Raw genomic sequence first — 115,343 nt, 5'->3', positions numbered from 1 at the left:
GGTTACAAAGTTGCACAAAGCCTTTCTTATGCGCCTCATACCGCTTGGTTACGTGCCCAATCAGGTAATATTGTTGATGCGATCGCTGGGATTTATCAGTTAGAAGCGATCGCTAACGTTGAGAATGTCGAACCTCAAATGCTTATGGAAAGAGGTTTCAGATAAATTACAAATTATACATCTGGTAAAAGTTACTGGGGTGATCGCCAATTCGTTAGCTAAATAAACTTTTTTGGTTGAATGACTAGATTTATCCATGATCAATTTGCTCTCATACTATTTGGAAGAATTACTAAAACCTTATGGAGAAGTGCAAGGTTCTAGTCGTGTGGCGGGAGAAGTTCGAGAAATCGATGTTTTATTTTCTCCTTTAACAAAACAAAGCACGAATTTAGAAACACTAGGATTATTAGGAAGATTTGCTGCTACAGCAGCCATTTTTGAACCATTCCGCAACGCTGCATCAAAAGAAGAAATTTGTGATTGTCTGTTAAAATTATTAGAAGTAAGGGGTGGATTACAACGTCAAGCAAATCGAAATAAAACTTCCATTCCAGAATTAGAACTTCCCAAATTATGGATACTCACTCCAACCGCGTCTACAGCACTGCTGTTAGGATTCGGTGCTACTCAAAAGGTAGATTGGCTACCTGGAGTACATTTTATTGCAGAGTATTTGCGGACTGCGATCGTTGCAATTCACCAGTTACCGCGCACCGAAGAAACTCTGTGGTTAAGAATTCTCGGTCGAGGAACAGTACAAAAACAAGCAATAGATGAATTAGAAGCACTATCATCAAATCATCCATTTCGCAGAGCAACGCTAGAATTACTTTATAACTTGCGGCAAAACTTGCAAGTTAATCAAAATTCAGAAGAAGATGATCGGGAGTTAATTATGCGATTAAAACCACTTTATCAACAAGACCGGAAACAAGCTGTACAACAAGGCGAACAACGTTTAATTGTACGTCAATTGAATCGCCGTTTTGGTGAGATTGATTCATCTACTATTGAGCGAGTTCAAGGATTATCTATTGAACAATTGGAGGACTTAGGAGAGGCTTTGTTAGACTTCTCAGCTATTTCTGATTTAGAAGCTTGGTTAAACCAACAAATTGAATAAATCTAATCTGTAAATTAATTAAACAAATTTTATGTGAGACTGCACTTTATTCATGTAGGAGCAAGTCATGAATCATATCATGTCCGCTAGATTACTTATTAAACCCGAAGAACCCCACCCCGCTAAAGCTACGCTTTGTCTCCCCTCCCGCCTGCGGGGAGGGGCTGGGGGTGGGGTGCAATGACTGTGGAAATCATAGCTAATTATACGGACATGATATTACCCCTACAATTGAAATGAGAATACTAACCAAAACTTTGAACAACGTACATATCATTTCCTGTATCGCCTACTAAAAGCAAGCTACTGTCATCACTTTCTAAAGTTTGGCTGCCAGCAATACCCTTTTGCAGGACTTTAATTATTCTTTGAGGAGTGAAAGATTCTAATTCCACAAACTTTCCAGATTCTAACCATGTTAATTCTTCAGCAGATAAATTTTGACGTATTTCTTCAGGCAATTGTTTAGCTGCTTGCGCCGACTCTGGAGAGGATTGAATGAACATTCCGCGCTTAGTAGCGATAATTTGACGTGGCGTTAGTCCAATATCAATAATCACAATCTCACTATTGAGAAACCAATTAGCATTGGTTCTCAAATTATGAACTAAACCAATTCCTCGTGGATTGCAATCATGTATTGCATAGACTTTCAAATCGGGATTGCGGCGCAGCATTTGCATTGTAGTGTCAAAAATACTTTGGGGATATCCAGTAATGCTGAGAATTGCACAGTTGTTTTCAAAGTGAAAATTATTAGCAATTAATAGTTGAGCAATACTAGCAGTATCACAAACGACTAATCTATCAAAACTGTAAGCTGTTACGTCAGGATTAATCGTGGCTGGTGTATTTTCCTGCTTTGGAGAAGGAAGAATTTTGAGAATTGAACCATTAATTTGTTGCCAACGATCTAGCCAATCTTTAACCTGAGATTGTGAAAGTAAAAATTCTTGTGTTAAGAATCCAATTCGTCCTAGTTGTCGAGTTCCTAAATATATAGACAGCATTCCCATAATCACAATAGTGACAAAGAGGCTAAATGACTTGGATGCAAGACTTATTAAAATTCCTACAACTAGAACAATTCCTCCTATAATTTGTAAATTTTTAGCGCTTGCTTTGCGACTTGTATTATTGAGCTTGCTTGAGCTACTCCGATTAAAGAATATCCAAATAAACACAAGATTGACTATCAGTGGCCCAATAATAACAGCAAATGTAAAGAAATTAAAAAATACATAGAAAAAAAACCAGCCCAATTGCGAAATTGACTTTGAGTTTTTTCTTAGACGATTATCTAGAAAATAAAGTAGTTGCTTAGGTGTAAAAAATAAGGTATTATTTGCAGAAATGTCAGCGATCGCCTTTGCAAAAAAAGGATCAGTAATTTGAACATTACTCATACTAGTCGGCTCAAAGGCAAAGAGATGATTGCATTTTAAACACCGACCTTGATTAGCTATCCGGTCTTTCAGTTTATTGTCAGTCCCGCAGTTAATACACTTCATAATGGTTATTTGATGTTAGTTATCTAACACCTGATTTGTTAATAAAACACTGTAATCTTCCCGCCGACGAATCAAGCGATGCGTGCCATTTTCTAGCAATACTTCCGCAGGTTTGGGGCGATGTAAAAAGTGAGACGACATTGCATAACCATAAGCACCGACATCTAGAATGGCAACAATATCGCCAATTTCTAAAACTGGGAGTTGGCAATTTTTCCCCAGATAATCTCGTGAATATGTGGTATTACCACAAATATCAGTTGTGAATGGATTGTCTGTTTGCTTCCAGGTGATAATTTCTCGGTAGCCGCCGTGTACTGAGGGTACTGAAAGATTAGCAACGGTGGTATCAACTCCAACAATCTGTTTTTCTCCTTGCCATTTCACCGAAACAACTTGAGCCAGCAAAGTTGCACATCCAGCGATCGCACTTCGTCCCGGTTCAATTACCAAATCAATTTCCCGCCCTAAACGAGTAATTCTCTCGGTTAACTCAGCCCCAAATATTTCCCAGTCAAAGGCTGTTTTGTTGTGGTGATAAGGATAGCCAAAACCACCACCAAAATCTAAATATTCCCAATCTGGTAACTTTTGTGCTGTGGAAATCACTGTATTGATCGCTTGGGTAAAAGCGGCTGTGGCGTTAGTTCCCGTACCTCGATAGAAGTGTAAACCATTCAGCTTTAATCCAGCCTCACCAGTTAAAGCGATCGCATCACCAAATTCCTCTGGGCGTACACCAATGCGGCTATCTCCAGTAATTTCTGGCAAATTGAGGCGTAAACCTAGCCGAATAGATTTTTCTTTGTGTTTGGGTAAAACTTTGCAGCACAACTGCAACTGAGCGAGGCTATCGAGATTGAGAGTTGTAACTCCCCAATTCAGGACTTGTAGCATCTCAGCTTGATTCAAATTACTGCCGCTATAAACAATCTCACTCGGATCGAAACCAGCTTGCAATCCTAAATAAATATCTCCTGGCGTATTAGCGTGAAGTCCCCACCCAAATGAACGAAAAATTTTTAACAGCGCAATGTTGCCATTAGTAACGCTTGCAAACCGAAATTGCGTGCGCGGATAACCGACTGCTTTGCTAATCCGCTCAATAGTTTCGTGCAAGCGATCGCCATTATAAACGTAAAGCGGAGAACCGTAGTTATTCAGTAACTCCTGAGCAAGTTCCCTGGAGAATGGGGGATTAAGGCGATTTTGAGTTAAATTATTTGATACCATTTACCAAAAATTACGAATTACGAATTATTTTGAAATTTCTCCATAGCCAACGATGTAACCAAAAGGGATGATCCCAAGATTGTTTACTTTGTTTTTCATTTAAAACGTGCGATCGCCAAAGTTGCCACATAATTAATAACCAGAGTGTTTCACCAATTCGACGGCCTTGAATAGCTGCTCCCAGTTTGCCTTCAACGATTTGTGCCGCGATGTGAGGATAAAAGTGATTGTTGGCGCGAAGTATTTCTGGATTGAGCCAAATGCCGAGTTGATGCCAAAAATCATTTAAACACCAAGAAGTTAAAGGAACCCCCATACCACGTTTTTGTCGCCAGACAATTTCGGGTGGAAGCCAATTTTCTACAGCCCGTTTGAGGATATATTTTTCACAAGCACCCTGCAAACAGAGTTCTCCAGAGAGGCGGAATGTCCACTCAGCTAAAGGTAAGTCACAAAAAGGCGATCGCACCCACAACCCATGAGCAAACCCCAATGCAGTCGCACGGGGATGGATATTCTGTCCTCCTTTGAGCATCAAACTAGCACGGCGGAGGCGATGCAGCAAAGATGGACACTCATTGCGATCTAAAGCCGCCAATAACCAATCTTCAGGATGCAAATTTTGGATCTGTACATAAACCTCCGGCTGATAAACTTGAGATTCGTATCCCCCAAGACGGTGAAAGGTGCGGAGATATTGCTGGATAAAAGTTTCTTGTCCAGCGGGATTTTCTGCTTGATAAACACTTGCGGCAATTAAAGGTTTGTTCGTCCAACCGGCAAATAATTGATCTCCACCTTCACCGTTAAAAATTACCTGAGTTTCCTGACTCGCCCTCTGAGATAGAAGATACAACGGAATACACACGCCATCTCCAAAGGGCAAATCCAATGCTTGCACAGTCGGAATTAGCGCATTCTCGATTGAACTGGGGGTTACTGCAACTTTAATTAGCGGAATTTTGATAAACTCGGCGACTTGTTCCGCATAGAGATATTCTGGAATACCTGCATCACCAAAATCTAAAGTGTAGGCGCGGACTTTCACCCCTGCTTGTACCAGCAGCGCCGCCACCACTGAAGAATCGAGTCCGCCAGAGAGAAACACCCCGACAGGCTCATCTTTTAAATCGGCAATTTGTCGCTCAATGGAGTTTTTAAGGAGAGTTTGCAATTCGGTAATTGCTGTAGCTTCATCTGTTAACTGTTCTGGCGCTTCCCGCCACGAGTGGATTTTTTTAGATTCAGGTGTTTTCAGAATACCTGATTGGCGATCGCTCTGCCAAACTAATTCAGTTCCCGCCGTCACTGCAAACACTTCATTAATAGGAGTTAAGGGTGTGGGAACGTAAGAAAAACAGCTATAACCATATAACCCAGGAATGCTAACTTCTGACTGTTGCAAAATCGGTAAAAGTAGTTGCAGTTGGGATGCAAACCAGATTATTTGTCCTTGCTGAGTCCAATACAAAGGCACTTTTCCGAAAGGTTCTCTTCCCAAAATTAGGCAGTTATTTTCCTGGAGATTTACCCAAGCATCAGGTGAAGTAAATAATCCTGATGCAAAGATGGCAGCAATTTGATTTTGTTGCGGCGGGGAATTGCCATCGAGTCCTATGTAAACAACATTCCAGATGGGAACAAGATTATTTTTCTGTGCAGAAAACTTCAAAGCCTCTCGCCTTCTAAAAGAAAGGTTTTCCACAACACTAGTTAACAGCGTTTCCAACTCCTGTTGAGTGCCGTAACCCCAATAGCCAAGAAAGTGATGCGGGATACCCATCTGGACTATTTAACTTCAAAGGTTGCATCGCTAATCTGCCGACTTTCTAGGAACATCTGCACCTGCCAATTGCCAACAGTTGCAGCCGGGTTAATAGTGTAGCGACACTGGGTATCCCAGACAGACGTATTAATCTCACGGGTTTGATAATTGTTTTGCTTGACAATTTGACCACTTGGGTCAATCCAATTACAAGAGAGAGCCAGCTTTTTACCCAAAGGTGCATCCTTTAAGGTGACACGATACAACACTTCTGGATTGGTTTGGCGGGAAATTGTCTTTAAGTCGCCGCCATTATCTTGTGTCAAAGTGATGCGGTCTTGTTGAGCATAAACACGGGAAAGTCTTGAACTTTGCTGCTGCATGAAAAATATTGTAGATGCAATGACAACCACTATAACTACCACGACTCCAGAGGTAATCCATCGATTGCGGCGTTGTTGTACTTCCAGTGCTTGGCGGCGATTTAACTGAATCAGCGCTTCATCTAGTAACTCTGGCGGTAAATTCAACTCCTGTAAAATTTCTCTCAGCTGCTGTTGGTCTAGTTCTGCTTCCCGACGCAATTGCAGACCTTCTACTTCTGTAACTATTTGTGATAATTGTTCTTGAGTCAGTCGCTGCGTCATAGCTTAACTCCTGTTGAAAAATTTGATTGCGATCGCTAAATCTCACTTTTGTAGGTACATCATAAGCTACAAAATAAAGTTGTTGCTTTTCGGATTCTTTAAGAGATACTTTTGTAAACACAGACGCGATGAATCGCTTCTCTACTTCTCACTCTTGTACAGACGCGATGAATCGCGTCTCTCCCAACTCAGCACTGATTATGACTCAAGAACAACAAACTACAATTGCAGGTATCTATGAAGTCTGCATCGGCATTCCAGAGCCAATTTCTGCAATTCACTATTGGGAGCAATTTGGCTATCGCATTGGTGAAGTGGGTGAATTAACCGCAGATGTAGCCCATCAATTATATGGAGTGAATTCGTCTTTACGCTCAATCCGCCTCTACCACCAAAATGCAGATCATGGTTTAATTAGGCTGATGGTTTGGCAAAATCCCACCAATGAAGGTTTGGGAATAGCGTCAATGAAAATTAAGGGAAATCGCTGGGCAACAAGTTTAACTGCGGATGTCTTGAGTATTTTAAATCATATAGAGGATGCAAAAGCATCAGGTTTCCCTATTAGATACTCTAGCCCTTATTGGGAAGTCATCTACAACAAAGATAGAAAAAGCCGTCCTTTTCTTGAGCCAGCAGTTGGCGTGCGAGAAATGCTGCTACTACAACCCTTAGCTAGACAGGTTTTGTTTCAACGATTTGGCTATACGCTACCGCATTACGGACAAGTTAACCAGAATGGGCCTCTCAAGACTAGTCAGTTTACCCATATAGGGATTATCGTTCAGGATGATAGCAAAGAAACTCTGAAGTTTTATGAAGAAGTTTTAGGTTTGCTGCGTGTGCGTGATGGTGTCGAAACTAGCTATGAATCATCGCCAGCAGGTCGAGATATTTTTGACCTGAATCCTGGTGAAAAGTTTATTGTCACTACCTTTGACGATCCCCGTTCTTCTAAGTCTGACCTGATGGCTACGCGTAGTGGTAGACTTTATGTGATTCGATTCCCAGAATCTCTTAATTTAGAATCGCGTTTTGAGGCGGCCCAACCAGGTAGCTTGGGTATGTCTTTATATACCTATCGCGTTAAGGGAATACAGGAATATTGCGATCGCATCAAGGCGAGTACTGCACAAAAAGTTACAGACATTATTAGTAATGAATTTGGCGAGACAAGTTTCTCCTTTATCGCACCAGATGGCTATTTCTGGACTTTGCTAGAAGGTAATTAACTAAACCTCTGACCAAAAAGAATGTAGATAGGCGGAATTTCGCGTCTATTATTTGTTACTTGTAACTACTAGAATTAACATAGCGAAAAAGAAGACTTCTTGCAAAAGCCAAAAAACCGCCCAGAAATTGATTTTCGGGCGGTTCAAGTATTTTTGCAATAGATTTAATAAAAATTCCCAATACCTCCTTCCCATTAGTTTAAATTTCTTTATTTCCGCCAATAGACAGTTGTTTTTTGCTATGTTTCAACTCTTTCCAAAGTGACTTAATTTGCTGGTAAGCCTCTTCCTGAGACAATTTACCGCCAGTTTCTAGGCAAGTGATGTAACTAATTTTTTGAGAGAATTCTTGGAGGTTGGCATTAAACACCAAGTTCTCTGGCTGAAATTTTCCATAATATCGGCTACGAGGGTAAAGAAAGCTGTTTTTGTCTTGCGAGTTAGGTTGTGTCATAAATTTTATCTCTGTAATTCTTTCTTAAATTTATAAACTATAATTTCTCTCTTTGTGTATATACACAGAATAAAATTCAAATTCCTGAAGAAAGAAGTTAATTTTTTAGTTCAATATTAGGATAAGGCAGAAGGAAAGGTAATTAACTGTGGAAAATACTGAAATAAGTGCGTCATCTACCAAAAGGAGTAAGTGAAATAGCATATTGCTGATTAAACTCGACTTGATAAAATCCGGCTCAAATAATATCATGCCTGCATAATTAGTTATGATTACCATAGTCTTTAGCTAAGGTTGATAGCGAAGGCTAAAGTAAAAGCCATCATCCTGAGCGTTATTACCGCGATCGCTCAGATCGATAAATGGAAATCCATAATCGAGCCGCAAAAAGAGATTATCAATTCCCATTGCCTGATTCCACAATAATCCTAAGCCTGCGCCCACCAAAAAAGTTTGATTGGGTAGCGGATTGGGATTATCAGACTGATTCCAGACGGCTCCCATGTCTAGAAATGGCGCAAGTTGAATTGTAGAGAATCCAGATTCATTGCGCTGCACTGTAAACCGATCTTCGATCGCTACCCGAAATCCATTATCCCCGGAACGGATATTTTGGCGATATCCCCTTACCGATTGTCCACCGCCAATGACAAATTGCTGGGAAGGTAAAAGGCTATCTGGTGTAAGCTGTAAGTCTGCTTGGATGAGCAATAAATGATCGTTACTCAGTTGCTGCACGCGCTGTATTTGACCTAGCCAACTGAAAAAGCGACCATCGGGTATGGGATCATTATTGATAGTTGCATCTAATATATCAATGCCAAAATTAAATTGTGATCGCAAAAACCAAGCTCCTTGAGGTTCGCGCCTGATATAATCTTGACCAAATTTAATTACACTGGTGCGGCTAACGCCATTGGCATCAGGCCCAATGCCAAAGGGGGTTGCGAGGTTATCAAAAAGGAAGGTTTGACCATCTTGATAGGTAAATCCTAAAGATAGGGCAAATTCTTCTTTGGGCGATCGCATCAATGGTTGACGATAATTGATTTCATAAAGATCCTGGTTTGCCCGAATTTCAAAGGCATCAAAGGGTGGCTCAGTAATTTCGTTGCGATTAAATGCGGCTCGAATCTGCACTTTGCCGTTCATGGCGTTCACGGGAACCTGATAACTAAAATCAAAGACATCAGAACCACCAGAGAGTGTATGGTAATAAGAGCCTGCTAACTCATCTCCCATACCAGTTAAATTGCGCGATCGCAATTCAACACCCAATCTTTCCGCCCCAATACTGGGAGGCGAATAATTATCTACACCCAAACTACCAATTAAAGTTTTTGCCTCTTCAACTCTGACAACGAGAATACTTTGACCAACCTGACCCGTTGGACGCAAACTCGCTTCCACATTGGTAAATAAGGGATCGAGTCGCAATAATTTCAACTGTTCTTCGAGCTTACCAGTATTCAGAGGAATACCAGCACCTAGCTGAATGCGACTACGAATATAAGATGGGTTTAATCGCCGCGTCCCTTCGATATCAATCTCTGTCAAACGTCCTTCCAACACCTGAATTACCACAACACCATCTGCGGTACTTGATTGTTGAGTGTCTGGAATTGCTCTGGAATTTATATAGCCTTTATTTAGGTAAAGCTGAGTAACGGCATCTGCGGCTTGTCTAATTTCTTCTAAAGTTAAGTCCCGTTCTTCAAACGGTTTCACTACTGGATTAAAGTCATTTTCCTTAAAAACTGTGCTACCTACAACCTGAATTTTCCGAACCCGAATGCGTTGTGGTGTTTCTGGTTGTGGGTTCGGGTTAGTTGCCGGGACAGGTTGTGTTTCCTGTACTATTTGTAACTCTGACTGACTGCTATTTTGAATCGAGTCTGGTGTAAAAATATTAGCTGTAGCTCTAAGTCCATTTGCAGTTACAATCCAGACCGCAGGCAGAATTAGCAAGCCGCACCAAAAACTGAAACTGTGCTTACTGCATTTAGTAGTTGCCAAACTCTGCCAGGTGTCTAACTGATGAGAGAAATAGACACTTCTTTGCTGAGTCGTTGCTCTAGGCTGAACACCAGTTTCTGTTTCTTTTCTCATTTCTCTTCAGTGGAGTGCCTTATATAACGACTGGGCTGATTTTGATTTTTGAGTATGCTATGGCAGGAGGCAGGAGGCAGGAGGCAGGAGGCAGGAGGCAGGAGGTAGAGTAACCTATGTTTAAAATGTGGGACTTAGGCTGTGAAGGCTTTGTCTCTTTTGCTAGCGTTTCAATACAATTCTTGTTTTGAAACTAGGTTTTATACCCAGAAATAAAATAATCAATCATACTTCTTTCCTGCTGCCTCCTGCCCTCTGCCTCCTGCCTTCTCTTCTGAATATTTCAATATCATATTTTTGACATTCAGATTTCAAAAGATTTGTAACTACAACTATAATTAACAGCGATTTTTTCTAAGTAATAGTCCCTAGCATTATATTGTGGTAACAGGTAGAAAACTTGGGAAAACTTCGATGTCACCACTGATTTCCATTGTCATCGTCAATTACAACCGGGAGTCTTACCTTGAAGAAGCGATCGCTAGCGTCTTAGCGCAGACATGGCAAGACTTTGAGCTACTAATTTGGGATGATGGCTCTACAGACAGATCGGTGACGATCGCAAACAATTATGCTCAACAAGATGGGCGAGTGCGGCTAGTCCAAGCACACAATCAAGGATATACGGCGGCACTTAAAGCAGCAATCAACCTAACTAATGGCACTTACATCGGTCTGGTAGACAGTGATGATATCCTAGCCCCCACTGCCCTTGCCCAAACTGCTAAAGTCCTCAACAGCCATCCAGATACAGGATTTGTTTACACCGATTACTTAAATATTGATCGAGACAGCAAAGTGATCGGTTACGGTCATCGCTGTGCCATTCCCTATTCCCCAGAAGGTCTTTTAGTAAACTTCATGACGTTTCACTTCCGCTTGATTCGACGGTGGGTTTACGACCGGGTGGGAGGTGTTAACAAGTCGTTCCTCTGTGCCCAAGACTATGACCTATGTCTGCGACTTTCAGAAGTAGCCCAAGTGCGCCGAGTTCCAGAGCCACTCTACCTCTACCGGAATCATTCTCAAAGCATCTCTGTCACCAAAAGAACAGAACAAATCCTCTGGTCTAAGCGAGCGATCGCTCAAGCACTTTGGCGACGCGGATTAGCAGATAAGTTACAAATCGATGTAGAATTGCCCACAGGTCGCTTTATATTGCGGCGCAAAAAATCTTTATTGTCTAATATCGCCGCTTCAGTCCTAGTTATTGCCTCGCTGGTAAGTCCCAGATTAGCCCAAGCACAACAAATAGTTCCTGCTGCCGATGGCACAAACACAATTGTTACACCAAACGGCAATCGACTTGATATCACTGGCGGCACAACTTCTAAAGATGGTGCAAACCTCTTTCACAGCTTTCAACAATTTGGGATTTCACCAGAACAAATCGCCAACTTTCAAGCTAGTCCGGCGCTGCAAAATATTCTTGGTCGAATTACAGGCGGGAATGCCTCGGTTATCAATGGTTTAATTCAAGTGACAGGTGGCAATGCTAACCTTTTCTTGATGAATCCAGCCGGATTTATTTTTGGAGCAAACGCTAGTTTAAATGTGCCTGGTACTTTTACGGTGACAACAGCTAACGGCATTGGCTTCGGCAGCAGTTGGTTTAACGCCATTGGTGTGAATGACTACAATGCTTTAGTGGGAAACCCCAACGGATTTGCCTTTAGTACAAACCAGCCAGGAGCGATCGCAAATGCTGGAAATTTGGCAGTAGGTACTGGGCAAAATTTGAATTTATTAGCTGGAAATGTAATCAACACCGGGCAACTTTCAGCACCTGGAGGGCAGATTGCCGTTACATCAGTACCAGGACAAAATTGGGTGCGTCTTAGTCAGCCAGGAAATCTTTTAAGTCTAGAAATTCAGCCCCTCGCCTCTAGTAGCAACCAACCCAATAACTGGACAATTCCCATCGCCTCTTTACCAGAACTGCTGACAGTTGGTAACACAGGGTTAACTGCCAATCCTGATGGAACGGTAAAATTAACAGGCTCTAATGTAATAATTCCCACAACTCCAGGTACAACGATTGTTTCTGGGACAGTGAATGCAGCGAGTCAAACAGGCGGTACTGTAACTGCTTTGGGTAAAAAAGTCGCGGTGATTGATGCCAATATTAACGCCTCTGGAAACAATGGCGGCGGTACTGTGCTAATTGGTGGAGATTATCAAGGTAAGGGGACTTTACCCAATGCAGATCGGACTTATGTAGACTCAAAATCCGTCATTAATGCTAATAGCAATTTGAATGGAAATGGCGGACGGGTAATTGTTTGGGGTAACGACACAACCAAGTTTTTTGGTAACATTTCGGCTCGTGGAGGAGCAAATGCTGGCAATGGTGGTTTTGTAGAAGTATCAGGCAAAAATTTCTTGACCTTCAACGGTTTGGTAGATACTTCAGCCGTTAATGGCAACTTTGGCACTTTATTGCTAGACCCCAGCACATTGACCATTATCGATGGTGGGACAGGGACATTTGATGCCACAGCAGGCAATATTGCCTTTAACAATGCAGATATTGGGGCTAATACTGTTTCTTGGGGTGCGATCGCAGCTTCAGGTACAAATATCAACTTACAAGCCACAGGCAACATTACCATCAATGACATCACCGGGGATACGCCCTTAGTGACTACTCCTGGTATCGCTACATTAAACTTGGGTGGTGGAAGCTTTAACCTGTCCTCACAAACTGGTTCTGTAAACTTTGTCAATCCCACCAACACAATCCAGACAACTGGAGGAGCGATTAACATTTCAGGAGCTAGCTTATCGCTGGGAAATTTAAATACAAGTAGAACTAGTGGGAATAGTGGCAATGTAACCTTGTTTGCAACTAGCAATATCACTGCGGGCAACATTATTGCCAGTGGTCAGGGCTACTCTGCGGGTAATATTACAGTCCAAAGCACAAATGGTGCAATTACCCTAAATAACCTAAACACTAACAATATTCAAGGGTTTTCTGGATTTGGATATGGTGGCATTATTATTACAGATGCGGGAACAGTAAGTTTGACTGCCGCAGGCAACATCTTCACAGGTACTATTAACTCTTCTTCAAATGATGCTAATGGCTCAGGTAGGGCTGGCGATGTAGTCGCAACAACCACAGGCGGCAGTATTACCACAGGAGCAATTAACTCATCTGTAGTTAAGGAAGGAGGTGGCGATTTTATCGGCGCAGCTGGCGCGGTCAGCTTAACTGCCAGAGATAATATCACCGTTAATGGGGCTATTGATGCCTCAGCAAGCGCTACTGGAGTGGATGGTGATGTAAGTGGGAATAGTGGCAATATAACCTTGTTTGCGAGTGGTGATATCATTGCGGGCAACATTATTGCCAGTAGTCAGGGCTACTCTGCGGGTAATATTACAGTCCAAAGCACAAATGGTGCAATTACCCTAAATAACCTAAACACTAACAATATTCAAGGGTTTTCTGGATTTGGATATGGTGGCATTATTATTACAGATGCGGGAACAGTAAGTTTGACTGCCGCAGGCAACATCTTCACAGGTACTATTAACTCTTCTTCAAATGATGCTAATGGCTCAGGTAGGGCTGGCGATGTAGTCGCAACAACCACAGGCGGCAGTATTACCACAGGAGCAATTAACTCATCTGTAGTCAAGGAAGGAGGTGGCGATTTTATCGGCACTGCTGGCGCGATTAGTTTAACTGCCAGAGATAATATCACCGTTAATGGGGCTATTGATGCCTCAGCAAGTGCGACTGGAGTGGATGGTGATGCAAGCGCTACAGGTGGCAACGTTACTCTACAAACTACGAATACTGCTGGCAGCACAATTCGTTTTAGCAGCATTGACACTAGGGGCGCAACAAATATTGGTGATGCAAACATTGTCAAAGGTGGCAATGTGCAAGTGTTAACAAACGGTTTGGTTCAAGGGACAGGGATAACTTCTACAGGTGAGACGATCGCTACCGGAGGAGTTTTTATTGACAATCCTGATGTTATTGACAATCCTGATGAGGGGGGAGAAGTTGGTATTGCTGCGATCGTTGAACCTTTCGTGATTGTTAATAGCTTTGCGCCTCCTGTAGGAGGTACTGTCACAATTCGACATGATGGTGGCGCAGATAATGTCCCATTTGTCGTAGGTGATGCAACGAGTGTCAATGGCATAGCCGCAACAATTAATGCAGGAGGGAGTTCAATCATTCCTTCTGGGAACTTTCCAGTCTTGCCTAATGGTGGAGATGCTAGCGGCACACCAACCGGCATCACCATTACTTCCGTTAACACCCCGCCAACATTAACGGCAAACTCATCGCTACCCGATACCCAGACTAATCAACCAGTGACCTTGACGTTCTCTAGTTTGGCTCCACTGATCAGCGATGCTAATAATGACATCACCTCCATCAAGGTTGATCTGGTGAATACGGGAAATCTGACTGTGAATGGACTTCCTGTCATCCCTGGTATTACTACCTTATCTAGCGGCGATACTTTGGTATACACACCTCTAGCAGATACGAATGGGTCACTAAATGCCTTTGTAATTAGTGCAAATGACGGCGTTTCCTCTTCTGCACCTGTACAGATAGGAATCAACGTCAGTCAGACTCCTACCCCAATTCCTACCCCAATTCCTACCCCGACTTTTACTCCGAATCCTGATACTCCGAATCCTGACCCCTGCACATTCCAATGCAATCTACCAGATAAACCAAATAACCCTGTCCCCAATAATCCTAAGATTGATAACCCCGTTCTTAATACCGACCCCACTCCCGAAGACAATTTCACAGATGATTTTGCCGACCATTTAGGCATACCCAGCCCTAGAATCAAAACCCTAGATGATGCCAAAGAAATTGCTCGCAAAATTGAAGAAGCTACTGGTGTAAAACCTGCATTTATCTACATCAGTTTTGTCCCTGTGGAAATTCTACCAGAGGTAAATTTAGGCAAAGCTAAAAAATTTACGAAACAGTTAAATACCATAGGAGAAAAGGATAGTGACCAACTAGAAATAGTAGTAGTAACCGGAAAAGGCGATCCTATCCGCAAGCGCATCCCAGAAACAACTAAAGCCAAAGTTCTCCAAGTAGCTCAAGAATTTCGTGACCAAATCGTTAGTCCACAAAACCGTCGTCGCACCGGTTATTTGCGTTCATCTCAACAACTTTATCGCTGGATTATTGCACCACTAGAGGCAGATTTACAGGCGAGAGGAATCAACAATCTGGTCTTTTTACCAGACATTGGGTTACGTTCAACCCCAATGGCAGCACTTCACGATGGTAAGGGATTTCTAGTAGAAAAATACAGCATTGGCTTAATGCCTAGTCTTAGTTTGACTAATACCCTCTATAAAGACATAAAAAAATCTCAAATTTTAGCGCTGGGGGTTTCTCAGAGTACTCAGGGACAAGAGCCTTTACCAGCAGTCCCCCTTGAGTTATCAACACTAGTATCTAAACTCTGGCAGGGCAAATTATTGTTAGACAAGCAAGCCACCTTAGAAAATCTCAAAACAATCCGCCGCCAACAACCTTTTGGAATTATTCACATGGCAACCCATGCCGATTTTGCTACTGGTGCTTTAAGTAATTCCTATATTCAACTGTGGGAAGACAAGTTACGCTTGAACCAATTACGACAGTTGCGCTTGAATGAACCTGAAGTTGAAATGCTGGTGCTGAGTGCTTGTAGAACAGCTTTAGGGGATGAAGAATCCGAACTGGGATTTGCGGGTTTAGCAGTGCTGGCAGGTGTGAAAACTAGTGTTGCTAGTCTTTGGTCGGTTAATGATGCTGGCACAGCAGCGTTGATGACAAAATTTTATGAGAACTTAAAGACAGCGCCAATTAAAGCAGAAGCTCTCAGACAGGCTCAGGTAGCTATGGTCAAAGGGCAAATTTATGTAAAGGATGGACAAGTGCAAGGTTTAGGAATAGTTGGGAATTTGCCTTTACCTGCTGACAGTGCTGATGAATCACTTATACATCCTTATTATTGGGCTGGATTTACAATGGTTGGTAATCCTTGGTGAAGGTAGAGAATATAGAGTCAAAGAGCCGCCATCTTAGCTTTGGCTACCCACGCCAAGAGAGGTAATTGTGAACTACCCCGCCAAGGCTTGCCTACGGCACGCTGGCGCGAACGCTTGAAGGCGGGGCTTCCAACTTCACAGGACTTACGCAACTGGCACAGTGCGATCGCTATTTTATAGTATTTATGTACTATATGAAAATGGGGTACCACAGGTAATTGCTGAAATTAGTAACAATAATCGGCTGTGTCAGTATTCTTCAAATTATGAGAAAAACGGACGTTGTACAAAAAGTGTGTAAGGAACGATTGCAAGTTGAGGAGTAACACCTTTGAATTAAAGCAATTGACTGGCATTGACATGATTCAATGCCGTAAGGCTCGTATTCAAAGAAATCATGAAAGCCTCGCACTATTTTAGTCTGGCTTAGGCTCAAAGATTTAGCTTATAAAACTGGTCAAACAATCTATCAAATTAAGCATGGATTGTTATCAAATTATTTAGTTCAGCAACTAAAACGTCCGGCTGTTCCTATGTTTATCGCGTAGTTGCTTGACGCGCGGCGCGGTTACACCGCGCCATTGCTTGTGAAAGTTGCGTAAGTCCTGTATTTGATAACCGGTTAGTGCCACCATAGTTTTTTTCTACAAGATTAATTTTTTCCTGTTCACATTGATTGTTCCCATTAATACAAATGTGCTGAACGTTTGGGAAGAGAATTTTGTAACAAGATATAAATGTGCGATCGCTAAATTCTTATTTACAGCATCAAAACTCTAGTAATTGACTACAAAATCACAAAAAAGGCGAATTTTTGTGTATGCTTTGAGACCAAGTGCCTTAGCGATACATTTCCGGGAGTAATCATGGAACGCATCATTTCTGCGTTGGGAATTTTAGTTTTTATCAGTATATCCTACGCCTTTTCTATTAATCGTCGTGCGGTGCGTTGGCGAATAGTGACGTGGGGTTTGGGATTGGAATTTGTGTTTGCACTATTGATTCTTAAAACTCCTTGGGGTTTGACTGTGTTTAAATCTCTGGGAGATATTGTCAGCCAATTTTTAGCATTTTCTGATGTTGGTGCCAAATTTGTCTTTGGAGAAAATTTTAAGGATCATTTCTTTGCTTTCCAAGTGCTGCCGACAATTATCTTTTTCTCTGCCTTCATCAGCGTCTTGTATTACTACGGTATTTTACAGCGAGTCGTAAACGTGATGGCGTGGGTAATGATGAAGACGATGAAAACATCAGGTTCTGAATCTTTATCCTGTGCAGGTAACATCTTTTTGGGGCCAACAGAGTCGGCCCTGATGGTTAAACCTTATATAGCGAATATGACGCAATCGGAACTCCATGCCGTGATGACGAGTGGTTTTGCCACAATAGCCGGTGGAGTACTAGGGGCATATCTTTCCTTTGGGCTACCAACAGAACACCTAATTGCTGCTTTCTTTATGACTGCTCCTACATCGTTAGTAGTATCAAAATTACTTTACCCCGAAACAGAAGTATCAGAGACGGCTGGTAAGGCAAAAGCGTATGTAGAAACCAATTATGTAAATGTAATTGATGCTGCTACTACCGGAGCAATTGACGGCGTGAAGCTAGCAGTTAACGTGGGGGTGATAATTATCGCCTTTTTGGGATTATTGGCTGCCCTGAATGCACTTTTAGGATGGTTAGGGGCATTTGTAGGCTTACAGCAACTCTCATTGCAGTGGATTTTGTCTTTTCTCATGGCTCCCGTAGCATGGCTAATGGGCGTACCTTGGGCTGATTGTCGGCAAGTTGGGGCTTTATTGGGTACAAAAACAATTCTCAATGAGTTTATTGCTTTTTTGGATTTGAAGGCACTAATTGAAAGTGGAAAAATCTCTCAACGCGCAGTAATTATTACAACTTACGCATTATGTAATTTTGCAAATATAGGTTCAATTGGTATTACCATTGGCGGCATTGCGGGGATAGCACCTAATCGCCAGCATGACTTAGCTCGTATGGGTGTAAGGTCAATGATTGGCGGATTGTTAGCGGGTTTTATCACCGCTTGTATTGCTGGGATATTGATTTGAATAATTCTTTAAAATAGATTTTATCAAATGAGCGAACCGACAGTTTGACAATCCCTTATATCATGTCCGGTTAAAGACTTATCATTAAGACCGCTCCAGGGGCAGAGGTGCAGAGGGGATGGGTTTTTGGGCTTTCTGCATAGAGAAAGGGAATTATAACTAATTAGCCGGACATGATATTACTCATCTGTAGAGTAGAACTGTTGGGCGTAAAAACGGGCATACCGTCCTTCTTGAGACAGGAGGGAGGTGTGAGTACCAGCTTCAACCACCTGTCCTTGTTCGATTACCAGAATGCAGTCAGCCCGACGAACGCTGCTCAAGCGATGGGCGATAATAAACACGGTACGGTTTTGCATCACTCGTTCTAGTGCTTCTTGAACTAGTGCTTCTGATTCAGAATCGAGGGCAGAGGTGGCCTCATCCAGGATGAGAATTCGAGGATCGTTGGCAACTGCTCTGGCGATCGCTAATCTTTGGCGTTGTCCTCCTGATAGGTTAACTCCACGCTCTCCCACCCAGGTATGATAACCTTGGGAAAACTGGGTGATAAAGGAGTGAGCGTTGGCAATCTTGGCTGCTTCCTGAATCGCTGCTAAATCTAATTCTTCTTGACCGTAACCGATATTTTCAGCGATCGTTCCCGAAAAAAGAGTAACATCTTGGGGAACAATGCCAATTTGATGGCGCAAGCTGGTAAGCGTGACATCACGAATATCAATATTATCAACCAGAATTTGACCCCTCTGAGGGTCATAAAAGCGAAGTAAAAGATTAATTAACGTCGATTTGCCTGCTCCAGAAGAACCAACCAAGGCAATGACATCACCAGGAGAAGCGTCTAGGCAGAGATCCTTAAGAACTGGCTGGTCGGGATTGTAGGCGAAATCAACATGACGATACTCTACCTTGCCCATAACTCGTGGCATTGCCTGAGCATTCGATTTTTCGCTGATACTAGGTTCCTTCGCCATCAGTTCAAAGATGCGTTCAACAGAAGCTTCGGTCTGTTTGTACTCGTTGTAATTGCTAATCATCATGTCGATTGGCTGAATCAGTATAGCCACAGCAGCTAAGAAACTGATAAACCCTTGAGCTGTCAGCTGATTCTGAGAAATCTGCCATCCTCCTAATAAAAACAGCAGTATAATACTAACTGCTTCCAAAAAACCGACAACGGGAAACTGAATGGATTTAAGTTGTAGAGCGCGATACTTAGCTTGGCGATTGATTTCTGCTTCTTTATTGAATCGCTTCACTTCATATTCTTGGGCTGCAAAAGCCTGAACGACACGAATCCCGCTAAATACTTCAGTTAGCATCGCCGACAAATTGGAAACCTGATTTTGGCTCTGGCGAGATAGCACGAGTAATCGCTGACCAAATTGCCCGATCAACCAAGCCATTAAAGGAGCCAAAATCAAACCTGCAAGAGTGAGCGGCCAATTCAGGTAGAGCATGTAAATGGGAATCGCAATTAACTGCAACAAATTGGAAAGAAACTGATGGGATAACTTGTCCACAATCTCGCCGACGCGATCAATATCTTCAGTCAGACGATAAGTCAGGTCTCCCGTCTGTGTGGTTTCAAAGTAATCTAATCCAAGTTTGTGCAGGTGAGCATAAACGCGCTTACGCAAGTTTAAAACCATGTTCAGAGCAGCAGCGATCATAAAGACATTCTGCCCGTATTGACAAAGCCCTCGAACCAAAAATACTAAAGTGGCTAGTCCGAGCCAGTAGGCAATCTGGTTAACATTTCCCTGGCCAAGATAAAAAGAGACCTGACCTGCTAAATAGGGCACTGCTAGGGTGAATAACACAAATCCTAGAATACAAGCCAATCCCCGAATTAACAGCGGCCATTGGGGCCAGAGATAAGGCAACAGCTGCCAGTAACTAGAGCGGACTTTCATAGGTAAGTAAGAATTCAGGAGTTAGGAGTTAGGAGTCAGGAGTCAGAATTCAGAATTCAGAATTCAGGAAGTCAGAATTGAGGTGCATTAAGGCGTTAGCCTACCACACCATGTTACCCAACCGTGCTGACTCCTAAATTCTGACGTAATTTCTACTCAGTTTCTCCTAAAGAATTTAGTAGAAAGCGGGCAATTCTCTCAGATGCGCCGGGTGGGCCAAATCGCTCAGGGCCATTTACTTTGCACTTAGCGAGGTAGTCTGAATCTTCTAAAGTTTCGACTACTCGTTTAGCTGCTTGCTTGAGAATCTCAGGGGTTGCTGGCTTAGTGCCGATGGTTTGAGCCGAAATGCCCGACAGCCGCGTTTGCGCTTCTGCAAATTGATAGGTAAATTGAGGACCCTCTCCGGGAATCTGGATGATAGGTTTCCCCATCGCTACAGCTAAATCCACTGCCAACCCTGCCATGCCAATGACGAGGGTAGAGTAATACAAGATATCACTGAAGGCATCTGAGTAACATCTCACTTCTACAAGCGGTGATTCCTCAGCAGAACTTCCTGGAGGAAAATAGGTGAGTATGCCTTGATTCAGTTGCCAACCTTGACTTTTAGCAATTTCGTCTAATTGCTCCATCAAATTTGGTACCAAGGCGGCGCGAAACTGGAATCCTGACTCAGGCATCACTTTGGCGATTTCTATCACCAGTTGCAACTGCAAACTGAAATTTCGCGCGGCTTCCGGCATCCGCGATCCTGGTAAGATTGCGATCGCAGGAACGTCTGGTTTCAGGTACAAGTCTTTGCCAGTGGGGACAACGCGATCTAAAGCCGGAATCCCACCAAACTGAGCCTTAGCTATACCTTGCCGTTGGAGATCGGAAGCCGTATAGGAATCTCTGGTGAAAACTGTCAGACATCGAGAAGAATTAAGGTCGTGCCACAGCAGCGGATTGAGACGCAATCGCCCTTCATAGAGGGCAGAAAGACAAGAGATAAACGAAACGAAGGGACGCTTTGTTAAGTAAGCAAATGTCTGGGAGACAAAATCCCCAGTAGACATAATTAAATCGCAGTTAGGAGCATACTGCAACACCGCTTGTAATTGTTGCCACGTTAACCCAATCAATCCTGATTGAAAATCTTTGAGCAAATAGAGGCGCTTCATGTAAAAGAATCCCCCGGAGGGCATTGTTTGTGTGGGTCCAATAATGGGAATGTCCAAGCTACGGTAAGCTTTTCCTTCTCCCACAATCGGCATTGCCGCCATCTCAAGAGAAGGACACAATTGGCGCAGGGTCTGAATAACATGAGAGGTGTGGTTGTCCTCTCCGTGGCCGTTACTGATAAACAAGATTCGCTTAGAAGGCATCTTGGGGTTTGGATAGGTCTAAAATGCTTGTTTGGTGAGATTTTTAACCTACATTGGGTGAGTAGGCTAAAAGATTGATAGTATTTTTACTCTTAGAGTTTGTAATTTTATAGACAAATCTACAAAGTTACTTTTTCAGGTGCAAACCGAAATGGAATTACTGCTAATCCCTGTTTTTGCAAACGCTAATCTATCAGAGAATACAGTATTAGGAGTACAAGCGCTATGGGTATATCAATCTGAGTTCAATTCCAATATGCAGTAATTGTTGCAACTTCTTTGCAAATATCGTTTCAATATTCTGTTTTGTTAAAATTCAAATTTTTTGTAGATACTCAGGTGGCACACGATCGACTAACCAAACACCATTAGCAGAACAATAGAAGATATAACCTGCCTGATGCATTGCCGCAGTATTTACAGCAAAAACCACTGGTTTTCCATGCCTTGCACCAACAGTTTGTGCTGTTTCTATATCCTTTGATAAATGGACATGATGTCGGGACATTTTGCAAAGTCCTGTTTGCAGAATTAACTCTACAGATTTGCGTCCCGTGCCATGATAAAGCTGATCTGGAGGAACAACAGCTTCTAATTGTAAATCGACTTTTACACTATGTCCTTGGTTCGCACGAATCAGAGTACCTGTAGAATCAAAAGAAAAGCGTTGTTTCTCGTTGAATTCAACTACCACTTGTAATTCCTGGCGGCTAATCGGAAACTTGTTTTGAGCACAAGCAGTAAGTAAGTCATCAACAGCAACCCAACCACCAGGAGCAAGTTTAATTCCAATGGCATCTGGTGTATGTCGCAGATATTTGCTGAGATATTTGCTGATTTGGACGAGTCGAGAATCACTCATTTGATTGTGGTTAGCATATTTATACTACAATTATAGTTTTTTGTAGCATATAATTTTTATTGATGGTTTTATTTTGTGTAAATTGACAGAATTTGTCTTCCCATCATAGCTAATGCCACTCCAATGATCGCAATGAGTGTCAGCTTCCCGCCAGGAACGAGTGATTGATTTGTGCTATCTGAGTTTTCTTGTTCTTGACGTTGTTTCCAACTCATTAACGCCGGAATAATTCCACCTAGAACTGAAATACTAAATGTTCCAGTGTAATCTAGGGCAGTAAAAAAGATGCTGGGGTTAAGTGTTCCGAGAGTCATCGGGGGGAAAAGAACCAGCGAATAGAGGGGTAAGCGGCTAGAAAGTTGCCACTGTGCAGGTAGGAAAATATCTTTGAACAAATCCAGTAATCCGTACACAAATCCAATGAATGATGTGACGATCGCAAACTCTGAAAAAATGGATACTAGCACTCCTAAGCATTGCCCCGCACTACCTCCTCGGAGAATTTGTAGTGGATCAAAAACACTTGTACCATCAGAAGTGCTATGTAGCATATCGGGACTGACGCTTCCTAAAATTACGGCATTCCACGCCAAGAACATAATTAGAGGAATTACAGAACCAATAAAGATAGACTGACGAATTTTGCAGGCATCCCCTTCAAGTTGCGTCACAACCAATGGCACAACGTTTTGGAAAAATAGCGCCACAGACATTACTGAAATGGCACTGCCGAGGGCACTCCAGTTTTGAAATAATAGTTGGGCACTCTGAATATGTCTTCCTCCCAGAAATAATAGTCCTAAGAAGGAAACGATGACAATTCCGACAAAGGCGCTGTTTAATTTCTCAATAAACTTTTCTCGCCCAAGATACATAATGCCACCAAATAAGAGCGTGAAAGTCGTTGTGCCCACCCACGTAGGCAATATCTGCATACCCCAGACTTTTGCCACCGCCGCTCCTAAAATCTCTCCGCCTTCGGTGATGTATGCCACCAACAGAGCATAGTGCAAGAATAAATATGCACCGCCAGCAATTCGCGCTCCCAACTTACCAAGGATTTTCTCAACAACTCCCAAAAAACCTATACTCGGATGCCCTTCTGTTCGCATCGTATTTAAGGTAACTTCTGCAACCAATAACCCTGACACTAAAGCGTAGAGCCAAACAGCAATTAGTCCAGATGTGGATGGCACAATACCAGATGGCAGGGTAACGGCTGGTAGAGCAAGAATCCCAGCCCCAACAGTGGTTCCTGCAATCAATGCAGTACTCCCCAATACACTACCTGGTTGATGATTGAGTTTGTTTCCATCAAATTCGAGATGAGAAAACAACCGAGTAACTTGCTCTGAATTTTTTAGAACGGTCTTTATAGGAACCATACTGAATATCCGTACTTAAACTAAACAATATTAACATATGTAAATATTCTTCGTAAAAGCCTTGATGTTCTTGGTTTTTCAAGCAGATTTTTTTGGTAAATAAGCGATCGCTACTTGATTATCAACACAAATTTTGGAGTATAAATGTCACTTGTAGCACTTTATTAATTAAATAGACCACGTAGTAGTGAACATTGTCCTTACAACAGAAGAAGAGGTAGAATTCACAAACGAGTTTGAAATATGGTGGGTTGAGCTAGACGACAGCACCCAAGTTGCGATCGATACAGTAGTGCGACTACTTGAGGCACGGGGGCCAGAACTTCCTTTTCCCTACAGTTCAAAAATAAACGGCTCACGTCATTCCCATATGAGAGAGTTGAGGGTGCAGCACAGAGGAGAACCGTACCGAATACTCTATGCATTTGATCCAAGGAGAGTCGCCATTCTTCTTTTTGGAGCAAACAAGGGAGGAGACGATCGCTGGTATGAGGAGAATGTGCCAAAAGCGGATACATTGTATGACGAACATTTAGAAGAATTAAAAACAGAAGGGTTCCTATGAAGACGAAGCCATTTAAAGAACTTCGTAAAAAAATGACTCCTGAACAACAGGCAGAAAGCGAGATGCAAGCAAACCTTGCATTGCTCAAATTGACACTTTCTGAACTTCGAGAATCCCTTGGACATACACAAAGCGATGTCGCAAAGAATATGGGAGTGGTACAATCGGCGCTTTCAAAAATTGAGCATCAGGAAGATATTCAAATATCTACGCTCTCTCGATACATTAAATCTCTTGGCGGAAGTCTGACAATCATAGCGCGTTTTCCCGATCAAGAGGTTGTGATTTCTCAGTTCGATTGATATTTGACTTGGATAGGCATAGCCCGCACTTCTCTACGAGACGCTGTGCTAACGACAAGGTGCAGTTGCCGGAAACGCTCAAATCATTGCCACTCACAATGTCAAAGATTTCCAAAATGCTGAATTGTTATTTCCTAACTTCTCAATATTAAAACCTGAAAAAATTATTAGGAGTTAAACAAAAATGGCAACTTTAACTATTCGTTTACCAGACGATAAGCATAATAGATTGAAAGAACTTGCTCAAGCCAAAGGCATCAGTGTCAATAAATTGATTGAAGAACTTTCTACCATAGCTTTAGCAGAATTTGGCGCCCATACAAGGTTTAAAGCAATGGCTGCAACTGGCAACCCAGAAGAAGGCTTAAGAATACTGGCTAAACTTGATGCTCTGACAGAATAGAGCTTGTAGGGCGATTATGTAAACACTAACCGGAGGCGATCGCCCACATCAGCCCCCATCATTAAGGTGTGTAGGTATCGCAGTTTGTCAATTGGGAATTTAACTTTTTAATCCAATCCCACAGAAAACAATTTACCAACTTGCGCCAAATCTACATTTCCACCGCTGATGATGACACCAACCCTCGCCTCCGGTGCTGTCACCACACCTTCGAGTAAAGCAGCAGCAGCTAATACCCCAGTGGGTTCAACTACAATTTTCAGACGTTCCCACAAGAAAAACATGGTGCGAAGAATCGCCTCTTCCGATACCGTCACCATATCATCGACGTAATGCAGCACTAAGGGGAAAGTAATTTGACCAAGGCTAGGAGTCCGCGCGCCATCAGCGATGGTATTAGGATTTTTGACTGTTTGTAAGGTTTTGGTTTGGAAAGAGCGGGTAGCATCGTTGGCAAGTGCTGGTTCTACCCCGATTACTTTACAATTGGGTAAAAGTGCTTTGGCTGCGATCGCACACCCTGAAAGTAATCCGCCACCGCCACAACAAACTAATAGTAAGTCCAATTCACCAACTTCTTGGATCAGTTCTAAAGCAGTTGTCCCCTGTCCAGCGACTACATGGGGATGATCGTAAGGAGGAATGAGTGTCAAAGAGCGCTCATCTGCTAATTTTTGGGCTAATTCTTCTCGGTTTGTTTCTTGGCGATTGTAGAAAATTATCTCTGCACCATAACCACGAGTAGCAGTTTGTTTGACAGCGGGAGCATCATCAGGCATGACAATGGTGGTGGGAATATTTAGTAATTGTCCAGCTAAAGCGATCGCTTGGGCATGATTTCCTGATGAATAGGTGAGAACGCCTGTTTGTTTTTCTGCTACCGATAGTTGGGCTAGGGCATTGTACGCACCTCTAAATTTAAATGCCCCTGTGCGTTGAAAGTTTTCGCACTTAAAGAATACTTGGCTATTGGTGCGATCGTTAACGATTCTAGATGTTAGTACAGGCGTGCGGTGGGCAATCCCTAAAATTCGCTTTTGTGCTGCTTGCACGTCACTTATAGCAACGGAATTAGGTTGTATCATTGATAACGATATGTAAGAATTCAGGAATAAAAATAGTTAAAAAATCAGCAGAATATTTGACAACAAATATACTAAGTATACTAGATTCTTTCTAAATTCTGACTCTTGGGTGCTGAATTCTGACGATGAGATTAAATATTCTTGCTCTTGTTTATATAGATACAGATTTTTATATTTGCGTTTAATATCCTGGATTGAAGCATACTCATTTCAGGTGGATAGCATCATTTTTTCACTATAAAAATAGCTACGGCAAACATTATATATTGCTGTAGCTAAATTTATAAAAGTTAAATAAGAATCCAGAAGTCAGAATGGGCTACGCCCCGTTGCGCTAATAGAAGTCAGAATAAATTAGCGGGGGATTTAAATCCATTTAAATTAAATTCTGAATTTTGTCTCCTGACTCCTGAATTCTTTTTGTTAAATTAATTAACTCAAATTCGCCATTTTTTAACATGAATCAAACATCCGAAAGTCGGCAAAAAAAAACTGCTCTAATTACAGGAGCGGCTAGTGGCATAGGCTATCAATTAACCCAGATTTTTGCCCGTCATAGTTATAATCTTGTATTAGTAGATAAGAATGAACAAAAACTTAGTAAAATTATAGATGAATTTCCCCAAAAATTTGGCATTTCCGTCAAAATTTTTGTTAAGGATTTATCTATCCCCACATCTCCAGAAGAAATTTTCACAGAATTACAGCAAGCATCCATCAAGATTGATGTGCTAGTTAACAATGCTGGCTTTGGTACTTATGGAGCATTTAGCGAAACAGACCTCAGCATTGAACTGAAAATGCTACAGGTAAATATGGTCAGCTTGACTCATTTAACTAAGTTGTTCCTCAAAGATATGGTCGAGCAAAATTATGGAAAAATATTAAATGTGGCCTCAGCAGCTGCTTTTCAACCAGGGCCTCTAATGGCAGTTTATTTTGCTACTAAAGCCTATGTATTATCATTTTCAGAAGCGATCGCGAATGAATTAGAGGGTACAGGTGTCAATGTGACTGTTCTTTGTCCAGGGCCAACAGCATCGGAATTCCAACAAAATGCTGCAATGGAAGATTCAAAGATTGCTAGCGTTAACAGAATGATGGATACGGAAACCGTCGCAAGGATTGGTTATCGGAGCTTAATGAAAAACAAAACTGTTGTTGTTCCTGGGATGAGAAATAAGATATTGAGTGAAAGCGTCAGATTTACGCCCAGAAATTTAGTCACAAAGGTTGTTAGAAGTATGCACGAACTTAAAAAAAATAGGTAGTTCGATATCCTATACTCTTTTCAAGAAGACCCGATCAACGGATTTTTCAAATGAAAGAATCTGTTGATCGGGTTTAGCCATTTGCAAAAAATCGGTTTATAATCCAATACGCTTGGGTTAAGGGTTATTGGTGTAGATAATTGGTCTTTTAAGAGGCGATAAATCGCGTCTCTACATCAGGGTTTTGTTGCTCATTCTGAACTGTATTGGTTTATAGTCTATCTACTTTGAGAGTTCTGGTGTGAGGAGAATTTGGCTTTCACCAATGCGATCAAATGCAGGTGTAGGCCAGCGATCAACTACTTTTCCCAGAATTGACATTTCTTGAACTAAGCGGTCAAATTTATCAGGGGTGAGAGATTGGGGGCCATCGGATAAAGCTTTTGCAGGATTGGGGTGAACTTCAATCATTAAGGCATCTGTACCAGCGGCGATCGCAGCCATTGCCATCGATGGAACATATTCAGACCTACCCGTACCATGACTGGGATCAATCATAATTGGTAAATGGGTAAGCGATCGCAATACCGGAAGCACTGATAAATCTAAAGTATTGCGGGCATATTTACCATCAAAGGTTCTAATTCCTCGCTCACAAAGAATCACATTGGGATTTCCAGATGCCAAAATATATTCTGCCGCCATCAGCCACTCGTCAATTGTTGCAGACATTCCCCGCTTCAACAGCACTGGTTTATCTTGAGCACCTACCTTTTTCAGCAACGAAAAGTTGTGCATATTTCGCGCTCCGATTTGGATGATGTCAGCGACTCTCGCCACTGCTGATAAATCGGCAGCATCCATTAGTTCTGTGACGATACCCAAACCAGTAGCTTCCCGCGCTGCTGCTAACAAATCTAAAGCACTTTCACCATAACCTTGAAAGGCATAGGGTGAAGTACGAGGTTTGTAGGCTCCGCCACGCAGAAACTGTGCCCCAGCTGCCTTCACCCGCTTTGCTGTTTCGACAATCATCGCTTCATTTTCAACAGAACAAGGCCCGGCTACCACCACAATCGGATGATGTTCGCCAAAATAGACACGACCGTTAGGTGTAGGAACAACAACCTCGCTAGCTTCTCCATGTCGGAATTCTCGACTTACCCGCTTGAAAGGTTGTTGCACTCGTAATACTTGCTCAATCCAAGGGCTGAATTCCTGAACCTGTAATTTATCGATGCTAGTGGTATCACCAATTAGCCCCAGCACAACTTTATGAGTGCCAACACTTTTTTCTACCGTGACTCCCCAAGTGTCACTCAGTTCTTGGCTAATACGAGTAATTTCCTCAACAGGCGTACCGCTTTTAAGTATGATAATCATCTGTTTTTCCTTTTGTATAGTTCTTGGGTGTAGTAACAGCAGAGTAAGCAAGTTCGTAGTAAGGACTTTAGTCTTTATCAGAACTTACACAAAATCATGAAAAAACGAACCGCAAAGGGGAGGCAGCGCGGTCTTGGGGGTATCCCCCATGAGCGACTGCCGTTGCAAAGGACACAAAGGAAGAAGAGTTTCAGAGAGTTTTTGCGTAAGTTCTACTTATTTAGTAAGCACTAAAGTGCTTACTAGGAACCCTCAAAACTACCTTGGCGAATCGTGCAAAAATTCCGCAAGTTGTTCTAGTTTGGTCCAAGCAGCGCCGCTTTGCAGAATTTCCTTGGCAAGGGCAATACCTTTGACACAACCTGCTAAAATATCAGTTTCCCCATGAATGGCTTCACCAACTTGCAGGGCTAAGGCTGTATTTAAAGCGACTACATCCTGCTGCGCTTGAGTGCCTTTACCTTGCAAAACTGCCTTCAAGATTTCGGCATTTTCTTGGACATCTCCACCGGACAACGCCGCAGTGGGTGCAAAACTCAAACCCAGTTCTTGAGGGTTGAGGGTTAGGGAACGCACTTTTTTATCTTGGAGTACAGCTAAGTCAGTGACATCTGCTAAACCAGCTTCATCTAAACGCTCCCGTCCGTGAAGTGCGATCGCTTGCTGACATCCCAGTTGGGATAAGGCTTGAGCAATCTCTTCTAGTAAAAGCGGGTCATTCACACCAATAATTTGCCCTGTCGGTCGCATGGGATTTACTAGCGGGCCGAGCAAGTTAAAAACAGTCCGCACCTTCAAAGTTTTTCGCAAAGTAGCGATCGCTTTTAGTGCAGGATGCCAGCCAGGAGCAAACAAAAAGGTGATTCCAACTTCGCCAACTGCGGCTTGTACTTTTTCAGGAGTGGCGTTGAGATTTATACCCAAAGCTTCCAACACATCAGCGGAACCAGTCTTGCTGGATGCCGAACGATTGCCATGTTTGGCAACCTTTACCCCAGCAGCAGCGACGACAAAGGCAACAGCAGTGGAAATATTAAAGGTTGAAGCACCATCTCCACCAGTTCCACAGGTGTCAATTAAGGGAGTATGTAGAGACGCGATTAATCGCGTCTGAGAACTTTGGGATTGTAAGACGGTGGCCATGCCGACTAATTCTTCGGCGGAGACACCTTTGGCTTGAATTGCCGCTAAAATCGCTCCTGATAGAACATGGGGAATGGCATCTGTGAGCCAGCCTTGCATCAAATCCGCAGCTTGGGAAACCGTCAACGATTGCCGATTTAGCAACTGTTGTAATAAAGCTGGCCAGTTGTAGAACTCAGGAGGGATGGAGATGTTCTCAGGTGGAGTTTGAGTTACAGCGATCATATTTATTGGGCATTGGGCATTGGGCATGGGGCATGGGGCATTGGGCATGGTTGTCTCCCTTATGCCCTGAACAAAAAATTAAGGAATTAGGACTTTGGCGACGGTTTGTACATCTTTATCACCTCTGCCGGAACAATTGATGACGATGCGGGGACTGCCTTTTAATTGAGGACAAAGGGTTTCTAAATATGCGATCGCATGAGCAGTTTCTAAAGCTGGGATAATCCCTTCTAGTTGCGAAAGTCTTTGAAATGCATCTAAAGCCTGCTTATCGGTAACACTGTAATATTCGGCGCGACCAAGATCCTTTAAATAACTATGCTCAGGACCAACGCCAGGATAATCAAGTCCTGCACTAATTGAATGGGCTTCGATGATTTGACCATCATCATCTTGCAGTAAATAGCTCATTGCACCGTGCAATACACCTATTTTCCCTTTTGTCAAGGTAGCAGCGTGTTTTTCTGTATCTACACCTTCACCCGCGGCTTCCACTCCAATGAAACGCACCGAAGGTTCATGCACAAATTCATTGAATAAGCCGATCGCGTTGGAACCTCCACCCACGCAAGCCAGTAGAATATCTGGTAATCCTCCCCATTTCTCCTGGGCTTGAGCGCGAGTTTCTACACCAATTACAGCATGGAAGTCACGGACAATCATCGGGTAGGGATGAGGCCCGGCAACAGAACCCAGGATGTAATGAGTTGTTTCCACATTCGTCACCCAATCTCGAATTGCTTCAGAAGTTGCATCTTTGAGAGTTCCTGTACCTGCTTCTACTGGACTAACTTCTGCACCCATTAATTTCATGCGGAACACATTCAGGGCTTGGCGTTCCATATCCTGGACACCCATGTAAATCACACATTTCAAACCAAATCGCGCACATACAGTTGCAGTCGCTACGCCATGTTGTCCTGCACCTGTCTCTGCAATCACCCTTTGCTTACCCATGCGTTTAGCGAGTAACACCTGAGCCAAAGCATTATTAATTTTGTGAGCGCCTGTATGATTTAAATCTTCGCGCTTTAAATAAATTTGTGGCCCGGTGCCATCTGGTCTAGCGTAGTTTGTTGTCAAGCGTTCAGCAAAATATAATGGGCTGGGTCGTCCTACATAATCTCGCAGTAAGTTTTGCAGTTCTGCTTGGAAACTCGGCTCGTCGCGATATTGGTGAAATGCTGCTTCTAATTCACTTAATGCAGGCATTAAGGTTTCTGGGACGTATTTACCGCCGAACTTGCCAAACCTGCCCAAAGAATCTGGTTGTTGAGTTGCAGTCTTGATGTCTTGTATGCTTACCACTGGTTAAAATCCTTTTATATTCAAGTATTTTTTACTCTCGTTCTAACTTTTTAGAACTTATGCCACAGCTGAATTATCTTTGCGTTTTCCTTTCCCAGGTTTCGTAGGTATAGCCCAGTTCCCTGTGATTCAAAACGTCTATGGGGCGCACCAAATCGCTAGAGTTAAAATTTGGTAATAGGGATAGTAAATCTCCTAACGCCGTAGCTTTGGGGGTAGACATACCGCCGTCCCAAGGCCACATTAGGTCTTTCAGATTGTGTCCGTAAGGCTGACTATGACCATCGGGAGGATAAAAATCGCTACCTTTATGACCGTTGTCTTGCCATTCAGCCCAGAGGCGGTCTGCGTTTGCATGATGCAACCAAAACACTGGGTCATAAGGCGAACTTGGTATGTTGCTCATCGTACCCAGACCCTTAAACTTTATGGGTGTCGTACTTGCGTCTATCTGTACGCCACCGACTAAACCATGAATGTAGTTGTGGATGAATCCTCCGGGGGTGACTTTACCCTGCTCATCTATAGAGATAAATCCTTCCAAAGCAGCGCGAAATAGAGAATAGTCATTAAGAGCAAGGACACGCTGAATATCTTTTTTGGGCACTGGGTAATCACTGGCAGGAGGTAGTCTCAGAAAGCGTACAAGTGATGTACCTAAAGATATTCCGGTATCTGTGTCAATGTTTAATGCTGGATTCATAACCCAGCCATTTGCAGCAGAGAAAGCCCCAGGCACAGCGCCACCTGTAAAATTCCCCTGATTTGGAATTTTGATGGTTACTCCTTGACCGTTAGAACCAAGAAAATCATCGTTAAAAATTACATCAAGTGCTTTGGCGTCAGTCCAATCCCAGTATGGGAGAGTAACAGTTTGGTCTACTGCTTGCAAAGCTTGTTCAAATCTGCGGATATATTCTCGATGCCAAGGGAAAAATGCGGCATTTTCATGAGCAAGTTCTTGGGCGGAACCATCGGAATGCCCTTTATGGTTATGAATCAAGCGTGTTGCCCCTAGATGTATGGCAACGAATTGGTCGTAAATACTGAGCTTGCTACCTGCGGGTATGACAGTTTTTAAGGTTTTGATAGCCTTGACAAAGGCTGTTTTCTCTGCTGGTGTCAGGTCAGTTACGTTCTTTCTTACAGCTAGATGAGCGTATTTTCCTGGAAAATTATAATTCCAATGGTATTTGTATTGTCTATTCTCAAGGCGATCGTGGGCAAAGACTGTAAGCGCACAGGCACTAACTAGAAGTACGCTATAGATTAATATTTTGAAAGATTTAAGCAGGTATTTCATTATCTTAATGGAAGCAGAGGGGCAGAGGGGCGCTACGGTGTATACACAAGTCTGAAATAGTTTACTCACCTGGTTTTACCCCACCCTAACCCTCCCCTTATAAAGGGGAGGGAACCGGATTTTCTTGTTTCCCCCCAAAATATCGGGGGGATTAAGGGGGGTAATTTGACTTGCGTATACACCCTAAAGCAGAGAGACGGGGGGAAGAAAGAGAAATAATTGATACTGATTGCCTATTCCCTACTCCCTAAATTTGCAAGTGAATTTATCGCACCTCTTGAAGAGATGGACTTTCGCGCTGACTTTCTGTGATGGCTGTTTTAAGTTCTCGACAAAATTCTTTCACGGCTTGCAATCCTTCTGTTGGGCTACCTTCAGCTAAACGTTTTACAAAGGCGCTACCAACAATCACTGCGTCTGCTCCCCATTCCATAACTTGATGTGCTTGTTCTGGTGCTGAAATGCCAAAACCAACGCCGATGGGTTTATCGGTGACGCTTCGCAACTCGGTAATTAAATGCTCTACGCGGTTTTGGATTTGAGTGCGGATACCTGTAACGCCTGTAACACTAACTAGATAGATAAAACCCTGAGATTGACGAGCGATCGCTTCAATTCTATCTTGAGAACTGGTAGGAGCTACGAGTAAAATTACCTCAATTCCAAAAGAGGCAGCAGTTTGGATTAATTCTTCTGCTTCTTCTAAGGGTAAGTCTGGTACTACCAATCCCTGCACCCCAGCAACGGCAATTTGCGCCAAAAACGACTTAATACCCCGGTGCAAAATGGGATTGTAGTAAGTAAATAGAATTATCGGCGCTTTTAGGCTAGGAATCACTATGTGTAACATCTCTAGCACTTGTTCTAATTTCGTGCCTTTTTGCAAAGCGCGGGTTGCTGCTGCTTGAATCACAGGCCCATCTGCGAGAGGATCGGAGTAGGGAATGCCCAACTCAATGAAGTCAGCACCGTTGCGATCTAAGATATGTAAGGCTTCGGCGGTGGTTTCTAAGTTAGGATCGCCTGCTGTGATAAAAGGGATTAAAGCACACTGTTGGCGATCGCGTAAAGTTTGAAAGGAATCGGAGATAGAGGTCATACTGAAAAATAGTTAATGATTGGTTAATAGTTTTGAAATAATTAATACTTGTACCAATTCTGTATGAAGATGCGCTAAACCATACTTAAATACAAGAAAGAAAAACGAACCGCAAAGGACGCAAAGGACACAAAGAAAGAAAGAAAGAAGAAGTTAAGAGGGTTTGGCGCAGCCTCACAAAGAAATGGTATTAGCAATTAGCGATGCCGATGCTAAATTTTTTGTTAATGAGTCTTTGATGCTCGTGAATGAGGCTTTTATCTCCGTTAACGAGTATTTGATACTCGTGAATGAGGCTTTTTGCTCCGTTAACGAGTATTTGATACTCGTGAATGAGGCTTTTATCTCCGTTAACGAGTCTTTGATACTCGTGAATGAGGCTTTTATCTCCGTTAACGAGTCTTTGATGCTCGTGAATGAGACTTTTATCTCCATTAACGAGTCTTTGAACTCCATTAACGAGTATCAGAGCTTCATTTTTTTAGATTGCAGATTTTAGTAATTAGGTAATAGTGTTTAAGAAAGGCTCAAAAGACTACGCACAGCTTGTTCTACATTGCTTTGTTTAACTAAAGACTCTCCAATCAAAACCGCACGCGCACCAGCCTCAGCAACAAAAGATAAATCAGCAGGTGTATACAATCCAGACTCGCTGACGACCGTGATATCCAAACTTTGCAATTGTTGTTGACGCTCTGCTAAAAGTTGCTGTGTTGTTCCTAAATCAAGAGTAAAATCTTCTAAATTGCGATTATTGATTCCTACTAAACTTAGGTTATCAAGTTTTAGCACTCGATCTAGTTCAGATAAGGTATGGACTTCTACCAGTGCAATCATGCCCAAATCGTGAATTACTCGCAAAAAGTCTTGGAGTTCTCGATCTGATAGAATAGCCGCAATTAACAAAACTGCATCTGCGCCTGCTGTCCGTGCTAAATAAATTTGATAGCGGTCAATGATGAACTCCTTGCACAGTAAGGGTAATGCTACTTGTTGACGTATATTCCGCAGATTATCAAAACCGCCTTGAAAGAACTTATAATCAGTCAGGACTGATAAACAAGCTGCACCACCTCGTTCATAAGCTTGAGCGATCGCTACTGGATCAAAATCTGCGCGGATAATCCCACGGCTAGGTGATGCTTTTTTTACCTCGGCAATTAAACTCGGTTGGTTGGAATTTTCCTGCAAAGCAGTCAAGAAATTTCGCACAGTCGGGGCTGTATTTAACTGTTGTCGCAAGGAGGCTAAAGGCAATTCTTGCTGCATTTGTGCAACTTCTTGCCTTTTATGCAACACAATATCTTCGAGAATATGGCGGGAAAGGGCAACTTGGTTAGTCATAAACAGCTAAGGGTAGTGGAATGGGAAAATAACTAATTATTCTCGCATTCTTGTTATTATCGTTCGTTTCTCGTTCCCAGATTCCACAGATTCTCGTTCCCAGATGGAATCTGGGAATGCATTCTGTGCAGGCTCTGCCTGCCTGATAAGACTAAAAACACTTTTAATCTCGGTATGAGAGAGGCGGAGCCTCAAGGATGGCATTCCCACGCAGAGCATGGGAACGAGGCAAATGACTAATGACTAATGACTAATGACCAATGACTCTTCAACCTGCGTATATGCACGCACCACATTTTTAATTATTTCCAAACCGACTTCTCCACCTAAAGTCATGATTGATTCTGGATGAAACTGAACGGCGGCGATGGGAAGTGTCTGATGTTCAATGCCCATAATTACGTCGTCATCAGAAATCGCTGTTACTTTCAGTTCTTTTGGCAAACGTTGCGGTAGGGCAAACAATGAATGATATCTACCGACTGCAAAGGATTCGGGTAAGTTTTTGAAGGTGACAGAATCGGAATCGGTGACGAAAATCCGTGAAGATTTACCATGTTGAGGATAGTTGAGAACTCCCAATTCGCCATCAAAAGCTTCAACGATGCCTTGCAATCCCAGACAAACTCCGAAAATAGGAATTTGGCGATGCAGAAGGGCGCCGACAGTCTCGGAAACCCCAAAATCACTTGGTCTACCAGGGCCAGGAGATAAAACAACTAAGTCAGGGCGTTCTGTATCGAATAGCGATTCCGAGAAGCCATGACGGAGTGTGGTGACGCTTGCACCAGTTTGGCGAATGTAATTGGCTAGGGTATGAACAAATGAGTCTTCGTAATCTATTAATAAGATGCGTTTGCCAGATTTTACACCTGGGACGTGTTTACTTAATTTTAGAGAACCGGACTCATTAATTTTCTGACTCGTTTGCTTCACACGCCGAATCGTTTCAAATAACGCAGCGCCTTTGGTAATTGTTTCTTGTTCTTCTGCTTGGGGTATGGAGTCATAAAGGACAGTAGCCCCGACTCGCACTTCGGCGATGCAATCTTTTAATCGAATTGTCCGCAGAATTAAGCCAGTATTTAAATTACCGTTGAAATTTAAATAGCCGACTGCTCCACCATACCAACGTCGGGCGCTCTTTTCGTGCCGTTCAATAAAATCTATTGCTGCCCTTTTGGGTGCGCCGGTGACTGTAACTGCCCATGTATGGGAAAGAAAGGCATCTAAAGCATCAAATTGCGATCGCAGAGTACCCTCAACATGATCTACTGTATGTATCAGGTGGCTGTATAATTCAATTTGGCGACGACCAATGACTTGTACTGAACCAGGTTCGCAGATTCGGGATTTATCATTGCGATCGACATCAGTACACATGGTCAACTCAGCTTCATCTTTATGAGAGTTGAGTAACTGACGAATTTGCACCGCATCGTCAAGAGCATCTTGTCCCCGGCTAATAGTGCCACTAATGGGACAAGTTTCTACCCGCCTACCTTCAACCCGCACAAACATTTCTGGAGATGCACCAATCAGATATTCGCCACCTAAATTAAAAATAAACCCATAAGGACTGGGATTTATTTCCTTTAAGGTATTAAATAGTTTGCTGGGTTCGTCTTCATAGCTTTCAAAAAAGTTTTGACTAGGAACAACTTCAAATAAATCGCCTCTGCGGAAATAATCGAGTGCAAGCTCAACTTTTTTGGCATATTCACCTACTTTATGGTCAGCAGTTTTATTTAGTAGAATATGTTTGCCGCGATAATCTACAGACTCACCTGTTCTAGGAAGATTCTTTGTGTTGCCGTGCGCTGTTTGAAAATCATATTGTAGACGAAATGCACGTTGCTGATAGTAGTCAACAACAATCAATTCATCTGGCAGATAAAGCACCAAATCGCGCTGATCTGTAGGACGCTCCAAATGTTGGGTAATTGGTTCAAACTGAAAAACTAAGTCATAACCAAACGCACCATACAAACCTAAATGCTCATCTTCTTGACTAGAGAAAGTATATAAAATTTCGCGGACAACTGTAAATGATGAAGGCTGTTTACTACGTTCCTCTTCAGGAAATAATTCTTTTGTAGCTTTAATAAAGCCTACAATATTGTTATTTTCTTGGGTGATGTTCTCAAGTTGTTCTGACTGGGAGAGTTTCTCTAAAAGGAATGGCAAAAGTACTTTACCGCGTTCATTCAACGCTATCAAAGTGAAAGAATTTTCCTGTGTAGTCAACTCTAACGGTGGATTGACAAATCCGATCGCCCATCTTTTGTATCTGCCTGGATATTCGTAACTACTCCTTAACAAGCCTCCACGCTGAGAATTTAAATGGAACAGAATATCTTCGAGGGCAGTATCCATCTTAACTTCGGTGATGGAGCGAGAAACACTGACACCACCAAGGGTTTTATAGGAACGTGAATCAAAAACCATGAGTATTATCTCTAGAATATTTGTTAGTCAATCATTAAGCAACAACCATTAATCATTATTAGTAGTTATTTTTGAATTTAGAACAGACTTAGATAATTTTCTATCAATCTAACTCAACATATTCTTTTTAAAAGATGTAATGAAAAACTTTTCATTTCTTATTTAAGAATACTAGATATCAAGCAAACAATACATTGAATAATTTTTCGATTGAGTGTCAATTTATTCGTTTTTTATACTGCTTTTCTAGTACATTTACCAACAATCCCATTTAAAAACCTCCGCCTCCCCCAAAAGTAGTAAATAATCTCATCAAACCTCTGCGTTCCTCCGCACTTCCCTCAGCGCTCCTCTGCGTTTAAAAATCCCCCTTTCACCTCCCGCAACAGCGATATTGCTTGCCTATACAACACCAAATTCACCTCATGAACCTCAACTCTTTTTCCAATCCCTTTTAACAGCGTCAAAGTCAACTCCCCCCCCAAATGTTCGCGGAATTCAGTCAAACCCCGAAACAAACAATTAATATCTTCCAATTGTGATAAATTCTGGGCCAGTTCAGGCACATACAACGTGAAACCCAACGCCAATAAAGTATTTAATATTCGTTGCCACTCCGAACAATCCAGCAATCCTAGCAAATAGGAATAAGTACTATCCAAAGCGATACCGATCGCAACTGCTTCGCCATGACGCAACCGATAATTTGTTAAATGCTCCAGTTTATGAGCCGCCCAATGTCCAAAATCTAGGGGACGAGACGAACCCATTTCAAAAGGATCGCCGCCATTGGCAATATGTTCTAAATGCAACTGGGCGCAACGATAGATAACCTGTTGCATGGTATCCATATCTCGCCGCCTCAAAGCTGCGGTGTGAGAGTGGATAAAATCAAAAAAGCTAGCATCCTTAATCAGCGCCACTTTGACTGCTTCTGCGATCCCAGAACGCCAATCGCGATCGTCTAGAGTTGTCAAGAACGCAGAGTCATTTATAACTGCATAAGGTGGCGCAAATGTGCCGAGAAAGTTCTTTTTACCAAAGGCATTGATGCCGTTTTTGACGCCAACCCCAGAATCATTTTGCGCTAACACCGTTGTTGGCACCCGAATTAGACGAATTCCCCGGTGAGCAGTTGCGGCTGCATATCCTACCAAATCTAACACCGCCCCGCCCCCGATCGCTAATATGTAAGAGTGGCGACATAATCCGGCGGCTTCAATCTGTTGCTGGATTTGCTCTACTAAAGTGTGATCGTTTTTGGCAGCTTCTCCTCCCGAAATTATCATCGGTTCAGCTGCGATCGCTAGTACCTCTGCATAAAACTTGGTATACGCGACTAATTGCTTCACCAATTCAGGTTGATACTTTAATATTCCTGCGTCTATCACTGCAACTAATTTCTTCGGCTTTGTCTCCTCATCCGCACCAATCACTTGGGCTAAGGTGGGATTTTTCAACTCAAATAAATTTTGGGTGAAGTAAACTTCGTAGTTAAAAGTAACCGAAACACGTTGATGAATTAATCTACTTTTTTGCTTGATGTCAACTATCATATTTTTGCAGGTATATCTAAAAGTGCAGCACTATTCAAAGTTTCCAGGAACACCTCTACCGAGTGAGAACCATTTACCTTAACTTTGTCATTGATCACGAAGAACGGTATGCTGTTGATGCCATTTAACCGAGCAAATGTTGATTCAGCAATAACTGCATCACTCACCACACGATCGTTTAATTGCAATTTTAATTCGCTAGTATTCATCTGATACGCTGTACCAATGGCAATAATAACGTCAATATTTCCAATATTCAAACCGTCTTCAAAGTAAGCTTTATAAATAGCTTCGACGACATCGTTTTTTACGTTTGCAGGTGCAAGTGCAATCAGTTGATGAGAAAGCTTAGTATTGACAGCCAAACTGATTTTGTCAAAATCTAGTTTAACTCCAGCCGCCTCACCTGCACGTTGCGTACTATCAAATATCTGTTGTATTTCTTCCGCTTTCATACCTTTTCTATTTTGCATAAAGCTGCGAAATTCGTATCCCTCCGCAGGAACAGTATTGTCCAAAAGGAAAGGATGCCAGCGGATATGTACTTCTTGTTCTTGCTGTTGTGCCAGTGCATCAAACAGATGTTTTTTCCCAATTCTGCACCAAGGACAAACGGTATCGTGAAAGATGTCTATCAGCATATTTTTATTTATTTAAATGCTAATATTTGTATGCATCTGTGGTTGAAAATCTCGTTGGATAACCATCGGATTTAAAGGTTGTATAAAAGTGTTGATTTTATCTTCAAAAAAACTTTGAGCCTTTTCAAATTCTTGAATTAATGCGTCTCTGTCTTTCATTGCTACTAGTTTCGCCAAACGGCTGTAAGTATCAGCTAAAAAGCTAATTGCATCACACCTTTCTTCTGTAGCTAGCATAATATCCACACATAAGTGAGGGTTTTGAGAAAACAAACGTTTAACAATGTCAATTTCTTGACGGTAGTTAGGAGTTGACATTGTTAAAGTCTGCTCTATATCGATTTTTTCTTGTGCTAAGAAAACGCCAAGACTAAATCTACAGAAATGTTGCGTTGCTTGAATAATCACCATCATTTGATCGTGTTCTTCAGGCGGACAAACAATTAACTCTCCACCCTGACTTTTAATAAAGTCTAAAAACCATTCAAATGAATTATCGTTTCGACCTGGACACACCACCACTTTTTGTCCAAAAAACGATTTTACATTTGGCCCAAACATTGGGTGTAAACCCATGACTGGGCCGGAATGGTGTTCGAGCATTGCTTGAGTTGGCTGTGTTTTAATACTCGTAATGTCACACAAAGCAGTAGTTGGGGCCAGGTATTTCGCTGCACGCTTGATAACATCAACTGTATGTTCAATAGGAACGCTGACTAAAACTAATTCTGCCTGACTTAACAGTTGATCTGCGTATTCCCAATCTTCAGATTCGAGAACGCTAACATTATTACCTACTAGTGAAAGCTGCTCTTTAAATAATTTTCCCATCCTGCCGCGTCCACCGATGATCGTAATTTGTCGGGGAGTGAGATGATTTGTGGCATATTTAGGAATCAGAGTAGTATAACAACTATTTAGCACACCTGCCCAAACAGACTCAGGAATACCAGCTTCAGCGAGTAGGGGAGCGACATCAGCCAGTTGTTCATCTAGAGAAGGTTGTTCTGATGCTGCTAATAATGATATGCGATCGCTCAATAAGGCAATCAAACTTTGGTCAGTTTTTTTAAGCTGATCTGAATAAGAGGATTTCAAAGGCATTTTTCCTATTTTCAAATATCAACAAGTGATTCTTTAGAACTCATTTCAGGCAAGATATCCAAAGTTGTTGCTCTTTTGGCAATTACATCAGCAAATAACTCTTCATACCGATCTAGCGCTTGCTCAAAGGAATAGTTTTCTACAGCAAACTCTCTCCCTTTGTGCCCTAATTGCGCTGCTAATTCTGGCTGATTATATAAATCCAATACCGCAACGGCCAAAGCATCTGCTGACTCCGGCTCAACGATAATACCGCCGCCACTTTCTCGGATGGCTTTGGCAGCAGTACCAGTGGCTGGAACTGAACCGACAATTGGGCGACCACTAGCTAACAGTAGTGGTATTTTAGAAGGCATATTGAAGGAAATCACATTGCGCTTTTGCACAATCAACCCGATATCAGCGGCTGCCAACATTTGGGGTAGTTTTTCTCGCGGTTGCAATGGTAAAAGCAAAACGTTATCTGCCTCACAAGCAAGACAATGTTTTTGCAACCTTTCGAGAGCTTGGGATTCTCCGGCTACGACAAAGACAATATCATTAAGATGACGCAAGCGAGCGGCTGTTTCTATTACTGTCTCCAAACCTTGGGTGAGAGCAATATTACCTGAATAAAGCACTACAAATTTACCATCAAGTTTATGGGTAGCTCTCCAAGAGTTATTCTCCTGCGGTAGAGGGCGGATAAAATTTAGATTCACCCAATTTGGAATGCAGGCAATTTTATTAACAGGTACACCTTTATTGATTAAATTATCTACAAAGCCATCGGCAATCACGCTAATGGTATGTGCAGTTCGGTAGGCAAATTTTTCTAGGGCTTCCAGAGCGAGAATCATCAACTTATTTTTAATTAGCCCAATACGCACAGCAGCTTCCGGGAGGATATCTTGCACATTCAGCACAACTGGGCAGTTGTATAGCCAACTTATTAAGGTTGCAGGTAAGCAAACTAGTAACGGTGGCACTGTTAAGAGAATTAAATCAGGTCGCTCGCCCTTGAGGGCTTGTGGCAAACTCGTAAAAACAAAGCTCAACTCTAGCAGTAGCCTGTCTATAAGATTAGGTTTAGACTTAATCCGCAGGTAACTACGCCCAATGGTGACACCATTTTTTTGTTCAGTAACGTATAACTTCCCTCGATACCCGTCGTAAATCTGACGCTGAGGATAGTTAGGCATACCTGTGATTACCCGCACTTGATGCCCTCGCTTTACCAGCCCTTCTGCTAGTTCAGTCATCAAAGGTGCAATACCAATTGGCTCTGGATGATAATTGTATGAATAAATCAGAATTTGCATGAACTCTTAATTTCCTGGAAGCACGTTGATAATGTTGGCTTTATTGTGTTATCCAGCTTTTATCTCCCTTGTTCCAGATTTAATAACCTGAAATTTTCGTAGAAACTTTTGTACGGTGTGTTACCGCCGAGAGTACGGCACCAAATTTATTGAGATGGTGCGTTAGCTAAGGGCATAACGCACCCGACGAAACTTTTTAATTACGAATTACGTTAGCGTAGCCTATTACAAATTAGTAATTATTTTGCAGTTCCTTCTCTAAACTGAAGACTGGCTTTTGTTGCCCACGTTTCCGCAATGTAACGGTAGCAGCCCCAAGTCCCAGTAATGCTAAACCCAATGCTGAACTAGGTTCAGGTACTTTCCTTGTGCCTTCTACGTTTAACACTTGGACGCGACCTTGGAAGAAATCGCCCACATAAAGCTTGCCATCTTTGAGGCTTGTACCACCCGTCCAGTTAAATCTGCCTGGTGTGAGGTCGAGGGGATTACCAAATGGGGGGTCAGTTAATCCTGGAGGTGGAACTGGGTTGCCTGATGCATCTAGGGCTGGTTGACCGTAGGAAGTCAAGAAGTTACCGTTTTTATCAAATACCTGAACGCGGCTGTTGATAGAATCAGCGACATAAACATTCTCTTGGTCGTCCACTTCGATGCCAATTGGCTGAAGAAGCTGCCCAGGTGCGCTACCTGCTGAACCAAATGTGTACAGAGGTTTACCATTTGGATCGAGTACCTGAACGCGGTTGTTATACTGGTCAGCTACAAAGATATTTCCACTAACTGGGGAAATTCTTGTACCTGCTAGACCTTGGAATTCTCCAAGTGCAGTGCCAGTGGTGCCACCAATGACACCAATTTGCTTTCCGTCTGATGTGAATTTAAGGATTCTTTCGCCGTTAAAATCACCTACGTAAACGTTACCAGTTTTGTCAAATGTTACACCCGATGGCCCAAAGAAAAATCTACCTGGTATGAGAGGGGTAAATTCTCCATTTGCAAAGGATCTAATAAAGTTACCCTGAGAATCGAATTGATTGATGCGATTGTTGTAAACATCACCTGCATACAAATCCCCTGTTACGGGATTAAAGTCTACAGTTGTTGGCTCATCAAACTGTCCGGGTCCTGTGCCGCCGGAGCCAATTGCTCCAATATACTGACCGCTTGGACTAAATTTTTCAATTTTGTCACCGAGGTTGTAGTTAGGAGTACCATCCGGGTTAACACCGCGTCCGTTAGATATAAGGGTATTTCCTTGGTTATCCACCGCTATGCCTTGGGGAACAAACAGTTGCCCAGGGCCGAAGCCAGGACTGCCGATACTTCTGTCGTAAGTTAATGTTACAGCCTTGGCTTGGGCTGCTGTTGCCAACACCATGAATCCGGTACCGAGAATGCCGATTGATAAATTTTTGACTAATCCCATGAGTTTTAAGTCCTGGTTGTATGAGGTATACTCGTTCCTAGACTAATTTCGTTCCCCGTCCTAGTTTGGGAACCTTGAAATTCGGGCTGCTGCCTCTGATTGAAAATGCAACTTTCTCTATGAGGCAGCAGCCTATTCTGTAAGCATTGCCAGATCAGGAATTAGACAGTCTCTGCTTTGGTTAGCAACTCTTCATCCAACTTTTCTGGGCGTTTGCGCTTGGCGATCGCAGTAGTTGCGCCTACACCAGCAAGTGCTAGTAAACCGAATACTGAACCAGGTTCGGGGACTTTTTCGACAACGACACCATCCACCCGAACAACCTCTCCTAGTCTTGGGCCAACACCGCGATTGGTAATATAAATCTTGCCATCAGGGCCAATATCAATTCCATCAGCCGAATCTAGCCCTTGACCTGCGGCAACAAGTGTTGTGCGAGTGCCGTTAGGAGCAACTTGGATCAGAGAACCAGGTAGATTTGTGATGTCACCGCCTAACTGGGACTTGTCGCTGAACTGTAAAACCAGCAAATCACCTTTGTCATCAAAGGTTAGGTCAGTGATGTGCGTAAACCCATCCAGAAAAACTTCTGGTTTGAGATCGTCGCCAATGCGGAAAATCCGTGATTTACCTTCTGGATAAGGAAAACCTGTATATTCACCAACGTATAAAGCTCCATCGGGGCCAATTGCGCCGCCTGTGGGTACTGATTGAATTGCTGTTTTTCCTCCTGGAAGCTGCTCTAATAGCCCAGGAGGTAATTGTAATCCTGGTGGCAAGTCGGAGTTACTAATGATGTTTTTCGGAATTGCGATCGCCTGGGATTTACTTCCGTCAAGTTTAATTTTGTAAGCAGTGTTCCCGCCCCCGTCAACGACATAAGCATTATCACCATTAACAGTAAGGTCATAGGGGTTGGTAACTACATCCCCTTTGTCTGGATTTTTGGTGATTTCATTCTTGGCAAAGTCAAAAATACTGGTGAGAGCTCCCGTGTTCAAGTCAACTTTGGACAGTTGTGCTAGAAGCGGTGTATTCAAAACTTTATCGGGTGTTGATGGCGGGAAAGTCGCAAGTTGCTGTGGTGGGAGTGGGGATTGCGAACCAAGGTTAAGTGTTGCTAGATCGCGGTTTCCTGGATAACCAGCAAACCCAGTTAGCAGATAAGCATTCCCTTTAGAGTCGAATTGTATGTCTTGAATACCAGCGCCTTGGTTGCCAGTGGGTTGCTCTGCTAAAGACTGAAAGTTATTAAGTAGACGCTGTTTGGTACCGTTTGGTGAAACTTTGACCAGTGAACCGCTATTACCAGCACAGATAGGCTGAAACAAGGTACTCGGAGATGGTTGACAATTTCCGTTTCCGCCGATACCTGGCTCTGCTACGTAGAGACTGCCGTCAGGGCCAAAGCTAGAACCCCGTGCATTACTAATTCCATCAACAATAGTTGTTAATGTTGCAGCTTGTGCAGATGCTGTTCCACAAATAGCAGCAAAACAAAATGTAACAGACCTAAGAGCAAATGACTTGAGTTTCATACCTTTGGAGATTGAGAGTTAAATAATTTGTTTGTGGAAACTTTTATGGTTTTAAAGACAACGAATCGCAGTCTTTAAAAAACGCAGGGCAAATAATCCCTTTATTGAGAGGCAGTGATATTGGTTTGAAACTCTTTATTTGAGCGCCACGACTCTATTTATGGGAGGTTTGGTAGCTCTCTCTTCTTGTGCAACCAACCAACGCCCAAGGCAGCGATCGCTAATACGCCTAAAGCAGAATCAGGTTCAGGAATAGACTTGGTATTCTCAATTTTGAGAACTTGTCCTTGACCAGGGCGATCGCCTCGGTTGGTGACGTATACTGCACCATCAGAACCAATAGTTAAGGCGCTAGGCGACTCTAATCCATTGCCACTCAGAAGAGTTGTGCGTGTGCCATCGGGAGCTATTTTGATTACAGAACCATCAAAATCACCCTTCCAGGCTGACTGATTGGCGTACTGCAAAGCATATAAATTGCCCGCAGAATCAAATTGCAAGTCTGTGAGTTGGGTAAAACCATTGGCGAAGACTGTTGGCTTGCCATCAGCACCGACTCGATAGATTTTTGCTCCACCTTCTGGGAAAGGAAAACCAGTAAATTGGCTGATGTAATAAGCACCATCAGGCCCTTTTGCCACACTTGAGGGTACTGGTTGAGTTGGAAACTGCGATCGCACCACTTCCCCTTGAGATGGCACCTGTGCAGGTTCATTGGATGGGGAATCAGAAGGTGGAAAGACTGGATTCGTCAAGATGTCTTCGGGGAAGGTAGTAATAGCTTGCAAGTTACTACCAGCAGTATTCACACTGAGTAAGTCGTTTGCACCTGCATCAGCTGCAACTAACTTATTGCCATCGATTACGAAACCCAAAGGATTGCTACCGACATCACCACCATCGGGATTATTGGCGAGTTCATAGTTAGCTAAATCTGCAACACTCGTCCAGGAATTGGTATTAAAGTTGGGAGCAATGATTTTACCGAGGTCAGTGTTACCTAAATTGCGATCGCGAAAGGCTGGATTCGCCCCATACCCAATCAGAACATAAGGTTTACCTGTAGCATCAAATTTGATGTCACGAGGGCCACCGGCTCCAGTACCATCTGGTAATGCTAAGGAAGGTAGTCCTGTAAGTATGCGCTCGGTCTTACCTTTCTCAATTTTGGTAACTGCACCACTTGTGCCATAGCATAGAGAATCGCCTTGACCGCTTGCTGGTGGGACACAAGCCCCACTTCCCCCGATTCCTGCCTCTGTAACATAGAGATCGCCATCAGGGCTAAAACTCAGACCTCCGGCATTATATAGACCATCGGCGATTACTGAAAAGGATGCAGCTGAGGCAGCTTTGATTCCAGAAAAAGCGGCAACACAAAAAGTTAGAAAGGTAATAGTAAGTGGCTTGAGTTTCATGTGTTGCAGGGAATTGAGGTAGGAATTTTAAACGCAGAGGAACGCTGAGGGAAGCGCAGAGGAACGCTGAGGTTTTAGTTGGTAACTAGTGATTCTGGAGTTTTTGGTAGATAGCTCATTCCTCGGTCAAATGATTTGAGGTTCCCAGCTTTGGCTTCGAGTAAACGTTTGATGTTCATGCTCTCAGCGCCATAGTCTTCAATTTGAAGTTTGCCGTGGGTGACAGTTCCATCTGTTTTCCAAAATGTAATTCGATGCAAGATAAAACCAGAGGCTTCTGGGTCAGCGAAAGAGTATGCAGTTGGGATCAATAACGCTACAGAACGCTGATAATATTCGTAATCTGGATAAAAATGTTCTTGTTCAAGTAAGTAATATTTACTCAATGAATGAACTCGCACAGAAACTTTCACTTTTTGGTCATATTCATCTTTGAATTCACCTGATTCAGAAGTGATATCACCATTGGGTCGTAGCAAATGTGCCCACTCATCTACATTTTTTAAGTCTTTTAAGTATTCAATGCCGATTTCAATTGGGGCATCAACATAAATGGTGTCTGTATCGATAAAGTGGCTTCCTTTGGCTGCTGAGGTCAGACCAGCTTTGCGTTCTAAGTTACCTTTGAGAGAACGACATTCAGAAGTATGTACTGTATGAATTCCCTGCATAATCATCTGAGTCTGCCGTTTGGGATCGACAAAGCTCAACCAGTGAAAGTACACACCTTTTTCATCTGTTCCCGGCTCGATATAGTCGGTAGGAAACAGCAAAACAGGGTAAACCTGAAAATATTTCTGATACTCTAATCCACAGTGCCACTCAATGCCGTAGAAAAGTGGATTTTCTAGTTTTTTAACATGATAGTAAAGATTTTTGTGATAACCGGATGCAGTTCCAAGCCAGGTATCTTCGTCGATTTGCTCTTTCATCCGGCTATAAAGCGTCCATTCATCCAAGTTCTTTAAGCTGCAAAGGTATTCAAAAGCGCTCTCTGGTGAAGTAGCAATATATGCTGATGTAGCAAAGGTATTTTTTTCCATTGTTCACTCTTTAAGATAATAATAATTAAGCTGCGATCGCTGTAGTCTTAGTTCGTCTACTATTGTTGATCCGGTCTTCTGCTAATCGTCTAGCAGCATCGTTAGTAGTAACTCCTTGCTCTTGAGAAATCTCAAAAATTGCTAATAGCGTGTCATAAATGTTATGCACTTGCTTGAAAGCTTTTTCTTCGTCATAACCAATCATTTCGTTGTAAACATTGATTAGTCCTCCAGCATTAATTACATAATCAGGGCTGTAAAGAATCCCTTTTTTAGCAAGCATTTGACTATGTAGTTGCTCATTTTCTAATTGATTGTTAGCTGCACCAGCAATAATCGAAGCTTGTAAGAAAGGAATTGTATGACTATTAAGAATTCCTCCCAAAGCGCAAGGAGCGAAAATATCTACATCAAGTGAGTAAATTTCGGTTGGTTCTACAACAGTTGCGCCAAAAAGCCGTTTTACTTCTTCCGCTTTTACTGGATCTACATCGCTAACAAAAAGCTGGACATCATGCTCATGTAAGTGACGACAGAGATTTTTACCGACATTTCCTAAGCCTTGAACCGCAACTTTCATGCCATCAAGTCTTTTGCTCTGCCAACGAGATTGTACAGCAGCTTTAATTCCGAGAAAAACTCCTAGTGATGTTATGGGAGCAGGCCCACCAGATTTTTCGGATACTCCAACAACATATTTCGTTTCTTGGCTAATTGTCCGCACATCATCAGGAGTAATATTGACATCTTGTCCGGTAATAAAACGCCCATTCAAACTATCAACAAAACGTCCATAAGCTCTCAATAGATCATCTGTCTTATTTTCAGGATTAGCAATAATTACTGCTTTCCCTCCACCAGCCGGAATGTTCGCACAGGCAGCTTTATATGTCATTCCCCGACTCAGACGAAGTGCATCTTTTAAAGCCGCTTCTTCGTTAATATAAGGCATAAGTCTTGTCGCTCCCATCGCTGGGCCCAAGCTGGTGTCATGGATGGCAATAATTGCCTTAATTTCGGGATTTTTACCATGACAAAACAGAACTTGTTCGTGACCCATTTCTCTAACAGTTTCAAATAGCAGCATCTTGACCTCTCGATATTGGTTGGAATTGTTTAGATAAAGTAATGAACATTACAAACTGTAAAGATATAGACACAAAAACCTTCTGAAAGATTAAGATTGGATGAAGTAAGAAAAAATTTAAAATTCCAGTTTGCTAAAATGTGGTTTTTGGCTGGAATAAGAGAATGGACAAATGAAACACAAAGGGCGCAGAGAGCGCAAAGTTAAGAAAGTTTTAGAGTGTTTTTGCATCAGTACCGTGAATTTTTGAAAGATTGGGATGCTCTCGTGTTTTACTCTCTTCCTTTGCGTGCTTCTCTACGAGACGCTGCCCGATTGCGGTTCGTTAAAAAAATCTTCGAGCCGGAATAGAGTAATGCCTAGAAAAATCTCATTAGATTCCCAGCTTGTAAAATCAAATCATTGGAAATGAAACTTGCTTGACTGCATTTTTTGCGGCACTTGATTTAATTCCTTGTGCTGCCAAACTCTTATTACGTCCACCAGAGGGTGCTGGGCGATCGGCGTCAATCACTACATCAATGAGAAAGGGAACAGTTGATGCGATCGCTTGTTCTAATGCGGCTTCAATATCCGACTCTCTGACGACGACGATCGCTTCTGCTCCCATCCCACGAGCAATCATCGCAAAGTTTGTCGGTGGAAGTGTTGCATCTGCACCCTTTAATCCCAAGATTTTCATCCCTTGATGGCACATGTTGTAACGCGCATCGTTGAGTACAATCCAGATTGCGGGAATTTTGTATTTCACGGCTGTGCTGATTTCGTTATTCATCAGCATTGCTCCATCACCGACAATACCTACAGCCTTGCTTTTGCTCGCCAGTGCTGCACCCAACACTCCGGTGACGGCGTGACCCATTGCGCCGACTCCGGTGCTGACTCGGTAACGATTGGCTTCAGAAAATTGGAGTAGATGAGTTGACCAAGTAAAGGAGTTACCACACTCCGCCATGACTATGGCATCGCTATCTTCAACAATTATTTTTTGAATTGCTGCCATCAATACTTCTGGCCTCACTGGATAATCTACGTCTGGTGCAGGATCAATTGCTTTGTGTTCTGGACGAGGTAGCAGCAAAGCTGTGGAATCAGGAGCATCTGGTAATTGCTGCAATAACTCTTCCACAAAAGCTTTGATATCAGACCGAACTCCGAAAGTTTCAACGTGGGGATAGGCTACACCTGGCACTTCTGGGTCAATATCGACATGGACAAAACCTTCTTTTGGAACTAGCGCCGAACTCCAAAAAGAAGTCGGTTCGCCAAGGCGGGTTCCTAATACGAGTGTGCGTAGTGGAGGTTGCTGTTCCATATAAGTTAAGACGGAAGCATGACCGCCTAAACCTGTGACACCCACAAATTGGGGATGATCTTCAGGGAAGATACCTTTACCACGGGGTGAGCACATGACGGCTGCTCCAGTTTTTTCAGCGAGTTCAAGGATTTCCTCTGCTGCGTCACGCGCACCGAAACCAACCCAGATAGCAAAGGGGCCAGATGATAACAACTCTACAGATTTAGCGATCGCTTCTTTTGAAGCAGTCATCGGAAATGGAGAAATATCTAGTTGAGGTAAGGCTATATCCTCAATTAAACTTGTCTGCACAGCGGTGGGAATACTCAAATGGGCAACAAATCCGCCTGGTTGCGCCATAGCCAGAGCCAATTTACGAAAAATCTGCGGTAGTTGAGCCGCAGATTCAATAGTGATTGCATAGTTGAATAGCGCTCCTGTGGTAAAAATCCCTCCACTTGGCAATGTATAAGTGCTGGTTTCTTGAATAGCCCAACGTCCACGCTGCGGTGCTGAGGTGCAAGCTGATAGTAAAATTACCTTTGCACCTTCCCCACGAGCTGCAAATAATCCGGTGATAGCGTTGGTTATTCCCGGCCCTGCTGTGGTAAAAACTACAGTAGGGCGATTATTGGCAAAGTAAGCTTCAGTGGCTGCAAATGCTGCTCCGGCTTCATGGCGGAAGTTCAATACCTCTATACTGCTATTGGATAGCGCACCCCAAAGGCTGGCCATTGCACCACCTGCGACACCAAAAGCGTAGCTTACTCCCAAATTTTCCAACATCTGAGCGATCGCATCGGCAACTGACAGTGTTGGAGCTATTTCATCGTTTAAAAAAGGCTGAATTTTCCCATTATTCTCCGATTCATCAAGCTGAAGGGAGTCAGACACAGATTCTACATATCTGTTTGCTGCAAGTTCCTTGTATGGCTCAGTGGTGATGGGAGGAGAGTTGGAACCAGTATAATTTTGACTCATTGGTTTCACGTAATTACAGAAAGTTACACAAAGGCTTTTTAGTTTACAATCACAGCGCTAGAAATATTTAATACAAACAACTCTGTTGTTTCTTACAGCTATGACCTAACTTAGTCAATAGTAGAAATGATTGGTCACTGCTGATTGATGCTTATGATGCGCAGTACCAAAAAATTTTTACCGAAAGCATACAACAGTTGAGGCTGTGCTTCTTATGACAAGAATAAAGGAGGCGAAGACGGTTGTGCAATCAAAAATCTTTTGATTTGGGTGTCAAATTTTTCGCTTCTATGGTGATGACTACAGTATTTTAAGTAGATTAGCGGCGAAAAACTAAATGGTGCAAAAGTGTATAAACTTGCAATTAACCCGAAGTTAAGGGTGTCTCAGAATCTTTACAAAGCTTCATATAGCTAAGTTTAATAGTACCGATCTACTTAATAAACCGCCTGGCGAGGTTCTTAGCTTGTGGTGATTATTATGATGAAAACCTAATTTGCAATGAAAAATCTTTTGATGTAGGTGTCAATTCTTTCGTTTTGATGGTGATTGCGACATTTCCAAGTTAGTCGTTCTGAAAGATTGATATTTTGCGATCGCAGAAGCGGTACATTATCAAATTTGCAATAGAAAATCTTTTGATTTGGTTGTCAATTCTTTTGCTTTAAGACTTATACAACTTTTTATCAGAATTAAAGCATGAGACGATTTAGCGGTCTTTATATTGCCACCAAAAACTTTTTGGGTCAATTATTTGTAACGAGAAAGACATTATTTTTTAACTTTTTATATTTCCTTTGAGAGATGACAAAGCGTTTGCTATGTAATTACTTTATAAAATATATTTTTTATGACATAAAATCCAGCAGTAAATACTTAGTATGAGAATAGAATGTTTTTTATGACAAAACAAACACAATATTATACGTAAAAATATACGTAGTTTTTCAATATAATTGTACTTCTTACGACAGATAACTCAGCATATTCTGCTATAGTTAGATACATGAGAAAGAATGTTAAGAGAAATTAAGCAAATAAGTTGATGAGTGAAATTTGTTCATTTAAGCGAGACCCAGCACTGCACATCGCGTTTATGTTGAAAATCAAACGACTCTACACTAGTACCGCAGTAAATCCAACTACCATCTCAATTAACCAGACAAATAAGGGCAATTCATGAATTGTCTCTACTCAAGCAACTGGTTAAAGGTAGGCAAACTTCTGCCACAATGTACTATAATAGTTCGCTAAATTCCTTGACGAGGGAAAAGTTAAAGGATAAAGAAAGATTTTTATCCTTTAACTTTTCCCAGTAGAAACCCAGTAATTTTAGGTTGGTGAACCATTTAGTTAGTTTTGATGCAGGGCTAATTTAAATTCAAAATATCTTTTCTACTTATAGATTAAGAGTTTTTAACTCTTGTCTAATAAGGTTTATTGACTAATCTGGATTTGATTTGTCTAAATTTTGTGTGGCTATAAAATGTTTAAATCAATAGTCAATTTTTTTAAACATTTAGTTTTTTTTTATAAAAATTTGGTTCAATAATTCACATTTTAGTGATATGATAAGTTTTGTTAAGATAAGTAGTAATATTTTTTAATTTACTAACTAATTTTATTTTTTAACAGCCGAACAGTACACCACAGATTTTAGTAAGTTATGACTATTAACTCATTAATGGGCATGGTGCTGATTGATTACCAGGAGAAAGTATGAATATGAATTCTGGCGAATATACACTAGCTAGATCAAATAATCAATGGGCACTACAACCAGAAATAGAGATGAAGTTTGCTCACTTCCTAATAAATCATGCTGTAGATGCTGCCTTCTGTTTAGGAGCAAACGCGCAGTTTCTTTACGTCAACGATGCCACTTGCCTGATGACTGAGTATTCCCGTGAGGAATTACTTTCTATGAGTCTGCATGATATAGATGTAGATTTTTCTCTGCACAATTGGTCAGATATTAACTCCCAGGGTTCCTTTACCTTTAAATCTCGCTATCGGACAAAAAGAGGTCGGATATTTCTGGTAGAAATATCTATGAATTATGTAAAACATCAAGATATGGAATTTGGCTGTGCCTTTGCTCGTGAGAAAACTGATGAAATAGTAGAATTAAGCGTCCAAAAGTGGACTCATGAATTAAGAGATGCCAAAGATAATTTGCAACAAGAATTTTCTCAAGTAAAGGCAAAAGAAGTAGAACTAGAAACATCTCTTTCTTTACTTCGTTCTACTCTTGAGTCTACTGCCATTGGTATTGTTGCAGTTAACTTTGAGGGAGATATTCTGAGCTTGAATCAGAAATTTGTGGATATGTGGCAGATCCCAGAGTCCCTAATACTATCTAAGAAATGTCCTCGATGCAAAGCCTTTTTTGAGAGCCAACTTAAAGATCCACAAACTTTTAGTCGGCTGATTTGGGAAGTGTCTAGCCAATCTGATTTTGAGAGTTATGATATTTTAGAGTTGAAAGATGGGAGAGTTTTCGCGCACTATTCTAAACCTCAATTGCTTGAGGGCAAAATTATTGGGAGAGTGTGGAGTATTTGGGACATTACTGAATCGAAACAGACTGAAGAAGCATTACGACTGAACGCAACTAGATTTCGGACTTTAGCAGAAACGACAGATGCCGGCACTTTTCTGATTCAAGGTACGCGGCTTTGCTACATAAATCCAGCAGTAGAGCAACTCACTGGCTATACAAAAGAGGAACTGCTAACAGGTTTCGATCTTCGTCGACTGATTAAGAGCAAAAAACGCAGGCAGGTACGCAATCAGGATGAAGCCGCTGACTTTGAATACCAAGAGATGAATATTTTAACAAAAAATGGCACGGAGCGCTGGCTAGCCTGTGCGGTTGCCAAGCTTGATGGAGTACTGGATTTTGGGGGAAACCAAGTGGAACTGATTGCAGGTATCGATATTACCGATTACAAATATGCAGAATTAGGTCTTAACCAAGCTTTAGAACAAGCCAAACAACTTAGCGACCTTAGAGCGCGTTTTCTTGCTATGGTTTGCCATCAATTCCGAACTCCGCTGAATATTGTTTCATTTTCTAATAGTTTACTTAAAGAAGAAGTAGACAAACGTACACAGAAGAAAATTCAACCATTACTCGATCACATTCAAAAAGCCACTGAGCAACTGAGCCTGATGTTGGATGATATTTTGTTCTTTTCTAAGGCAGAAGCAGCAAAATTAAACTTTGAACCAAAGCCGCTTGAGTTAGTTCAGTTTTGTCAGAATTTAGTTGCACAAATGCAGATGAGTAGTAGCCAAAATCCAATCAATTTTGTAAGTCAAGATAACTCTCTAACAGCCTATATAGATAAAAAACTGTTAGAGCCAATTTTGAAGAACTTGCTTGATAACGCGATTAAGTATTCTCGCTCGAATCTGGCAATTAATTTAGAACTATCTTGCCAAAACGAAAAAATAATTTTCCAGCTAAAAGATAGAGGGATCGGTATTTCAGTAGTAGATCAACAACGAATATTTGAGCCATTTTACCGTGGTAGTAATATCGATCATATACCTGGTACTGGACTAGGACTATCGATTCTTAAAACTCTTGTGGATTTACATCATGGTCAAGTTTCTGTAGAAAGTGAAGTTAATGTCGGCACTACGTTTACTGTAATGCTGCCATTAATCAAATCAGAATTTACCTGTTCCGAGTTATGAGTGTTGAAATGAAGATAGTTGTTCATTAAAAACTTAACAATCATAACTCTCGGAACGAGTTAATTAATTTCATTCCTACTTAGATACTCACCAAAGAGTCTAGTAATTAGCTTCTCCAAAAATTTATGGTAATAGAAAATGATGTACGAATCGTCAAAGAAAATTCTCGTTATTGAAGATGATAGCGTTACCCGCAATCTTTATTTAAAGGGTCTTGAGGCTAAAGGTTTTGATATGATAGGCGCTCAAAACGGTCGTGTTGGTATCCAACAGGCACAAAAGGATATACCCGACTTAGTAATTTGCGATATCACGATGCCTGATATGGATGGTTATAGCGTTTTAAGTACCCTACGCCAAGATCCTCTAACAGCAATTATTCCTTTCATTTTTCTGACTGGCAGTAGTACTAAAGCAGATGTTCGCAAAGCTATGGAATTGGGAGCAGATGATTATCTTACCAAACCCTCGACACTAGACGAATTGCTCAGAGCGATCGCTAGTCGCTTGGAAAAGCAAGCTACTCTCCAATACTGGTGCAATATTCAATTCGAGAAAGCTGCAAAATCAGTATTTACAGATAATACTACAGCGATCGCTTCTGGTGTTGCCGTCGCCTCTGATAGAGAAGTCAACATTTCTTCTAAGTCAATCTTTCCCTACATTCCGCAATTAAAAGAAGTTTTCGACTTTATCGAAGCTCATTATCATCAAGGAATTACTTTATGTGATGTGGCTGTTGCTGTTGGTTACTCACCTGCTTACTTAACTAACCGAGTAAAGGAGACAAGTGGAGAGACTGTAAACTGCTGGATTGTCAAACGCCGGATGGCGGAAGCTTGTTTTTTACTCCAAAATAATAATGAGACAGTCGAGAAGATAGCGAAAGCATTGGGCTATCAGGATGTGTCTCATTTCTCCCGCCAGTTTCGCCAACATCACGGTTTACCTCCCCAGGCTTGGCGCAAAGAGCATCAGCTTGTATCGCAAAAACAGGTTACACTTTGGTAAAAGTGGATTTGGCAGGAGGCAGGAGAAAAAAGTATTAATAAAAACTGAATTTATGGGTATAGCGCTACATTAATATAAAAAGATTTGTGTGGAGCGGAAAGTGCCACGAAACACAAGATGTCCTTGCTCCAATCCCACGCTTTTAAGCGTAGTTTCCTCCTGCCTTCTGCCCCCTGCCTCCTTATACAAATAGTTGTGTAAACTCATATATTAAATCCACCCTACCTTTACGTAGCATGGCTGGATCTAATCTTTCAGTAGTATTACAAGTCATCAAAATAACTAACCGTTGCTGCATTTGAATACCAGAGTCATCAATTACACTCTGATACAAAGTGCCATCTAGCAAACTCAAAATGTGTTCGGTTTTGTTATTGTATTGGGCTACCTCCGAAGCACGATTTTGCGCTAGATTATCAGCTTCGTTAATAACGATACAAATACGCTCTATGTAAGTCGGGGGGACAAAATTAGCGATCGCATCATGATCTAAAATAAAAATTACATACCCTAAAGGTACAAGAATTTCTTTTGCTACTGCCTGTGTCCAGACTGTTTTACCAGTACCTGGTTGTCCATGTACAACAACCGCTAGCTGGTTTTGATTTAAAATCGCTTGCTGTACAGAATCAGTAAAGTTTTGGATATCTGCGGGAAATGTCCGAATGTTAAATTGACTATGAACTTTGCCTACACGACTTTGATATCCACTCAGCATCACGGCTAAGTCGTAAGTTGCTTTGTTAATTAGTGGCGCGAGATTTTTCGCCATTAAACTATATTGTCGTCGCCCGCGATCGTAGGGATCAATTTGCAACCAAATGTCATACTTAGACCAGTAAGCGTAAACAGTATTAATAACGTCTAAGCGTTCCCAGCTAACAAATTTATCTATAGGAAAATAAAAGTCTCTTTCTGAGTAATACTGGGTAATAATATCAGGATTACCCAACACACCTAAAACTCGCAGTACAGTAATTTCTTGCAGTCGATTAAGAACATAATCAATGGGAATACTACTACGACTGACAAATTGGACAATAGGCGTTTCCGTACTCAAAACATCTTTGTAGCGATGATCTGGTGATTGAGGATCTGGCGTGATGTAATTCCAAAACTTTTCAACTTCGTAGCGGGTATTATCAGATACAACACTTAATAAATTAGCCCACCAAGCATAATTATTTCGTCCTAAAACATCAGCAACATTACTTGCCAAATTCAAACTTTTTTGACTTAATTCGCGGGAGTCACTGTACAATAGTTGCCACAAAAATCCCCAGTCTAACTCTCGATTAAACGGTCGCCAACCGCAAGCAAGTAAGCTTTGCCGAGTATTATTTGTAGGAGTGCCTTCATTGCTTCTAAAATAGTCAAAATCCATATTTATCGGTTATGCAGCGTTAATTAAGTTATTTTGTGTTAAGTAGGAAGTTTTGAAAATTTTTTCTCGTAATATCAACTAATTGCGTGCAAATGGTAACTTTATTTCCACTCTACTGCTGAGGAAGTCTTTTTAATTTAACTCATTACTATTGTAACATACTGTATTACAAAACAACTACTTGCGTCAACTTTTTTGACAAACCAATTGGTAAGTGAGTGTTTACTTTTAGCGATTGATGTACCTACACTGCCTATCCGTCTGTAGATGAGGACTTATGTTACGCCCGTAAAATCGTCCAGCAGAATTCCCTAGATCCCAAAAATAAAGTTTTCGCCCTTTTGTATTTATGACAAAAGGGCGAAAATTTTGCGGGATTTCCCTCTTCCTCAGCGTCTTCAGCGCCGATTCTCATGCTGATTGTGAAAGTGCAGTAGCCCATCGTACAGAGGCTCAACTGCGGGAATATTAACCTTGCAACCATATCAACAAGTAAAAACTCCATAGATGCTTGAACACTAAAGATAGCCATCTATGGTATAGAAATGTATAGAATCTTGTAAAGATATAAAATATAGTCGTTAAATGCACACATTTCTCGCTTCTTCCTCAATGCAGCTGTCTGTACCACCAAATCACTTTCAGCCTATGAAGATTGTCGCACTGGGGGACAGCTTAATTTATGGATTCGGCGACCCGGAAAAAGGAGGCTGGATTGAGCAACTACGGCGATGGTGGATGTTGCCAGATAGTGCCGGTCATATTCTTTATAATTTAGGGGTAAGAGGCGATCGCACCCAACAAGTAGCCCAAAGGCTAGAAGTTGAATTTCGCCACCGGGGTGAACTGCGAAATCGTGTTCCTGATTTGATTATTTTATCCGTAGGCGTGAATGACTCAGCACGGTTGGCGCGTCCCGATGGTCGAAGTTACACAGATTTTACATTATTTGAAAAAGAAATTGCGTCTCTGCTAGATTTAGCACAGCCACTATGTCCTGTGTTATTTGTGGGCATGGTGCCAGTGGATGAAGCCAAGATGCCATTTTTAGATTGTTTTTACTATAATCATGCCGACCAGTACCGCTACAAAGAAGCAACTCGAATTGCTTGCAGCAAACGGCAGATTCCCTATTTGGATATTTTTGAGCAATGGATGGAACGCGGTGAAACTTGGCGACTCAAACGCTTGAGTGAAGATGGACTTCATCCCAATACACTAGGTTATCAAGCTTTGTTAGAAGATGTAATCAATTGGGATGCCATACCTTCTCTACAAGACGCTACGCGAACAATGGACTTTGCCAATGCAGCTTACCATTCTAAATTTGATTATCACCTGAAACCCTCCTAATAATATAGATGTGTTGGTGCTTTGGGGCTAGCTAATATTATCGTATTTGCCATCCTCACAAAAAGCACCACAATCTTCCTGAATTTTTAATGAAGCGAGTCAAAATCTATCTATAAAAACTCTAATTTCTCTATATTATTCATTACTCCTAACTCCTAACTCCTAACTCAGCACTCCTATGACACCAACTTTATTAGGTCGCTGGCAAACTCGATTATTATTACTGGCAACTGTCGGCGTACTTGTATCTTTGCCATTTGCAATAGGTTGGATTGGCCCTGGTGCTAACTCAGTTTATTTTTGGATACTTGGTTATGTCGCCATCTTTGGTTTAGGTTGGGATGTGCTTTATGACTATCTGCAAAAATCTCGTTGGGATAGAGATTGGCCCGCAGCTTATCAGCTCTTGGCTGGTATATGGGAATTAATATTGATATTTTGTGGAGTCAAACTATTTGGCTTTTTACCAATACCTTTACCGAAGGAAGAACTTTCACTAGGAGCTTTTTTATTGCACTATAGCATCGTGTGGCTAGCAGTTTTTATTAGTTCCCAAAGCCTGATGAGAATTATCTTCCTTCGTTGGCGTTTTCGGGGCGGGGAGTGGTTGTAAAATCTCAAATTATCGAAACTAGTTTAATTAAAAATTACAGTAATTTTTAGGTAATTAAACCGTAGGTTAGGGAGACATATCATACGTGTCAACTTAAGCTGAAATATCCTGACTGCATGAGTTTTGCCCTCACCCCCAGCTCCTCTCCCATGTTGGGAGAGGGGAGCAAATTCTCCAGTTCCCCTTCTCCCAACATGGGAGAAGGGGTTAGAGGATGAGGGCAACCCTAGAACTCTTGCTAAACCTAACTTTTTGATGAAGTTGACACCTATGGATGCATATCTGTGCGTGACTACAGCCGATTTGTACTTCAAATAGATGAAAAGGGTTATAAATCGCAAATTAACAAATCATAAAAAATCATATATGGCGGTTTTAGTTGGGATGCAATATGTTGTATTGACGTACAGTTGTGTACGTTCCTAAGAACAAGATGACTTTGGAAACTAAAGCAACCCATTGCCTGTTGTATCTCATCAAATTAAAAACAGCTATCTTATGTTTACAAAATTGGCATTTGTGCTGATGTAGTAGTTATACAGCAGATTGCAACTTGGTTAGGTACAGATAATCGTAGGGGCACAACATGTTGTGCCCCTACATGTGTACTTCATTTACCTGAAATACGGTGTATATGAGTAAAACAGGACAAACTTTAGAGTCTAGGGAGATTCTTCAATGCAGAGACGCAAATTAAGGAAGTGCAATGTCAAATTTTGATTTGGTTATTCGGCTATTTCTACAACTCACAGTTATTTTAACTACTTGTCGCATTGTCACGATTTTAGGACGCCGCTATCTTGGTCAAACCGATGTTGTTTGCGAAATGATCGCAGGTGTAATGCTAGGTCCATCACTTTTAGGATTGATTGCACCAGATTTTCAGCAATGGTTGTTTCCTAAGCTTCCCATCATCACTGCTGTCGGACTCAAGATACCCAATCCATCGATGTCGATTTTATATGCTATCAGCCAGATTGGGTTAGTAATTTATATGTTTTTGATTGGTTTAGAGTTTAATACCAAACTCTTAAAACATCATATCAAAAGTGCAAGTTTGCTATCTGCGGCTGGGATTATCACTCCCTTTATTTTAGGAGCGATCGCATCTTTTTGGTTTTATCACAATGGCGATTTTTTTCAACCAAAAGTTATGCCTTGGTCAGCCGCTTTGTATCTGGGTGCGTCGATGACAATTACGGCTTTTCCGATGTTAGCTCGTATTCTTTACGAACGCGGTCTTGCACAAACTCGCTTCGGTACTTTGGCTTTAGGTGCAGCATCAGTAGATGATGCAGTTGCTTGGTGTTTGCTAGCGATTGTGCTTGCTAGCGTGAAAAATTCTCTAAGCATAGCCATATTAGCAATTGGTGGTGGCATTTGCTATGTGCTATTTGCGATTTTTCTCGGACAACCTCTACTGAAAGCGTTCACACGCATGACAAAACGCGAAGGTGTGAACAGACAAACCCTGACTTTAATGTTGATAATTTTGATGTTTTGTGCATGGTTTACAGATGTCACAGGCATCTATGCAATATTCGGTGCTTTTGTGCTGGGAGCAGTGACACCACGCGGAGAATTCGCCCAACAAATTCGCCAATATACAGAATTTTTAACTACTTCTTTTTTGTTACCGATCTTTTTTGTCTTCTCTGGATTAAACACTCAAATTGGATTGGTAAACACACCTACTTTGTGGGTAGTGACGCTGTTAATTATTGCGATCGCAATTCTCGGTAAAGGTGTCGCTTGTATGTTAGCTGCAAAATTAGCCGGGGAAAATTGGCGCGAATCTGCAACTATCGGCGCTTTAATGAATGCTCGTGGTTTGATGGAGTTAATCATCCTCAATATTGGTCTAGAACAAGGTATAATTACCCCAACTTTATTCACTATAATGGTTATTATGGCAGTCATTACTACCCTTATGGCATCACCACTGATTGCCTTTTTATTGCATGGTACAAGTTATGATAAATCTTTTAGTTAAGCAGATTTAAATATAAAATTAATTACCTAGCAATTGGGTAAAATTTTCTGCTTTAACTCTGGCTCTAGTAATCCTAAATAATTATATGAATAAAAATATCCCTGGCTTCTTCAATAAGTCGGGGATCGAAGCCACTAAGTGGAAAGCAAATCAAATAGGATTGCCATATAACCGCTAATTTGTTTGTAGTGGCGTTTAAGCACGCTACAAACTGACTACCGATTAACTAGTTTTCTTGCTATCGTCAATTCGGAAGTTATTCGAGATGTAGCTCTTAAAATCATCAGAATTGATGTTTCACGGCTGCAACTGCATCGTAACAATAATTAATATAATAACTAAGCACGAATTACTCTTGCTTGTATCTAACAAGCTTGACATTTCCCTGTCTTTTAAAGAATTATCTTAGGGAAACCAGATAGTTAATTTTGAGGAAATCATGCACATAGTTGTTCTCGTTCTGGTTGAGGTGCTGATTGTTATTGGACTTTCACGGCTCGTAGGGCTAGGATTCCGTTCTATTAAGCAACCGCTAGTAATTGGTGAAATTGTCGCCGGAATTATGCTCGGCCCATCTTTATTTGGTTTAGTTGCTCCCCATCTAGCAGTTACCTTGTTTCCACCAGAAACTTTTCCTTTTCTGAATGTTTTGTCTCAGGTGGGACTAATATTTTTCATGTTTCTGATTGGGCTAGAACTAAATCCCAAATACCTCGGCGGCCAATTAGAAGTAGCAGTTTTAACTTCTCATGTCAGCATTTTGGTGCCGTTTTCTCTAGGAACATTGCTAGCGGTAATACTTTATCCCCTAGCTTCTAATGCAAGTGTATCATTCACCGCCTTTGCTTTGTTTTTGGGGGCGGCGATGTCGATTACTGCCTTTCCAGTGTTGGCGCGAATCATTACTGAAAACAATTTACAAGGAACGCGTTTAGGAACTTTGGCGTTAACTTGTGCAGCAGTGGATGATGTCACAGCTTGGTGTCTCTTGGCAGTAGCGATCGCAGTTGCTCGAACTGGTGATTTTGCTGGTGCTGTACCTACAATTATCGCCAGTATAGTTTACATCGGCTTGATGTTGACAGCCGGTCGTTGGTTTCTTCAACGCCTTGCCAAACACTACCTCCGTGCGGGACGACTCAGCCAATTACTGCTAGCTGGGATTTATATGGGCGTGGTTGCGTCGGCACTAATCACCGAACTAATTGGGATTCACTTAATTTTTGGAGCATTTTTGCTGGGAGCAGCCATGCCCAAAAATGAAGATTTAGTACGGGAATTGGCAGTGAAAACGGAAGATTTTGTCCTAATTTTCTTGCTGCCAATATTTTTTGCCTACAGTGGTTTAAAAACGCAGATTGGCTTGCTCAACCGTCCCGAATTGTGGCTTTTGTGTGCGTTGGTTTTAGCAGTGGCGATCGCAGGCAAATATGTTGGTACTTATGTAGCAGCTCGTGTCAGTGGCATTAGTAAACGGGAAGCTTCGGCACTCGGTTGGTTAATGAATACTCGCGGTTTAACCGAACTGATAGTGCTAAACATTGGTTTAGAGTTAGGGGTAATTTCTCCGTTAATATTTACCATGCTGGTAATTATGGCATTGGTAACTACCTTCATGACCTCGCCACTACTGGAATGGACATATCCGAAAAAGCTGATCAGGTTAGATGTGGTGGAACCGGAGTTAGAAGCAGAAACAGCTACCAGCGCTACTGATGCCGAAACTTATATTCGTCCCTACCGAATTTTGGTGCCAGTGGCGAATCCGAGTACCCAAAAAGGCTTGTTACAGTTGGCAGCAAACATTGCCCTCAACTCCCGATATCCCGCTGTTGTTAACCCTCTGAGCCTGATTGAATTTGAAGAAGATTATGCCTTTGAAAGTACACCAGTTGAAGCAGACCGATTAATTGCCCTGCGTCGGCAGCAATTAGAAGAATTGATTAATACTCTCGAACCAGTAGAAACACGCTCTCATGTGCATCCCATCATTCGCATATCTAGTAATGTTGCACGGGAAACCGCACAGATTGCCGCACTCAAACAAGTTGATTTAATTCTTGTGGGATGGCATCGCCCAGCTTTTAGTAGCAACCGCTTAGGTGGAAGAGTTGGTCAAATGCTCACTACTGCGCCAGTCGATGTTGCAGTGTTTGTGGACAGGGGAAGCGATCGCTTAGAAAGCTTGTTAGTGCCTTATTCGGCAAACATTCATGATGATTTGGCATTAACACTAGCTCTGAGACTGCTAATTAACCGTGAGACTTGTCTGTTACAGGTTTTGCAGGTTGTACCCGAAAATCAGCTCAAGCATGAATTGAGTTACGAGTTAAATACGATGATGCAGCAATTACCGAGTAGTGTACGCGATCGCATCGAAATCAAAATTGTCCAAGCTCCAAATCCAATCCAAGCTGTAGTCGAAGCCTCAAAAAATGTAGACCTGACAATTGCAGGTACTAGCCGCACTTGGGGTATTGAGCGTCAAACTTTGGGAAGATATACAGATCAACTAGCCATTCAATGTTCCTCTTCCCTGCTGATCACCCGCCGTTACAGTCAAGTCACCGCTCATCTGGCTTCCATGCTTCCTGATGTTAGTAGTCAAGAACCAACATTGAGGAGTTGAAAACATGAATCATTTCAACTTCAAATCTTTAGCTTTTTACGGAGTAGCAATAAGTTCAGTGCTAGTGTTGTTTAAAACTGTCAGTGTTTACGGAGAAAACAATCTCAAGGCTCCTCCTCCAGTTAACGGTCGCTATCGTCTAACCCTAGCTGAAAATTTGCCTAACTGTGAAAAATCGGATACCCTGACGTTAAACATTGAGCAGTCAGGTATTTACTTAAATGCCTCTGTATTACCGGCAAACGCTAAAGCCGACACTGACGAAAAGCACTCTCTGGCAGGCATCTTCAGAAATCAACAATTAAATTTATCTGGGAAAGTTGGTAGATCAATCCTTTGTAATATTCCTCGCCCCCAAAACGATCCTCTAACCTCAGTCACAATTCAAATGCAACTTGTGGATAAAGGTAACATGACAGGTCAATTAACCGTAAATGGTATTCCACAAACTCTGAAATTTACTGCTGTGCCTCAAAAAGCTAATTGAATTGGGGAGTGGGTAGAGACGCGATTCATCGCGTCTACGGAATTGGAAGCGCGAAGTAAACAGCAATGTGAGCGCATTGTATGGGTTTTATGGAGCAAATAAACAGAATGGATCAGGGACTAAAGACTAAGCAATTTTATCAATGGGGCAAGCAGTTATTTAGCATCAGTATATTAAGCTTTTATGCAGCGATCGCCCTCGAAACTTGCACTACTGCTGCTACACCAGCGGCAAAGCTAAATAATTGGCGTTTTTCTCCCAAGACACAGCAACTCGAAATCACCCTCTCAGCAGGCACAACCCCTCGTTATTTCTACTTGGCACAACCCTCTCGTCTAGTTGTAGATTTACCGAATACTAAGTTGGGCAAAGTTACCACACAACAAAATTATTCTGGAGCAATCAAAAGCATTCGCATTTCTCAACTGAACGCAAACGATACACGTATTGTTTTAGATTTAGCAGCAGGGACTGTTTTTAATCCCAAAAAGGTACAACTGCAACCCGTTTCTCGAAAAAACTCCACTCGCTGGGTGCTACGTCCGGTTATTTCTGGTAAAACTACTGCCGTAAAACCAGGAAAGTCCGCACCTTCAGCCAAGAAACAACCTCAAACACTCCAAAAACCGCCTAGTAACCCATCCGTAACTACTAATCCACAATCGCCCTTACTCACAGTTCCGCCTCCATCCAATGAACTGCCCTCAACAATTACTACTAACTCAGGGCAGCCTTTTGTCACCGTACCTCCTTTAAATCCAAATACATCCTCTACCTCTCAACAACCTGCTTCGATTCTTCCCCCTCCTTCTTTCCCAAATCAACCCGATAATTTAAATAACATTCCTCCTTTGGGAATGTCGGAATTTCCTGTTCCAACAATCCCCAATGCTCCCGATCCCCAGATCATTGAGTTTGGTCAACCTTTACCCAAAACTAAATAAAAATAGGGAATTGGGCATGGACAAGAGGCAGAGGTGCAGAGGGGCAGAGGGGCGGAGGGGAAAGAAAGACTTACTGCTGCCCTGCTCCCCAGCGATCGCATCTTCAAAATCAGATCGCTCGTACTCAGCACTCCTGAAGGGGATGGGGCATGGGAAATCGAACCAATGCCCCATTTGCTATGCGCTATGCCCTAATAAATGAATTATTTTTTTCCAACTAACTCCTTTACCTTGTTGATGATGCCGACTGGATCGATACCTTGATATGGGTATTGTTCCCACAAACCGCCGCAACCTTCTTTATAAGTTCCAAGATGGGCATATTTGGGAGTCAACCCCCGCTCTAGTAGCCAAGAGCCGAAACGGCTGCCTAAGCCAGTGCGACGGTTGAAGGGTTCTACTACAAGCACAAAAGGAGCATTACCAACTTTGGTAATTATTTCTTCATCAATAGTGTTTAAAGTTGGTTTGTTAATTAAACCAACGTCTAACCCTTCTTGCTTAAGACGCTCTACAGCATCAACGGCACGGTAGAGAGCATCGCCAAAACTGATAATGTAGCCTTGTGTCCCTTCTCGTATAACCTCATCTTTACCAGGAACAAATTTGTAGCCACTTCCAAAGAAGTCATTGCCGTTGCTGTCCTTAATGTTGGGCACTTTGGAACGGGTGGAGAAAATAAACCGCAGTCCAGGCTCAAAAAACACAGCTTCTACACAAGCTGTCATTTGATTATTATCTGCCGGGAAGTACAACTGTGTCGGGTAGCCATCATCCAAGCCATTGTCGGCAAACATATTGTTCAAACCAAAGTGGCAGCTGTTATCTGCCATGTCATCTATACCCGCATGGGAAAAATGACACAGAACATTGGAATAGTTCAGCCGTGCCATTGTGATTTCTGAGATGCACATTTCTAAGAAGGCGCTGAAAGTCGCAAAAATACCTTGCTTGCCCTTGTCCATGCCGAATCCGGCCATAGCAGAGAAGTTGCTCCGTTCCATAATGCCGGAGGAAATAAATATTTCTGGGTATGTTTCATGAATTATCTTCAAACCGCAGGAGCCTTCTAGGTCGCTATCAATAACCTTGACTTTTTCTTTACGCTCCGCCTCACTCATGCGACTGAGGACACCCACCACGGCTTCACCAAACACACTACGGTTAGCGCCCCATTTGTCACCAGAACCCAGAAACGTATATGTTTGTTTGGGTTTCTCAATACTTTTAAGGTATTCGACAGCCGCAGTTTGTCCGCGAGATTCTAGATACTTAACTGCTAAATCTACAGGAATTACATCATGACCATGAATGGAACCTTCTAAACCTTCAATACCAGGACACATCGGGCGTTTATTGATTAGAGCGATCGCTCCGGGAGTATTCACAGCTTCGCTCAGGCGACGGTATAAATCGTCTAAGTCTTCCCCGTCTCCCTGAAGAACCTTCAAACCGTGACCTTCTAAGGTTTTGGCGACACTAAAACCAGGTAAATATTTAGAAGGATGTCCGGCGATCGTGACATCATTGTCATCAATGAGCAGCTTGACGTTGAGATGTTGAGCAACAGCCAAGCGAGCAGCTTCGGCATCATTGCCTTCTTGCTGCGATCCATCAGAACCGAGACAGAAAACAGCCTTGCCTGGATTCGCTATTGCTACACCATTGATGTAAGGCCAAATATGACCCAGGCGGCCAGAACTAAATTTCACACCAGGAGTTAGTTTTAGTTCCGGGTGTCCCGGTAAATTGGAATGTGCTTGCCGATAACGTAAAAGTTGCTCGGCAGGTAAATCACCATGCAATGTTGCCATCAGATATTGAGTGGCAACTCGATGTCCTGCCTCATCAAAGAAAATCGGTACAAATTGCTCCGATGCTCCCCGGAAAAAGGCATCGAGGATCATCACTTCTGGCACTGTATCGTATGGCCCACCAGTATGACCGCCGACTCCACTAGCAGCACCAGTCGCTGTAAAAAAGACGATCGCATCCCGGCAGAGTTGAATATTCGCTTTGAGAGTCTCTCGCTGTTCAGCAGTGAGGCTGGAATTTGCGGGATTGAGCGCTAAAGGTTTGTAAGCACCGAGATCAATTGGAAATTGGGTATTCATAATAGTCATGGTTTATTGATTGAATAAAAAACAATTTGAACAAACGGGACACATGAGCGCACTAAAAAAAATTGTTAAAACCCTCATTGGGCAACAATTATTCAAACATTTCCCAAGCTCAAGTCAAGCACTTGGAACCGTTGTGGAACCATGTGATTTCATCAAATGCCAAAATCAATACATTCAATTGTGCGTGAATGTGCTTGAATTCAATTGAAGTTACGGATTACCGTACAAAAACTTGCATATCAATAAGTATAAACTCACAAACACGCAATTTCAAGTCCAAAAACGCAATTTCAGGAAAATTAATTATGCTAACTGCTGAACGACGACAATTCATCTTAGAAATTCTGCGTCGTGATAAAAAGGTACTTTCGACAGAACTTAGTGCTGTTCTCAAGGTTTCTGAGGATACGATTCGGCGGGACTTACGAGAACTGGCAGAAACCGGACTATTGCAACGCGTTCATGGAGGAGCGCTCCTTAAATCTCCAGCCACCGCCAGTTATGCCGATCGCCAAAAGCAAGCGCCAAAAGAAAAGGAAGCGATCGCTCGGACAGCAGCAAAATTAGTTTGTACAGGACAGGTGGTGATTTTAGACGGAGGTACAACAACTCTTCAAGTAACCCGTCATTTGCCCCTAGATTTGCACGCAACAGTGATCACAAATAGTCCACCAATCGCCGTTGCTTTAGCAGAACATCCCCATATAGAGGTTGTGATGTTAGGTGGACAACTCTACAAAAAAGCCTTAGTGAACGTGGGTACTGTCACAATTGAGACATTACGGATGATTCGTGCAGATTTGTGCATGTTGGGAGTTTGCAGTTTGCATCCAGAAGTTGGGATTAGTGTACCTAATCTAGACGAAGCCCACGTCAAACGAGCGATGATTGCTGGATCGGCTGAGGTAGTAGGATTAGTGACAGCAGAAAAATTAGACACAGCTGCTCCTTATCTAGTGGAGTCTATTCATGCCCTGACTTACTTAGTAACTGCACCAACAGTATCTAATAATATGCTGAGTGCCTACAAAGCTTTAGGTTTAACAATTATACGTGATGAGTACGAATGATCTGATGAAGGCAGATGCGATCGCAGGGGAGCAGGGGAGCAGGGGAGTAAGAAAGATGTTGCAGTAAGTCTTTCCCCTCTGCCCCTCCGCACCTCTGCACCTCTGCCTCTTGTCCATGCCCCATGCCCAAATCTAAAATCTATCCGTTTCTTGAGGTGTTCCAACTGCTCCCGGTTGAGCGGTGAAGAAGTTTTGAGCAGCTTCATTCTGATATATACATCTAATATCAGGTTTGTCACTGTCCAAGTTACCTGTGAAACCAAAGGTGTTCAGACGATTTTTGCAATCTCTAACCTGATCGGATGTCACCAGCTTGCGTTGCTCTAAAAGCGCCCAGTTATTTTGTCGGATCACACATCCAGGACGCATACTAGGCTGGGCAACATAGACATTGAAGGGGTTGAGAGTGACGAACAGTCTAGCGTCCATCACCATTGCGCTGGCTCCGTACTGCACACAAATTTCAGGGTTTGGTGCTTTGGTGTCTATAAATTCACGGGAAGCTACATTTGATGGAGCCAATGTGGTTGTAGAACTAAAAGCAATGCCAATCCCAATTCCCAAAATCAACACCCCTCCCATAATTGCGATGGTGGTGAAGTTAAATAGAGGGGATTGGAAAATAGAGGGTTTAGAAGTAGTAGCCGATCTACCAGTAGATTTACGTCTCATTGTTGCTTAATCACCTTCACGCCAATTTGGGAGGGAGTGGTCTAAAGTTTTTTCTCCCTCTTTCAGTATGCCTATTCTTGACTGTAATTGCCTGTGATTTTCTCTGCGATCTTCTTGTTAAATGAGAAAAATACTAGTTTATCTAGATATTGGGACAAAATTTTAATACTTTTAATTGTTATCAGATATAGCTAATTTAGTTTTCACAATTAATCTAGTCAGAATGCTTAAACTATCTAACTTTTGTTGTTAATTTTCAATTTTTAGGATGAGATATTTTTGTTACCCCTAGCAATTGATGTGTAAAACAATGTAAATTAACACTTAATGAAATTTTAATAAGTAATTGAAAGCACGTGACATCTCAAAGAGCGCTACCTTCGGGCAAGAGGTTCAAAACTTCGCAACTTCAAATCTTCCTGGCTGATAGTCTGACTATTTTTTGGGGAGATTGGTTAGATTTACGCGTGAGAATCTTACCAGTTGCTGCATCAGGCTTAATATCGCCACTGATATATATTTTAGCTTTTGGCTTGGGTTTGGGTAGTTCCATCAAACCCGGTTCAGGAATTAGTGGTAACTATGACAACTATTTGGAATTTATATTACCGGGAATGGTGGCGCTGTCGTCGATGACAGTTAGCTTTGCTGGAACGACATTTTCAATTTGTGGAGACAGACTATTTACCAAAACCTTTGAGGAACTATTGTTAACTCCCATACATCCCTTAGCATTGTACATCGGTAAAATGCTGGCGGGAGTCGTGCGGGGTTTGATGACTTCCGGTTCCGTGATTTTGGTAGCGCTGCTGTTGACAGGAAACTGGAATTTTCTCAACCCACTATTTTTACTGTTAGTGGCGCTGAATTGTGCGGTATTTGCTGGATTAGGGGTGATTGTAGGGTTGAGTGTGCGATCGCTCGAATCAGTCGGACTTTACAATAATTTTATCATTATCCCCATGTCCTTCTTAGGAGCGACTTTCTTTGACCCTGCTACACTACCGGCGGCTCTCAAAGTTTTAGTTTACCTGCTGCCACTAACCTACGCCAGCATTGGATTGCGTGCAGTTGCCCATCTACCCTTGTCTCAGTTTCCTTGGTACAGTGTACCGATTTTGCTGGTAGTTGCGATCGCTCTTGCTCTGTGGGGTGGTTATAAATTTGCTCATCAACAAGATTAAAGCCTTTATTACAACCTGTGCTTTAACTGTTGAATTTTCTGTAAAACTTTTTCCCGATGCTGCGTCAGCTTGATCCATCGGGGTAGGCGACTAACCATTTCATCTCAAACCTGCTATGTAGCATCCCGTTAAGACAGCAATGAACCATAGTTCATTAAGAGTCAGGATAATTACTTATGATTCACATTTTGTCTAATCTGTCAATGCATAAGTTCTAATTTAGATTTTTTATAAAGATTGCGTGAAATTACTAGTTATCGTGATAAAGCATTACAAGAATTGCTTTATAAATCAACCTATGAGTAGATATCAACTCAGTGAGCAAGCACACATTGACCACTATTTATCTAGAAGGTAGATAGCAGTTGAAAAGTGGGTTTTTGCTGTTTGATTTAAACCATGCGGTATAGCACTCTGTTAATCAATATCCAAAGGACACAAATATGACTAGAATTGCCACAAAAATAGCCTTGTCTGTTCTCGGAGCAGCAGGAATTAGTTTTTTGTCATGGACACCAGCAAGAGCCGTCATCTTTGTAGAACCCATTGTGACGACTAAAAATCAAGATGTACTCGACGCAAAAAAACCAAGAACTCTTACAGACTATCTACCAGGGCAAGTAATAGAATATGGTGTTCCAGATGTAGCTAATAACTTTCTAAATGCCACTGGTTACGATATAAACAGCTTGGTCTTTGATTTAAAAACGCTGTCCTATAGTAATCCGAATTCTACTCCACCATTTGAGAATGAACCAGTGCAATGGGGAGATGTTAATGGAGATGGGAAGATTGGTAACTCTGCTAACCCCGATCTAAAGGATATTTTTACAGACATTAACATTGCTGGTAGTACTATCACTTTCAGTGGTGGCGTCATCCCAAATGGAACTCTGTTTTACAATCCATTCGCTACCCTGCCTAATCTAGCGCCAGGTGCTGGAATCATTCTGCCAATTCCAGCAGAGCAGGAAGATAAAGATGGGCCGATCAGAGTGGCTGCTTATTACACCGCTGTTCCTGAATCAACTAACATTTTGGGTGTACTGGCCTTTGGCGCTTTAGGCGTAGCTTTAAAACTAAAGCGATCGCTCTGTTAAGGGGAGCAGGGGAGCAAGGGAGCAAGGGAGAAGTGGCAGTAAGTTTTTCCCCTCTGCCCCTCTGCACCTCTGCTTCTTCTCCATGCCCCATGCCCAATGCCCAATGCCCTCATTCTGTAATTAACTCACGATACACTGTCATTGTTTCCTGATGGACGCGGGCAACACTCAGCCTCTCTAGGTTTTTCTTTGCCCGCTGCTTCCACTCTTGTAGCATCTCGGAATTACTCAGTAATTGCACTAAAACCCCAGCTAAAGCATGACTATCTTTTACTGGCACCAAAAGACCTGCTCGCCCGTTGTCTAAAGCTTCAGGAATCCCGTCTACCTGAGTACCGACGATCGCAGTTCCAGTTTCTCTAGCTTCCGAAAGTACCAAAGGGCAAGGGTCACGGTGGGAAGCCAGCACAAATATGTCACAAGATATCAAATAGCGTTGAGGTTCCGGTTGGAAGCCTTCAAAATGAATGCGTTCTTTTACAGAAGTTGCTTGTGCCTGTGCCTCAAATAGCTGTTTATCAGGGCCATTTCCTATCAAATAAAGATGGGCTTGGGGAAAATCTGAGGCAATTTGTTCAAAGGCAGCAATTAACTCAGCAATTCCCTTGCGTTGATACATTCCGGCTACAGTGGCGATCGCTGGATGCTGTAATGGTAAAGGTTGATAATCTTGTATCTGTCGGGTGCGGGGACTGCCTAAAGTGCCGTTACATACCACCCGCAACTTGTTTTCTTGAATACCACGCCTAATCATAGAATCACGTACAGCCTGACTGACAGCAATTACTCTGTCAGCTAAACCCATCAGCAGGCTGGCACGCTGAAATTCGTTGTGGACTGTAGAAACTAAAACATATTTGTTTCCTTTAAAAATACGTGCTAATATTACCCCTGTCATCATGTGGGCATGAACAATATCCGGCTGAAATTCAGCTGCGATCGCTCGGTAACGTATAGCTGCTTTAATCGTATTTATCGGTTCCCGGCTTTGATCTAGGTGGTAATGTTTGACACCACAAATATCTAGTAAAGCCTCGTATTCACCACCAGCAGAAACAACCGCTACCTGATAACCAGATTTTGCCTGTAGACAAGCCAGATCCACGGCTACATTCACAATACCGTTACCTATTTCTTGAACGTGGTTCAAAATATGTATGATTCGCATAATCTTTGAGATGTGTATAAAAAATAAAGATAAGTAACTGGGTATAAATCAACAGAATTATTGAGATATTCACTGACAACTCAAAACTAGTCAGTAGTTCGTAAAATTGACCACTTTCTACTGATTAAGGTGATTTCTGATTAAAAAAATACCTCTGTTGACGAGTTTTGACTTCTCTGCGAGACGCTACGCGAACACTCAACTCTCGATTGCTCAGTTGGTTGAGCGAAGTCGAAACCAACAGCTATGGTAAATTTATTATTAGAATTCACCTAAGAGCGCTTCTAACCAGTTCCTTAGCTTAAAGACTTATTCAGTAACGGCTCGATAAATCGGGGTAAAACTTCAAAATTCTGAAGACTGAATCTGCTATTTAAAGTTGCTACAACCTTATTTTCTATTTCTTAATACCCTGGTAAGCTAATCGTCATTCATTTTTCCAGACTGATTCGCTTGTAGTAAGGGCTTCAGCCCTGGTTTTATGCAACTTAAATGCTCATTAGCTTATCGAACTCTAGTACACCACAGCAGCCAAAACAGAGAATAAAAGTCTTTTGATTTTTGAGTTTTAAGTACTTCAGGTTGAAGCAAGTCAAGCATCGCGTCCTTGTTGAATCCCGTGTTTGCTCTCTTGGTAACTCACTAGTTCATTTATGGGCACTCCTGAAATACTGCTTTAAAAAAACAGCAATTTGCCTGATGATAAAAAAGGAAATTAATAGTAACAAATAATTCATTATTACTGTTAATAATTGTGTGAAACCCCTGTAATGGCAAAGCTTCAGTCAGTTTGAGTTGAACTCATAACCTTAGTTTAAGGTAACAAAATGGCAACCTTACATACTCCACACTTCCAATTAAACTCCGTAATTCCCACCTCATATACACATAACCTAGTCTTCATCGACACAGCAGTTGAAGACTATCAGAGTTTAATTAATGGTGTTGTCCCCAACACCGAAGTATTCATTATTGACCCGACACAGAACGGTGTTGAGCAAATTACGGAGATTTTGGCAACTCAAGCTGACCAGAATATTAACAGCATTCATATTGTTTGCCACGGTGCCCCAGGTAGCTTGCAACTGGGCAACATTCACTTGAAATTCGATACCCTCGAATTCCATAGCCAGCAACTGCAACAATGGCAGAAGATATTTTCCACCTCATCTAAAACCGCTAAATCATCTATAGCCAACTTACTCATCTATGGTTGCAACGTAGCTTCCGGTGATGTAGGGTCAGAATTTATTGGCAAACTGCACCAACTTACAGGAGCGAATATTGCTGCTTCGCGTCAGCTGATAGGCAGTGTGGCATTGGGCGGCAATTGGGATCTGGAAGTCCGCATCGGTGATATGGAACTGACTCTAGCGTTTTCAGAAACGACGCGGCAAGCTTACGCGGGAGTACTGGCAACCTTTACGGTAAATAGTACCGGGGACGCAGATGATGGCGATCCGAATAATGGTATCATTACACTGCGGGAGGCAGTTAACTTAGCTAATGCTACTGCTGGGGATGATGCGATCGCCTTTGGGGGAGTTTTTACTGATGCTACCCCTGATGTAATAACCCTCACCTCTGGAAAACTGACCATTACCGATGATGTGAGCATCTTGGGAACTGGCGCATCTCAGCTTACTGTGAGTGGTAATAATACTTCCAGAGTATTCGAGATATCGGGACTAGCGACAGGTGTTACTATTGATGGCCTGGCGATCGCTAGCGGCGGTATTCAAATCAATTCAAATTCCATCCTCAGCCTGACAGCAAGCAGTATTTCTGGCAATACAGAGGAAAGCGGCATCTCTAATAACGGCATCCTCAATCTAACGGGAAGTACTGTCTTTGGTAATACGAAAGGCGGAATCTATAACAGTGGCATCCTCAGCCTTACGGGAAGTCGTGTCTTTCGCAATACGGGTGACTTCGGCGGTGGCATCTATAATGACGGTTCCAACGCAAGGGTCGGTACTCTCAAGATAACGGCAAGTACTGTCTCGGGCAATACGGCAAACTACGGTGGCGGCATATACAATAAAGGCGGTACTCTCAACATAACTGCAAGTACTGTCTCTGGTAATACGGCAAACTATAACGGCGGTGGTGTCGTTAACGGAGATGATGGTGGCTATGGTGGCGGTTCAGCTACTCTAACTAACAGCACCATCTCTGGTAATACGGCGAATGATGAAGGTGGTGGCATCTATGATTCTGGCAGCTACTCAGGCGACAACCTCACTCTGATCAACACCACAATTATTAGCAACATAGCCGACTCAGATGGCAATGGTGTTGGCAACGGTGGGGGTGTTGCAAATTATGGTAGCCCCATGAACGTTACTAACACCATTATTGCAGGCAACTTTGACAATTCCACCTCCGGTGATATACACCCTGACGTGTCCGGTGGCGTCACTGACTTTGGCAATAATTTGATTGGCGATAATACTGGTAGTACTAACTTTACCACCAGCCCTCTCGTTGGCACAATCGCCAGCCCCATTGATCCAAAAATCGGGCCACTGCAAAATAACGGTGGGGCAACCTTTACTCATGCCTTACTTGCAGATAGCCCCGCTATTAATGCTGGCAATAATTCCCTAGTTCCTGCTGGTGTCAGCACCGATCAAAGGGGCGCTGGATTTGACAGGATATCCGGCGTTGCAATTGATATTGGTGCTTATGAAGTCCAGCCTACCATAATTACGCCACCTGATAATCCTGATCCCCTCGTACCCACCATCAGGATCATCGCAACTGATAACACTGCCGATGAAAACAGTGGCGATACTGGCACTTACCGCATCAGCCGCAGTAATAGCAGTGGGGCATTAACAGTAAACTTCTCTGCCAATGGTAATGCAAGTATTGCAGACTACAGCCTAAGCGTGCGTGGCAACCCTGTCAACGGCAACAGTATTGTGATTGCTGATGGGCAAAGCTATGTAGATATCACCCTGACACCTGTCAATGATATTCAGGCAGAAGCGGCAGAAAATCTTAACCTCAGCTTGGCAGCAGATTCAGCTTACCAAATCGATAATGTGGATTATACTGCCACAGTAGCGATCGCAGCCAATGATTTCGTAGTAACTAATACCAACGATTCTGGAGACGGGTCGTTGCGACAGGCTATCCTCAATGCCAATGCCTTTGCTGGGGCAGATACGATTACCTTTGCGGGCGTATTTAGTGATGCCACTCCTGATATCATTACCCTCACTTCTGGTAAATTGACGATTACCGATGATATTACCCTTTTGGGGACTGGGGCATCAAACCTCACCGTCAGTGGAAATAATGCCTCCGGTGTGTTTGAGATATCGGGGACAGGAACAGATGCCAACATTAATGGTTTGAAGATTGCTAATGCTAACGATCCCTTTGGCGGTATTTTGCTTAATAACAATACTAGCCTCAACTTGACGCAAAGCATTGTCTCTGATAATAGGGGGACGGTAGGCGGCATCTTTAACAAAGGCACTCTCAGCTTGACAAGAAGCACTGTCTCTAGTAATAGGGGGTCATCGTTAGGTGGAGGCATATTTAACAAAGGCAACCTCAGCCTCACTAACAGCATTGTCTCTGGCAATGGTGCGTCTACCAATTACTCCTCTGCCAGCGGTGGTGGCATATTTAATATAGGTACTCTCAGCCTGACAGGAAGCACTATCTCTGGTAATGGGGTTTCCGCCAGTGGTCAGTCTCGTTATGAACCTGACCCTTACCCTTCATACGGTGGTGGTATCTATAACTCTGGCAGTGTCAGCTTGAGTAATAGCACTATCTCTGGTAATTCAGCACTTTCTGGAGGCGGCATATCTAACTCAGGCATCCTTAACATTACCAACACTACTGTCTCTGGCAATAGGGCAAGTGGAGGGTACGGTGGCGGCATCTCTAACGAAGGTATCCTCAATCTGAACAGCACCACGATTACCAATAATACCGCAGAATACCTTTACAACTGGGGAAGCGGCACTGGTGGAGGTGTTTATGGTGGCAGGACTGTGATTGTTGCGAACACCATCATTGCAGGCAACTTCAACAACAGGGACATCTACGACGGCGACATCAACCCCGACGTTTCCGGCGACTTCACCGACGACGGTAATAACCTGATTGGAGATAACACTGGTAGCGCTGGTTTTACTACCAGCAGCATCGTTGGTAGCAGCGCCAACCCTATCGATCCCAAACTTAGTCCACTACAAAATAACGGTGGTGCAACCCTTACCCATGCCTTACTTGAAAATAGTCGCGCCATTAACGCTGGTAATAATGCCCTAATTCCAGCAGGTATCACCACTGACCAACGCAGCGTCGGATTTAACAGAGTATCTGAGGGTACAGTTGATATTGGTGCATTAGAGTTCAACGGTTTGATTGGAACCAGTGGCGCTGATAATTTAGTGGGCAACAACTACGCTGACATAATTGATGCTGAAGCCGGGAACGATATCATCACAGGTAATCAAGACAACGACCTCCTAACTGGTGGCGGTGGCAAAGATAAATTTGTTTACAATTTAGGTGACGGTGTTGATACCATCAGCGATTATGGTGAGTTAGGAAAAGGCTCAAATCCATCGGCAGCAATCAGTGGCGAATTGGATACACTCAAATTCCAAGGTACTGGATTGACTGCCCGAAATCTGCTACTCACCGAAAATAATAACAATCTGGAAATCACCTTTGAAGGGGTGGCTAATGACAAAGTTATTCTGCAAAACTTTGCCCTGGAAAACTTAGACAACCTTTTCAGCATCGGCAATATCCTATTTGATGGGCAAAGCAGCATTCGTGATAGCTTTGATGTCTTTAATGCCAACTCCACCCAAAACACCATCTTCAACAAAAACACAGTCACCTTTGCCAATGACCTGAACAATAATGTCAATGGCTTTGATAACTCAGATGATGTCATTAATGGTCAGGGGGGTGACGACCGCATCGATGGCAAGAGTGGCAACGACCTACTACGTGGTGGTGCAGGTAATGATACCCTCATTGGTGGTGCTGGCGATGATATCCTTGTAAGTGGTAGAGGTCAGGATAGCCTCATCGGAGGTGCTGGTAATGACATTCTCTTTGTTGGTGATTCTTATGATACCCTGACTGGCGGTAGTGGTAACGATCAGTTTGTCTACAAAAAATTTAGTAATTACAGTACAATTACTGACTTTAATCAAAGCCAGGATAAGTTAGTTCTTACTGACCTGCTTAAGATATGGGGCTACAGTGGCAGCAATCCCATCTTAGATGGCCACCTAAAGTTTGTACAATTGGGTACTTCGACAAAAGTCAATTACATTGGAGTTTATGACGATAACACCGTGGCGACTTTGAATAATTTCACTGCGACAAATCTGGTAGTTGGTAGTAACGTCCTCGTCTAGCTTTCAGATTTAGCATAATATGAGGTAAATACACTTGACAGTACCAAATTGCATAAATTCATAGTATTGAATTGACGAAAAGTGAGGACTAAAGTTCTCACTTCAAAATAAATTTTTTATCAAAATAGAATTCAGGAGTCAGGAGCCAGAATTCAGAATTGAATTCTCAACGAAAAAGCGGATAGCGCAGCGTTAGCGAGTCTTCTCCTAAGGGGAGACGCCAAGGGCGAACGAGCGTCTGAATAAATGGGTTTAAGACGCCCACTAAATCTTCTCTTTCAGAGACGCTGCGCGAACGATTTAGTGGTCTTCTCTACGAGACGCTTTGCGAACAATTAGTGGCGGGTCTGAATCCCCCACTAATTGATTCTGACTTCTGAATTCTGACTTCTGAATTCTTCTTCAATCTGGGCATTTTGCCAGACATCATAGTAAAACTCAATCAATACAAGTTTACGAACCTGAGAATTGTTTCCCTGAGAGCGGCGTGATGAAACAGCAGTTAGCAAAAACTTCCAAGACCGAGGAGAAAGTATAGATGGATCTATCATTGAAAGAAAACTCTTGAGATTTTTTTGCTTCAGTGCGACTAAAATCCAATGGAGTTTTAGGTAGTTTTTTATATCCTGAAAGACGGGAATCTTTGAGCGATGTTGCTCATTTACCAAAGCGTAAATTTTCTCTTTCATCAAAATATTTGTCGCCAACCGCCGAGACAAAGAAAACTTTTGATTATACGCACCCGGCCAGATAGTGCGGTAAGCAAGACACTGGTTGAAGAAAATAGCATCGCCAAACTGAGCAATCCGAATCCAGGAATCGATGTCATCACAGTTAGCATCAAGTGTGGAGTCCCAACCACCACTTTGTAGGAAAGCATCACGTCGACAAGCTACTTGTACAGGTGTGCCAAAGGGTACAAGCTCTAAAAGCATCCCGTAGTGAATATCGGCTTGTGGGATATAAAAAGCTAAACCGGGACCAACTTGGAGGGTGCGAGAGAGTTCAACTTCATTGCCATCCACCTGAGCCGCCACACAAGAGCAGATTACAGCATCGGGACGAAGTGCGATCGCCTTTGCCATCTCTTCTACGCAGTTAGGCGCTAAATAGTCGTCATCATCTAAGAACTTAATCCAATCGCCGCTAGCTTTGGCAACTCCAGCATTTACCGTTGCTGCATGACCTTGGTTCACTTCGTTACGATGGTAAACAATCTTGTCCCCTAAGCTTTTGAGATAGGTTTGGGTGTCATCAGAAGAACAATCGTCAGCAACAACCACCTCGCACTCGATTGTTTGGTTACGAGCCGAATCAATTGCTCTTTGCAGCAAATTCAAGCGATTATAGGTACTGATGACGATGCTAAATTTCATAAATTTTTCCTTTGTAGTACGGCATTTTGCAATATAGCTTTGATCTTTAGGCTGTTGTATTCAGTACAATTATCAATCCTAACAAGTAGACTGAAATAGGATTATCGATTTATCATTGATGATCGTGAGTTTTTTTTAAGCAGACAGAAAGACTATGAACGCTCAAGAGATTATCCGCTCCATTGAAGCGGAACAGATAAAATCGAATCTGCCCGACATTTATGTGGGCGACACTGTAAAAGTGGGAGTAAAAATCAAAGAAGGCGAAAAATACCGCGTGCAACCCTACGAGGGAGTTGTGATTGCCAAGCGCAATGGCGGCATCAACGAAACTATTACAGTCCGTAAGGTTTTTCAAGGCGTGGGCGTTGAGCGGGTATTTCTGTTGCATTCTCCCCGGATTGACAGCATTAAAGTGTTACGTCGTGGTAAAGTCCGCCGTGCTAAACTATATTATCTCCGCGATCGCGTAGGTAAGGCAACCCGAATCAAGCAACGGTTTGACCGCCCTTTGTAATTTTCGCCTTCAAAAATATGGGAGAAATCTCAAGCTTCAAGCGGCATCTGCCGCTGACTTGTTTTCCCAACAAAATTAAGGTATGATGTAAATCGCATATTGCGTTAAACTGTAATTTAGTTCAGCGCAATCACTGGTTCAAAAACAGCTTGTGCGCTCTTAGTTCAGTTGGTAGAACGCAGGTCTCCAAAACCTGATGTCGGGGGTTCAAGTCCTCCAGGGCGCGCTCAAGAGCAAAAAACAAAGCCCGAAATAATTACGCAGCTGCTAACATGGCAGTTAGCGCTAATAATTTCGGGTAAACTTATTGTATTTGCAGTTGTTTTGCTTCCAGTAAGTGAAATAGAGTCGAAACTGCAAAACGTAGATGACAATTAAGCAGGATCTAGTATTAAGAAACGGGGGATAAACGGTCGTGGCCAAAAAAAGCGAAGCAGAATTGCCAGAAACCGCAAATGGGTTTAGCTTTGGCAACTTCATACAGGGAACCAAAGAAGAACTTGAAAAAGTAGTTTGGCCCAGTCGGAAACAGATAGTGAGCGAATCCGCCGCTGTGTTGTTAATGGTGGCACTCTCCGCATCTTTGATATACTTGGTCGATGGATTGTTTCATTGGGCAGCAAAACAGGTGTTCTAATGAGTTTTGCAACAGATGAACCACGCAACTCAATGTTGCAGTCAGAAGAAACAGCAGAAGCAGCAGAAGCAGCAGAAGCAGCGTCAAAAGAAGCACGCTGGTATGCAGTACAAGTAGCCTCAGGCTGTGAAAAGCGTGTAAAGACTAACTTAGAGCAACGCATTCAAACTTTCGATGTCGCTGACAAAATTATCCAGGTAGAAATTCCGCAGACGCCAGCGGTGAAAATCCGTAAAGATGGCAGTCGCCAGCATACAGAAGAAAAAGTTTTTCCTGGCTATGTGTTGGTGCGGATGATGATGGATGATGATACCTGGCAGGTGGTACGCAACACCTCTCATGTAATTAACTTTGTCGGTTCAGAACAAAAACGTGGTAGCAGCAAGGGTCGCGGTCATGTCAACCCTATACCACTGAGTTCTTCAGAAGTTGAACGCATATTCAAACAAACCAGCGAACAAGAAGCTGTTGTCAAAATTGACATGGCTACTGGTGATAAAATAATGGTGCTTTCTGGTCCATTTAAAGACTTTGAAGGCGAGGTGATTGAAGTCTCTCCAGAGCGGAGTAAACTTAAAGCCTTGCTCTCAATTTTCGGCAGGGATACACCAGTAGAATTGGAATTTAATCAGGTAGAGAAACAGAGTTAAATACAAATGGCGAAGAAAGTAGTGGCGGTCATTAAACTGGCCCTGAATGCTGGAAAAGCCAACCCAGCACCGCCAGTTGGTCCAGCCTTGGGTCAACATGGTGTCAACATCATGATGTTTTGTAAAGAGTACAACGCCAAAACAGCAGACCAAGCTGGAATGGTGATACCTGTAGAAATTTCGGTTTTTGAAGACCGGAGTTTTACATTCGTACTCAAAACGCCACCCGCATCAGTGCTGATTCGGAAGGCGGCGAAAGTTGAAAAAGGCTCGAATGAACCCAACAAAAAGAAGGTTGGGTCAATTACCAAAGCACAATTGCAAGAAATAGCCCAAACGAAACTCCCCGACCTCAACGCCAACGATATCGACGCAGCAATGAAGATTGTGGCAGGAACGGCTAAAAATATGGGCGTAACAGTCACGGATTAGTCATTGGTCATTGGTTATTAGTAAAAAATCAACAAATGACAAATGACAAAGCACAAATAACTAAAAATTATCGGGGGAGAGGCGAGGCTTCGGAATTACCCCAGGAGAACAAATGCCAAAAATATCGCGTCGTTTGCAGGGTCTGCAAGCAAAAGTAGAAGAGAAAGATTATCATCCCCTAGAGGCTTTAGCCCTTCTCAAAGACACAGCAACAGCTAAATTTACCGAAGCTGCTGAAGCCCATATCCGGTTGGGAATTGACCCCAAGTATACAGACCAACAGTTGCGGACAACGGTAGCACTGCCCAAAGGTACAGGACAAATCGTCAGGGTGGCGGTGATAGCTAGAGGCGAAAAGGTAAACGAAGCCAGCAGTGCTGGTGCTGATTTAGTTGGGTCAGAAGAACTGATTGACGAAATCCAGAAAGGTAGACTGGATTTTGACAAGCTGATTGCCACACCCGATGTGATGCCACAGGTGGCAAAGCTGGGTAAGTTGCTTGGTCCGCGTGGTTTGATGCCATCGCCCAAGGGTGGAACCGTAACATTTGACTTAGCAGGTGCGATCGCAGAATTCAAAGCAGGTAAATTAGAATTCCGGGCCGATCGAACTGGTATTGTCCATGTTATGTTTGGTAAGACAACCTTCTCGCCTGAAGATTTGTTAGTCAACCTGAAGGCATTACAAGAGACAATTGACCGTAACCGTCCTTCAGGAGCTAAAGGTCGTTATTGGCGCACATTTTATGTGTCAGCCACTATGGGGCCATCAATTAAAGTTGATATCAGTGCCCTACGAGATTTGAAACTGAGCCAAGCAGGTTAATTTTTAGTCATTAGTCATTTGTAAAGGCAAAGGACAAATGACTAAGGACAAATGACAAAATTAAATAAGCAAAGCCGGAGACAGCAGGTGCTAATAACTTAAATATCCTGCCGAGGTTAAAACTCTAATTGTCAGAATTACCACCCACAAAGGTGTGATAACTATGGCGTCAAGAGTCTTACTACTCAACCCCGGCTAACTTAGCCGGGGTTTGTTGTTTGGGTTCAGGTTGAGAAAAAACACACAACTAGGGCACTTCCCCGATTGTTTTAAGGAGGTGAGATTGGAATGGGTAGAACACTAGAAAATAAAAAAGAAATAGTAGCTGACCTCAAAGAAACTTTGAGTGCGTCAACCCTGGCACTGGTAATTGACTATCAGGGGCTAACAGTTTCAGAAATCACAGATTTACGGCGGCGGTTGCGTCCCAGTGGCACTGTTTGTAAGGTGACGAAGAACACCTTAATGGGCATTGCCATCAAAGACGATGAAAAATGGCAGCCTTTGTCGGAATTGCTCAATGGTTCTTCCGCCTTTTTGCTGGTAAAAGAAGATTTTTCATCGGCAATTAAGGCGTACCAAGAATTCCAAAAAGTCACCAAGAAGACAGAACTTCGCGGTGGTGTACTGGAAGGTCGCCTACTCAAAGAACCTGATGTCAAGGTACTAGGAGACTTGCCATCTAAGGAACAACTCATCGCACAAATTGCTGGGGCTATCAATTCCTTGGCTACCAAGATTGCTGTGGGTATTAACGAAGTTCCTGGTTCACTGGCTCGTGCTTTGCAGGCTGTGGCTGACCAAGAGCAAAGTGGTGGTAGTACCGAAACTGCTGCTGTCCAAGATAGCAGCACCGAAAGCACTGCTGAAGCTGATAGTAGCACTGAAACTGCTGCTGAATAGACTTCGTGGTTCATCAGTCAAAAGTCAAAAGTCTATAGTTAAAGACTAATGACCCATGACAAATAAATAATCAAAATTACAGGAGTTATATCAATGTCTGCTGCAACCGATAACATTTTAGAACAACTAAAAACTCTTTCTTTGCTGGAAGCTTCTGAGTTAGTCAAGCAAATTGAAGAAGCTTTTGGTGTAAGTGCTGCTGCACCTGTTGGCGTAGCGTTTGCAGGCCCTGGTGCTGCTGCTGCTCCTGCTGAAGAAGCTGTTGAGCAAACTGAGTTTGAAGTCATTCTCGAATCCGTCCCCGCTGATAAGAAGATTGCCGTACTGAAGATTGTCCGGGAATTGACCGGTTTGGGTCTGAAAGAAGCTAAAGACTTGGTGGAAGCTGCGCCCAAGGCAGTTAAAGAAGGTATTGCTAAGGATGCTGCCGAAGATGCTAAAAAGCGCATCGAAGAAGCTGGCGGTAAGGTGACTGTTAAGTAGTCATAATTCTATTACCACTTTTTTATTAAGGAGCCTAAGTTAGGCTCCTTTTTTTATCGTAAAGTTTTTTGTTGCATATAAAAATACTATTAAGTATGACAACGCTAATTTGTCGTTAAAAGAACAAGGGTTACATTAAGTTGGGTTGATTTGCTTTCTTACCCATTGACGAAATGCCCTAAGCGTTGGACTTCTACCTAGAGTTCGGCTTTGTTCGACAAACCGGGGAATTTCTTCAACAATGGGCAAGTTGGGAAAAGTAGAACTAATTTCAGACTCAATGTATTTGCCATCCTGAAGAATATTAATTTGTAGCTTGCCATTTTCATATCGCCACAGTTCAGGAACTCGCAATGCTTCGTAAGCATCAAGTTGAGTTTTGGAAGTAACATCAACTTCAATTGCAAGGTCAGGTGGCGGGTCAACCCTCAAGTCTATTCGCTCTTTACCAATCATTTGAGCATGATTTTGAATGTAGAAAGAGTCATCAGGCTCTACACCAAAAGCCATATCTTCACGCTTAAAGGTGGTTGAGCCAAATGTTTCACAGTCAATCTCTAACTCTTCCAACAGAATTTTTACCAAATCCCCAATGATGACTTTGGCTTTCTTATGCTTTGGTAACGGCATTCTCATCTCCAAAGTTCCCTGGCTATAAGCCAATCGAGCTGCTCGATGGTCGCCAAGTTCTTCTAAAATCGCCTCAAATTCTTGCCAGCTAACATCGTGGAGTATTACTCTATGTCCCGGCGGAACACTTAATTGTCGTAATTGAAGTGTTACCATGATTCCTCACCTAATCGTACTTATATTTTACCTTCATCACATATTTAGTATTACCTTTACTCCCAATTGTTACGTCAACACCTTCTAGACCGTTTATACTCACTCCTGTAGCAACATCACGACTCATTTCAATCTCCATTTCGGAAACCTTTTGTTTACGACCTTCCTCAATTATTTTTCTTATATTTTCACTATCATCTTGTGAAAGATTGCCTGGTGAGTTTATTTTATTTACTAAGTTATTAAATAAGCTTATCAAAAAAGTATTTGGCCAGTAAAAAATATTGATTGCTATATCTAAGGCTCTAATTCCTGATTTAATCTCTATTATTTCAAGTTTTTTCTTCTTGTCGTTGTAAAAAACAAACATAATAAGTACACGAAAATTTACACTGCATGATGCTGTATTATAGTTTACCCAAATTACAATATAACTCTTGCTCTTGCACTCTTATTTGCGTCATTTATCCTAAATGGCAGTATTTGTACTGATTACTAGGATAGATTTTTTTAAATATAAATAGTAACATCAATTTCTATTTTGGTATTTATGAGTGTTCCTATGAAAAAGAAACAATTTTTTATTCTTTATGATTTGATAAATACAGAAAACCGCAATCAAGATTATAAGCAAATTGAAGAGGAGTTAAACAGGGTTGATGGTAATGTTCAGAAAGTTTTGAATAATGTATGGTGGATTAGTGTGTCGGAAGATGAGGATGTTGAAAGTCTACATAGGCAATTTCAAAAATTTTTTACTTGTGATGATAGGCTTATTATCGTAGAGTCTTCTGTTGCCTATGGAAATACTATTAAGAATCACAATCCTCATTTGTTGAATCGTATATACTTTTTGAGCGATTTGAGCAACACCAAAGATTGAGCGATCGCACCTTACTAGCAAATAATGTATAGCGTTAAATCTCACTATCATATAATTAAAATTGTATCGAGCAAAATTCGCAAGCAGATTTATATTAAACCACATCAAGAACATCTGCTAAAGGCGATCGCTCAAATAGTTGGTATAAGTGAAGCAGAGATTATTCGCCAAGCCATTGACCCGATCAAAAAATTTTAAGGCTTTGAGCTTTCTGTTTATGGCTGGATCATAATAGGCACTGCGCCTTTTTCAGAACCAATAATTACCAGCTTAGAATTATTAGATTGAGCCAGCTTTTCTGTAGCTTCAATTGCTCGTAATTGTAGCACTTGGTTGCTAAGTCCACCTGAGAGAATTTTTTGGGAATCAGCTATACCTCGCGCTTCAATAAGCTTTCGTTCTGCCTCTTGACGCTCTTTCTCTAAAACAAATTTCATCTGCTGATTTTCTTGCTCTGTCTTGAGTTTGTTTTGAATTGCAGCTTGTAGAGTATCAGGCATTTTGATGTTTCGTAAAAGAGCTTCCTCAACGATGAAACCCAAAGCCGGTATCTCTTGGGTGAGTTGTTGGTCAATTTTTTGGGCGATTTCTTGGCGTTTGGTAGAGTAAATAGCATTGGCTGGGTAGTTTGCTGTGATGGCGCGGACAGTAGAGCGGAATCTGGAAATTACCAGTTGTGTTTCATCAGTTCCAATTGTTTTATATACTGTAGCTGCCTTTTGCGGATCGAGCTTGTACTGAAGACTGATATCAAGATTTAGGCTCAAACCTTCTTGGGATGTTGCATCTACATTTTCCTTTATATCCTTAAGGCGAGTAGAAAAATTCAGCACCTTGCTAAAGGGGTTAAGCAAGTGGACACCAGGATTAAGAGTAGTTTCGGAAACTTCACCAAAGAAATTGACGACACCGACATTACCAGGTGGGACAATCACTAAAAGCCTAGAAAAAGAATTCAGTACTGCAATACTGCCAATCAATATCATAATTCCACGTATTGCTAAACGTCACCTTTCATCAGATATCCTACCTGTATTGAGATAGACGAGAATTGCAATTAGGCTAGTTACAAGAGAGACTATAAAGCCCATAAGTTTTGTGTGTGTAGTTAAGACGAATATACTTAATCACATAATTCCCAAACGCTTTTATAAAACTAATACGATTTCACACAAGTTAGAGATTTACAAATCCTTTTACAGATTAAAAAAGATTCCCGACTTTTTTCAGAAGTCAGGAATCTTAGCCTTGGAGCGATGCCTACGGTGGTCACTGAGCGCAGCCGAAGTGCAGGCAAAACCTACGCTACTCTACAATTAATTCAAAATTCAAAATTACTTGCCGTTGCCGTTACCACCATTGCCATTGCTGTGAATGACGCGTTCGGCAAGCTTTTCAGGCACTTCCTGGAGATGGTCGTATTCCCAGTGGAAGGAACCAACGCCGAGAGTGAGCGATCGCAGCTCTACAATAAAGTTTTGCATCTCTGCTTGTGGCAAGTATGCAGAGACATTATCCCAGCCTTGCCAATCGTTTCTCCCCTCATAGCCTAAAATTTGCCCCCGTCTACCACTCAATAGTTGCAGCACTTTGGAGGTAAATTCGCTTGGTGTGGTAACATCTACCCGCAAAATCGGTTCTAATAGGGTAGGTTCCGCTTGGGGTATCCCCGTTTGCATTGCTAATCGAGCAGCTTGCTTAAAGGCTTGTTCGGAACTATCAACGTTGTGATACGAACCATTAGTCAGAGTTACCGCCAAATCGACTATTGGGAAGCCCAAAGGCCCATGTGTGAGAAATTCCCGCACGCCCATTTCTACGCCAGGAATGTACTGTTTCGGAACCACGCCGCCGACAATGGTTTCATTAAAGTTGAAACCTGTACCGCGTGGTAAAGGCTTGATTTCGAGAAAAACATCACCAAACTGTCCGTGACCACCGCTTTGATGTTTGTAGCGCCCATGAACTGAAGCCACCGTTTTGCGGATGGTTTCTTTGTAAGGTACTTGCGGCAAGTGGGTTGTCATTGGCAAGTTATATTTACGGCGCAGTCTGTCTAGAGTGACTTGCAAATGAATCTCGCCTTGACCCCACAAGATAACTTCGTGGGTGTCGCCGTGTTGTTCCCAAGCAAGTGAAGAGTCTTCTTCTAACAACTTGGTAATGGCACTGCTGAGTTTAACTTCATCGTTGCGCTTTTCTGGTGTAATGGCGAGGGCATATACAGGTTCCAACTGTACAGCTTTGGGTAATTCCATCGCCGACTGCTGTTCTGTGGAGAGTGTATCGCCTGTCTTAATGCCTTCTAAACGGCTCAATGCGACAATTTCACCAGCACCAACTTCATTAACGAACTGCTGTTGTTGTCCCATGAGACGGTAAATTCCACCAGTGCGGATGCCATTGAGGACAATGCCATCAGTTAATTTGCCCTGCCAAACACGTACCAGAGAAAGTTTGCCACCTTGGGGAGTGTAGAAAGTTTTTAATACCTGTGCTAGAGGTTTATCACCTTTGATGTTTTTTAAACGACGTTCTGCTGTAGTTTCTGGTTCGGGGGCTTCTCGTAACAAGGCTTCTAATAAAGGTCTAACACCATAATCTTGTTCTGCCACACCAAAGAAAACGGGCACTACCAAATCTGCCCCTAATTCCATTTTTAAATCTTTGAGGATTTCTTCTTGGGATGGTTCAATGTCTTCTAAAAGTTCTTCGAGTAAATGGTCATCAAAATTTGCTAAGGCTTCGAGCATTTCTGCCCGTGCTGTATGTTCTTCTTCTTTTAAACTTTCGGGGAAAGGAATGGGGTCAGCAGGTGCGCCTGGATGATATTGATATGCCTGTTCGCTCACCATATCAATAAAGCCGGTAAGTTGTTCCCCATTCATGATGGGATATTGATGCGCTACCAGGGGACGGCTAGATACTGCTTTGAGGGCGTGTAACGTTTCCAAAACGTGAATATTTGCCCGATCCATTTTGTTGACGAAGACGAGGTGGGGAATTTCCCAATCGTCTAGGAATTTAAATAGAGGGGCAAGGGTGAGGACGCGATCGCGGATGGGTTCGCAAACTACAATTGCTGCATCCACTCCTATCAAAGCATTGTACGTTTCTTGGGCAAATTCTACGCTTCCCGGACAGTCAATAAAAGTGAAGCGAATGCCGTTATACTCAGTGCTAGCGGCGCTGACTTCTACACTCATGTGGCGATCGCGCGACTCGGCAGCACTATCTCCCACTGTATTGCTGTCCTTAATATTGCCTTTGCGGGAAATTGCCCCTGTGACAAATAACAAGCTTTCTAGTAAAGTGGTTTTTCCACTTAAATAAGGCCCGACAATTGCAACGTTCCGCGAACCCGATTTTACTTTTTCGTTCATAAAAACCTCCCTTGCGGTAATTCATTCATAACCGCATGATTCTGTATATATCAAGGGATAAAAAAATGGTTCTCTGGAGTCAAAATTACCCCTTCTTTAATTCGTTATTATCCTCCCTTTAATCGAAAGTTAAAAAAATTGTAGCCTGTCGTAAGATTTAGCTTAAGAAAAGTTAAGTATCACAAATTTTTATCCCGAATCAAAAACTTTTGTAAAAAACTTTTTATGAAGTAAATTTAACTGAAAGTGTTGCGAGTCAGAAAATCAATGAGATTATCATTCTTTAAATATCGCATAGCAGGGTTAGTAAGTTTGATGCTGGTTATGAGTATTTCCTCTCCCTCTCTTGCTCTATTTCCTCCTGTCGCCTCAAAGTTGGCACAATCTAATCCTAAAACTGCCGTAGACTGGTTAAACCAAGGCTTACAAGCAATTCAGGCGGGAAAGGTACAAGATGCGATCGCTGCCTTTAAACAAGCGGCTAAATTAGATCCGACATTAGCACCAGCACACTATAATTTAGGGTTAGCACTTAGACAAACGGGACAATTACAACCCTCTGCGGATGCATTTTATCGAGCGACGCAAGCCGATCCGAAATTTGCTCCAGCTTTTGCTAATTTAGGCGGAGCGTTATTAGAAGGCAATAATTTCAAGTTAGCTAACGATTATTTGCAACGCGCCTTAGAACTCGATCCCAAACTCGGATTTGCCCACTATAACCTGGGGTTAGCACGAGAGCAGCAACGAGATTGTGAGCGAGCGATCGCATCTTTTAAAAAAGCTGTAGAATATAGCAAAAATGCACCAGAACCTCCTTACCATATAGGGATGTGTTATCTCCAACAAGGTAAACTCGATCCAGCCAGAAGTGCATTTTATCAGGCATTAAAAATTAATCCTAAGTATCCAGAAGCTTACTACAATCTCGGCTCAATTTTTTTCCAACAAAGTAAATTACAAGAGGCATTAGAAGCTTTTAGAAAATCAGCCGAAGCTAACTCTAACTATCCCAACGCTTATTATGGTGCAGGGTTAGTTTTTATCCAGTTACAGCAATATGGCGATGCAGTACAAGTATTGCAATTTGCTAGAGATTTATACAATGCTCAAAAAAATCCCCAATGGGCGAAAAATGCCGAGCAATTGTTACAACAAGCACAAAATTTAAATTACCAACCTCGCTGAGGCGGAAAAACTTAATATTGCATAATATAAAACTATTGGGTTGACTCGCTGGTGTTGTCTGAACTCGTCCCGATTGGAAAAATGTACATGCAAAAGCGCCAGAAAAGTCGATTTTTATTTAGCGATCGCTGGCTCGATCGGCACTCAATTGTTCGCAACATGGAAGCCTTCCAAGACTTAATTGTGATTGTTTTGTGTTTGGGTTTGTTTGCCGTCATGCTGATGCAATTGTGGGGGTTATTTATCGCCATTATGCAGCAACTGGATTATAAACATGTGACTGCAAAAATACTATTTGTGTTGATTTTAGTCGAGTTATTTCGACTGTTAATGGTCTACTTGCAAGAACATAGTATCTCTGTGGGAGTGGCAGTTGAGGTAACAATTGTATCTCTACTGCGAGAAGTAGTAGTTCAAGGAGCGCTGGAAATTTCTTGGGTTAATACGCTTGCAATTTGTGGTTTATTGTTTGTTCTAGGCGGACTACTTGTGGTATGTGCTAAAACACCACACATGGATTGTATGAGCGCTAACACTAAGTTTTGTCCGGTTGTCTATAGAGGAGGTAGGGAACGGCAAAACGAGTTGGAATTACAGTATTCACGTCAATGTGATGAGAATCAACCGCTTGGATAAATTGTTATGAAAATGGGGAGTGAGGAGTGGAGAGTGGTGAAAAAGTATTTTCCTACTCTCCACTCTTTTGTGTGAGGCTGTATCAGGAAATTATTTTTGTAAGGTACTTCTGACGTATTGAAATATACTCTTTTTGGAAGATGAATCGCTCTTGAAGGGTGAGTATAACGTTAATTAGAAATCCTAAAAGAGGTTCAAGTAATGGCTACAAATACAGGTAACGGACAATCTCAAACAGCGATTAGCGACTTGGAGTATGATTTTGTCACCGTTTTGCAGAACAAGGCTGAAGCCGTTAAAGCTTACGATACCTACATCAAAGATGCAGAAAAAGTAGGTTCTCAACCTTGTGTAGAGTTGTTCCAAAAATTGCGGCAATCTGATATTGAACATGCACAAGAGATTCGCCAACATCTACAACAAGTGCTGCAACACGGTAAGATGTAATGCAGGTTTTAAGTTCGTAGGCGTAAGCCCGACGTAGACATCGCTTTTGGTTTAGCTAAAACAATAAAGAGGTGATGTCTACGACAGGATATTCGGCGTCGCACTTGCTGATTAAATTAGACGCAAGCACTGCCCACTATCAGATGACTAATTCTGGGCTGCTTGCTGTACTTGCGCCACCGTTAAATCGAGAGCCACCGCCACTTGCTCTACACTCAATCCCAATGCCAACAATCGGGGAATAGCTTCTAACTTAGCTTCCTGGCGACCTTCTTGGCGACCTTCTTGGCGACCTTCTTGGCGACCTTCTTCTAAGCCGTCTTCCTTGATTGATTGATACATCCGTGTTTTTTTGAATTCGTCGTCTATACCCAACATTTCTGCTAACTCCTCTCGGCTTAAGCGGGTGAATTTGTACAACAGAATAGTCTCTATCAATTCTACAATTTGCTTGGTGGTAGATTCATCTGCAAGTTGTTGTCTTGCTTGTAAAATCAATTCTCTACCTTTGTCAACGGCTGTCTCTTCTCTTTCGATAATTAATTTAACGATCGCAACTTGAAGTAAGTTCTCTGTCGAATCTAATTCATCTAGATAAATGCGTTGCACTTGTGAACTGTTTAGCAGCAATTGATATGGTAGCCGATCGTTTGGATCTAAACTTCGTTGCGGATAGATGACAACAGCACGCCAAAAATTGACTGATTCGTTTTGACGCAAGTAAAGGAAGATTTCGGCAAAGAAGCGTCTATAAAAATTTGAGTCTAATTGAAACTGAACTTCAACAAAGTAAAGTGGTTGGTTTGTAGTTTCACTTGTGGGGATGAATACCCCATCAATCCTAAAAGCAGTTTCTTTTAGCTCGACTGAAACAAATTGATATGCGTTGACATTAGCAGTCGTGTCGCCAATTATGGCAAAAAATATGCTAGGAAAAGCTTGAAATAAGCTATAAAATATTTTGTCAGTTTGCACCTAGATTTAGTCAAGCGAACATTGGATATTGAAAGTCTATCAAAAATAGTCTAGACTCGTCTGTTTCAGCATAAAAAAAGCAGATGGTTGCTCCCATCTGCTTTAATAAAAGATTCGTTATTTAATTTACATAGATACCAACTGATTCACTGGAGCAATCCCAGCCAAATCTAAAATTGGCGCGATCGCATCTTCCCGCTTCACCGCCATCATGTGAACCCCTTGACATAGTTGCCGTGCTATCTGCACTTGCTCGGCAGCAATTTTCATCCCTTCCTCAAAAGGGTCTTTGGCTTTTGCCAATCTATCAATAATATGTTGGGGAATATCTACACCCGGAACACATCTATTAATAAACTGGGCATTTTTTGCTGATTTCAACAGAAATATTCCTGCCAAAATTGGTTTTTTATAACCAGCAGCAATGGTATCCATAAACTTTTCTAGCCGCTCAAAATCAGTAATCAACTGACTTTGAAAAAACTGCGCTCCAGCTTCGATTTTGCGTTCAAATCGACTTTGCAAACCCGACCAACTTTTACATTGCGGATCTACTGCTGCACCAACAAATAAATCTAAGGCTCCATCAGTCAAGGGTTTTTCATTACAATCAACACCTTGATTCATCTTCCGAATCAGTTGCAGTAGTCGCACCGCTTCTAAGTCAAACACTGCTTTGGCATCTGGATGATCGCCTGCTTTTACTGCGTCGCCAGTTAAAGCTAAAATATTGCGGATACCTAAAGCATGAGCGCCCATCAAATCAGCTTGTAAACCGATACGGTTGCGATCGCGGCAAGCAATTTGACAAATCGGCTCTATGCCATTCTGTGACAAAATCACCGACGCCATTAACGAAGACATCCGTAACACAGCGCGGCTACCATCAGTAACGTTGACGGCATGAACTCTCCCCTTAAGAGTCGCCGCCATTTGAATCATGTGCGCTGGATCTCCCCCTTTTGGCGGTGCTACCTCGGCGGTAACTAGAAATTCACCTGCTTGTACAGCTCTACGAAAGTCATTTAAGCCTGTGGGGCTGTGGGTGTGATGCATAACATTAAGGTTTCAATTTATTAAATGGTATAACAAATCACACCTAAAGGTGAAAACTTATAGAGGAAGAGAGTAGCCTAAAGCCGTTTTGACTTGTGATAAAGTTTGATTTGCGATCGCTCTAGCTTTTTCCCCTCCATCCCGCAACACAGACTCCAAATAGCTTTTATCTGCCGTTATCGCCTGATATTTTTCTTGGATTGGTTTCAGGGACTCAATAATTGTGTCCGTCAACAATGGCTTGAATTGTCCCCAGCCCATATCCTGACACTCAGCTGCCACATCTTCCTTTTTTTGCCCAGACAGCAATGTATACAGCGTTAACAAATTATTACACTCTGGACGCGCTGGATCATCAAAAGTCAGCCCACGAATCGGATCGGTTTTACAACGCTTAATCTTGTATTGAATCTGTTCCGGTGAATCTAGCAAACTGATCCGGCTTAACTCCGAAGGGTCGGACTTCGACATTTTGCGTGTACCGTCCGCCAAACTCATCACCCTTGCCCCTTCCTTACGAATCAAAGGGTCTGGTAACTTCAAAACTGGTTGATCTGGTTTACCAAATTGGTGATTTAACCGAGCTGCAATATCCCGTGTCAATTCCAAGTGTTGCTTTTGGTCTTCACCCACTGGCACTTTATCAGCTTGGTAAAGCAAAATATCCGCTGCCATCAGCACAGGGTAATCCAATAAGCCTGCACTCACATTTTCTCCCTGCTTGACGGCCTTTTCTTTGAACTGGATCATATCTTGCAGCCAGTTTAGAGGTGTAATGCAGTTGAGCAACCAAGTGAGTTCGCTGTGGGCCGAAACGTGAGATTGTACAAAGATAGTAGAGTGATTTAAATCAAGACCACAAGCTAAATAGAGAGCAGCAAGAGTGTAGGTATCAGCTGCCAACTGTTTTGGGTCGTGTGGCACTGTAATCGCGTGTAAATCAGCCACAAAAAGGTAATTTTCGTATTCGCTCTGACCTTCTACCCAGTTGCGAATGGCTCCCAAGTAGTTACCTAGATGGTAATTGCCGGTTGGTTGAACTCCAGAAAGAACACGTTGCTTGCCCATAAATTCCAACTTAGTTATCTCAAATCCGCGCTATGTCAAGTGGCGATGTCTGGCGACAAGTTGCTTGCGCCTACGCAAAACTCATTTAATTTTGACATTTTCCAGGTCAACTCGCCGTTGTGGAATGAGAGATTTTAAGTCAACTCCGATTGCTATAGAAACTCTTCACAAAGGAAAACGACAACTTAGTGTAGTTTTGACAGCTTATAGAGTGGGCATTGTAAAGCTTGGGTGTAGTCCGTTCTCAATAAAAAGTCGATGCAATGGCATTGTCGGTCGATACAATGGCATTGTTAGTCGATGCAATGGCATTGTTAGTTGATGTAATGGCATTGTTAGTCGATACAATGCCATTGCAAAAGGTTGCGTTTACATAACACGGCAATAAAAATACTAAACTGCAAAATGCCGTAATGAAAGCTTTTTATCCTCATCAAAGCAGTTTATGTACTTTTGATTTACAAAAATAGACAAAATTTAAATTTTTTTCAGAGAAAGTAGCAGTAACCTCAACATTATGAGTTAATTTTTTCACTCAGGAGAGTCTGCTGATGAAAGCTTTACTACTCTGGTCTATAAAAATGCTCAATTATTTCTGGATTTACTAGCAGACGATTGGTCTGGCAGTTTTTCGTTGCACAAATCCGCCATTATATTTTATGACAACGGCGGTAATCCTGCTAACTAACTACAAAATTATCTTTGCCCATGCAAATATCTATCTAAAAATAGATATAGCAAAAATAAAGCTAGTGGGATCGTAGCATCATCTCTGCAATGACCATCCAAAACCCGGATTTGTCAAAAGTAAAAAATTTTTCAACCAAAATTTAATTAGAGGACTACAGCAATGAAAGTACTCTTACTTTACCCCCGCTTTCCTAAAACGTTTTGGTCTTACGACGAATTCATGAAAATGGCAGGACTTAAAGCATTTATTCCACCGCTAGGGATTCTGACTGTTGCCGCTATGCTACCAACAGACTGGGAAGTTCGGTTTTATGACCGCAATGTTAACCAAGAAACAGATGCCGATTGGCAATGGTGCGACATCGTGATTCTTTCTGCCATGCTTGCACAGAAAGAAGACTTTCTCGCTCAAATTCACAAAGCAGCACAACTAGGGAAAAAAGTTGCTGTAGGTGGCCCTTATCCAACCTCAGTGCCAGAACCTGCCCAAAAAGCAGGAGCTAACTATTTGATTTTAGATGAAGGAGAGATTACAGTTCCGCAATTTTTAGATGCGATCGCTAAAGGTGAAGAACAAGGAACCTTTCGCGCTCTTGAAAAACCAGATGTAACCCAAAGCCCCATCCCTCGCTTTGATTTACTCAAGCGAGATGATTACTTAATGATGGCAATTCAGTTTTCTCGCGGTTGTCCTTTTGAATGCGAATTCTGTGACATCATCAATCTATACGGTCGCAAACCACGCACTAAAGAACCCAGTCAAACCCTAGCAGAACTCCAAACTCTTTATGACTTAGGCTGGCGCGGATCTCTGTTCGTAGTGGATGATAACTTCATTGGCAATAAACGCAATGTAAAACGTCTCTTACAAGAGTTAATTCCGTGGATGCAGGAACGCAATTATCCCTTCACCTTCTTGACTGAAGCATCCGTCAATCTAGCAGAAGATACTGAGCTATTAGAATTAATGGCTAAAGCTGGTTTCTACGCAGTCTTTTTGGGTATTGAAACACCAGATCAAGACAGCCTGCAAGTCACTCGCAAGTTTCAGAATACCCGCAATCCCTTATTAGAAGCCTGTCGTACTATCAATGAAGCTGGATTGTTAATCTATGCAGGATTTATCATTGGTTTTGATGGAGAAAAAACTGGTGCTGGGGAGCGAATTCAAGCTTTTGTTGAAGAAACAGGCATTCCTCAACCAATGCTAGGTATACTGCAAGCCCTTCCCAATACTACACTCTGGGAAAGACTAAAAAAAGAGGAGCGATTATTAGAAGGATTTGGAGGTTTGGAGGTGGGGGATCAGAATTCCTTAATGAATTTTGTTCCTAGCCGGCCGATGGCTGAAGTTGCTAAAGAATATTTAGAGGCAATTTGGAAAATATACGAACCTAAAAACTATCTCCGACGTTGTTTTGAACAATGCCTCAAGATTACACCTAATCCCCAACTACAGCAGACGATGTATTTTCCTCCTGGCAAAGGACTGCGACTACTTGCAAACTTGCTCTGGCGTCAAGGCTGGCAACGGCAAGAAATTCGTGGTCAATTTTGGCAACAGCTTTGGGCTATTCTCCGCACCAAGCCGCAATTTGTGAATATGTATTTGGGTTTATGTGCTGCTGGTGAGCATTTTTGGGAATACCGCCTTTTAGCCAGAGAGCGCATTACTGAGCAGTTAGGATTTGATCCCCTAACCACGCCTACCCCTGTTGAAAAACCATTAGTCACAATTTAAGAAAAGTCTAGCAGCAATATAGCGGATTTAAACTTGGTGAAGTACACAACCTAAATCTTAAAACCTGTTTTACTTCTGAATTTACCGAAACAATACCCTGTCACCATTGTTTGGCGACAGAGTATTATTCGCTCAACTCGTTGGCGTTTTTGGTGGCAATTGGTTGCGATCGCCTTCCAGAAACCGCATTTATTGTATGATTACTTCGTAGCATTGAGTTTAGGTGAACATTTCTTCAGCTTCCGTCATGAAGTGAAGGCGCAACTGGAAGTGTTAAAGCAACAGCAGCAAGTACAGAAGACAGAAAAAGCAAGTTATCAGTTGTCGCCTGTTAGTTGATTTTGGAGTAGAGACAGAATTAATTCTGTCTCTACTCCAAACTCATGATTTTTATGCCTTAGTTTAGAGGCGTTAACCTGTTGTCAAATTGGGAATAGGTGCTTTTTTTGGGTCGCTTAACAAAATCGCATTGCTCCCTGCTATACTATCTGAATTGCTTATCGGGGTTGTCGGCAGTTCAATTACAAGCGTTTATGGATATCTCAGGGCATTACAAACAGCTTTTCCAAACCTACGGCGACTCACCCCAGGCGTGCCAGTGGTCGAGCCGGGAGTCTCAGCGTCAGCGGTTGGCATACCTACTCGGCGTTGCGAGCGTCAACGGCATTCAGTCAACAACCAAAATCTTAGACTTCGGATGCGGAACAGGGGCACTCCCCGACTTCCTGCTAGACAAAAACATCCAAGCAAAGTACACGGGCGTCGATATCGTTGACGAATTCCTAGACTGCGGCAGGGCGAAGCATCCACACCAACGATTCTGCAAACAGTTTGACATTGAGCCGAACGAGACATTCGACTACATCTTTATCTCTGGCATATTCAACAACAACACTGGCAACAACGAACTGTTCTTTGAGACAACCTTGCGCTGGTGCTGGCAACATTGCAACCAGGCGATCGCCTTCAACCTGCTTTCGACCTACGTTGACTACCAAGAATTGGATCTGTGGTACAAAGCTCCTGAGCAAACAATTCAATTCATCAAGTCAGAATTCGGACATAGAACCCCGTTCCAAATGCTCAACGACTACGTGCTACCTCGCGGGGCAATACCCAGCGAATACACCGTCTACGTTTACAAGCAGCTGACACAATGAAACCCTCCAGGAAAATTTTCCTGGAGGGCAAGAACCTTACTAGCGAGGGAAAATAGGTGGTGGAGTAAAAAATTATTTGTTCGCGTATAATCTACGAGAACAAGAACTGCCAAAAAGGTTGCTTATACCTGAAGCAATACTGCTCGGTTCGCTCTTGTTTTATAACCTGACGGGGCGACGAAATAGGCTAAAAAGCCTTTCATTTTATAATTCTCATTGACTAGAAATTACCGCTTCTCATAGTTCTGTTTTATCCAGTTTTGGTATGCACCTGTACGCACAGAATCTACCCAAGCGGAGTTATTGAGATACCACTGAATTGTCTTGAATAGACCACTTTCAAAGTTTTCTTTTGGTTGCCAGCCTAAGTTCTGGTTAATCTTATTACAGTCAATTGCATACCTCTTATCATGACCTACATGGTCTTTTCCTCAAATAAATATCTCTATCTTAATTAATTATGATTTAAACGACAATAATATTAGGAGTTTTACTTTTCAATAAATGTCTAGCATCTTGCCCCATATTGGCAATCAGATCAAGCACTGAAACAGCGCCAAAAAAATCACCCCAAAGCTGTGGATAGGGGTCATAATCATAATTTTTATATTCTAGGAGGATACCATGCTCACGGAACATATTTTCATCTAGATACCCCTGAGCAGTTGGCCCTGATAGGTAAACTGTTGCTCCTAAGATCTGGAGTAACTGAATTAATCTTTCAGTTTTCTTGCCAGAAATAATATAATCATGAGACATTACTATAGGAGTGCTAATTTGCAAGTAGGAGCAGATAAGTTTAATTAGCCGGATATTAAGTTGGCTAATTGTGATATCTTCTGCGGCAATTCCTGCTTCCCAAATCTGGATCATATCCATAAAAAAAGGCGCAGATCCTAAAGACTCGTGGAGCAAACGATAGTGAGTATCTTGCCAATGTTTATCTGTTGCGATTAAAACTTGATCGATTGTCAGCCCCATCTTGGTTATTACTGGAACTGTTAACCACTTAAGACTTGTCTTAGTCTTAACTTGATTGCGATTGCGCCAACTCCCCTTAGAGTATTGAACATCATCGTAGATCACAAATAAATCTACACTGTCAATAAAATCAAAATACCCTCTCCAAGGAATGTAACTGGATTGAATTATGCCTACACGCTTTGCTATAGTAGGGTTTTTATTGGCGTTTAAAGTTTGTTTTGTCATTGCCGTTTCAGCTCCGTATTGTCTCGTAATCTTTTTCAAAAATCAAAGTGGAAGCCTTTTCCATAGGTGAGTATTATGGCTATGTTATGATAGGTTGGATTTAAATAAATTAGACTTCTCATTTTTTTGACCTGAATAGTTACAAACTATTAATGTAAAAATAATTAAGTTTTAATGACTTAGTATTCTATACACTATGTCAATGATTTCGGATACTTGATTCAATCCAACCCACAGTGGTAGCCTGACTAAGCGATCACTAAATAAATTAGTGATAGTCATAGAGCCATAAGTACAACCATACTTTATGCCAGCTGGGGAACTATGCAAAGGAACATAATGGAAGACAGAATTTATACCAAAAATCTGCAATTTTTCAATCAAAGTATTACGGCTTTCGAGGTTTGGTAAGAGTAAATAATACATGTGAGCATTATGCCGACATTCTATAGGGATAATGGGACGACGCACCTTACCTTGAGTTTCTAAATCGGCAAAAGCTTGATGGTATTGCTGCCAGATATCCATTCTTTTCTGGGTGATAGTCTCTATTGCTTCCATTTGTGCCCACAGAAAAGCTGCATTTATCTCACTAGGTAAGTAGGATGAACCAATATCTACCCAAGTGTATTTGTCTACCAATTCTCGGAAAAACTGGTTGCGGTTAGTGCCTTTTTCCCAGACAATCTCACTGCGTTCAATTAATTCTGGATGGTTAACTAACAAGGCACCGCCTTCACCACAAATCAGATTCTTCGTTTCATGGAAGCTGACAGCTGCCAAATGTCCAATACTTCCTAGCGATCGCCCTTTGTAAGTTGCATCTACCCCTTGTGCTGCATCCTCAATAATTAATAACTGGTAATGTTGGGCAATTTTGATAATTTCGTCCATTTCACAGCCTACTCCAGCATAATGTACTGGTACTATCGCTTTTGTTTTGCAAGTGATTGCCGCCTCAATTTTAGATTCATCAATATTTAGTGTATCTGGACGAATATCGACAAATGCTGGGACACCACCACGTAAAACGAAGGCATTAGCAGTAGATACAAAAGTATAGGACGGCATAATTACCTCATCTCCAGGCTGGATATCTGCAAGGATAGCTGCCATCTCTAATGCTGCTGTGCAAGAATGAGTTAATAGTGCCTTACAGCAACCAATTTTTGATTCTAACCAAGCATGACTTTTTTTGGTAAAATCACCGTTTCCAGAAAGATGACCCTTAGTAATTGCTTGCTGAATATAGTCAATTTCTTTAGATGTAGCGAATGGCTTATTAAAAGGTATGTTCATTAGGTGAATTACAGGAATTATCTTATAATTTCTTAGTTAGATCGAGTACCGATAATTAAAGCTGCAATAATTAATCCCAGACTTATAGTTTTTGATATTGTGATCGCTTCTTTGAAAAGGATAGAACTCATAAAAGTTACCAAAATAAATGTCAAACTCATAAATGGGTATGCATAACTAAGGGTAAATTTAGTTAAAGCAGCCATCCATGAAAGAGAAGCTAAAAAAGCAGCAAAAAAAGCACTCAATATCCAAGGGTTGATTATAAAACCCAAAAAAAAGTATATTTTTTCAATCATCTCACTTGGAATTGCTGCCAACAAATTGATCTGCCATTTAATAACAATTTGTCCATAAACCGTAAAAAAAATTGTAATAAATATATAGAAATGATACATCATAATTATTTAATTTGCCTATTTTAAATAATCTAAAAGTGGAAAGTAACTGAAGTATTTTTGGATTTAAATCCTATTCTTGAATATAAATTTAGAACAGAAGTGTTGTTAACTGAAATTAATGTTGTTGCTATTGATGCACCTTGTAAATATGAGCGATTAAACAACTATTTATTCAAGTATTGCACTCAGAACAATCAGATATCTAAATTACTATTAATTTCTGTACTATTCACATAATCATATGATGTTGATAGTCCGTATGTAAAATTTCTAATTAAGTAAAGAGGTCTTCTTTTAGTCTCATTAAAAGTTTTATTCAAATAAACACCGATGATTCCTAAAAGAGCGATAATAATTCCACAGAGAAAATACAAAGAAATAATCAGGCTACTCCAACCTGTAACCGTCGAACCGTAAAATAATGCGTTAATAAAAATATAAATACCGTATGTAAAAGCCAGAAAAGATATTAGAAAACCAAGCTTTATTGATAATCTGAGAGGTTTATCAGAATAAGCAATTACAACTTCGCTTGCCAGTTTCCACAGCTTACCAAAAGTGTATGTACTTTTTCCTGTCAGACGACTATCATGTTGAACGTCAATACTAGCAGTAGCAAAACCCATCCAGTTTATCAGAACACTAAAAGCTCTTAGTTGTTCACGTAGGAGACAAAAACTGTGTACAACTTTCCTAGAAAGAATACGAAGGTTTCCAACTTGCCCATCGTAATTAATATCTGCTAGATAGTTGAAAATTTTATAGAATAGCCAGGAAGTAAAGCGCTTAAGAATAAGGTCTTTTCGCTTACCTCTCCTAGTCAATACTATATCGTAGCCTTCTTGTGCTTTAGCATATAAACGAGGAATTTCTTCAGGACGCTCCTGCAAGTCACAGTCCATAACTACAACCCACTCTGCATTACAGTGATCTAAGCCAGCTGTAATACCATAGTGTTGCCCAAAGTTGCGACTCAATTGAATCCCTTTAACTCGCGGATCTTTTTTAGCTAATTCTACTATGATTTCCCAGGAGCGATCGCCTCCACAATCCTCAACTAAAATTATCTCAAAGTCTTCAGAAATAATTTCAATAGAGGCTTTTAATCTTTGATAAAGCTCATGTAAACAACCTTCAGCTTTATAGACAGGAATGACAACAGAAATATAAGCCAATGTTAAGTCCTCTGTAATTTTTCATTTTTGCAGACAGTATCTAAAGGATGTATTTGTTGTCATACTGTTCCCGAAGTGTAGTGAAGCATCTGTATATATGGGCTGGCAGATAAGCTAAATTTCATCTTTTTCTGGAACACTAATGTGTAGTCTATCCGAACCGTTCTCACCTAACCAACTGCGATTACCTAACCATTGCACATCACCAGATAACCAAGTCTTACTAAAAATAACTTTGTAGCCAGGTAGGTGAAGATCTTTCTCTGAAAGTATGACTGCCTTTTTTGTATTAATTATTTGGTGAATTTTTTTTGTTTCTTCAGGGTATGCTTGTTCGATTAAGGGCGTATAATATGATGAGATTTGAACTTTTGGTAAATTATTAATTACCATAGCAACAGAGTCTTGCGTATAATTTACTATGTAATGTGAATTTTGATATTTTGATATTTTTTGATATATTTCTCGATAAAATTCATAGTATTTTGGGCTTAAAATCTTTCCTCTAAAAATACTAATTTCTGTCGAAATAACTCCTTTACCCATCAACATATCTAATCTCCAAGGAATATAAGCAGCGCTTGTTGCTGAGGCTGAAAATATAAGACTACTTGCCCAAATAAAACAAATAGAAATTAATGGCAAAAGTATAATTATTTTAATCTTGCGACCAAGCCGTTGAGATATTTGAATAACGGAATAAATAATGACTCCAACGCCGAGGGATGAACTACCAGCGATTAATCTCAGAAAATCATATGAGCTAATTCCACTTAAGTATCCAAAAAGAGTAATTACACAAAGTTGCATTACAATAGCTTCATCTTGAGCTAATTTTTTCTTAAAAAGCAATTTATTTAAAAAATAAAATAGTGTGATCAAATTCCAACAAAAGATGATTGTAAAGAAAATTATTCTAGAGTCATGTATATCGTCTCCAAATGTAATAAACATCGATTGGAATAGGTCTTGCAGAAGATTTAAAATTGTTGCTTTTCCTACAATTTCTGACTTTGCGATTTGATTCTGAATCCAAAAGTCATCCAGAAGACTATTAGAGAATAAAAATAAGAAAAATAACAAGATTGGAAATATAAACCCCAAACTAAAAAATAAAACTCTTGAGGCAGTAGTTTTCTTAGTATTTTTTTGAAAAATAATTTCGGAACTAAAAAATAATACAAAGGGAGGCAATATAGCTTGAATTAATGAGTATCTACATAGCAAAGAAAATCCTAATAAGAGTCCAGATAAAAACACATTTTTCTTGTTATTTTTACTAAAAAGCATTAATATAGATAATATAAAAAATGTATGAGAGTAGTAATTTGACCAGGGAAATGTAATATATCCACTTAAAAGAAATATTAAAAAAGTCGAAAAAAAGGCTGCATATTTAGGCAAAAACTTTAAAAATATTTGAAATGATAAAAAAAGATTGAATGAATAAAATATACCAGTCGCTAGACCTATAGATATGAGCCTTTCTCCCAATAGAGTTAAAGAAAAGCTCTGAATCAAACTTGTCATAATTCCATAATCAGTTAATGTTTCTTTATAAGGAATTAAACCTCTTTTTAGATCGAGAGCTTGTACATACATTACTCCCCAATGCACACTATCAGAACTAAGAATTGATTCAATCCAGCTAAATCCCAAACTTAAGCAGCAAATTAGCAATACTGACAAATCAAAAACTATACCATTTCTAAAATTGATCAATTCAAACTTTTGTTTGTATTGGTTAGAAATTACGTCAGTAGTCGTCATGTTTATATATTCCTTAATTTTCACTAACTACGCATTCTTGCCACGAAAATTCAGTGACTGCTAAAGTAGACTCTGTGTTGGCAGAATTAAATGTTCAATATTGACTAAAACATTGAGAAAATTCTAAATAAGCGAAGCGATCGCACTCCAGGGATGAAGTATAGTTTCATCCTTAAATTCAGGCTGAATTCAAATTATTACGAATGATGGCAAGGTTTTTACTATCTTTTAATGCTTGTCTACTTAAGCATAAATAATTAAAGGCTTGTAGTAAGCGCTTACTACCAGCGATTTTTGTAATTTGGTTTATTCTCACTTATGCGCTTAACAATAATGCAAATCTATATAATTTAGCAAGCCAAAATTAATAGAGAATACTTATCAATAATTTTAGCAGCTATCAATTTTAAGTACTTTAAACTATTTATTACTTTTGATAGATGTTTAAATTATAATTTAATGTTTCAAATTGAAAAAATGGACAAATAAAGTATAAAGTATCACAATCATGAACCAAGGTTATTATTCTCCACAGTTGTTAATTTAATACAGTTGACTCGTCTGCGGAGTCCATCCATCAGTAAATGCAGCCCAGCAAGCATATCTTTACTTAGTTTGGTTTTTTTGCGCCAACTTACTTAACCCTCTTTTATTACTCTCTCCAGAGAGATTCGGAAAACCTTGCAGTGAATGTGATCTATCTAAATATAGAACTTATATAATCTTATCTTATAATTTATATCGTCTTGATAGTAAATTACTATGGACAAGCTATTGTTAAAGCCACTTATTCTTGATAATCTAATTGAATTTAAATGAAAATAAGTTGCAATAATCTAGCAAAATTTTCACAGCAGGCTATGATATTGTGTCAAAATCCTTCTAATACTCTGTTGCTAAATGTGGCAAGTATTTGGTAAATGCAAATTAAACTCCAATTAGTTGACGCTCCCACAGTTTTAATCTGTGGGATTCTCTAATTCATTCAGCCAAAGCCAACTTGTCAGGAGAGTTTCCCACCTAGATAGAGATTGTTCTGTCCAGCAGCGAAGAATTATGTACGCCTCTAGCCGTTTGCAATTGAGTTAACGATAATCATTCAGGCAAACTTTTAGAGGTTGTTTGAAAAGTTTTTCGCTGTGATTTTAGGTACTTTTAGATTCCCCCTAACCCCCCTTTATAAGCAGGGCTGTTTCATTCCCCAACGAGCTTTAAAAATCAAGGGTTCTAGCAATTAAAAATTGGTTATTTTGTTACCAGCGTGCCGATAAAATGAACTATTTTACTGTTGTTTAAGTGCTTAAAAGTTCATCTCATCGTCACCCTTCCTTACAATTTTCTCGCTAACCATCTTGACAAATCCGGTTTGAAATGGAATGAAACAGCCCTGCCCTTTTTAAGGGGGGAACCGGAATCAAAGTCTCCCTTTGTAAAGGAGATTTAGAAGGATCTAAAACTTTTGATACCGAGAAGAGGACTTTTCAAACATCCTCTTAAACTCGATTTACCTTTCTGCTAAACCCACTTGTCCTCCAATTAGCCTCAGAAACCCAGTTCCAAAGTGCTGAATCTCCAAAAAACTTGCTTGCTCAGCCGAGGTTTTGTAAATCCGAAATGTCTTCATAATTCCCAAGGTGGCAGCACTTTCTAAAGGCCCAACAAAGCTAATATCCCGATCAATAAAATAAGTTTGATTAGCCCAGTGAGCCATCTGATTTGCATTCAAAAAGTAGCAGCCTGCATGAGGGTTAAGGGCACGAATAAAGGTAATTGGTATATTCAGAATTGTACCCTTTAGTTCCTGTTGCTCCTGGATATTTTGAAAGGGAGCAGTTACTCGTAAAGCCAAATCACCATCAATATAAGCTTTGTGAACCAAACCGTGGAGAGAGACTTCATAACGATGTGGCTGGAGCAAGTTTAAGTCACCGGCTTGTTGGGTAAACCAGTTTAATTTTATAAAAAACCAAGGGTCATGGATAATTAAGTCATCTTCAAGAAAGCAGTAATAATCATACTGACCGAGACAACTTTGCAGAACAGCTTGGCACTCAAACCCCAAAAGTAGAGGTTCTGCATTGCTAGAATGATGTCTATATAAATGGGATGGTAAAGGAAGCTGATTCAGAAGATGATTATCTTTAGTTGTACAAATAACAATATCTAGTTCGTGAGACTGCGGCTGATTAACAGGAAAAGCTAGTCGTTGAGCAATGTTGATAATACTTTGAGATTTGCCAAATAATTGGTGTAAAGCGGTAATATTTTTAGTTAACGCCTCCAAGCGGGGTTGCGGGTCTTTGCGTTGGGAAGCATGACGACCTTCATTACTAGGTTTGAAAAAATGAGCAATAGTAAAAATAATTCGCATTTTAAATATCGGTTTTGTATTTATTTGTCATTTATCATTTGTCATTTGTCAATACTAATGATTCCTATAGTTCTTGCAAAAGTCGTTATTTTCAGGCTTTTCTTCACACTTTGGCGTGAAAAAAAATATTTATGGAAGAGGCTGATGACCAATGACCAATGACCAATGTCATCTAATTTCTGCGAAATCCTTTAGAACTTGGACGCTTTTTTAAACTATCAGAATTTTTCCCACCAAACATCCATTGCAAATGCTGTGGTAACAGTTTCGCCAAATCATAACGCTTCAGAATTGTCTCTCGCGCATTCGCACGAATTGCTTTCATTTCTTGAGGATGATTCAGCGCTTCTTCAATCCTATTAGCAATATTCTGGGGAGAAAAGAAATCTACCAGCAGTCCATTCACCCCATCCTGTACGACCTCCAAGACTGGCGAAGTCTTAGAAGCTATTAGTAAACATCCTGCTGCCATTACTTCTAACATTGACCAAGATAATACAAAAGGACGGGTTAAATAAACATGGGCAGAAGAAGCTTGCAAAACCTGAAGGTACTCATTGTAAGGAAGCCTATCTGTAAAATGCAGCCTCGATAAATCCAAAGATAATTTTTCTAGCATTAATTGTTTATAAGTCTGACCATCGGGGAGATTTTTACCATAAGCAACCCGATCTTCTCCCACGACTACTACATGGCACTTAGGTCGTCGCTGCTGAATTAGCGCTACCGTTTCCATAAACTGCGGAAAACCTCTATAAGGTTCCATTCCTCGTCCTACATAAGTTACCAACTCTTCCACATGAGAAAGATCCAGATTTATTCTTGGTAAAACTAACTTTGCGCCTGGTTTGGGAACAAAATATTTGGTATCAATACCATCATGAATTACAGTGAGTTTGCTATGATATTCTTTAGGAAATTGCTGACGCTGCCAATTTGTCGGAGAAAGACCGCGATCGCAGCTATATAAATCAGTTAAAATCGGTGCATTTTTCACGCGGATGCGGCATTCATCATCAGCAGTCAGTGGATCGTTGGGATCAAAATCTGCATCCGAACCATGAGCATGGTAAAACCACTCGAAATAACACAATAATTCTGCTTTGGGGAAAACATCTTTCATAAATAAAGTTGGCCCCCAACCAGAATGACCATAAACTATATTTGGAACGAAACCCTCAGCCTTTAATTTTTCTGCCACGCGATAGAGAGCCTGTGCGGTGAGAACAGCATTTTCCAGGTTGCGAACGTAGTGGTGAGTTTGAGGCGCCGCTTCACGAGAAGGAGTATAAATAGCTTTAAAAACGCCAGGTATTTCCCCTTCCTGACGATTTGTCCCAAAGACGACTTGGCAATTAGGATCTTTACCTAAAACTGTCGCTAGGTTGCGAAATTGTGAGGGAAAATTGGGATGTAAAAATAAAATTTTCATTGGAATAATCTTGATTAACTTATTGCGACGATAAAATAAATTAAGACAAGCTGCTTAAGATTATAAGATTATTTCTCACAACTTTTAGCAAGTAAATTTAGATAAATGGTTGCCCGAAAATGCGAAAATAATCGCAAATTCGTGTTATGACCATGAAATTTCTTGGCATTGATTTAGGCTGGCGATCGCAACCAAGTGGACTATGCTGTTTAGAATGGATAGATGAACAACTGCAACTACTTGATTTAGATCGCAAAGAAGCCATTGCAGACATTCTCACCTGGATTGATCAGAGCGTACAACCAAACGAACCAGCCGTCATTGCCGTAGATGCACCTACCCTGATACCCAACGCTAACGGGAGTCGCCTCCCCGACAAACTCAGCCACAAATACTTTGGCAAATATCATGCGGGATGCTACCCAGCTAATCAAAACCTACCCTTTGCAGATCGCACCATCAACTTTGGCTTAGAATTAGAATCACGCGGTTTTGCACACGCCCCCACCATCGAACCGCAAAAACTCAGCAGATATCAAATAGAAGTCTTCCCCCACCCAGCAATCGTTAACCTATTCAACTTAGAACGCATCCTCAAATACAAAAAAGGACGCCTCAGTGAGCGCCGCCTAGAACTAATTAAACTCCAAAATTATCTTCTCGATATCCTCCCCTCCTTCTCTCCTCCTCTGCGCCTTGGTGGTAGCCTACGGGAAGCGGCTGGTGCGTCTACGTTTCTTCTTGAAATCCCCACCACAGGCGCAACCCTCAAAGCAGTTGAAGATAAACTAGATAGCTTAATTTGCGCTTATATTGCAGCTTATTGGTGGTATTGGGGAGAAGAACGTAACTTAGTATTAGGCGATCATACTACTGGCTACATTATCGTCCCCCAAAGAGTGTTATAAGGAAAGGAAAAGGAATAGGTTTTAGCGTTAGGACTGATACAGTTGACAAGTCATTTAGCTAAAATCAGGTTTCATATTTTTGTAATCTGGTAAGATTGAAATCGAGGAGGTTTTATGCAAGGAGTTAGTTCTAACTTAAGTTTAAAAGAGCTTTATGAAATTGACGATCATCTTTGGTTAGAGGAAACAATCAAGCTATTAAAAGCTAACCATTTAGAAGAATTAGATTTAGAAAACTTAATTGAGGAGCTAGAAAATTTGGGTCGTAGAGACAAAGCCAAGGTTGCTAGTTTATTAGAACAAATTATTAGACATTTTTTATTACTGCAATATTGGACAGAAGAATTTCAATATAATTATGGACATAGGAAAGCAGAAATTAGAAGTTTCAGGAATCAATTAAAACGTAATTTGACAACGAATTTATATCAATACTTAGAAAAGGAATTAGCATCAATTTATGATGATGCTTTAGGATATGTAATTGAGAAAACTGAGGGAAAATTAGATAACTTGCCTCAATATTGTACTTATACCTTAGAACAGCTACTAGATATTAATTATCTACCTGAAAATATTTAATATAAAAGGCGTTGCTAAACTTAAATCAGCAACGCCTAATCTTGAGTATTCAATAACTACTCAGCACTCTTATTCTGCCCAAGCAATTAACCTTGGTTCATAGGGATTAGCCAGATTTTGATTTTTCGGCAATACACGCAAGGACAAGCCTTGTAAACCAGAAGCGGTATAGATGATATTACCAGTGTAAATACTCAATTGCTGTCCATCTTCGCCTTGGTAATCCATCACCACTGGCACAGCATTGACAATCTCACCATTGGCATCGATCGCACCTTGATATAACTCCACCTGCACATCATCATTGGTCAAAGTTGCCAAGTCAACCTTAGCTTTGACAGCAACGGTTTGGTTAACCTCAATGTCTGAAGCTGCCGATACGTTAACATCTTTGATTCTGATATTGAACCAGTGTTCGCTCAGTTTTTCTTTCCAAGCGGCTAGTTCTTTCGCTGGGGCATAGTTATCAACAGTCAGGGTATGATAGCGATCGCTAGCTGGGAAATAAGCCCTTTGGGCATATTCTCCTACCATCCGCGCTGTATTAAAGAATGGACAATTCAACCGAATTGCATCCTTCATTTTGGCAACCCACGGACGCGGCAAACCATCAGTATCCCGATGTTCATAAAATAGCGGTACAACTTCCTTCTCTAACAACTCGTAGAGAGCATTTGCTTCTACTTCATCTTGGTAGTTAGGATCGTCGTAATTCTCTCCATGTCCAATCGCCCAGCCTGTGCGGACGTAATCAGCTTCATCCCACCAGCCATCTAGCACACTTAAATTTGGCAATCCATTCATTGCGGCTTTCATGCCACTAGTACCAGAGGCTTCCCGTGGACGACGCGGTGTATTTAACCAGATATCGCAACCCGCAACCATCAACCGGGAGATGTGAATGTCGTAGTTGGGAACAAACACTACCTGTTTTTCTAAATGCTGTTCGCGGATAAAGTGATTGATCTCGCGGATCAGTTCTTTACCGGGGATATCCTTGGGATGTGCCTTACCAGCAATCACAAATTGCACTTTCCGGTCTTTGTTAGCCAGCAGAAGCCGCTTAATGCGATCCAAATCGCGCATCCAGAGGGTAGCGCGTTTGTAGGTGGCAAAGCGACGGGCAAAGCCAATGGTGAAAGCGTAAGGATCTAAAACTTCTTGAGCTTGGACAATTTCGGAGGCGGAAGCGCCGCGATCGGTCAAATGCTTGACCAAATGCTCCCGCACATACAAAATCATATCTAAGCGGCAGCGTTCGTGATTGCGCCACAATTCTTCATCGGGTATGGCGTCCATTCGCTCCCACAATGGGCTATCTGGTGGTGCTGATGACCAATTTGGGCCGAGGTAGCGATCGTACAATTCTTGAGTCGATTTGGCCACACAACTCCGAGCATGGACACCATTAGTAATTGCTGCGATCGGCACTTCCTCCACTGGCACATTCTTCCATAAGCCCTGGAACATTTGACGCGACACCACACCATGCAATTGTGCGACACCGTTAGAAAATGTTGCCATTTTCAGCGCCAGCACCGCCATACTGAAAGGCCCAGATAAATCGCCTGTATTCTCGCGCCCCAGCCCTAAAAATTGCTCTTTGGGCAGCCCAAATATCTCTGCATAATATCCCAGGTAGTGCAGCATTTTGTCGGGAGCGAACAAGTCAATTCCTGCCGGTACTGGCGTGTGGGTGGTAAAGATATTGCTGGAAGCTACCACTTGTTTAGCTTGGACATAATTCAGTCCCTCTTCTTGAATCAGCAAGCGGATGCGTTCTAAGGCAGAGAAGGCAGCGTGGCCTTCATTCATGTGGTAAGCAGTAACTTTCAGCCCCAAAGCTTTGAGCATTTGCACACCACCGATCCCCAGCATAATTTCCTGGTGGATACGCATATCGATATCGCCACCATACAGCTGATCTGTGATGTCGTGGTCGTAAGTGTTGTTCGGTTCAATGTTGGTATCCATCAGATACAAGGGAACCGTTCCTACCTGTACGCGCCAAACTCTGGCATATACCTTGCGTCCTGGATAATCTACTGCAATCCGCAGTTCAGAACCATCGGCATTGCGCTCTAGATGCAAGGGCATATTATAGAAATCGTTGAGCAGGTAGCGTTCTTGCTGCCAACCATCGGCATTGAGATACTGGGCAAAGTAGCCTTGCTGATAGAGCAAACCTACACCTACAAGCGGTAAACCCAAGTCACTGGCAGATTTGAGGTGATCCCCCGCCAGAACACCCAAGCCTCCAGAATAGACGGGCAAACAATCTACAAGTCCAAATTCCGCCGAAAAATAGGCGTAGCATTCTTTGGGTTTTTGCTCCCGTTGTTTCTGATACCAGGTGCGCTCTTGCAAATAATCGTCTAACTGACGGTCAGCTCGATCCATTTGCGCTAAAAAGCCTTCATCTTCGACAACTTCCAGAAGTCGCGATTGAGAGATTGTACCCAACATTAACACTGGGTTATGATGACTAGACTCCCACAGGTCAGAGTCTAAGCGACGGAATAAATCTTTGGTATCAACGTTCCAATCCCAGTGCAAGTTATATGCCAGCCGCCGTAGTGGTTCGAGTCGCGGCGGTAGTGAAGGGGATACGTTAAATGTGCGAATTGGCTGCATAGGTTGGCAAAACTCCAAGTTTAGCTATGGTTATTGTTTATTCTCTTTACCAATGTTGCCAATTCTTTATACTGTAGTTTGTGAAAAAGCGATGACTTTGTTAAGCATTGAGAATTATTTTTAACCTCGTTGCTAAAGTTTACACCAAGGTGTTTCTAATTCTATGCCTTACTCTGAGCCATGTACTTGGTATATTAAGATTTAATCATTTACTGGCATGTATCATTAAAAAAAATCTAGTTTTGAATAAATAATTTATATTTATTTTAGTATTGCTTCCGGGGATCAATCGAGAGTTTGGGCTGAGGGTAAAAATTCCCCATAGCTGTGTCCAGTAAAGTGAAATTTTTTAATTATTTTTTAATAAAATTGCGCTGTCAAAGAAGGCAGTCCCAATGAAACGAGTTTCAAAAGCCTTGCATGAAAATCTTCTAAAGACTGGGATTTTTACTCAGCACTGGCTCAACGCCCCGCTACCGCTAACAGCACTTTCAAGCCAGGAGGCAGAAGGGAAACCCCATAAAGAATCGGATGAAAGCGCTACCAAGCAGTTAATCAAGATAAAGCGATGCCTGCGGTGGTCACTGACTTGTACTGAGCGCAGTCGAAGTAGCTTTGCCGTTCGCGTGGTCACTGAGCGTAGTCAAAGCGCAGCGTCTCGTAGAGAAGTGGGGGCTACGCCTACGCTAACTACTTGGTATGAAATATTTGCACTAAATCAGGAAAATAACTTTTAAAGGTGTTATTTTATGCACCTAGTGAAGGCTGATCTTTAGTATTTTTTGTCATTGTCAGAGCTATAGCTGCTGCATAAGCGAGTTCCGCTGCCATTTGATAAGCAAGTTTGATACTTGATGAAGTGTCCTTAGCTTTAGGAGAGGGGGAAGCTTTTTTTCGGCGCGACTCTTGTTTGACATCACCTGCTGCAATAGCTCGTTGTAAAATGATCCAGGCATCTAGGTCTTCTGAATCATAATTACTTTGAAGTTGCGATCGCAGTTGATCTTCGGCTACAACACTCAGATAGCCGATAGTTAGAGCTTCTTGTACAATTTCTTTAATTAAAGCCATAATTTGAACCAAGTGTGTGAGTTAAAACCGATACCTCAATTTGGGAAATTAGATGTTTTTTTGTAGATTTATCCTCGAAACTAAGCTACTTTTAGCTTTCTTTAAATAAAATTTATAACGAGTAGTACCAAGCACGCATCACCCGCTTGGCTCACCCGAATGGGTGATTTATAAATTTTTAGATACAAGTAATAGGGAAGAGAAAAATTTTCAGCTACTTTGGCTTTTTAACGAAGAGGGTGTCACAACTATAGTAGATATCATTCTGAGTTTAACGCCCAATTAGAAACCAATTATAAAATAGTAAGGATAGGAATATAGACCAAAATGCCAATACCTACTTACAACATTTTTAAATCTCCCTCATTAATGGATGCTATCTAAGTGTATAAAAACATTTTAGAGTAGCATGGGCTTTGCCCACCCTAGGCATCGCTCTAGTAAAAAAGTTAACTTATTTCCACCATTATCATCAACAATAAACCTGGAAATAAACTTATTTCATGAGAGTGTTCCACTAAAAATAAAATATGTTATCGTTAAAAACAATTGTTATTAAAAACCATTCATGTCATTACAAACGTGAATTGGCTAGTCTGTAAATCATCCGTGTGCAACATGATTGGAGCAGCATACTCTAGAAATTCGTTGCAAGAAAGCCGTCATAGCAGTCGGGGAAGCGCTTACTTGTTTGCACCGATGGTTAACTTCAATGTGATGGCTGATGTGGGAGATAATCCACCCTAATTGGATTTTATTTGGGCAAAAACACCCAGAAAAAATCCAACAATAATTACATTGTTATGCTAGGCAAAAATTTTATCTAAACTTTGAATATAGTCTAGTTAAATGTATTTTTTGTTGCAAAATAGCTTGTGAAACTGAATTGTTTCAAAAAACTAAAACCGCTTGAGAGGAAATAGCCTCAAGACAAACAACACTATCCGTATTTGCTTTAGGAGTGCTGTTAGCGGTAGCAAGCGAGCTTTTCAAATTTGCCAGAGAACCAAAACAGTAGCTTATCTAAACCAGCAAATTTTCCATCAGACAATTTAAGAGTCTAACTTTTGACCCAGCAATGCACTGAAATTGTTTTGTTAATTGATTTTGTGAAAAAGAAGCCAAAGTTTTACGTACATATAGTACAAAAGCTGCTAGCGACTTAACACAACTGTGCATATTACTTGAGCAATTCTACACACCCAGCCTCAAGAATTGCTTGCATAGTCAAAGCCAGACTTTGGTTTTTCAAATGTTGGAAAACCATCTAAAAATCTTGGGGAATTTTGGTTGATACTGCTACCTTAGCTCATGTATTAATACACACAGAGCCTATTGGTATTGGCAGAAGATTAGGATACAGCCAAAACAACTTGAAACACTGTCAACAACAATTGATTAAAGAGATATGTAGCCATGCAGAACGAGCAATATTTTTCCAAATTGCAGCGCGTGCAAGAACTTTTAGTAACTACAGTGTTAGGAGATATTCCAACACTTCTTCTTGGCCCAAAGTTGCGTAATTTAGGATATCGTAGTATTTTTGCCCAGATAGATAGCCCCGTGTATATTCAAAATGGTGTTGAATTTAACGGTACTTCTTGTATTGAGATCAGCGCAGGAGTCTATATTTTTAAGGGTGTGCGAATGGATGCGAGAGGACACAAAAATAATAGAATTCATGTAGGAAATAGAGTGGCAATTGAGCGTAACGTTGATATCGGGTCTTTGGAAGATACGTGTATACATATTGATGAAGACACCTTCATTGCTCCCAATGTGTCTATTGAGGGGCCAGGAGACATTAAAATTGGTAAACACTGCTTGATTGCTGCCCATTCAGGGATATATGCCAATAATCATAATTTTGCCGATCCGATGGAGCTGATTAAATACCAAGGTGTTACTCGCAAGGGAATTGTGATTGAGGATGATTGTTGGCTAGGACATGGAGTAACAGTATTAGATGGCGTTACTATCGGCAAAGGCAGTGTTATTGGTGCGGGAGCAGTTGTTAATAGAGATATTCCTCCTTTTTCCGTTGCTGTCGGCATACCTGCACAAGTAATCAAAAACCGAATTGGCAAAGATATAGCAAAGCTTCAAGTTGAGAAATAGGGTATTAGGGATTGGGGATTGGGTATGGGGCATGGGGAATAGTAACTATCCCCTGTAACCTGTTGCTTTTTTTGGGAAATCTTTGCCATCAGTCAACGTCACAAGGGTAAACGTCTCTGAGTTACTTTCTTAAGGGCATCTACAAGTCAGACAACTGACATCTTGTACGTTATCAATAACCGTAGGGTAGACATTATCACCAAGAAGTATAGGACGGATCTTGGAAGCTCAAACTTAATAGAAGGAATTATCAAGCAAGTATCATTCTATGTCACTGTTTACCGGGAAACTGCGGACAAGAGGCGCAATATCTATACGTTCTCTGCCCATCCCTGGATTAGCCAGAAGTTCGTCAAATTTCCCGGTGATTTTGCTAATCAGGACATCTGCTGCGCTTTCATTGTTTTGGGAGACGTATAACCAAATCTCAATCAGGTCGGCTTTGGCTTCATTCGTAACTCGTAACTGCTTCATTTTTTAGTGCTTATCTTGTGTATAATTCTGCCGCAGCCGTCCCGTCGCCTTAATTTCATCCGCAAGTTCATCTGAAGAAGCGTAAGTAGTAAATTCTCCCTGCGATATTTGATTTATTCCTCGTTGAACCTCACGGCACAACTCCTGTAGTCTAAGTTTGCGTATGTCTTCACGTTCCTTCAGAAGCCTTAATCCGTCACGGATGACCTCACTTTGCGATTGATATATCCCTCTTCTGTCACTTTCCGGTTATTCTGAATAAAAGAATAAAAAAAGAAAACCC

Annotated in this window: 91 protein-coding genes, 1 tRNA gene, 4 pseudogenes and 1 other annotated feature (1 of these 97 running past the window's edge); of the genes and pseudogenes, 43 read left to right on the top strand and 53 right to left on the bottom strand. The window is 41.6% G+C overall.

Going from position 1 to position 115,343, the window contains the following annotated elements; all coding sequences use genetic code 11:
* Positions 1-165, top strand: partial view of a hypothetical protein gene (locus HWQ40_RS18395; protein ID WP_292780157.1) — the 3' end only. 411 nt of this gene lie to the left of the window's left edge; only the last 165 of its 576 coding nucleotides appear in the window; its start codon lies off the left edge, out of view; the stop codon is at positions 163-165.
* Positions 166-240: 75 nt separating this feature from the next.
* Positions 241-1,126, top strand: a pseudogene (locus tag HWQ40_RS18390) (DUF4351 domain-containing protein).
* A 245-nt stretch (positions 1,127-1,371) separates the two neighbouring features.
* Here HWQ40_RS18390 and HWQ40_RS18385 read toward each other — a convergent pair.
* The 4 genes from HWQ40_RS18385 to HWQ40_RS18370 all read right to left on the bottom strand — a co-directional run bounded on the left by HWQ40_RS18385 (position 1,372) and on the right by HWQ40_RS18370 (position 6,282).
* On the bottom strand, positions 1,372-2,532 hold the full coding sequence (locus HWQ40_RS18385) for a hypothetical protein (protein WP_366934002.1): 1,161 nt from the start codon (positions 2,530-2,532) through the stop codon (positions 1,372-1,374).
* Positions 2,533-2,652: 120 nt separating this feature from the next.
* Positions 2,653-3,870 carry a decarboxylase gene (locus HWQ40_RS18380; RefSeq protein WP_292780154.1) on the bottom strand — a complete coding sequence of 406 codons (1,218 nt, stop codon included), beginning with the start codon at positions 3,868-3,870 and terminating at the stop codon, positions 2,653-2,655.
* A gap of 10 nt (positions 3,871-3,880) precedes the next feature.
* Complete coding sequence (locus HWQ40_RS18375) at positions 3,881-5,653, bottom strand: asparagine synthetase B (protein ID WP_292780153.1); 1,773 nt, start codon at positions 5,651-5,653, stop codon at positions 3,881-3,883.
* Between the two features lie 5 nt (positions 5,654-5,658).
* Positions 5,659-6,282 carry a DUF3859 domain-containing protein gene (locus tag HWQ40_RS18370; protein WP_292780151.1) on the bottom strand — a complete coding sequence of 208 codons (624 nt, stop codon included), beginning with the start codon at positions 6,280-6,282 and terminating at the stop codon, positions 5,659-5,661.
* A 200-nt stretch (positions 6,283-6,482) separates the two neighbouring features.
* Between HWQ40_RS18370 and HWQ40_RS18365 the strand changes: the two genes are divergently transcribed.
* On the top strand, positions 6,483-7,514 hold the full coding sequence (locus tag HWQ40_RS18365) for a VOC family protein (protein WP_292780182.1): 1,032 nt from the start codon (positions 6,483-6,485) through the stop codon (positions 7,512-7,514).
* Between the two features lie 199 nt (positions 7,515-7,713).
* On the opposite strand, the gene HWQ40_RS18360 is transcribed toward HWQ40_RS18365, so the two are convergent.
* The gene (locus tag HWQ40_RS18360) at positions 7,714-7,968 is read right to left on the bottom strand and encodes a hypothetical protein (RefSeq protein ID WP_292780150.1); all 255 of its coding nucleotides are present in this window, start codon (positions 7,966-7,968) and stop codon (positions 7,714-7,716) included.
* 288 nt (positions 7,969-8,256) lie between these two features.
* Entirely contained in the window at positions 8,257-10,077 is a 1,821-nt protein-coding gene (locus HWQ40_RS18355; RefSeq protein ID WP_292780148.1) for a ShlB/FhaC/HecB family hemolysin secretion/activation protein, read from the bottom strand.
* A gap of 414 nt (positions 10,078-10,491) precedes the next feature.
* On the opposite strand from HWQ40_RS18355, the gene HWQ40_RS18350 reads away from it, so the two are divergent.
* Positions 10,492-16,116, top strand: a complete 5,625-nt coding sequence (locus tag HWQ40_RS18350) for a CHAT domain-containing protein (protein WP_292780146.1) — start codon at positions 10,492-10,494, stop codon at positions 16,114-16,116.
* Positions 16,117-16,133: 17 nt separating this feature from the next.
* Here HWQ40_RS18350 and HWQ40_RS18345 read toward each other — a convergent pair whose 3' ends face one another.
* Complete coding sequence (locus tag HWQ40_RS18345; protein ID WP_292780145.1) at positions 16,134-16,328, bottom strand: hypothetical protein; 195 nt, start codon at positions 16,326-16,328, stop codon at positions 16,134-16,136.
* Positions 16,329-16,982: 654 nt separating this feature from the next.
* Between HWQ40_RS18345 and HWQ40_RS18340 the strand changes: the two genes are divergently transcribed.
* Positions 16,983-18,191, top strand: a complete 1,209-nt coding sequence (locus HWQ40_RS18340) for a NupC/NupG family nucleoside CNT transporter (protein WP_292780144.1) — start codon at positions 16,983-16,985, stop codon at positions 18,189-18,191.
* A 179-nt stretch (positions 18,192-18,370) separates the two neighbouring features.
* Here HWQ40_RS18340 and HWQ40_RS18335 read toward each other — a convergent pair whose 3' ends face one another.
* The 4 genes from HWQ40_RS18335 to HWQ40_RS18320 all read right to left on the bottom strand — a co-directional run bounded on the left by HWQ40_RS18335 (position 18,371) and on the right by HWQ40_RS18320 (position 23,724).
* Positions 18,371-20,107 (bottom strand): ABC transporter ATP-binding protein, encoded by a 1,737-nt coding sequence (locus tag HWQ40_RS18335; protein ID WP_292780142.1) that lies wholly within the window; start codon positions 20,105-20,107, stop codon positions 18,371-18,373.
* A gap of 152 nt (positions 20,108-20,259) precedes the next feature.
* The gene (locus tag HWQ40_RS18330) at positions 20,260-21,477 is read right to left on the bottom strand and encodes a lipid-A-disaccharide synthase-related protein (RefSeq protein ID WP_292780140.1); all 1,218 of its coding nucleotides are present in this window, start codon (positions 21,475-21,477) and stop codon (positions 20,260-20,262) included.
* 316 nt (positions 21,478-21,793) lie between these two features.
* Positions 21,794-22,339: an RNA 2'-phosphotransferase gene (locus tag HWQ40_RS18325; RefSeq protein WP_292780138.1), complete on the bottom strand. Its 546-nt coding sequence runs from the start codon at positions 22,337-22,339 to the stop codon at positions 21,794-21,796.
* A 68-nt stretch (positions 22,340-22,407) separates the two neighbouring features.
* Positions 22,408-23,724: an amino acid permease gene (locus HWQ40_RS18320; RefSeq protein ID WP_292780136.1), complete on the bottom strand. Its 1,317-nt coding sequence runs from the start codon at positions 23,722-23,724 to the stop codon at positions 22,408-22,410.
* 187 nt (positions 23,725-23,911) lie between these two features.
* On the opposite strand from HWQ40_RS18320, the gene HWQ40_RS18315 reads away from it, so the two are divergent.
* The 4 genes and pseudogenes from HWQ40_RS18315 (at position 23,912) to HWQ40_RS18305 (ending at position 24,994) form a co-directional block, all read left to right on the top strand.
* A complete protein-coding gene (locus HWQ40_RS18315; RefSeq protein ID WP_292780134.1) occupies positions 23,912-24,289 on the top strand; it encodes a type II toxin-antitoxin system RelE/ParE family toxin in 378 nt (125 codons plus the stop codon).
* Complete coding sequence (locus tag HWQ40_RS18310) at positions 24,286-24,591, top strand: helix-turn-helix transcriptional regulator (protein ID WP_292780133.1); 306 nt, start codon at positions 24,286-24,288, stop codon at positions 24,589-24,591. Before HWQ40_RS18315 ends, HWQ40_RS18310 begins: the two co-directional genes overlap by 4 nt.
* A 55-nt stretch (positions 24,592-24,646) precedes the next feature.
* Positions 24,647-24,769: pseudogene (locus HWQ40_RS35660) on the top strand (PIN domain-containing protein); the annotation flags it as partial.
* Between the two features lie 6 nt (positions 24,770-24,775).
* Positions 24,776-24,994 (top strand): toxin-antitoxin system HicB family antitoxin, encoded by a 219-nt coding sequence (locus tag HWQ40_RS18305; RefSeq protein ID WP_292780132.1) that lies wholly within the window; start codon positions 24,776-24,778, stop codon positions 24,992-24,994.
* A gap of 107 nt (positions 24,995-25,101) precedes the next feature.
* Here HWQ40_RS18305 and HWQ40_RS18300 read toward each other — a convergent pair whose 3' ends face one another.
* Positions 25,102-26,079, bottom strand: coding sequence for a threo-3-hydroxy-L-aspartate ammonia-lyase (locus HWQ40_RS18300; RefSeq protein WP_292780131.1), 978 nt, complete (start codon positions 26,077-26,079; stop codon positions 25,102-25,104).
* A gap of 458 nt (positions 26,080-26,537) precedes the next feature.
* Here HWQ40_RS18300 and HWQ40_RS18295 point away from each other — a divergent pair, with 458 nt between their 5' ends.
* Complete coding sequence (locus tag HWQ40_RS18295) at positions 26,538-27,350, top strand: SDR family oxidoreductase (RefSeq protein ID WP_292780130.1); 813 nt, start codon at positions 26,538-26,540, stop codon at positions 27,348-27,350.
* A 222-nt stretch (positions 27,351-27,572) separates the two neighbouring features.
* Here the strand turns inward: HWQ40_RS18295 and aroF are convergent, their stop codons facing one another.
* The 17 genes from aroF to scyA all read right to left on the bottom strand — a co-directional run bounded on the left by aroF (position 27,573) and on the right by scyA (position 50,938).
* Entirely contained in the window at positions 27,573-28,673 is a 1,101-nt protein-coding gene (aroF, locus tag HWQ40_RS18290; protein WP_292780129.1) for a 3-deoxy-7-phosphoheptulonate synthase, read from the bottom strand.
* A gap of 258 nt (positions 28,674-28,931) precedes the next feature.
* Complete coding sequence (trpD, locus tag HWQ40_RS18285; RefSeq protein ID WP_292780181.1) at positions 28,932-30,041, bottom strand: anthranilate phosphoribosyltransferase; 1,110 nt, start codon at positions 30,039-30,041, stop codon at positions 28,932-28,934.
* Positions 30,042-30,119: 78 nt separating this feature from the next.
* A complete protein-coding gene (gene trpB, locus HWQ40_RS18280; protein WP_292780128.1) occupies positions 30,120-31,349 on the bottom strand; it encodes a tryptophan synthase subunit beta in 1,230 nt (409 codons plus the stop codon).
* A 73-nt stretch (positions 31,350-31,422) separates the two neighbouring features.
* Complete coding sequence (locus tag HWQ40_RS18275; protein WP_292780126.1) at positions 31,423-32,652, bottom strand: tyrosinase family protein; 1,230 nt, start codon at positions 32,650-32,652, stop codon at positions 31,423-31,425.
* A 265-nt stretch (positions 32,653-32,917) separates the two neighbouring features.
* A complete protein-coding gene (gene trpA, locus HWQ40_RS18270) occupies positions 32,918-33,751 on the bottom strand; it encodes a tryptophan synthase subunit alpha (protein ID WP_292780124.1) in 834 nt (277 codons plus the stop codon).
* Positions 33,752-34,267: 516 nt separating this feature from the next.
* The gene (gene trpC / locus HWQ40_RS18265; protein WP_292780122.1) at positions 34,268-35,095 is read right to left on the bottom strand and encodes an indole-3-glycerol phosphate synthase TrpC; all 828 of its coding nucleotides are present in this window, start codon (positions 35,093-35,095) and stop codon (positions 34,268-34,270) included.
* Positions 35,096-35,338: 243 nt separating this feature from the next.
* Entirely contained in the window at positions 35,339-37,543 is a 2,205-nt protein-coding gene (locus tag HWQ40_RS18260) for an anthranilate synthase (RefSeq protein WP_292780120.1), read from the bottom strand.
* Between the two features lie 341 nt (positions 37,544-37,884).
* Positions 37,885-39,099 carry a 3-dehydroquinate synthase gene (locus HWQ40_RS18255; RefSeq protein WP_292780118.1) on the bottom strand — a complete coding sequence of 405 codons (1,215 nt, stop codon included), beginning with the start codon at positions 39,097-39,099 and terminating at the stop codon, positions 37,885-37,887.
* Entirely contained in the window at positions 39,096-39,740 is a 645-nt protein-coding gene (locus HWQ40_RS18250; RefSeq protein ID WP_292780116.1) for a DsbA family oxidoreductase, read from the bottom strand. The genes HWQ40_RS18255 and HWQ40_RS18250 overlap by 4 nt, the downstream gene beginning before the upstream one ends.
* Positions 39,741-39,752: 12 nt before the next feature.
* Positions 39,753-40,844 carry a bifunctional chorismate mutase/prephenate dehydrogenase gene (gene tyrA, locus HWQ40_RS18245; RefSeq protein ID WP_292780114.1) on the bottom strand — a complete coding sequence of 364 codons (1,092 nt, stop codon included), beginning with the start codon at positions 40,842-40,844 and terminating at the stop codon, positions 39,753-39,755.
* Positions 40,845-40,855: 11 nt separating this feature from the next.
* Positions 40,856-42,145, bottom strand: a complete 1,290-nt coding sequence (locus HWQ40_RS18240; RefSeq protein ID WP_292780113.1) for a glycosyltransferase family 4 protein — start codon at positions 42,143-42,145, stop codon at positions 40,856-40,858.
* Between the two features lie 232 nt (positions 42,146-42,377).
* Positions 42,378-43,574, bottom strand: a complete 1,197-nt coding sequence (scyF, locus tag HWQ40_RS18235; protein WP_292780111.1) for a scytonemin biosynthesis PEP-CTERM protein ScyF — start codon at positions 43,572-43,574, stop codon at positions 42,378-42,380.
* Between the two features lie 161 nt (positions 43,575-43,735).
* Positions 43,736-45,112: a ScyD/ScyE family protein gene (locus tag HWQ40_RS18230; protein ID WP_292780109.1), complete on the bottom strand. Its 1,377-nt coding sequence runs from the start codon at positions 45,110-45,112 to the stop codon at positions 43,736-43,738.
* A 158-nt stretch (positions 45,113-45,270) separates the two neighbouring features.
* A complete protein-coding gene (locus HWQ40_RS18225; RefSeq protein ID WP_292780108.1) occupies positions 45,271-46,530 on the bottom strand; it encodes a ScyD/ScyE family protein in 1,260 nt (419 codons plus the stop codon).
* A gap of 74 nt (positions 46,531-46,604) precedes the next feature.
* Positions 46,605-47,573 carry a scytonemin biosynthesis cyclase/decarboxylase ScyC gene (gene scyC, locus HWQ40_RS18220; protein WP_292780106.1) on the bottom strand — a complete coding sequence of 323 codons (969 nt, stop codon included), beginning with the start codon at positions 47,571-47,573 and terminating at the stop codon, positions 46,605-46,607.
* A 25-nt stretch (positions 47,574-47,598) separates the two neighbouring features.
* Positions 47,599-48,660, bottom strand: a complete 1,062-nt coding sequence (gene scyB / locus HWQ40_RS18215) for a tryptophan dehydrogenase ScyB (RefSeq protein WP_292780104.1) — start codon at positions 48,658-48,660, stop codon at positions 47,599-47,601.
* A gap of 394 nt (positions 48,661-49,054) precedes the next feature.
* A complete protein-coding gene (scyA, locus tag HWQ40_RS18210) occupies positions 49,055-50,938 on the bottom strand; it encodes a scytonemin biosynthesis protein ScyA (RefSeq protein ID WP_292780103.1) in 1,884 nt (627 codons plus the stop codon).
* 1,725 nt (positions 50,939-52,663) lie between these two features.
* On the opposite strand from scyA, the gene HWQ40_RS18205 reads away from it, so the two are divergent.
* Both HWQ40_RS18205 and HWQ40_RS18200 read left to right on the top strand, forming a co-directional pair.
* The gene (locus HWQ40_RS18205; protein WP_292780179.1) at positions 52,664-54,643 is read left to right on the top strand and encodes a scytonemin biosynthesis sensor histidine kinase; all 1,980 of its coding nucleotides are present in this window, start codon (positions 52,664-52,666) and stop codon (positions 54,641-54,643) included.
* Between the two features lie 138 nt (positions 54,644-54,781).
* The gene (locus HWQ40_RS18200; RefSeq protein WP_292780102.1) at positions 54,782-55,654 is read left to right on the top strand and encodes a response regulator transcription factor; all 873 of its coding nucleotides are present in this window, start codon (positions 54,782-54,784) and stop codon (positions 55,652-55,654) included.
* Positions 55,655-55,835: 181 nt separating this feature from the next.
* Here HWQ40_RS18200 and HWQ40_RS18195 read toward each other — a convergent pair whose 3' ends face one another.
* Entirely contained in the window at positions 55,836-57,038 is a 1,203-nt protein-coding gene (locus tag HWQ40_RS18195; RefSeq protein ID WP_292780100.1) for an AAA family ATPase, read from the bottom strand.
* Positions 57,039-57,623: 585 nt separating this feature from the next.
* Between HWQ40_RS18195 and HWQ40_RS18190 the strand changes: the two genes are divergently transcribed.
* From HWQ40_RS18190 to HWQ40_RS18165, 6 genes are all read left to right on the top strand, one after another.
* Positions 57,624-58,391: a GDSL-type esterase/lipase family protein gene (locus HWQ40_RS18190; protein WP_292780099.1), complete on the top strand. Its 768-nt coding sequence runs from the start codon at positions 57,624-57,626 to the stop codon at positions 58,389-58,391.
* A 178-nt stretch (positions 58,392-58,569) separates the two neighbouring features.
* Positions 58,570-59,004: a hypothetical protein gene (locus tag HWQ40_RS18185; protein WP_292780097.1), complete on the top strand. Its 435-nt coding sequence runs from the start codon at positions 58,570-58,572 to the stop codon at positions 59,002-59,004.
* A 706-nt stretch (positions 59,005-59,710) separates the two neighbouring features.
* Positions 59,711-60,997 (top strand): cation:proton antiporter, encoded by a 1,287-nt coding sequence (locus HWQ40_RS18180; RefSeq protein ID WP_292780095.1) that lies wholly within the window; start codon positions 59,711-59,713, stop codon positions 60,995-60,997.
* A 439-nt stretch (positions 60,998-61,436) separates the two neighbouring features.
* Positions 61,437-63,626: a cation:proton antiporter gene (locus HWQ40_RS18175; RefSeq protein ID WP_292780093.1), complete on the top strand. Its 2,190-nt coding sequence runs from the start codon at positions 61,437-61,439 to the stop codon at positions 63,624-63,626.
* Between the two features lie 4 nt (positions 63,627-63,630).
* The gene (locus HWQ40_RS18170) at positions 63,631-64,113 is read left to right on the top strand and encodes a hypothetical protein (protein ID WP_292780092.1); all 483 of its coding nucleotides are present in this window, start codon (positions 63,631-63,633) and stop codon (positions 64,111-64,113) included.
* Between the two features lie 107 nt (positions 64,114-64,220).
* Positions 64,221-65,057, top strand: coding sequence for an AMIN domain-containing protein (locus HWQ40_RS18165; RefSeq protein WP_292780090.1), 837 nt, complete (start codon positions 64,221-64,223; stop codon positions 65,055-65,057).
* A 203-nt stretch (positions 65,058-65,260) separates the two neighbouring features.
* Here the strand turns inward: HWQ40_RS18165 and HWQ40_RS18160 are convergent, their stop codons facing one another.
* Positions 65,261-67,180: a transketolase C-terminal domain-containing protein gene (locus HWQ40_RS18160; protein WP_292780088.1), complete on the bottom strand. Its 1,920-nt coding sequence runs from the start codon at positions 67,178-67,180 to the stop codon at positions 65,261-65,263.
* A gap of 305 nt (positions 67,181-67,485) precedes the next feature.
* Between HWQ40_RS18160 and HWQ40_RS18155 the strand changes: the two genes are divergently transcribed.
* Complete coding sequence (locus HWQ40_RS18155; RefSeq protein WP_104906232.1) at positions 67,486-68,250, top strand: DeoR/GlpR family DNA-binding transcription regulator; 765 nt, start codon at positions 67,486-67,488, stop codon at positions 68,248-68,250.
* A gap of 132 nt (positions 68,251-68,382) precedes the next feature.
* Here the strand turns inward: HWQ40_RS18155 and HWQ40_RS18150 are convergent, their stop codons facing one another.
* A complete protein-coding gene (locus HWQ40_RS18150; RefSeq protein ID WP_292780086.1) occupies positions 68,383-68,922 on the bottom strand; it encodes a DUF3172 domain-containing protein in 540 nt (179 codons plus the stop codon).
* 356 nt (positions 68,923-69,278) lie between these two features.
* Here HWQ40_RS18150 and HWQ40_RS18145 point away from each other — a divergent pair, with 356 nt between their 5' ends.
* Together HWQ40_RS18145 and HWQ40_RS18140 are read left to right on the top strand one after the other, a co-directional pair.
* Positions 69,279-70,106: an ABC transporter permease gene (locus HWQ40_RS18145; RefSeq protein ID WP_292780084.1), complete on the top strand. Its 828-nt coding sequence runs from the start codon at positions 69,279-69,281 to the stop codon at positions 70,104-70,106.
* Positions 70,107-70,549: 443 nt separating this feature from the next.
* Complete coding sequence (locus tag HWQ40_RS18140; RefSeq protein WP_292780083.1) at positions 70,550-71,206, top strand: hypothetical protein; 657 nt, start codon at positions 70,550-70,552, stop codon at positions 71,204-71,206.
* 109 nt (positions 71,207-71,315) lie between these two features.
* Here the strand turns inward: HWQ40_RS18140 and HWQ40_RS18135 are convergent, their stop codons facing one another.
* Positions 71,316-72,374, bottom strand: coding sequence for a glycosyltransferase (locus tag HWQ40_RS18135; RefSeq protein WP_292780082.1), 1,059 nt, complete (start codon positions 72,372-72,374; stop codon positions 71,316-71,318).
* An 827-nt stretch (positions 72,375-73,201) separates the two neighbouring features.
* Between HWQ40_RS18135 and HWQ40_RS18130 the strand changes: the two genes are divergently transcribed.
* On the top strand, positions 73,202-77,779 hold the full coding sequence (locus HWQ40_RS18130) for a DUF4347 domain-containing protein (protein WP_292780080.1): 4,578 nt from the start codon (positions 73,202-73,204) through the stop codon (positions 77,777-77,779).
* A gap of 359 nt (positions 77,780-78,138) precedes the next feature.
* On the opposite strand, the gene HWQ40_RS18125 is transcribed toward HWQ40_RS18130, so the two are convergent.
* Positions 78,139-79,155 (bottom strand): glycosyltransferase family 2 protein, encoded by a 1,017-nt coding sequence (locus HWQ40_RS18125; protein ID WP_292780078.1) that lies wholly within the window; start codon positions 79,153-79,155, stop codon positions 78,139-78,141.
* Between the two features lie 154 nt (positions 79,156-79,309).
* On the opposite strand from HWQ40_RS18125, the gene rplS reads away from it, so the two are divergent.
* The 8 genes from rplS (at position 79,310) to rplL (ending at position 83,603) form a co-directional block, all read left to right on the top strand.
* Positions 79,310-79,672, top strand: coding sequence for a 50S ribosomal protein L19 (rplS, locus tag HWQ40_RS18120; protein ID WP_094348921.1), 363 nt, complete (start codon positions 79,310-79,312; stop codon positions 79,670-79,672).
* Positions 79,673-79,825: 153 nt separating this feature from the next.
* Positions 79,826-79,898, top strand: a tRNA-Trp gene (locus HWQ40_RS18115).
* Between the two features lie 189 nt (positions 79,899-80,087).
* Positions 80,088-80,309 (top strand): preprotein translocase subunit SecE, encoded by a 222-nt coding sequence (gene secE / locus HWQ40_RS18110; RefSeq protein ID WP_292780076.1) that lies wholly within the window; start codon positions 80,088-80,090, stop codon positions 80,307-80,309.
* A complete protein-coding gene (gene nusG / locus HWQ40_RS18105; protein ID WP_094348919.1) occupies positions 80,309-80,959 on the top strand; it encodes a transcription termination/antitermination protein NusG in 651 nt (216 codons plus the stop codon). Before secE ends, nusG begins: the two co-directional genes overlap by 1 nt.
* Before the next feature lie 6 nt (positions 80,960-80,965).
* Positions 80,966-81,391, top strand: a complete 426-nt coding sequence (gene rplK / locus HWQ40_RS18100; protein ID WP_094348918.1) for a 50S ribosomal protein L11 — start codon at positions 80,966-80,968, stop codon at positions 81,389-81,391.
* Between the two features lie 112 nt (positions 81,392-81,503).
* On the top strand, positions 81,504-82,217 hold the full coding sequence (gene rplA, locus HWQ40_RS18095) for a 50S ribosomal protein L1 (protein WP_292780075.1): 714 nt from the start codon (positions 81,504-81,506) through the stop codon (positions 82,215-82,217).
* Between the two features lie 56 nt (positions 82,218-82,273).
* Positions 82,274-82,442, top strand: a sequence feature (ribosomal protein L10 leader region).
* Positions 82,443-82,505: 63 nt separating this feature from the next.
* The gene (gene rplJ / locus HWQ40_RS18090; protein WP_292780073.1) at positions 82,506-83,120 is read left to right on the top strand and encodes a 50S ribosomal protein L10; all 615 of its coding nucleotides are present in this window, start codon (positions 82,506-82,508) and stop codon (positions 83,118-83,120) included.
* A gap of 93 nt (positions 83,121-83,213) precedes the next feature.
* The gene (rplL, locus tag HWQ40_RS18085) at positions 83,214-83,603 is read left to right on the top strand and encodes a 50S ribosomal protein L7/L12 (protein WP_292734349.1); all 390 of its coding nucleotides are present in this window, start codon (positions 83,214-83,216) and stop codon (positions 83,601-83,603) included.
* Positions 83,604-83,738: 135 nt separating this feature from the next.
* Here the strand turns inward: rplL and HWQ40_RS18080 are convergent, their stop codons facing one another.
* Together HWQ40_RS18080 and HWQ40_RS18075 are read right to left on the bottom strand one after the other, a co-directional pair.
* Positions 83,739-84,389 carry a Uma2 family endonuclease gene (locus HWQ40_RS18080; protein ID WP_292780071.1) on the bottom strand — a complete coding sequence of 217 codons (651 nt, stop codon included), beginning with the start codon at positions 84,387-84,389 and terminating at the stop codon, positions 83,739-83,741.
* 10 nt (positions 84,390-84,399) lie between these two features.
* Positions 84,400-84,759, bottom strand: a complete 360-nt coding sequence (locus tag HWQ40_RS18075; RefSeq protein ID WP_292780069.1) for a hypothetical protein — start codon at positions 84,757-84,759, stop codon at positions 84,400-84,402.
* Between the two features lie 192 nt (positions 84,760-84,951).
* On the opposite strand from HWQ40_RS18075, the gene HWQ40_RS18070 reads away from it, so the two are divergent.
* Positions 84,952-85,272, top strand: a complete 321-nt coding sequence (locus HWQ40_RS18070) for a hypothetical protein (protein WP_292780068.1) — start codon at positions 84,952-84,954, stop codon at positions 85,270-85,272.
* Between the two features lie 24 nt (positions 85,273-85,296).
* Positions 85,297-85,470, top strand: coding sequence for a hypothetical protein (locus HWQ40_RS18065; RefSeq protein WP_292780066.1), 174 nt, complete (start codon positions 85,297-85,299; stop codon positions 85,468-85,470).
* Between the two features lie 17 nt (positions 85,471-85,487).
* Here HWQ40_RS18065 and HWQ40_RS18060 read toward each other — a convergent pair.
* Positions 85,488-86,363: pseudogene (locus HWQ40_RS18060) on the bottom strand (prohibitin family protein).
* A 243-nt stretch (positions 86,364-86,606) separates the two neighbouring features.
* Entirely contained in the window at positions 86,607-88,655 is a 2,049-nt protein-coding gene (locus tag HWQ40_RS18055; RefSeq protein WP_292780062.1) for an elongation factor G, read from the bottom strand.
* A gap of 267 nt (positions 88,656-88,922) precedes the next feature.
* Here HWQ40_RS18055 and HWQ40_RS18050 point away from each other — a divergent pair, with 267 nt between their 5' ends.
* From HWQ40_RS18050 to HWQ40_RS18040, 3 genes are all read left to right on the top strand, one after another.
* The gene (locus tag HWQ40_RS18050; protein ID WP_292780060.1) at positions 88,923-89,843 is read left to right on the top strand and encodes a tetratricopeptide repeat protein; all 921 of its coding nucleotides are present in this window, start codon (positions 88,923-88,925) and stop codon (positions 89,841-89,843) included.
* Positions 89,844-89,924: 81 nt separating this feature from the next.
* On the top strand, positions 89,925-90,479 hold the full coding sequence (locus HWQ40_RS18045) for a phosphate-starvation-inducible PsiE family protein (protein ID WP_292780059.1): 555 nt from the start codon (positions 89,925-89,927) through the stop codon (positions 90,477-90,479).
* Between the two features lie 201 nt (positions 90,480-90,680).
* Positions 90,681-90,926, top strand: coding sequence for a hypothetical protein (locus HWQ40_RS18040; protein WP_229500796.1), 246 nt, complete (start codon positions 90,681-90,683; stop codon positions 90,924-90,926).
* A 147-nt stretch (positions 90,927-91,073) separates the two neighbouring features.
* Here the strand turns inward: HWQ40_RS18040 and HWQ40_RS18035 are convergent, their stop codons facing one another.
* The 3 genes from HWQ40_RS18035 to trpS all read right to left on the bottom strand — a co-directional run bounded on the left by HWQ40_RS18035 (position 91,074) and on the right by trpS (position 94,025).
* Positions 91,074-91,901 (bottom strand): Rpn family recombination-promoting nuclease/putative transposase, encoded by an 828-nt coding sequence (locus HWQ40_RS18035; RefSeq protein ID WP_292780055.1) that lies wholly within the window; start codon positions 91,899-91,901, stop codon positions 91,074-91,076.
* A gap of 126 nt (positions 91,902-92,027) precedes the next feature.
* Entirely contained in the window at positions 92,028-92,957 is a 930-nt protein-coding gene (locus HWQ40_RS18030; RefSeq protein ID WP_292780054.1) for a methylenetetrahydrofolate reductase, read from the bottom strand.
* A gap of 57 nt (positions 92,958-93,014) precedes the next feature.
* Positions 93,015-94,025, bottom strand: a complete 1,011-nt coding sequence (gene trpS / locus HWQ40_RS18025) for a tryptophan--tRNA ligase (protein WP_292780052.1) — start codon at positions 94,023-94,025, stop codon at positions 93,015-93,017.
* Between the two features lie 850 nt (positions 94,026-94,875).
* Here trpS and HWQ40_RS18020 point away from each other — a divergent pair.
* The 3 genes from HWQ40_RS18020 (at position 94,876) to HWQ40_RS35655 (ending at position 97,616) form a co-directional block, all read left to right on the top strand.
* Complete coding sequence (locus HWQ40_RS18020; RefSeq protein WP_292780050.1) at positions 94,876-96,456, top strand: B12-binding domain-containing radical SAM protein; 1,581 nt, start codon at positions 94,876-94,878, stop codon at positions 96,454-96,456.
* A 54-nt stretch (positions 96,457-96,510) separates the two neighbouring features.
* A complete protein-coding gene (locus HWQ40_RS18015) occupies positions 96,511-96,795 on the top strand; it encodes a DUF4070 domain-containing protein (RefSeq protein ID WP_366934004.1) in 285 nt (94 codons plus the stop codon).
* Positions 96,796-96,989: 194 nt separating this feature from the next.
* Positions 96,990-97,616 (top strand): class I SAM-dependent methyltransferase, encoded by a 627-nt coding sequence (locus tag HWQ40_RS35655; RefSeq protein WP_366934003.1) that lies wholly within the window; start codon positions 96,990-96,992, stop codon positions 97,614-97,616.
* Between the two features lie 227 nt (positions 97,617-97,843).
* Here the strand turns inward: HWQ40_RS35655 and HWQ40_RS18005 are convergent.
* The 8 genes and pseudogenes from HWQ40_RS18005 to HWQ40_RS17970 form a co-directional block, all read right to left on the bottom strand.
* A pseudogene (locus HWQ40_RS18005) lies at positions 97,844-98,044 on the bottom strand (dTDP-glucose 4,6-dehydratase); the annotation flags it as partial.
* A gap of 37 nt (positions 98,045-98,081) precedes the next feature.
* The gene (locus tag HWQ40_RS18000) at positions 98,082-98,825 is read right to left on the bottom strand and encodes a WbqC family protein (RefSeq protein ID WP_292780046.1); all 744 of its coding nucleotides are present in this window, start codon (positions 98,823-98,825) and stop codon (positions 98,082-98,084) included.
* Between the two features lie 171 nt (positions 98,826-98,996).
* The gene (gene rffA, locus HWQ40_RS17995) at positions 98,997-100,124 is read right to left on the bottom strand and encodes a dTDP-4-amino-4,6-dideoxygalactose transaminase (RefSeq protein WP_292780044.1); all 1,128 of its coding nucleotides are present in this window, start codon (positions 100,122-100,124) and stop codon (positions 98,997-98,999) included.
* Between the two features lie 32 nt (positions 100,125-100,156).
* A complete protein-coding gene (locus HWQ40_RS17990; protein WP_292780042.1) occupies positions 100,157-100,444 on the bottom strand; it encodes an EamA family transporter in 288 nt (95 codons plus the stop codon).
* A 275-nt stretch (positions 100,445-100,719) separates the two neighbouring features.
* The gene (locus HWQ40_RS17985) at positions 100,720-101,700 is read right to left on the bottom strand and encodes a glycosyltransferase family 2 protein (RefSeq protein ID WP_292780041.1); all 981 of its coding nucleotides are present in this window, start codon (positions 101,698-101,700) and stop codon (positions 100,720-100,722) included.
* Between the two features lie 114 nt (positions 101,701-101,814).
* A complete protein-coding gene (locus HWQ40_RS17980) occupies positions 101,815-103,470 on the bottom strand; it encodes a hypothetical protein (RefSeq protein ID WP_292780039.1) in 1,656 nt (551 codons plus the stop codon).
* A 1,504-nt stretch (positions 103,471-104,974) separates the two neighbouring features.
* On the bottom strand, positions 104,975-105,841 hold the full coding sequence (locus HWQ40_RS17975; RefSeq protein WP_292780037.1) for a calcium-binding protein: 867 nt from the start codon (positions 105,839-105,841) through the stop codon (positions 104,975-104,977).
* Positions 105,842-106,013: 172 nt separating this feature from the next.
* Complete coding sequence (locus HWQ40_RS17970) at positions 106,014-107,273, bottom strand: glycosyltransferase family 4 protein (RefSeq protein ID WP_292780036.1); 1,260 nt, start codon at positions 107,271-107,273, stop codon at positions 106,014-106,016.
* Positions 107,274-107,425: 152 nt separating this feature from the next.
* Between HWQ40_RS17970 and HWQ40_RS17965 the strand changes: the two genes are divergently transcribed.
* Both HWQ40_RS17965 and HWQ40_RS17960 read left to right on the top strand, forming a co-directional pair.
* Positions 107,426-108,181, top strand: coding sequence for a DUF429 domain-containing protein (locus HWQ40_RS17965; RefSeq protein WP_292780176.1), 756 nt, complete (start codon positions 107,426-107,428; stop codon positions 108,179-108,181).
* A gap of 114 nt (positions 108,182-108,295) precedes the next feature.
* Positions 108,296-108,763, top strand: coding sequence for a DUF29 domain-containing protein (locus tag HWQ40_RS17960; RefSeq protein ID WP_292780035.1), 468 nt, complete (start codon positions 108,296-108,298; stop codon positions 108,761-108,763).
* Between the two features lie 69 nt (positions 108,764-108,832).
* Here the strand turns inward: HWQ40_RS17960 and glgP are convergent, their stop codons facing one another.
* The gene (gene glgP, locus HWQ40_RS17955; protein ID WP_292780034.1) at positions 108,833-111,397 is read right to left on the bottom strand and encodes an alpha-glucan family phosphorylase; all 2,565 of its coding nucleotides are present in this window, start codon (positions 111,395-111,397) and stop codon (positions 108,833-108,835) included.
* 395 nt (positions 111,398-111,792) lie between these two features.
* Here glgP and HWQ40_RS17950 point away from each other — a divergent pair, with 395 nt between their 5' ends.
* Entirely contained in the window at positions 111,793-112,134 is a 342-nt protein-coding gene (locus HWQ40_RS17950) for a hypothetical protein (protein WP_292780033.1), read from the top strand.
* 10 nt (positions 112,135-112,144) lie between these two features.
* Here HWQ40_RS17950 and HWQ40_RS17945 read toward each other — a convergent pair whose 3' ends face one another.
* Positions 112,145-112,468 carry a hypothetical protein gene (locus HWQ40_RS17945; RefSeq protein WP_292780032.1) on the bottom strand — a complete coding sequence of 108 codons (324 nt, stop codon included), beginning with the start codon at positions 112,466-112,468 and terminating at the stop codon, positions 112,145-112,147.
* 618 nt (positions 112,469-113,086) lie between these two features.
* On the opposite strand from HWQ40_RS17945, the gene HWQ40_RS17940 reads away from it, so the two are divergent.
* A complete protein-coding gene (locus HWQ40_RS17940; RefSeq protein WP_256091202.1) occupies positions 113,087-113,215 on the top strand; it encodes a hypothetical protein in 129 nt (42 codons plus the stop codon).
* A 669-nt stretch (positions 113,216-113,884) separates the two neighbouring features.
* Positions 113,885-114,586 carry an acyltransferase gene (locus tag HWQ40_RS17935; protein ID WP_292780031.1) on the top strand — a complete coding sequence of 234 codons (702 nt, stop codon included), beginning with the start codon at positions 113,885-113,887 and terminating at the stop codon, positions 114,584-114,586.
* Positions 114,587-114,847: 261 nt separating this feature from the next.
* Here the strand turns inward: HWQ40_RS17935 and HWQ40_RS17930 are convergent, their stop codons facing one another.
* A complete protein-coding gene (locus HWQ40_RS17930) occupies positions 114,848-115,060 on the bottom strand; it encodes a type II toxin-antitoxin system RelE/ParE family toxin (protein ID WP_292780029.1) in 213 nt (70 codons plus the stop codon).
* Positions 115,061-115,063: 3 nt separating this feature from the next.
* Positions 115,064-115,288, bottom strand: coding sequence for a type II toxin-antitoxin system ParD family antitoxin (locus HWQ40_RS17925; protein WP_292780174.1), 225 nt, complete (start codon positions 115,286-115,288; stop codon positions 115,064-115,066).
* Positions 115,289-115,343: the final 55 nt, after the last annotated feature.

It is taken from the genome of Nostoc sp. NMS9, assembly GCF_017114995.1.
Taxonomy (GTDB): Bacteria; Cyanobacteriota; Cyanobacteriia; order Cyanobacteriales; family Nostocaceae; genus Nostoc.
The sequence above is the reverse complement of the archived record's forward strand: the minus strand, read 5'-3'. Positions and strand labels throughout refer to the sequence as shown.

What these genes read in the sequence shown, in the direction of transcription:
- HWQ40_RS18020 (WP_292780050.1), top strand. Translation starts at nt 94,876, where the DNA reads ATGAAAGTACTCTTACTTTACCCCCGCTTTCCTAAAACGTTTTGGTCT.
- HWQ40_RS17980 (WP_292780039.1), bottom strand. Translation starts at nt 103,470, where the DNA reads ATGACGACTACTGACGTAATTTCTAACCAATACAAACAAAAGTTTGAA.
- HWQ40_RS18325 (WP_292780138.1), bottom strand. Translation starts at nt 22,339, where the DNA reads ATGAGTGATTCTCGACTCGTCCAAATCAGCAAATATCTCAGCAAATAT.
- HWQ40_RS18200 (WP_292780102.1), top strand. Translation starts at nt 54,782, where the DNA reads ATGATGTACGAATCGTCAAAGAAAATTCTCGTTATTGAAGATGATAGC.
- HWQ40_RS18050 (WP_292780060.1), top strand. Translation starts at nt 88,923, where the DNA reads ATGAGATTATCATTCTTTAAATATCGCATAGCAGGGTTAGTAAGTTTG.
- HWQ40_RS18130 (WP_292780080.1), top strand. Translation starts at nt 73,202, where the DNA reads ATGGCAACCTTACATACTCCACACTTCCAATTAAACTCCGTAATTCCC.
- HWQ40_RS18000 (WP_292780046.1), bottom strand. Translation starts at nt 98,825, where the DNA reads ATGACAAAACAAACTTTAAACGCCAATAAAAACCCTACTATAGCAAAG.
- rplK (WP_094348918.1), top strand. Translation starts at nt 80,966, where the DNA reads ATGGCGAAGAAAGTAGTGGCGGTCATTAAACTGGCCCTGAATGCTGGA.
- HWQ40_RS17960 (WP_292780035.1), top strand. Translation starts at nt 108,296, where the DNA reads ATGCAAGGAGTTAGTTCTAACTTAAGTTTAAAAGAGCTTTATGAAATT.
- HWQ40_RS18225 (WP_292780108.1), bottom strand. Translation starts at nt 46,530, where the DNA reads ATGAAACTCAAGCCACTTACTATTACCTTTCTAACTTTTTGTGTTGCC.
- HWQ40_RS17935 (WP_292780031.1), top strand. Translation starts at nt 113,885, where the DNA reads ATGCAGAACGAGCAATATTTTTCCAAATTGCAGCGCGTGCAAGAACTT.
- HWQ40_RS18255 (WP_292780118.1), bottom strand. Translation starts at nt 39,099, where the DNA reads ATGATAGTTGACATCAAGCAAAAAAGTAGATTAATTCATCAACGTGTT.
- HWQ40_RS18135 (WP_292780082.1), bottom strand. Translation starts at nt 72,374, where the DNA reads ATGCGAATCATACATATTTTGAACCACGTTCAAGAAATAGGTAACGGT.
- HWQ40_RS18320 (WP_292780136.1), bottom strand. Translation starts at nt 23,724, where the DNA reads ATGGTTCCTATAAAGACCGTTCTAAAAAATTCAGAGCAAGTTACTCGG.
- HWQ40_RS18380 (WP_292780154.1), bottom strand. Translation starts at nt 3,870, where the DNA reads ATGGTATCAAATAATTTAACTCAAAATCGCCTTAATCCCCCATTCTCC.
- HWQ40_RS17970 (WP_292780036.1), bottom strand. Translation starts at nt 107,273, where the DNA reads ATGAAAATTTTATTTTTACATCCCAATTTTCCCTCACAATTTCGCAAC.
- HWQ40_RS18310 (WP_292780133.1), top strand. Translation starts at nt 24,286, where the DNA reads ATGAAGACGAAGCCATTTAAAGAACTTCGTAAAAAAATGACTCCTGAA.
- HWQ40_RS18385 (WP_366934002.1), bottom strand. Translation starts at nt 2,532, where the DNA reads ATGAGTAATGTTCAAATTACTGATCCTTTTTTTGCAAAGGCGATCGCT.
- HWQ40_RS18260 (WP_292780120.1), bottom strand. Translation starts at nt 37,543, where the DNA reads ATGGTTTTTGATTCACGTTCCTATAAAACCCTTGGTGGTGTCAGTGTT.
- HWQ40_RS17950 (WP_292780033.1), top strand. Translation starts at nt 111,793, where the DNA reads ATGAAACGAGTTTCAAAAGCCTTGCATGAAAATCTTCTAAAGACTGGG.
- rplA (WP_292780075.1), top strand. Translation starts at nt 81,504, where the DNA reads ATGCCAAAAATATCGCGTCGTTTGCAGGGTCTGCAAGCAAAAGTAGAA.
- HWQ40_RS18150 (WP_292780086.1), bottom strand. Translation starts at nt 68,922, where the DNA reads ATGAGACGTAAATCTACTGGTAGATCGGCTACTACTTCTAAACCCTCT.
- tyrA (WP_292780114.1), bottom strand. Translation starts at nt 40,844, where the DNA reads ATGCCTTTGAAATCCTCTTATTCAGATCAGCTTAAAAAAACTGACCAA.
- scyF (WP_292780111.1), bottom strand. Translation starts at nt 43,574, where the DNA reads ATGGGATTAGTCAAAAATTTATCAATCGGCATTCTCGGTACCGGATTC.
- HWQ40_RS18125 (WP_292780078.1), bottom strand. Translation starts at nt 79,155, where the DNA reads ATGAAATTTAGCATCGTCATCAGTACCTATAATCGCTTGAATTTGCTG.
- HWQ40_RS18160 (WP_292780088.1), bottom strand. Translation starts at nt 67,180, where the DNA reads ATGACTATTATGAATACCCAATTTCCAATTGATCTCGGTGCTTACAAA.
- HWQ40_RS18350 (WP_292780146.1), top strand. Translation starts at nt 10,492, where the DNA reads ATGTCACCACTGATTTCCATTGTCATCGTCAATTACAACCGGGAGTCT.
- HWQ40_RS18065 (WP_292780066.1), top strand. Translation starts at nt 85,297, where the DNA reads ATGTATAGCGTTAAATCTCACTATCATATAATTAAAATTGTATCGAGC.
- HWQ40_RS18305 (WP_292780132.1), top strand. Translation starts at nt 24,776, where the DNA reads ATGGCAACTTTAACTATTCGTTTACCAGACGATAAGCATAATAGATTG.
- HWQ40_RS17945 (WP_292780032.1), bottom strand. Translation starts at nt 112,468, where the DNA reads ATGGCTTTAATTAAAGAAATTGTACAAGAAGCTCTAACTATCGGCTAT.
- HWQ40_RS18295 (WP_292780130.1), top strand. Translation starts at nt 26,538, where the DNA reads ATGAATCAAACATCCGAAAGTCGGCAAAAAAAAACTGCTCTAATTACA.
- scyA (WP_292780103.1), bottom strand. Translation starts at nt 50,938, where the DNA reads ATGAGTCAAAATTATACTGGTTCCAACTCTCCTCCCATCACCACTGAG.
- HWQ40_RS18190 (WP_292780099.1), top strand. Translation starts at nt 57,624, where the DNA reads ATGCACACATTTCTCGCTTCTTCCTCAATGCAGCTGTCTGTACCACCA.
- HWQ40_RS18170 (WP_292780092.1), top strand. Translation starts at nt 63,631, where the DNA reads ATGAATCATTTCAACTTCAAATCTTTAGCTTTTTACGGAGTAGCAATA.
- rplJ (WP_292780073.1), top strand. Translation starts at nt 82,506, where the DNA reads ATGGGTAGAACACTAGAAAATAAAAAAGAAATAGTAGCTGACCTCAAA.
- nusG (WP_094348919.1), top strand. Translation starts at nt 80,309, where the DNA reads ATGAGTTTTGCAACAGATGAACCACGCAACTCAATGTTGCAGTCAGAA.
- HWQ40_RS18375 (WP_292780153.1), bottom strand. Translation starts at nt 5,653, where the DNA reads ATGGGTATCCCGCATCACTTTCTTGGCTATTGGGGTTACGGCACTCAA.
- scyB (WP_292780104.1), bottom strand. Translation starts at nt 48,660, where the DNA reads ATGCTGCTATTTGAAACTGTTAGAGAAATGGGTCACGAACAAGTTCTG.
- HWQ40_RS18195 (WP_292780100.1), bottom strand. Translation starts at nt 57,038, where the DNA reads ATGGATTTTGACTATTTTAGAAGCAATGAAGGCACTCCTACAAATAAT.
- HWQ40_RS18140 (WP_292780083.1), top strand. Translation starts at nt 70,550, where the DNA reads ATGACTAGAATTGCCACAAAAATAGCCTTGTCTGTTCTCGGAGCAGCA.
- HWQ40_RS18370 (WP_292780151.1), bottom strand. Translation starts at nt 6,282, where the DNA reads ATGACGCAGCGACTGACTCAAGAACAATTATCACAAATAGTTACAGAA.
- trpA (WP_292780124.1), bottom strand. Translation starts at nt 33,751, where the DNA reads ATGACCTCTATCTCCGATTCCTTTCAAACTTTACGCGATCGCCAACAG.
- HWQ40_RS18030 (WP_292780054.1), bottom strand. Translation starts at nt 92,957, where the DNA reads ATGCATCACACCCACAGCCCCACAGGCTTAAATGACTTTCGTAGAGCT.
- HWQ40_RS18360 (WP_292780150.1), bottom strand. Translation starts at nt 7,968, where the DNA reads ATGACACAACCTAACTCGCAAGACAAAAACAGCTTTCTTTACCCTCGT.
- HWQ40_RS18330 (WP_292780140.1), bottom strand. Translation starts at nt 21,477, where the DNA reads ATGCCTTCTAAGCGAATCTTGTTTATCAGTAACGGCCACGGAGAGGAC.
- HWQ40_RS18205 (WP_292780179.1), top strand. Translation starts at nt 52,664, where the DNA reads ATGAATTCTGGCGAATATACACTAGCTAGATCAAATAATCAATGGGCA.
- scyC (WP_292780106.1), bottom strand. Translation starts at nt 47,573, where the DNA reads ATGGAAAAAAATACCTTTGCTACATCAGCATATATTGCTACTTCACCA.
- HWQ40_RS18155 (WP_104906232.1), top strand. Translation starts at nt 67,486, where the DNA reads ATGCTAACTGCTGAACGACGACAATTCATCTTAGAAATTCTGCGTCGT.
- HWQ40_RS18365 (WP_292780182.1), top strand. Translation starts at nt 6,483, where the DNA reads ATGACTCAAGAACAACAAACTACAATTGCAGGTATCTATGAAGTCTGC.
- HWQ40_RS18165 (WP_292780090.1), top strand. Translation starts at nt 64,221, where the DNA reads ATGGATCAGGGACTAAAGACTAAGCAATTTTATCAATGGGGCAAGCAG.
- rplL (WP_292734349.1), top strand. Translation starts at nt 83,214, where the DNA reads ATGTCTGCTGCAACCGATAACATTTTAGAACAACTAAAAACTCTTTCT.
- HWQ40_RS18080 (WP_292780071.1), bottom strand. Translation starts at nt 84,389, where the DNA reads ATGGTAACACTTCAATTACGACAATTAAGTGTTCCGCCGGGACATAGA.
- rplS (WP_094348921.1), top strand. Translation starts at nt 79,310, where the DNA reads ATGAACGCTCAAGAGATTATCCGCTCCATTGAAGCGGAACAGATAAAA.
- glgP (WP_292780034.1), bottom strand. Translation starts at nt 111,397, where the DNA reads ATGCAGCCAATTCGCACATTTAACGTATCCCCTTCACTACCGCCGCGA.
- HWQ40_RS17965 (WP_292780176.1), top strand. Translation starts at nt 107,426, where the DNA reads ATGAAATTTCTTGGCATTGATTTAGGCTGGCGATCGCAACCAAGTGGA.
- HWQ40_RS17975 (WP_292780037.1), bottom strand. Translation starts at nt 105,841, where the DNA reads ATGCGAATTATTTTTACTATTGCTCATTTTTTCAAACCTAGTAATGAA.
- HWQ40_RS18055 (WP_292780062.1), bottom strand. Translation starts at nt 88,655, where the DNA reads ATGAACGAAAAAGTAAAATCGGGTTCGCGGAACGTTGCAATTGTCGGG.
- HWQ40_RS17930 (WP_292780029.1), bottom strand. Translation starts at nt 115,060, where the DNA reads ATGAAGCAGTTACGAGTTACGAATGAAGCCAAAGCCGACCTGATTGAG.
- trpC (WP_292780122.1), bottom strand. Translation starts at nt 35,095, where the DNA reads ATGACTAACCAAGTTGCCCTTTCCCGCCATATTCTCGAAGATATTGTG.
- HWQ40_RS18075 (WP_292780069.1), bottom strand. Translation starts at nt 84,759, where the DNA reads ATGTTTGTTTTTTACAACGACAAGAAGAAAAAACTTGAAATAATAGAG.
- HWQ40_RS17940 (WP_256091202.1), top strand. Translation starts at nt 113,087, where the DNA reads ATGATTGGAGCAGCATACTCTAGAAATTCGTTGCAAGAAAGCCGTCAT.
- HWQ40_RS18250 (WP_292780116.1), bottom strand. Translation starts at nt 39,740, where the DNA reads ATGCTGATAGACATCTTTCACGATACCGTTTGTCCTTGGTGCAGAATT.
- HWQ40_RS18240 (WP_292780113.1), bottom strand. Translation starts at nt 42,145, where the DNA reads ATGCAAATTCTGATTTATTCATACAATTATCATCCAGAGCCAATTGGT.
- HWQ40_RS18275 (WP_292780126.1), bottom strand. Translation starts at nt 32,652, where the DNA reads ATGAAATACCTGCTTAAATCTTTCAAAATATTAATCTATAGCGTACTT.
- trpD (WP_292780181.1), bottom strand. Translation starts at nt 30,041, where the DNA reads ATGATCGCTGTAACTCAAACTCCACCTGAGAACATCTCCATCCCTCCT.
- HWQ40_RS18230 (WP_292780109.1), bottom strand. Translation starts at nt 45,112, where the DNA reads ATGAAACTCAAGTCATTTGCTCTTAGGTCTGTTACATTTTGTTTTGCT.
- HWQ40_RS18300 (WP_292780131.1), bottom strand. Translation starts at nt 26,079, where the DNA reads ATGATACAACCTAATTCCGTTGCTATAAGTGACGTGCAAGCAGCACAA.
- rffA (WP_292780044.1), bottom strand. Translation starts at nt 100,124, where the DNA reads ATGAACATACCTTTTAATAAGCCATTCGCTACATCTAAAGAAATTGAC.
- HWQ40_RS18335 (WP_292780142.1), bottom strand. Translation starts at nt 20,107, where the DNA reads ATGAAAGTCCGCTCTAGTTACTGGCAGCTGTTGCCTTATCTCTGGCCC.
- HWQ40_RS18340 (WP_292780144.1), top strand. Translation starts at nt 16,983, where the DNA reads ATGGAACGCATCATTTCTGCGTTGGGAATTTTAGTTTTTATCAGTATA.
- HWQ40_RS18045 (WP_292780059.1), top strand. Translation starts at nt 89,925, where the DNA reads ATGTACATGCAAAAGCGCCAGAAAAGTCGATTTTTATTTAGCGATCGC.
- HWQ40_RS35655 (WP_366934003.1), top strand. Translation starts at nt 96,990, where the DNA reads ATGGATATCTCAGGGCATTACAAACAGCTTTTCCAAACCTACGGCGAC.
- HWQ40_RS18355 (WP_292780148.1), bottom strand. Translation starts at nt 10,077, where the DNA reads ATGAGAAAAGAAACAGAAACTGGTGTTCAGCCTAGAGCAACGACTCAG.
- HWQ40_RS18180 (WP_292780095.1), top strand. Translation starts at nt 59,711, where the DNA reads ATGTCAAATTTTGATTTGGTTATTCGGCTATTTCTACAACTCACAGTT.
- HWQ40_RS18175 (WP_292780093.1), top strand. Translation starts at nt 61,437, where the DNA reads ATGCACATAGTTGTTCTCGTTCTGGTTGAGGTGCTGATTGTTATTGGA.
- aroF (WP_292780129.1), bottom strand. Translation starts at nt 28,673, where the DNA reads ATGATTATCATACTTAAAAGCGGTACGCCTGTTGAGGAAATTACTCGT.
- HWQ40_RS18185 (WP_292780097.1), top strand. Translation starts at nt 58,570, where the DNA reads ATGACACCAACTTTATTAGGTCGCTGGCAAACTCGATTATTATTACTG.
- trpS (WP_292780052.1), bottom strand. Translation starts at nt 94,025, where the DNA reads ATGGGCAAGCAACGTGTTCTTTCTGGAGTTCAACCAACCGGCAATTAC.
- HWQ40_RS18070 (WP_292780068.1), top strand. Translation starts at nt 84,952, where the DNA reads ATGAAAAAGAAACAATTTTTTATTCTTTATGATTTGATAAATACAGAA.
- HWQ40_RS18040 (WP_229500796.1), top strand. Translation starts at nt 90,681, where the DNA reads ATGGCTACAAATACAGGTAACGGACAATCTCAAACAGCGATTAGCGAC.